This window comes from Comamonas sp. (assembly GCF_009360615.1).
Classification (GTDB): domain Bacteria; phylum Pseudomonadota; class Gammaproteobacteria; order Burkholderiales; family Burkholderiaceae_C; genus Comamonas.
The window spans coordinates 1-113,409 of the sequence record NZ_SPEY01000028.1 but is presented as its reverse complement, the minus strand read 5'-3'; the positions used below and the strand labels follow the sequence as shown (position 1 = coordinate 113,409).

102 protein-coding genes and 1 pseudogene are annotated in these 113,409 nt (G+C 60.5%); 61 read left to right on the top strand and 42 right to left on the bottom strand.

Features of this window, described 5'->3' with window-relative positions; genetic code table 11:
• Window positions 1-68: 68 nt before the first annotated feature.
• From E2583_RS10475 to dsrO, 4 genes are all read right to left on the bottom strand, one after another.
• On the bottom strand, window positions 69-767 hold the full coding sequence (locus tag E2583_RS10475) for a hypothetical protein (RefSeq protein WP_291595523.1): 699 nt from the start codon (window positions 765-767) through the stop codon (window positions 69-71).
• A gap of 705 nt (window positions 768-1,472) precedes the next feature.
• Window positions 1,473-4,649 (bottom strand): tetrathionate reductase subunit A, encoded by a 3,177-nt coding sequence (locus E2583_RS10470; protein ID WP_291595521.1) that lies wholly within the window; start codon window positions 4,647-4,649, stop codon window positions 1,473-1,475.
• Between the two features lie 108 nt (window positions 4,650-4,757).
• On the bottom strand, window positions 4,758-5,798 hold the full coding sequence (gene nrfD / locus E2583_RS10465; protein WP_291595519.1) for an NrfD/PsrC family molybdoenzyme membrane anchor subunit: 1,041 nt from the start codon (window positions 5,796-5,798) through the stop codon (window positions 4,758-4,760).
• Window positions 5,799-5,949: 151 nt separating this feature from the next.
• On the bottom strand, window positions 5,950-6,795 hold the full coding sequence (gene dsrO, locus E2583_RS10460; RefSeq protein ID WP_367158592.1) for a sulfate reduction electron transfer complex DsrMKJOP subunit DsrO: 846 nt from the start codon (window positions 6,793-6,795) through the stop codon (window positions 5,950-5,952).
• Window positions 6,796-7,288: 493 nt separating this feature from the next.
• On the opposite strand from dsrO, the gene E2583_RS10455 reads away from it, so the two are divergent.
• Genes E2583_RS10455 through E2583_RS10445 form a run of 3 tightly spaced genes read left to right on the top strand, consistent with a single transcriptional unit; the run spans window position 7,289 to window position 8,403 of the window.
• Complete coding sequence (locus E2583_RS10455) at window positions 7,289-7,600, top strand: DUF883 family protein (protein WP_291595517.1); 312 nt, start codon at window positions 7,289-7,291, stop codon at window positions 7,598-7,600.
• A gap of 31 nt (window positions 7,601-7,631) precedes the next feature.
• Window positions 7,632-8,027, top strand: a complete 396-nt coding sequence (locus tag E2583_RS10450; protein WP_291595516.1) for a phage holin family protein — start codon at window positions 7,632-7,634, stop codon at window positions 8,025-8,027.
• Between the two features lies 1 nt (window position 8,028).
• On the top strand, window positions 8,029-8,403 hold the full coding sequence (locus tag E2583_RS10445; RefSeq protein WP_291595514.1) for a hypothetical protein: 375 nt from the start codon (window positions 8,029-8,031) through the stop codon (window positions 8,401-8,403).
• Between the two features lie 101 nt (window positions 8,404-8,504).
• On the opposite strand, the gene E2583_RS10440 is transcribed toward E2583_RS10445, so the two are convergent.
• Window positions 8,505-9,551 carry a quinone-dependent dihydroorotate dehydrogenase gene (locus E2583_RS10440; protein ID WP_291595512.1) on the bottom strand — a complete coding sequence of 349 codons (1,047 nt, stop codon included), beginning with the start codon at window positions 9,549-9,551 and terminating at the stop codon, window positions 8,505-8,507.
• A gap of 34 nt (window positions 9,552-9,585) precedes the next feature.
• Between E2583_RS10440 and rpiA the strand changes: the two genes are divergently transcribed.
• Entirely contained in the window at window positions 9,586-10,284 is a 699-nt protein-coding gene (gene rpiA / locus E2583_RS10435; RefSeq protein WP_291595511.1) for a ribose-5-phosphate isomerase RpiA, read from the top strand.
• Between the two features lie 118 nt (window positions 10,285-10,402).
• Here rpiA and E2583_RS10430 read toward each other — a convergent pair whose 3' ends face one another.
• The 5 genes from E2583_RS10430 to E2583_RS10410 form a co-directional block, all read right to left on the bottom strand.
• Window positions 10,403-11,095 (bottom strand): glutaredoxin family protein, encoded by a 693-nt coding sequence (locus E2583_RS10430; protein WP_291595509.1) that lies wholly within the window; start codon window positions 11,093-11,095, stop codon window positions 10,403-10,405.
• Between the two features lie 192 nt (window positions 11,096-11,287).
• On the bottom strand, window positions 11,288-13,339 hold the full coding sequence (locus tag E2583_RS10425) for a M3 family metallopeptidase (RefSeq protein ID WP_291595508.1): 2,052 nt from the start codon (window positions 13,337-13,339) through the stop codon (window positions 11,288-11,290).
• A gap of 183 nt (window positions 13,340-13,522) precedes the next feature.
• On the bottom strand, window positions 13,523-14,377 hold the full coding sequence (gene folD, locus E2583_RS10420) for a bifunctional methylenetetrahydrofolate dehydrogenase/methenyltetrahydrofolate cyclohydrolase FolD (protein ID WP_291595507.1): 855 nt from the start codon (window positions 14,375-14,377) through the stop codon (window positions 13,523-13,525).
• A 147-nt stretch (window positions 14,378-14,524) separates the two neighbouring features.
• On the bottom strand, window positions 14,525-15,175 hold the full coding sequence (locus tag E2583_RS10415; RefSeq protein WP_291595505.1) for a response regulator transcription factor: 651 nt from the start codon (window positions 15,173-15,175) through the stop codon (window positions 14,525-14,527).
• Window positions 15,172-17,739 (bottom strand): PAS domain S-box protein, encoded by a 2,568-nt coding sequence (locus E2583_RS10410; RefSeq protein WP_291595503.1) that lies wholly within the window; start codon window positions 17,737-17,739, stop codon window positions 15,172-15,174. Before E2583_RS10410 ends, E2583_RS10415 begins: the two co-directional genes overlap by 4 nt.
• Window positions 17,740-18,048: 309 nt before the next feature.
• On the opposite strand from E2583_RS10410, the gene aceE reads away from it, so the two are divergent.
• The 5 genes from aceE (at window position 18,049) to E2583_RS10385 (ending at window position 26,050) form a co-directional block, all read left to right on the top strand.
• Window positions 18,049-20,763 (top strand): pyruvate dehydrogenase (acetyl-transferring), homodimeric type, encoded by a 2,715-nt coding sequence (aceE, locus tag E2583_RS10405; protein WP_291595500.1) that lies wholly within the window; start codon window positions 18,049-18,051, stop codon window positions 20,761-20,763.
• Between the two features lie 18 nt (window positions 20,764-20,781).
• Window positions 20,782-22,497 carry a dihydrolipoyllysine-residue acetyltransferase gene (aceF, locus tag E2583_RS10400; RefSeq protein WP_291595498.1) on the top strand — a complete coding sequence of 572 codons (1,716 nt, stop codon included), beginning with the start codon at window positions 20,782-20,784 and terminating at the stop codon, window positions 22,495-22,497.
• Between the two features lie 115 nt (window positions 22,498-22,612).
• The gene (locus tag E2583_RS10395; protein ID WP_291595496.1) at window positions 22,613-23,488 is read left to right on the top strand and encodes a hypothetical protein; all 876 of its coding nucleotides are present in this window, start codon (window positions 22,613-22,615) and stop codon (window positions 23,486-23,488) included.
• Window positions 23,489-23,582: 94 nt separating this feature from the next.
• Window positions 23,583-25,412: a dihydrolipoyl dehydrogenase gene (gene lpdA / locus E2583_RS10390; protein ID WP_291595494.1), complete on the top strand. Its 1,830-nt coding sequence runs from the start codon at window positions 23,583-23,585 to the stop codon at window positions 25,410-25,412.
• A gap of 161 nt (window positions 25,413-25,573) precedes the next feature.
• Entirely contained in the window at window positions 25,574-26,050 is a 477-nt protein-coding gene (locus E2583_RS10385) for a GFA family protein (protein ID WP_291595492.1), read from the top strand.
• 152 nt (window positions 26,051-26,202) lie between these two features.
• Here E2583_RS10385 and E2583_RS10380 read toward each other — a convergent pair whose 3' ends face one another.
• Window positions 26,203-27,141 (bottom strand): LysR family transcriptional regulator, encoded by a 939-nt coding sequence (locus tag E2583_RS10380; RefSeq protein WP_325800993.1) that lies wholly within the window; start codon window positions 27,139-27,141, stop codon window positions 26,203-26,205.
• Between the two features lie 177 nt (window positions 27,142-27,318).
• On the opposite strand from E2583_RS10380, the gene E2583_RS10375 reads away from it, so the two are divergent.
• The 5 genes and pseudogenes from E2583_RS10375 to E2583_RS24675 all read left to right on the top strand — a co-directional run.
• Window positions 27,319-28,662, top strand: coding sequence for a DUF3100 domain-containing protein (locus E2583_RS10375; protein ID WP_291595488.1), 1,344 nt, complete (start codon window positions 27,319-27,321; stop codon window positions 28,660-28,662).
• Between the two features lie 15 nt (window positions 28,663-28,677).
• On the top strand, window positions 28,678-29,853 hold the full coding sequence (locus E2583_RS10370; RefSeq protein WP_291595486.1) for a M20 aminoacylase family protein: 1,176 nt from the start codon (window positions 28,678-28,680) through the stop codon (window positions 29,851-29,853).
• A 399-nt stretch (window positions 29,854-30,252) separates the two neighbouring features.
• Window positions 30,253-31,536, top strand: a complete 1,284-nt coding sequence (locus tag E2583_RS10365; RefSeq protein WP_291595484.1) for a cation:proton antiporter — start codon at window positions 30,253-30,255, stop codon at window positions 31,534-31,536.
• A complete protein-coding gene (locus tag E2583_RS10360; protein ID WP_291595482.1) occupies window positions 31,526-32,686 on the top strand; it encodes a YbdK family carboxylate-amine ligase in 1,161 nt (386 codons plus the stop codon). The genes E2583_RS10365 and E2583_RS10360 overlap by 11 nt, the downstream gene beginning before the upstream one ends.
• A 76-nt stretch (window positions 32,687-32,762) precedes the next feature.
• Window positions 32,763-33,486: pseudogene (locus E2583_RS24675) on the top strand (GGDEF domain-containing protein); the annotation flags it as partial.
• 151 nt (window positions 33,487-33,637) lie between these two features.
• Here the strand turns inward: E2583_RS24675 and E2583_RS10345 are convergent.
• The 3 genes from E2583_RS10345 to E2583_RS10335 all read right to left on the bottom strand — a co-directional run bounded on the left by E2583_RS10345 (window position 33,638) and on the right by E2583_RS10335 (window position 35,704).
• Window positions 33,638-33,952, bottom strand: a complete 315-nt coding sequence (locus E2583_RS10345) for a DUF2322 family protein (RefSeq protein WP_291595478.1) — start codon at window positions 33,950-33,952, stop codon at window positions 33,638-33,640.
• 62 nt (window positions 33,953-34,014) lie between these two features.
• Window positions 34,015-34,767 (bottom strand): hypothetical protein, encoded by a 753-nt coding sequence (locus E2583_RS10340; RefSeq protein WP_291595476.1) that lies wholly within the window; start codon window positions 34,765-34,767, stop codon window positions 34,015-34,017.
• A gap of 85 nt (window positions 34,768-34,852) precedes the next feature.
• Window positions 34,853-35,704, bottom strand: coding sequence for a DUF2167 domain-containing protein (locus E2583_RS10335; RefSeq protein ID WP_291595475.1), 852 nt, complete (start codon window positions 35,702-35,704; stop codon window positions 34,853-34,855).
• Window positions 35,705-35,965: 261 nt separating this feature from the next.
• On the opposite strand from E2583_RS10335, the gene E2583_RS10330 reads away from it, so the two are divergent.
• From E2583_RS10330 to E2583_RS10320, 3 genes are all read left to right on the top strand, one after another.
• Entirely contained in the window at window positions 35,966-36,760 is a 795-nt protein-coding gene (locus E2583_RS10330; RefSeq protein WP_291595473.1) for an aldo/keto reductase, read from the top strand.
• A gap of 463 nt (window positions 36,761-37,223) precedes the next feature.
• Window positions 37,224-38,444 (top strand): CynX/NimT family MFS transporter, encoded by a 1,221-nt coding sequence (locus E2583_RS10325; RefSeq protein WP_291595472.1) that lies wholly within the window; start codon window positions 37,224-37,226, stop codon window positions 38,442-38,444.
• 167 nt (window positions 38,445-38,611) lie between these two features.
• On the top strand, window positions 38,612-40,357 hold the full coding sequence (locus tag E2583_RS10320) for an amidohydrolase (RefSeq protein WP_367158593.1): 1,746 nt from the start codon (window positions 38,612-38,614) through the stop codon (window positions 40,355-40,357).
• Window positions 40,358-40,421: 64 nt separating this feature from the next.
• Here the strand turns inward: E2583_RS10320 and E2583_RS10315 are convergent, their stop codons facing one another.
• The 6 genes from E2583_RS10315 to E2583_RS10290 all read right to left on the bottom strand — a co-directional run bounded on the left by E2583_RS10315 (window position 40,422) and on the right by E2583_RS10290 (window position 45,546).
• Window positions 40,422-41,492, bottom strand: a complete 1,071-nt coding sequence (locus E2583_RS10315; RefSeq protein ID WP_291595468.1) for an FUSC family protein — start codon at window positions 41,490-41,492, stop codon at window positions 40,422-40,424.
• A 90-nt stretch (window positions 41,493-41,582) separates the two neighbouring features.
• On the bottom strand, window positions 41,583-43,022 hold the full coding sequence (locus E2583_RS10310) for an APC family permease (protein WP_291595466.1): 1,440 nt from the start codon (window positions 43,020-43,022) through the stop codon (window positions 41,583-41,585).
• Between the two features lie 269 nt (window positions 43,023-43,291).
• Complete coding sequence (locus E2583_RS10305) at window positions 43,292-43,780, bottom strand: EVE domain-containing protein (protein ID WP_291595463.1); 489 nt, start codon at window positions 43,778-43,780, stop codon at window positions 43,292-43,294.
• 30 nt (window positions 43,781-43,810) lie between these two features.
• The gene (locus E2583_RS10300; RefSeq protein ID WP_291595461.1) at window positions 43,811-44,419 is read right to left on the bottom strand and encodes a hypothetical protein; all 609 of its coding nucleotides are present in this window, start codon (window positions 44,417-44,419) and stop codon (window positions 43,811-43,813) included.
• A 63-nt stretch (window positions 44,420-44,482) separates the two neighbouring features.
• Window positions 44,483-44,734: a GlsB/YeaQ/YmgE family stress response membrane protein gene (locus E2583_RS10295; RefSeq protein WP_291595459.1), complete on the bottom strand. Its 252-nt coding sequence runs from the start codon at window positions 44,732-44,734 to the stop codon at window positions 44,483-44,485.
• 185 nt (window positions 44,735-44,919) lie between these two features.
• The gene (locus E2583_RS10290; RefSeq protein ID WP_291595457.1) at window positions 44,920-45,546 is read right to left on the bottom strand and encodes a C40 family peptidase; all 627 of its coding nucleotides are present in this window, start codon (window positions 45,544-45,546) and stop codon (window positions 44,920-44,922) included.
• Window positions 45,547-45,921: 375 nt separating this feature from the next.
• Between E2583_RS10290 and E2583_RS10285 the strand changes: the two genes are divergently transcribed.
• The 4 genes from E2583_RS10285 (at window position 45,922) to E2583_RS10270 (ending at window position 51,663) form a co-directional block, all read left to right on the top strand.
• On the top strand, window positions 45,922-46,524 hold the full coding sequence (locus tag E2583_RS10285) for an isochorismatase family protein (protein WP_291595455.1): 603 nt from the start codon (window positions 45,922-45,924) through the stop codon (window positions 46,522-46,524).
• A gap of 335 nt (window positions 46,525-46,859) precedes the next feature.
• Complete coding sequence (locus tag E2583_RS10280; RefSeq protein WP_291595454.1) at window positions 46,860-48,752, top strand: propionate--CoA ligase; 1,893 nt, start codon at window positions 46,860-46,862, stop codon at window positions 48,750-48,752.
• Window positions 48,753-48,951: 199 nt separating this feature from the next.
• Window positions 48,952-50,340 (top strand): phosphomannomutase/phosphoglucomutase, encoded by a 1,389-nt coding sequence (locus tag E2583_RS10275; protein ID WP_291595453.1) that lies wholly within the window; start codon window positions 48,952-48,954, stop codon window positions 50,338-50,340.
• Window positions 50,341-50,358: 18 nt separating this feature from the next.
• The gene (locus E2583_RS10270; protein ID WP_291595452.1) at window positions 50,359-51,663 is read left to right on the top strand and encodes a 3-deoxy-D-manno-octulosonic acid transferase; all 1,305 of its coding nucleotides are present in this window, start codon (window positions 50,359-50,361) and stop codon (window positions 51,661-51,663) included.
• 82 nt (window positions 51,664-51,745) lie between these two features.
• Here the strand turns inward: E2583_RS10270 and E2583_RS10265 are convergent, their stop codons facing one another.
• The 5 genes from E2583_RS10265 to E2583_RS10245 form a co-directional block, all read right to left on the bottom strand.
• Window positions 51,746-53,212 carry a TolC family outer membrane protein gene (locus E2583_RS10265; protein WP_291595451.1) on the bottom strand — a complete coding sequence of 489 codons (1,467 nt, stop codon included), beginning with the start codon at window positions 53,210-53,212 and terminating at the stop codon, window positions 51,746-51,748.
• A 71-nt stretch (window positions 53,213-53,283) separates the two neighbouring features.
• Entirely contained in the window at window positions 53,284-53,631 is a 348-nt protein-coding gene (locus E2583_RS10260; RefSeq protein ID WP_291595449.1) for a rhodanese-like domain-containing protein, read from the bottom strand.
• Window positions 53,632-53,748: 117 nt separating this feature from the next.
• On the bottom strand, window positions 53,749-54,459 hold the full coding sequence (locus E2583_RS10255; protein ID WP_291595447.1) for a protein-L-isoaspartate O-methyltransferase: 711 nt from the start codon (window positions 54,457-54,459) through the stop codon (window positions 53,749-53,751).
• Between the two features lie 22 nt (window positions 54,460-54,481).
• Entirely contained in the window at window positions 54,482-57,736 is a 3,255-nt protein-coding gene (locus E2583_RS10250; RefSeq protein ID WP_291595445.1) for an efflux RND transporter permease subunit, read from the bottom strand.
• Entirely contained in the window at window positions 57,737-59,023 is a 1,287-nt protein-coding gene (locus tag E2583_RS10245; RefSeq protein WP_291595443.1) for an efflux RND transporter periplasmic adaptor subunit, read from the bottom strand.
• Between the two features lie 197 nt (window positions 59,024-59,220).
• Here E2583_RS10245 and msrA point away from each other — a divergent pair, with 197 nt between their 5' ends.
• From msrA to E2583_RS10230, 3 genes are all read left to right on the top strand, one after another.
• Window positions 59,221-59,757 carry a peptide-methionine (S)-S-oxide reductase MsrA gene (gene msrA / locus E2583_RS10240; RefSeq protein ID WP_291595441.1) on the top strand — a complete coding sequence of 179 codons (537 nt, stop codon included), beginning with the start codon at window positions 59,221-59,223 and terminating at the stop codon, window positions 59,755-59,757.
• A 156-nt stretch (window positions 59,758-59,913) separates the two neighbouring features.
• Window positions 59,914-60,336, top strand: coding sequence for a hypothetical protein (locus tag E2583_RS10235; protein ID WP_291595440.1), 423 nt, complete (start codon window positions 59,914-59,916; stop codon window positions 60,334-60,336).
• A gap of 162 nt (window positions 60,337-60,498) precedes the next feature.
• Complete coding sequence (locus E2583_RS10230) at window positions 60,499-62,628, top strand: TonB-dependent receptor (RefSeq protein WP_291595438.1); 2,130 nt, start codon at window positions 60,499-60,501, stop codon at window positions 62,626-62,628.
• Between the two features lie 61 nt (window positions 62,629-62,689).
• On the opposite strand, the gene E2583_RS10225 is transcribed toward E2583_RS10230, so the two are convergent.
• Both E2583_RS10225 and pdxH read right to left on the bottom strand, forming a co-directional pair.
• Window positions 62,690-63,769 carry a site-specific integrase gene (locus E2583_RS10225; RefSeq protein WP_291595437.1) on the bottom strand — a complete coding sequence of 360 codons (1,080 nt, stop codon included), beginning with the start codon at window positions 63,767-63,769 and terminating at the stop codon, window positions 62,690-62,692.
• Window positions 63,770-63,911: 142 nt separating this feature from the next.
• On the bottom strand, window positions 63,912-64,559 hold the full coding sequence (pdxH, locus tag E2583_RS10220) for a pyridoxamine 5'-phosphate oxidase (RefSeq protein WP_291595436.1): 648 nt from the start codon (window positions 64,557-64,559) through the stop codon (window positions 63,912-63,914).
• A 34-nt stretch (window positions 64,560-64,593) separates the two neighbouring features.
• On the opposite strand from pdxH, the gene E2583_RS10215 reads away from it, so the two are divergent.
• Entirely contained in the window at window positions 64,594-65,208 is a 615-nt protein-coding gene (locus tag E2583_RS10215) for an NTP transferase domain-containing protein (RefSeq protein ID WP_291595435.1), read from the top strand.
• 143 nt (window positions 65,209-65,351) lie between these two features.
• Here E2583_RS10215 and E2583_RS10210 read toward each other — a convergent pair whose 3' ends face one another.
• Both E2583_RS10210 and E2583_RS10205 read right to left on the bottom strand, forming a co-directional pair.
• A complete protein-coding gene (locus tag E2583_RS10210) occupies window positions 65,352-65,963 on the bottom strand; it encodes a superoxide dismutase family protein (RefSeq protein ID WP_291595434.1) in 612 nt (203 codons plus the stop codon).
• A 102-nt stretch (window positions 65,964-66,065) separates the two neighbouring features.
• Complete coding sequence (locus tag E2583_RS10205; protein ID WP_291595432.1) at window positions 66,066-66,695, bottom strand: gamma-glutamylcyclotransferase; 630 nt, start codon at window positions 66,693-66,695, stop codon at window positions 66,066-66,068.
• A gap of 301 nt (window positions 66,696-66,996) precedes the next feature.
• Here E2583_RS10205 and E2583_RS10200 point away from each other — a divergent pair, with 301 nt between their 5' ends.
• Entirely contained in the window at window positions 66,997-67,521 is a 525-nt protein-coding gene (locus E2583_RS10200) for an OmpA family protein (protein WP_291595431.1), read from the top strand.
• Between the two features lie 80 nt (window positions 67,522-67,601).
• Here the strand turns inward: E2583_RS10200 and E2583_RS10195 are convergent, their stop codons facing one another.
• Entirely contained in the window at window positions 67,602-68,129 is a 528-nt protein-coding gene (locus E2583_RS10195; RefSeq protein ID WP_291595429.1) for a nuclear transport factor 2 family protein, read from the bottom strand.
• Window positions 68,130-68,276: 147 nt separating this feature from the next.
• Window positions 68,277-68,693, bottom strand: coding sequence for a lactoylglutathione lyase (gene gloA, locus E2583_RS10190; protein WP_053282090.1), 417 nt, complete (start codon window positions 68,691-68,693; stop codon window positions 68,277-68,279).
• Window positions 68,694-70,044: 1,351 nt separating this feature from the next.
• Here gloA and E2583_RS10185 point away from each other — a divergent pair.
• The gene (locus E2583_RS10185) at window positions 70,045-70,776 is read left to right on the top strand and encodes a hypothetical protein (protein ID WP_291595426.1); all 732 of its coding nucleotides are present in this window, start codon (window positions 70,045-70,047) and stop codon (window positions 70,774-70,776) included.
• 306 nt (window positions 70,777-71,082) lie between these two features.
• Here E2583_RS10185 and E2583_RS10180 read toward each other — a convergent pair whose 3' ends face one another.
• On the bottom strand, window positions 71,083-71,445 hold the full coding sequence (locus E2583_RS10180; protein ID WP_291595424.1) for a hypothetical protein: 363 nt from the start codon (window positions 71,443-71,445) through the stop codon (window positions 71,083-71,085).
• 116 nt (window positions 71,446-71,561) lie between these two features.
• On the opposite strand from E2583_RS10180, the gene E2583_RS10175 reads away from it, so the two are divergent.
• The 10 genes from E2583_RS10175 to E2583_RS10130 all read left to right on the top strand — a co-directional run bounded on the left by E2583_RS10175 (window position 71,562) and on the right by E2583_RS10130 (window position 76,828).
• The gene (locus tag E2583_RS10175) at window positions 71,562-71,873 is read left to right on the top strand and encodes a single-stranded DNA-binding protein (protein WP_291595422.1); all 312 of its coding nucleotides are present in this window, start codon (window positions 71,562-71,564) and stop codon (window positions 71,871-71,873) included.
• Window positions 71,874-71,884: 11 nt separating this feature from the next.
• Window positions 71,885-72,079 (top strand): hypothetical protein, encoded by a 195-nt coding sequence (locus E2583_RS10170; RefSeq protein WP_003055233.1) that lies wholly within the window; start codon window positions 71,885-71,887, stop codon window positions 72,077-72,079.
• Window positions 72,079-72,291, top strand: coding sequence for a hypothetical protein (locus E2583_RS10165; RefSeq protein WP_291595419.1), 213 nt, complete (start codon window positions 72,079-72,081; stop codon window positions 72,289-72,291). Before E2583_RS10170 ends, E2583_RS10165 begins: the two co-directional genes overlap by 1 nt.
• The gene (locus tag E2583_RS10160; protein ID WP_291595418.1) at window positions 72,288-72,503 is read left to right on the top strand and encodes a hypothetical protein; all 216 of its coding nucleotides are present in this window, start codon (window positions 72,288-72,290) and stop codon (window positions 72,501-72,503) included. Before E2583_RS10165 ends, E2583_RS10160 begins: the two co-directional genes overlap by 4 nt.
• A complete protein-coding gene (locus E2583_RS10155; protein WP_291595416.1) occupies window positions 72,503-73,558 on the top strand; it encodes a hypothetical protein in 1,056 nt (351 codons plus the stop codon). The genes E2583_RS10160 and E2583_RS10155 overlap by 1 nt, the downstream gene beginning before the upstream one ends.
• Window positions 73,559-73,695: 137 nt before the next feature.
• Window positions 73,696-73,905 (top strand): major capsid protein, encoded by a 210-nt coding sequence (locus tag E2583_RS10150; RefSeq protein WP_291595414.1) that lies wholly within the window; start codon window positions 73,696-73,698, stop codon window positions 73,903-73,905.
• Between the two features lie 14 nt (window positions 73,906-73,919).
• Complete coding sequence (locus tag E2583_RS10145) at window positions 73,920-74,087, top strand: hypothetical protein (protein ID WP_291595412.1); 168 nt, start codon at window positions 73,920-73,922, stop codon at window positions 74,085-74,087.
• Entirely contained in the window at window positions 74,080-75,375 is a 1,296-nt protein-coding gene (locus E2583_RS10140) for an IgG-binding virulence factor TspB family protein (protein ID WP_291595411.1), read from the top strand. The genes E2583_RS10145 and E2583_RS10140 overlap by 8 nt, the downstream gene beginning before the upstream one ends.
• Window positions 75,372-75,659: a DUF2523 domain-containing protein gene (locus E2583_RS10135; protein WP_291595409.1), complete on the top strand. Its 288-nt coding sequence runs from the start codon at window positions 75,372-75,374 to the stop codon at window positions 75,657-75,659. The genes E2583_RS10140 and E2583_RS10135 overlap by 4 nt, the downstream gene beginning before the upstream one ends.
• Window positions 75,611-76,828, top strand: coding sequence for a zonular occludens toxin domain-containing protein (locus tag E2583_RS10130; protein ID WP_291595407.1), 1,218 nt, complete (start codon window positions 75,611-75,613; stop codon window positions 76,826-76,828). Before E2583_RS10135 ends, E2583_RS10130 begins: the two co-directional genes overlap by 49 nt.
• 399 nt (window positions 76,829-77,227) lie before the next feature.
• On the opposite strand, the gene E2583_RS10125 is transcribed toward E2583_RS10130, so the two are convergent.
• The 4 genes from E2583_RS10125 to E2583_RS10110 all read right to left on the bottom strand — a co-directional run bounded on the left by E2583_RS10125 (window position 77,228) and on the right by E2583_RS10110 (window position 82,205).
• The gene (locus tag E2583_RS10125) at window positions 77,228-77,584 is read right to left on the bottom strand and encodes a hypothetical protein (protein WP_291595405.1); all 357 of its coding nucleotides are present in this window, start codon (window positions 77,582-77,584) and stop codon (window positions 77,228-77,230) included.
• A gap of 286 nt (window positions 77,585-77,870) precedes the next feature.
• Window positions 77,871-78,968: a hypothetical protein gene (locus E2583_RS10120; protein ID WP_291595404.1), complete on the bottom strand. Its 1,098-nt coding sequence runs from the start codon at window positions 78,966-78,968 to the stop codon at window positions 77,871-77,873.
• 1 nt (window position 78,969) lies between these two features.
• Complete coding sequence (mobH, locus tag E2583_RS10115; protein WP_291595402.1) at window positions 78,970-81,660, bottom strand: MobH family relaxase; 2,691 nt, start codon at window positions 81,658-81,660, stop codon at window positions 78,970-78,972.
• Entirely contained in the window at window positions 81,657-82,205 is a 549-nt protein-coding gene (locus E2583_RS10110; protein ID WP_291595400.1) for a hypothetical protein, read from the bottom strand. The genes mobH and E2583_RS10110 overlap by 4 nt, the downstream gene beginning before the upstream one ends.
• 278 nt (window positions 82,206-82,483) lie before the next feature.
• Between E2583_RS10110 and E2583_RS10105 the strand changes: the two genes are divergently transcribed.
• The 24 genes from E2583_RS10105 (at window position 82,484) to E2583_RS09990 (ending at window position 104,574) form a co-directional block, all read left to right on the top strand.
• Window positions 82,484-83,407 carry a restriction endonuclease gene (locus E2583_RS10105; RefSeq protein ID WP_291595398.1) on the top strand — a complete coding sequence of 308 codons (924 nt, stop codon included), beginning with the start codon at window positions 82,484-82,486 and terminating at the stop codon, window positions 83,405-83,407.
• Complete coding sequence (locus E2583_RS10100) at window positions 83,404-84,156, top strand: HAMP domain-containing sensor histidine kinase (RefSeq protein ID WP_291595397.1); 753 nt, start codon at window positions 83,404-83,406, stop codon at window positions 84,154-84,156. Before E2583_RS10105 ends, E2583_RS10100 begins: the two co-directional genes overlap by 4 nt.
• Complete coding sequence (locus E2583_RS10095) at window positions 84,153-84,599, top strand: response regulator (protein WP_291595394.1); 447 nt, start codon at window positions 84,153-84,155, stop codon at window positions 84,597-84,599. Before E2583_RS10100 ends, E2583_RS10095 begins: the two co-directional genes overlap by 4 nt.
• Window positions 84,600-85,249: 650 nt before the next feature.
• Entirely contained in the window at window positions 85,250-85,753 is a 504-nt protein-coding gene (locus E2583_RS10090; protein ID WP_256630501.1) for a hypothetical protein, read from the top strand.
• 668 nt (window positions 85,754-86,421) lie between these two features.
• On the top strand, window positions 86,422-87,123 hold the full coding sequence (locus tag E2583_RS10085) for a hypothetical protein (RefSeq protein ID WP_291595390.1): 702 nt from the start codon (window positions 86,422-86,424) through the stop codon (window positions 87,121-87,123).
• Window positions 87,124-87,126: 3 nt separating this feature from the next.
• Window positions 87,127-87,657 carry an integrating conjugative element protein gene (locus E2583_RS10080; protein ID WP_291595388.1) on the top strand — a complete coding sequence of 177 codons (531 nt, stop codon included), beginning with the start codon at window positions 87,127-87,129 and terminating at the stop codon, window positions 87,655-87,657.
• Between the two features lies 1 nt (window position 87,658).
• Window positions 87,659-88,198: a PFL_4695 family integrating conjugative element protein gene (locus tag E2583_RS10075; protein ID WP_291595387.1), complete on the top strand. Its 540-nt coding sequence runs from the start codon at window positions 87,659-87,661 to the stop codon at window positions 88,196-88,198.
• Entirely contained in the window at window positions 88,195-88,365 is a 171-nt protein-coding gene (locus tag E2583_RS10070) for a hypothetical protein (protein WP_291595385.1), read from the top strand. Before E2583_RS10075 ends, E2583_RS10070 begins: the two co-directional genes overlap by 4 nt.
• An 11-nt stretch (window positions 88,366-88,376) precedes the next feature.
• A complete protein-coding gene (traD, locus tag E2583_RS10065; RefSeq protein WP_291595619.1) occupies window positions 88,377-90,608 on the top strand; it encodes a type IV conjugative transfer system coupling protein TraD in 2,232 nt (743 codons plus the stop codon).
• The gene (locus E2583_RS10060; protein ID WP_291595383.1) at window positions 90,605-91,381 is read left to right on the top strand and encodes a TIGR03747 family integrating conjugative element membrane protein; all 777 of its coding nucleotides are present in this window, start codon (window positions 90,605-90,607) and stop codon (window positions 91,379-91,381) included. Before traD ends, E2583_RS10060 begins: the two co-directional genes overlap by 4 nt.
• Window positions 91,378-91,719 carry an RAQPRD family integrative conjugative element protein gene (locus E2583_RS10055; RefSeq protein WP_291595381.1) on the top strand — a complete coding sequence of 114 codons (342 nt, stop codon included), beginning with the start codon at window positions 91,378-91,380 and terminating at the stop codon, window positions 91,717-91,719. The genes E2583_RS10060 and E2583_RS10055 overlap by 4 nt, the downstream gene beginning before the upstream one ends.
• An 18-nt stretch (window positions 91,720-91,737) precedes the next feature.
• A complete protein-coding gene (locus E2583_RS10050) occupies window positions 91,738-91,980 on the top strand; it encodes a DUF3262 family protein (protein WP_291595380.1) in 243 nt (80 codons plus the stop codon).
• Between the two features lie 29 nt (window positions 91,981-92,009).
• Complete coding sequence (locus E2583_RS10045) at window positions 92,010-92,393, top strand: TIGR03745 family integrating conjugative element membrane protein (protein ID WP_291595379.1); 384 nt, start codon at window positions 92,010-92,012, stop codon at window positions 92,391-92,393.
• Between the two features lies 1 nt (window position 92,394).
• Window positions 92,395-92,823: a TIGR03750 family conjugal transfer protein gene (locus E2583_RS10040; protein WP_291595377.1), complete on the top strand. Its 429-nt coding sequence runs from the start codon at window positions 92,395-92,397 to the stop codon at window positions 92,821-92,823.
• Window positions 92,823-93,563: a PFL_4703 family integrating conjugative element protein gene (locus E2583_RS10035; RefSeq protein WP_291595375.1), complete on the top strand. Its 741-nt coding sequence runs from the start codon at window positions 92,823-92,825 to the stop codon at window positions 93,561-93,563. Before E2583_RS10040 ends, E2583_RS10035 begins: the two co-directional genes overlap by 1 nt.
• Window positions 93,564-93,775: 212 nt before the next feature.
• Window positions 93,776-94,657 carry a TIGR03749 family integrating conjugative element protein gene (locus E2583_RS10030; protein WP_291595373.1) on the top strand — a complete coding sequence of 294 codons (882 nt, stop codon included), beginning with the start codon at window positions 93,776-93,778 and terminating at the stop codon, window positions 94,655-94,657.
• A 7-nt stretch (window positions 94,658-94,664) separates the two neighbouring features.
• Window positions 94,665-96,083 carry a TIGR03752 family integrating conjugative element protein gene (locus tag E2583_RS10025; RefSeq protein WP_291595371.1) on the top strand — a complete coding sequence of 473 codons (1,419 nt, stop codon included), beginning with the start codon at window positions 94,665-94,667 and terminating at the stop codon, window positions 96,081-96,083.
• Complete coding sequence (locus E2583_RS10020; protein WP_291595369.1) at window positions 96,070-96,555, top strand: TIGR03751 family conjugal transfer lipoprotein; 486 nt, start codon at window positions 96,070-96,072, stop codon at window positions 96,553-96,555. Before E2583_RS10025 ends, E2583_RS10020 begins: the two co-directional genes overlap by 14 nt.
• Window positions 96,552-99,401 (top strand): conjugative transfer ATPase, encoded by a 2,850-nt coding sequence (locus E2583_RS10015; RefSeq protein WP_291595367.1) that lies wholly within the window; start codon window positions 96,552-96,554, stop codon window positions 99,399-99,401. The genes E2583_RS10020 and E2583_RS10015 overlap by 4 nt, the downstream gene beginning before the upstream one ends.
• Window positions 99,398-99,844, top strand: coding sequence for a TIGR03757 family integrating conjugative element protein (locus E2583_RS10010; protein WP_019042344.1), 447 nt, complete (start codon window positions 99,398-99,400; stop codon window positions 99,842-99,844). Before E2583_RS10015 ends, E2583_RS10010 begins: the two co-directional genes overlap by 4 nt.
• A gap of 62 nt (window positions 99,845-99,906) precedes the next feature.
• Window positions 99,907-101,136: a TraU family protein gene (locus tag E2583_RS10005; protein WP_291595617.1), complete on the top strand. Its 1,230-nt coding sequence runs from the start codon at window positions 99,907-99,909 to the stop codon at window positions 101,134-101,136.
• A 20-nt stretch (window positions 101,137-101,156) separates the two neighbouring features.
• Window positions 101,157-102,539 carry an integrating conjugative element protein gene (locus E2583_RS10000; protein WP_291595359.1) on the top strand — a complete coding sequence of 461 codons (1,383 nt, stop codon included), beginning with the start codon at window positions 101,157-101,159 and terminating at the stop codon, window positions 102,537-102,539.
• A gap of 95 nt (window positions 102,540-102,634) precedes the next feature.
• Complete coding sequence (locus tag E2583_RS09995; protein WP_291595357.1) at window positions 102,635-102,952, top strand: hypothetical protein; 318 nt, start codon at window positions 102,635-102,637, stop codon at window positions 102,950-102,952.
• Between the two features lie 5 nt (window positions 102,953-102,957).
• A complete protein-coding gene (locus tag E2583_RS09990; protein WP_291595355.1) occupies window positions 102,958-104,574 on the top strand; it encodes a conjugal transfer protein TraG N-terminal domain-containing protein in 1,617 nt (538 codons plus the stop codon).
• A gap of 7 nt (window positions 104,575-104,581) precedes the next feature.
• Here the strand turns inward: E2583_RS09990 and E2583_RS09985 are convergent, their stop codons facing one another.
• The 6 genes from E2583_RS09985 to E2583_RS09960 form a co-directional block, all read right to left on the bottom strand.
• Complete coding sequence (locus E2583_RS09985; RefSeq protein ID WP_291595353.1) at window positions 104,582-104,821, bottom strand: hypothetical protein; 240 nt, start codon at window positions 104,819-104,821, stop codon at window positions 104,582-104,584.
• A 465-nt stretch (window positions 104,822-105,286) separates the two neighbouring features.
• Window positions 105,287-105,946 carry a DUF4145 domain-containing protein gene (locus E2583_RS09980; RefSeq protein ID WP_291595352.1) on the bottom strand — a complete coding sequence of 220 codons (660 nt, stop codon included), beginning with the start codon at window positions 105,944-105,946 and terminating at the stop codon, window positions 105,287-105,289.
• Between the two features lie 90 nt (window positions 105,947-106,036).
• Window positions 106,037-106,858 (bottom strand): DUF4145 domain-containing protein, encoded by an 822-nt coding sequence (locus tag E2583_RS09975; protein WP_291595351.1) that lies wholly within the window; start codon window positions 106,856-106,858, stop codon window positions 106,037-106,039.
• A gap of 396 nt (window positions 106,859-107,254) precedes the next feature.
• On the bottom strand, window positions 107,255-111,004 hold the full coding sequence (locus E2583_RS09970) for a hypothetical protein (protein ID WP_291595350.1): 3,750 nt from the start codon (window positions 111,002-111,004) through the stop codon (window positions 107,255-107,257).
• A 664-nt stretch (window positions 111,005-111,668) separates the two neighbouring features.
• The gene (locus E2583_RS09965) at window positions 111,669-111,878 is read right to left on the bottom strand and encodes a hypothetical protein (protein ID WP_291595348.1); all 210 of its coding nucleotides are present in this window, start codon (window positions 111,876-111,878) and stop codon (window positions 111,669-111,671) included.
• A 23-nt stretch (window positions 111,879-111,901) separates the two neighbouring features.
• Window positions 111,902-113,409, bottom strand: a 1,508-nt coding sequence (locus E2583_RS09960) for an OB-fold nucleic acid binding domain-containing protein (RefSeq protein ID WP_367158591.1), incomplete at its 5' end; no start/stop codon positions are given.

Below are 113,409 nucleotides of genomic sequence, written 5' to 3'. Positions count from 1 at the left end.
CTTGCTCCCGTGCCTCGGCCTTGAAGGCCCCGGCTCGGGGGCAGTGCAGCGGGAGCCGCCGGCCTTGACTAATTGGCAGCCGAGTTCGCCCACCCATAGGCATTGCCCGACGTGCCACCGCCGTTGGAGCCGCCGATGGCCGTTCCCAGGCTGAAGCCGCTCGTGCTGGCGTTGCCCACCGAGGCGGCCCCGGAGTGATTGCTGGTCGAGGTTCCGGCCGGTCCCGATAACGCCTGCGAGTTTGCTCCGAAGTAGGCGTTGGTATGGGCCGTGCTGTTCACCGCTGCAATGCCATTGCCGATGGACGCTGTTCCGGCCACATTCTGGGTGCTGGAGTTGGCGTAGCCGCCTGCACCGCCGCTCACCAGCCTGCCCGGAGCGTAGCCGAGGTAGTTGCTGCCCACATCGGAGTGCGCATTGGCGTTGGTAGTTCCATAGCCACCGGCAGCACCGTCCCCGCTGGTGGCGGCAAGACTGGTGACGGTTCCCGTCGTGAATGCGCTTCCTCCGACATTCGAGTGGCCCGAGGCCACGGGTCCCCAGGAGCCGGTGGTGCCTGTACTGATACCAAAGCCTCCGGCCTGAGCGCCTGCCGTTGCGCTATTGAGGCTCAATGCACTGCCGGTGCCGGAGCTGGCTGCCGAAGAATAAGTGGCCGACGCGGCATTCGTGCCCGTGTTGGTTGCAGCAAGGCTGGAGCTGCTGGCTGCAGCGGATGCCACACCCGCCAACGCAACAACCGCCATCACAATCGAAGAGTTCTTCATGATCATTCCTTTGAATAGCCAGTTCGCGGGCCACCGGGGAGGTTCCAGGCGCGAGACCATGTGCCGCGGGCCAATGATCTGTGCCAGCCGCTCTCGCGTTTTGGCCTGGAGATGTCTGTTCCAAAACGTTCCTTCGGTTAATGGCAGTTTCCGCAGCCCGGCTGAAAACAGAAATACCTTGTTCGGGCAGGTATTGGCATGCGCCAGACGGGGTGTGCTATTTTTATAATTTATTGAAATTCAATACTTAATTGCTATCAACAATGAAGTGAAGCCGGAAGATTCCGGTGATGTTTCAAAGTGTAAATTTCAGAGCAATGTCGTGATTCAATTGCAGGCATGCTTTGCATGTGCGCTCTTCATGAAGAGAAATCTCTGCAGGCCGTGGATCTCGGATGTCCATGCGGGGGCCTTCTGTTTGTCAATTCTTTGCGAGTCACTCCGGGGGGCGCAGTATTTGCTCCATTCATGATCGGTCGGCTCGCACTGACGGGAGACGCAGATGCTCGTCTGCGGATGAGGAAAGGTTTTCACTTCCCATTGCGGGGGGGCCAGGCTCGCATGGTCACGGCCGCAAGCCAATCCGTGGCGGATGCAGTTGCTGCCGCCCGGTTCAAGACCGCACCGGGAGTGTCTGGCGTCTTCTCGCGGGCGCGAGCGATGGGATTTTTCGTTCCGATCGCTCGCCGGAGTGTCAAGCCGTCATCAGACTTTGCGCACCTTCACTGGCAATCCTTGCCTGACCACGGCTCCCGATACCCAGTCGATCCAGACGTTGTCTTTCTCCGCACGGGTTGGGTCGGCAAACCCCAGGGCATTGAGGTTCACGCCATTGCCATGCTGCGGGTTGGCATGGGTGGGCCGGCCGTCCACCTTGTGGGCCACGGTGCCCAGTTGCTTGTGGCCGTAGCCATGCTCGATTGCGATTGCGCCCGGCGCAATACCGGCGCGTACCAGTGCCACAGCCTGAAGCCTGCCACCTGGGGTGCTGATCTCGATAGCGTCGCCATTGGCGATTCCCAGCCGGGCCGCGTCGGCCTTGTTCAGGCTCACGGGGTTGTGCGGGTGCACCTGGCGCAGACGCGCGGCGGCAATCGACATGCTGCTCATCAGATTGGACTTGTAGCTGGTCATGGTCAGCGGCCATTCCTGCTCGGTGAACACGGCACGCATCTCCGAGCCGTCGGCCAGGCGCGCGGGATACCAGGTAGGGCAGCCGCTGTAGCGCTCGCCGGTCATGGAATGACGCATCCTGGAAAGCCCTTCGTGCCAGAAGGTGGCCGGGAACCTGGCCTGCAGCTTGAGTTGCTCGCCCTTCCAGGCGTCTTCGACCTTGTCAAAGCGGCCGCCACGGCTCATGACCATGGCAACGCGGCGTACTTCCTCGGGCTTCACGCGCTTTTCCACCGAGGGCATCCACTTTTGCAGGCCAGTGATTTCAATATCGTCGTCGCTGGCTTCGGGCACGGGCTTACCGGCCTGGTAGGCGATATTGCACATGCCGCGCAGGTAGAAGTCTTCGGCGTTTTCGAGGTCGAGTGGTTCGCCATCTTTGGTGGACATGGCGTTTTTGCCAAAGCCGGGCAGGCCGAGTTGTTTGGCGACGGCAAAGATAAAACTTTCAAAATTGATGACCTGGCCGTCGGCCGTTTTGGCGGTTGCGGCCTCCACCGTGGGCCAGCGCACGGTGCTGCTCTTGGCCACCACGTCGGCCCAGGGTGCGCCAATGCCCCAGCTTTCATAGGTGACGGTGTCAGGCACGATGTAGTCGGCCAGGGCCGAGGTCTCGTTGATGAACGGGTCCACCGAGACAAACAGCGGCAGCTTTTTCACATCCTTGACCGCATCGGCCAGCGCATTTTCGAAGCCGCACATGGCGTAGACGGGGTTGCTCATGTGGTTGATCCAGGCCTTGACCGGGTAGGGGTAGCCCAGCATGCCGGCGGCCAGCATTTCACTGGAAAGGCCTCCTGGCGCGGGGTACCAGGGCGCTCTGGCGGGGTAGGGGTTCTCGCCGGCGTCCTTCTTGCGCTTGAATTCGCTGGTCTTTTCGTAGGGAAACCGGGTGCGCGACAGGGCCACGCCCCGGGGTTTGACCGCCCCTTCAAACTGCGCGAAGTTGTAGCGCGGGCCGGGGCCGAAGGGCCCGAAAGGGCCGGCGTCCATGACCCAGCCACCGCGCACGTTCAGATTGCCGATCAGGTTGTTGAGCATGGCAATGGCGTAGGCGGTGTAAAAGCCCGAGCCATTCATGGTGCCGCCGTGCGAGTTGGCAACGGCCTTCTTGCCATGGCTGGTGAACTCGCGTGCCAGATCCTCGATCTCCTTGACCGGCACGCCGCACAGGGCCGCATACTCTTCCAGAGTCTTCCTGTGTGCCTCGGTGCGCAGCTTGACAAAGGCGGTGCAGACGGCAATCGGGGCCGGGTCTTCGGCGGAGTCGGCATTTTCTCGAGGCGTGAACTTGCGCTCAACGATGAGTTCTGCGGCAGTGGCGACCGTGTGGGCTGCCAGCGATCCATCGGGCAGCTGCACCACAAAGACGTCTTCGGCTGGTGTGTTCCCGTCCACGGCCTCGGGCATGGGCAGGCCGATATCCGAGCCCCGCAGGAATTGACCGTAGCGCGGATGTTGGGGCTCGTTGATCAGCAGGTGGGTGGCGTTGCTCCAGCTGGCTTCGCCAGCGGCCGCCATGGCCTCGGGGCCGGGCTGGCTCAGGAACTGCCTGTCATAGCGCTCGTGGTCGATGATCCAGCGGATCAGCCCCATGGCCAGTGCCAGGTCACTGCCGGGTTTGACGGGCAACCAGCGGTTGTTCTCACCCGCCGCATGGCTGGATGAAGTCGGCAGCATGGGCGAGACCACCACGTATCGATAGGTGTTCTCGCCGCGAGAACGCGCTTCGGCCAACTCGCGCCCCACACGCTGGAAGGGATTGCCGGATTGCGCTGGCGAGGTGCCGATGAACAGGCCAAAGCACGAATTCTTCCAGTCCGGCTTGCCGTGGGGCATGCCCGCCATATCGCCCAGTGCCGCGCCGGTGCCCACCCGGTAGGTCTGGCCGCAGTACGAGCCATGGTTGGACACATTGATGGTGCCGAACGATTGTTTGGCAAAGCGGTTGACCAGCGGGGTGCGGCCCTCGTTGGCGGCTTCCGTCACCAGCAGCTGGTTGGACCTGGGGCCATATTCGGGGTTGGCTTCATCAATCAGCGTGTCGACGTCGCGGATGGCGGCGAGACCGTCCACATGACCTTCGCCGAAGAGATCGCCTCCTTCGCAGATTTCCTGTACCAGCGTTTCGAGCGTGATGCTCTTCCACTGGCCGGAGCCGCGTGGGCCCACACGCTTGAGCGGCTGGAGGACGCGGTGCGGGGCTTTTTGATGCTCGAGCATGGCCGCCCCCCGTGCACAACTGGTGGCACGACCTTCCAGACCGTTGTCACCGCCCAGCATGGCATAGACCTCGCGCACCGGTGTTTCCATGGGAGCAGGATGGGTCGTGGCCAGCGGGTGATAGGGGTTGCCGGCGATGCGGATGATCCGGTTGTCAGCGGTATCGATGCGTACACGTACTCCGCACTGCGTCCAGCAGCCCAGGCATGACGAGGGGCTGACTACCTGGCCGGGCTGGGTCGAGAGCTGGCCGGTGACGGGGTCGATACGGAATTCTGGCGTCAGCGAGTTGCCACGCGTGGCGCTCAGGGGGCGCTTGCCCGAGCTGCCGGTGATGAGGCCTTTGGCGCCCTTGGCCACGGTCTCGCCATAGCCCGCGGCAAAAGCCGCCAGGCCACCAGCCACGGCGCCGCCGCGCAGCAGCAGACGTCTTTTGGCGATGTTGGCATCCTGGGTGGATTCAGGGGTGATTTTCTGGTCAGTCATGGTCTTGCCCTTGGTTTGAGGGAAGGGCAAGCGCAGCAGTGCTTCTAAGGTTTTGATGGCTGCTGGCGCTTGCCTGTATTACGGTAAAGGCCTATTTGGCTTGAGTCTTCAAGCGCCAACAGCAGGTTTGCGGGCCGGGAACGTTTCCAGCGCCCAGGTGGACATCGCCACCAGTGCCACGCACAGGCCAGCCATACCCAGCATGCCCATCAGGCCTTCCCCCCCCAGAGGCATGCGGTAGAGATACAGCCCTGCGCCGAATTTGGGCACGCCTTGCACGCCCATGAACAGCGCCCAGCGGAAGGCCCAGGCGGATGCCGCCAGGCCGGCTCCCAGCACCAGGGTGTAACCCTTGGCTGCAAGACGATGCTCGCCACGCATCAGCGCCACCACCACGACGGCACCGCACGCGGCCGATCCCAGCATGGAGATGCGCCAGACAGGGAACTCCTTGAACAGGCGGACCGCCATGTCAAAGGAGGGGTTCTGTCCCGCGATGCCGGCAACGCCCCAGGTCAGGGCGCTGGCGATCAGGCCGGTGGCAAGCCAGAGGCCCAGCGTGCGCAGCCCTTGCAGGGTTGCCGCATCGGGCTGCAAGGCCCGCGGCAGAAAGCGCGAGAGCACAAAGCCCATGCCTACGGTGGCCAGCCAGCCACTCAGTGCCAGGTTGATCGGCACCCATGGCGTGTTCCACAGCGGGCGCGAGCGGACGACCATGATCTCGGCACCCGTGTAGGCCACGATGCTGATGGTGGACAGCAGCAGCACAGGCGCCAGCAGGCGCATCAGCTTGTGCCTGCCCAGCCACCACAGCGCGCACATCAGCACGCAAAGCCCCACGAACGTGGGCATCAGCACGGCACCCAGGCTCATCCACGACCAGGGAGTGAGGTGGGCATAGAAATGCCAGAAGCGTGCAGGCTGGTGCAGGTCGGCCAGCAAAGCCACAGGGGCGGCAATGGCGCTCACGGCCAGCACCAGTATGGCGGTAGGCAGCAGGCGCTGGCGCTGGCCCCGGGGTGGGCCGAACGTGCAGACCGAAGTCAGCAATGCGGCGCCCGTGGCCACACCGACGAGAAAGAAATACTGCACGGCCCAGGGTAGCCAGGCCGCTTCATAGGCCGGGGTCAGGAGTTCGATGATGTGCATCTGACAGTCCTTTTTTGATTTTCTTGATATGTCGGGGTGGACGTTTCTTGCATTGCATGGACTGACCCGGCAACTCCGGGCAAGGGCAGCCCCGCAGCGAGAGATCCGTTTCCCCTGCGAGCAGCGATTGGGCGGCGAGGCGCGACGCGACTCAGGAGTGGACGACCAATCTCACGGTGGCCTGGCCATCGACACCGTTCACGAACGCATCGGGCAGGCCGATGTAGAAGACATGCGGCTGGGTCTTCATGCCGGGCTTGAGGACCTTGATCTCGTCCTTGTGAGCCTTGATGCGCTGGTTGATTTCGCTATGTGCGTCGTTCAGATCGCCAATCACGCGCGCACCGCCCACGCAGCTCTCCACGCAGGCGGGAAGCAGGCCGGCTTCAAGGCGGTGTTCACAGAAGGTGCATTTGTCGGCAGTCTGTGTTTCGTGATTGATGAAGCGCGCATCGTAGGGGCAGGCCTGCACGCAGTAGCCGCAGCCCACGCAGCGCTCGTTGTCGACCAGAACGATTCCGTCGGTGCGCTGAAATGTGGCTTGCACCGGGCAGACGGGCACGCAAGGCGGTTCGTCGCAGTGGTTGCACAGCCGCGGCAGGCTGACCATGGCGGCCGCCGTGTCGCCGGCCTGGTCGATTTCGTACTGCAGCACCGTGGTGCGAAACTGGCCGATAGGGGGCTGGTTTTCGACCGAGCAACTCACCGTGCAGGCCTGGCAGCCAATGCATTTGCGCATATCGACCAGCATCCCAAAGCGCTTGCCTTCCATGCCGGGGCGACGAGGGGGCTGGAATGCAGGGTCCCCGGGCAATGCGGCGCGGGCACTGCCCGCAAGGCCCAGGCTGGTGGCCATGGCAATCAAGTCCTGCAAGAAGCCGCGCTTGGTGGGCGTAGTCACTGCCTTCGGAGTGGTTCGGGCAATGGGGGGAGGGCTGCAGGCGCAGACCGAGTTGCTGCCGGAGCAGTTCGGGAGTTCTCTTTCATGAAGTGGCATGGACCTGGCTTTCATCGTCGCGCTGGCATCGGAAATATCGATGCTTTATTTAAAAAAAGTATATAAATACTATTTTTTATTCGACTTCTACTATATGAATGCCTGGCTCTGCCTCGCTTGATTTGAGTCAAGGTTTCGCTTGTTCAGGCCTTTTTTCTATGGAAAACCCGCAACAGAGCGACTGGCTGCAGAGCATGCCGGCACTTGATTAATGAACTGTTAAGCAATGGAGGGCGAATCAGATGCAATCCGGGGTTGCGGCCCCCATTTCGGGCTGCCTTCAACACGTTGCCGTCCTGGACCGGGCTGTTCCGTTGCTGTCCGACAGTGCTGCGGATGCGCGAATTTCTTGAAAGCGGCATGTTTTCTGTAAGATGTCCCCATGCTGCAAGTTTTATGAGCGGCCGGCCTTGATGCTTGCTGCTCCGCAGCTATCTTGGTGCACTGCCCAGTGCATGCGATATTCCAATTTCGTCACATTGAAAGGTCCGATATGTCACGCTCTGTTTCCGACGCCGTTTCCACTGCCCAAGACGATCTGGAAAAACTGGTCAGCGATCTGCGAGGTCTGCTGTCTGCCCGTGAACTGGACAAGGTTCCCGAAATCAGCGCGCTGCGTCAGCGCATTGATGACGGCATGGCCAATGTGCGTGAATCTGCCGTGCGTGCCGCTCAGGATGCCGCTCGCCAGGCGCGAGAAGCCGCCGATGTGGCCGATCGTTACGCGCACGACGAACCCTGGCGCGTCGCCGGTGCAGCGCTGGCCGTCGGCGCTCTGCTGGGATTCATGCTGGGTCGTCGTTGAGCATTGCCGCGTTGCAGAAGGACAAGCGCCTGTGAATTTGATTTCGCTACTGGGTCTTGATTCCCTGATGGAGCGCTGGCGCGCCAACCTGAACGAGGCAGCGATTGCTGCCGAAGATCGGGTTGACCTGGCCCAGCTTGAATGGCAGCAGCACAAGCGCAGCATGCAGGCGCTGGCAGTGCTGGCCATCGTGCTGGGCGCACTCACCGTGGTCGTGCTCATTGTCCTGTCCCTCGCGGTGCTCGTGCAGTTCTGGGACAGCGAGCATCGCCAGCTGGTGGCGTGGCTGCTGGTTGGGGGCTGGCTCCTGATCTGGGGCCTGGGCCTGTGGCGTCTGCTGGCAGCCGTCAGGCAGCTGTCCAGTCCCTTCAGGCTGACACGGCGCGAGCTCAGAGCGGATTGGCAAGCGTTGAAGGAGAGGATCTAGCATGCATACCGTCTCTCCCGACCCGCGCTCTGCGGAGCTGGAGTCCTCCAGGCCGCCAGGCATGGATGCTCAGCTCTGGAGCGAGGCGAGCGCCGAGCAGAAACTGGTGCTCCTGCGCATTGCCAAGCAGCGTGCACGCATCAAGGCTCGAGCGGCTGCCAAGGCCCAGGCGTTGGCTCTGCGCAGCACGGAGGCGCCGCATGTGGACGCGGACGCTCCCTTGCCTGAGCGCCTGTTGTCCTTCGTGCGCCTGCATCCGCTGGCAACCGCAGCTGCGGGGGGCTTGCTCCTGGTTCTCGGGCCGCGCAAGCTGATCCGCTGGGGCAGCGCGGCGCTGCCCTGGATTCTCAAGCTGCAGCAACGTACGCGAGGCTGAACGCTCCCGAAAAACAGCCCGTCAGGCGCATGCCGGACGGGCTGTTTCTTTTGGCGCGGCCAGCAGGCCAGGCCTCCGGTTCGGTCAGGTTCAGTGAAATTTCAGTGCATATGGGCGATGGCCTGGGCGGCTTCGGTGACCAGCCCGGGGCCGCGATAGATCAGGCCGCTGTAGATCTGCACCACATCGGCACCTGCGCGGATCTTGCTCACGGCGTCCGCCCCGCTCAGGATGCCGCCCACTCCGATGATGGGGAAGCGGCTTCCAAGAGCGGAGCGCAACTGGCGAATGATCTGGTTGCTGGCCTCCAGCACGGGTGCACCGGACAGGCCGCCGCTTTCTTCGGCATGCTGCAGACCCTTGACGGCATCGCGGCTGATGGTGGTGTTGGTGGCAATCACGCCATCCATGCCATGGCGCTCCAGCGTCGCGGCGATCACGCCAACCTGCTCCTCGTCCAGGTCGGGAGCGATCTTCACGAACACCGGCGTGCGCTTGCCATGCTGGCTGGCGAGCTGCTCACGGCGATTGGCGACAGCGCCCAGCAGCGCGTCCAGCGCCTCATCGCTTTGCAGCGCACGCAGATTCTTGGTGTTGGGCGAGCTGATGTTGACCGTCACGTAGTCGGCATGAGGGTACACACCGTCCAGCGCCTTGATGTAGTCGCTGGTGGCCTCCTCGATAGGGGTTGTGGCGTTCTTTCCGATGTTCAGACCCAGCAGCATGGCGCCGCCTTTGGCGCGCACTTGCGAGCGACGCACATTGGCAAGGAAGGCATCCAGGCCTTCGTTGTTGAAGCCCAGACGGTTGATCAGCGCATTCTTTTCAGGAATGCGGAACATGCGGGGCTTGGGATTGCCGGGTTGCGGTCGGGGCGTGACGGTGCCCACTTCCACAAAGCCGAAACCCATGGCGGCGAGCGCATCGATGCAGCGTGCATTCTTGTCCAGGCCGGCTGCCATGCCCACACGGTTAGGGAACTGCAGACCCGCAAGCTCGATGGGGTCGTTGACCAGAGGTTGTGCCCAGGCTTTCTGGAGCAAGGTGTTTTGCCCCTTGGCCATGAGATTCATGGTGAGGTCGTGGGCCGCTTCGGGGTCCATGCCGAAAAGAATAGGACGCGTCAGTGAGTAAGGAATAAGAGACATGGGGATAATCGCAGGATTACCTGGATTTTCCCTCATGACGACATCTGCTGCACCTCTTTCTCAAGATGAACTGAAAACTCTGGTCGGACAAGCGGCCCTGAAATATGTGGTCGCCGGTGAAATTGTGGGCGTGGGCACAGGCTCCACGGTCAACAAGTTCATCGATGCACTGGCCACCATCAAGGACAGGATTCCTGGCGCCGTCTCCAGCTCCGTGGCCAGTACCGAGCGCCTGAAGGCCTTGGGCATCAAGGTGTTCGATGCCAACGACGTCACCCGCCTGGCCGTCTATATCGACGGTGCCGACGAGATCGACGGCAAGGGCCATATGGTCAAGGGGGGTGGTGCGGCGCTGACGCGCGAGAAGATCGTGGCAGCGCTGGCCCAACGTTTTGTCTGCATTGCCGATGAGTCCAAGCGCGTGGACGTGCTGGGCCATTTTCCGCTGCCCGTGGAAGTCATTCCCATGGCGTCAGCCCAGATCGCCCGTCGCTTTGAGGCCATGGGCGCTGGCGTGACGGCGCAAATCCGCATGAAGGATGGTTCGCCCCTGGTAACCGACAACGGCCAGCATATTCTCGATGTGCGCGGTCTGAAAATCGCAGAGCCGCTGGCCTTCGAGTCCGAAGTCAATCAGTGGCCCGGCGTGGTGACTGTCGGCGTGTTTGCACATCAGAAGGCCGCAGTGTGCCTGCTGGGCACCGCGCAAGGCGTGCAGACGCTGGAATACTGAGCAGCAAGCGGCTGCCGAACAGCCACCGGCTTGCTACGGTGGCTTTTTTTATGAAAGTGATGGCAGTTGGGTTGGTGTGTGCAAGAAGCAGAGCGTGTCTGGCTGCATGCCCTGAGGTCTAGAAGCGCAGGCCGGCAGGATTGTCGGGTGTGGGAGTGCCAGGGGGCGGGGCGGGCTTGGTCTGTGCCGCGGGGCGCTCGGCGGGCCTGGCAGTTTCGGTTGCGGCGGGGGGCGGTACGGTCAGGGGCCTGGCTGCCGGAGCCTTGTAGCTTTTCGGCAGCTGAGGCTGCTTGGGATAACCGGCTGCGCTCAGGTACTGGTCCCAGCTGTCGGCGCCAAAACCCTTGAGGTGCTGATTGCCGACGGTGGCAAAAGGCAGGCTGTCCTGTCCGCTGATTTTTCTGAGGGCCGCTACGTCGCTGCCCGAGTCTATGGTGCGTTCATTGAACGGGATGCCGCGGTTTTGCAGATGGCTGCGTGCCTCGTTGCAGGGCTCGCAGTCCTTGCCTGTATAGAGGGTGACAGGATAGCGGGCTGCTGTCTGGCGCAGGTCGTAGGGCAGTTGTGCGTTGGCGGAAGATGCTGCGTTGTCGGTACCGCTCATTGCGTCGCCACTGGGTTTGGCGTTGGGGCTGATGGCCCGGTCGGAATAGGTGATCCGCCCGTCCGGCCCCACGCTGCGGTAGAGGCTCTGGGCCTGGCTGGCAGCGCTCGCCAATGCGGCAAACGCAGCTGCCAGCATTGTCAGTCGCAGGGCGTTGCGGGAGATCGGTTTCTCGGCCGGGGGCCGTGCAATGAAAGATCGTGGCATCTCAATCTTGTTCAACGAGGTAGTCTGAGGACGTGAACGACAGAGCCATAGCATAGCTTGCAACCTGGATGTCCCGGTGTCCTGCATGGGGGGGCTGTCCGGGTTGTGCAGCACCGGTCCTGGCTCGATGTCTGAAGGTCGCCGGCATGAAAAAGCGCCCGCTAGGGCGCTCCGAAGGCGGCCCCAGAAGACTCAGGCGGCCTGGCCCATGCCCTGATGGCGCAGCAGTGCGTCAATCCGTGGCTCACGGCCTCGGAAGGCCTTGAAGGACTCCATGGCGGGCCGGCTGCCGCCAGCCTCCAGTATCGACTCGCGGTACCTGCGGCCGGTTTCGGGGTTGGGTGAGCCATCGGCAAGCATGGTTTCTTCGAAAGCCGCATAAGCGTCCGCGCTCAGTACCTCGGCCCATTTGTAGCTGTAGTAACCTGCGGCGTAGCCACCGGCAAAGATATGGCTGAAGGTGTGGGCCATTCGGTTGTAGGCAGGCGATGGCAGCACGGACACCTCGGCGCGCACCTGGTTCAGCAGCTCCAGGAAGTCGTTTTCCGGGTTGTGTTCGGTGTGCAGAAGCATGTCGAACAGCGCGAACTCGATCTGGCGCAGGGTCTGCATGCCAGACTGGAAGTTCTTGGCGGCAATCATCTTGTCGTACAGCGCGCGGGGCAGGGCCTCGCCCGTGTCCACATGGGCGGTCATGTGCTTGAGCACATCCCATTCCCAGCAGAAATTCTCCATGAACTGGCTGGGCAGTTCGACGGCATCCCATTCCACGCCGGCAATGCCAGAGACATCGCGTTCGTTGACCTGGGTGAGCATGTGGTGCAGTCCGTGGCCGGTTTCGTGGAACAGGGTGATCACATCATCGTGTGTGAGCAGCGCGGGTTTGCCGTCCACGCCAGATGCGAAGTTGCACACCAGATGGGCTACAGGCGTTTGCAGCTGATGGGTGTCGGGACGCAGCCAGCGCGTGCGCACATCGTCCATCCAGGCACCGCCGCGCTTGCCTTTGCGCGCCTGTGGATCGAGGTAGAACTGGCCGACCAGCTGGGGCCCTTGTGCGGTCGAGCGCTCGATACGATAGAACTCCACGCAGGTGTTCCAGACCGGCGCTTCGTCGCGGCGGATGGAGACCTCGAACAGGGTCTCGACAATCTTGAACAGGCCGGCCAGCACCTTGGGGGCCGGAAAGTACTGCTTGAGCTCCTGCTCGCTGAAGGAATAGCGCGCTTCCTTGAGTTTCTCGCCGATGAAGGCCCAGTCCCACGGCTGCGGGTCGGAAATGCCCAGCTCGGTCTTGGCAAACGCGCGCAGATCGGCCACATCTTTTTCGGCGTAGGGACGGGCGCGCCGTGCCAGATCGCGCAGAAAGTCTATGACCTGCTGGGGCGAGTCGGCCATCTTGGGAACGACCGAGACTTCGCCGAAGTTCTTGTAGCCCAGCAACTGCGATTCTTCCAGGCGCAGCGCGAGGATCTCCTTCATCACGGCGGTGTTGTCAAAGCGCTTGCCATCGCCCTCGGCCTGGTCGGAAGCCCGGGTCACGTAGGCCTGGTAAATCTTCTCGCGCAGAGCGCTGCTCCTGGCAAACTGCATCACGGGCAGATAGCTGGGCATCTTCAGCGTGAGCTTGTAGCCGGTCTTGCCATCGGCTTCGGCGGCGGCTCTGGCCGAGGCGATCACGTCGGACGGAACGCCATCCAGCTCCTCCAGCTGGGCGAAATAGGCAAAGGCATCGGTGGCATCCAGTGCGTTCTCACTGAATTTCTGGGCCAACTCGGCCGAGCGTGCCTGAATCTGCGCGAATCGTTCCTTGGCAGCGCCCTGCAGTTCGGCGCCGGACAGCACAAAGCCGCGCATGGCATGGTCCCACGCTGCGCGCTGTTCCTTGTTGAGGCTGGCCGGGGCGATGGCCTTGTACTTGGCGTACAGGCGTTCATCGGCACCCAGATGGGTCCAGAACTCGGTGACCTTGGGCAGGGCTTCGTTGTAGGCCGCGCGCAACTCGGGCGTGTCGGCGACGCTGTTGAGGTGATTGATGGCCGACCACGCCGTGCCCAGCTTTTCGGTTGCCACGTCCAGCACGGCCGATATGGCTTCCCACTGTGCGGGGAACTCCGGCGCAACCACGGTCTCCAGCGCTTCGCTGGCACGGGCCAGCAAAGTGTCGATGGCGGGAGCCACGTCCGCAGGTTGAATGCGGTCAAACAGGGGCAGGGAGGAGGATTCGAGAAGTGGATTGCTCATGCTGTATTAGGTGCCGGCGAGGTCAGGAAAATCAAGCGCTCTCAGGGTATTTATTGCTATCGCGTTCATAGCGTCAGCCTGCGGTCAGAAGCCTGCTTGCGACTGGACGACTAGCAAGCGCCGGTCTTCGCCACCTCGGGCGCAAGCGCCCGGGAGGAGGTGGCCGTGAGCGGCGAAGAGCGGTCAGCCGGCGGCGCGTTCTGCCGATTCCATGGTGTTGACCAGCAGCATCGTAATCGTCATCGGCCCGACACCACCGGGCACAGGGGTGATGTAGCCGGCCACCTCCTTGACACCGTTGAAGTCCACATCGCCACAGAGCTTGCCTTCGGCGTTGCGGTTCATGCCCACGTCGATGACCACGGCACCGGGCTTGACCATGTCGGCAGTGAGCACGTCAACCTTCCCCACGGCAGCGACGATGATGTCGGCCTGGCGAGTCATGGCGGCCAGATCGGCGGTGCCGCTGTGGGTGACGGTGACCGTGGCGTTGGCGGCCAGCAGCATCATGGCCATGGGCTTGCCCACGATGTTGGAGCGGCCGATGACGACGGCATGCTTGCCGCGCAGATCCTTCATGCCGATGGATTCCAGCATTTTCATGCAGCCATAGGGCGTGCAGGCCTTGAAGCCGACTTCCCCGACCATCAGTGCGCCGGCGCTGGCCACGTGAAAGCCGTCCACGTCCTTGGCGGGGGAGATGGTTTCGATGACCTTGTGGTCGTCAATGTGCTTGGGCAGGGGCAGCTGAACCAGGATGCCGTGGATGCCCGGATCGTTGTTCAGCGCCTCGACACGTGCCAGCAGTTCGGCCTCGGTCATGGAGGCATCGTACTTTTCCAGCACCGAGTGGAAGCCCACGTCTTCGCAGGCCTTGACCTTGTTGCGCACATAGACCTGGGAAGCCTGGTTGTCGCCCACCAGAATCACGGCCAGGCCGGGCGTGATGCCCTTGGCCTTGAGCGCTGCCGCGCGTGTGGCGACTTCCTTGCGCAGTTGTTCGGAGAGGGCTTTGCCGTCGATGAGTTGGGCTGTCATTGCAGGAGTACCAATAAAAATGCTGCTAGCACTTGATTTGCAAGCACTAGCAGCTATCAGAGCAGGAGTTGGCTATGGCGCGAGGCCTGACCAGTGCTGCCTGGATTATCTCGCGATTGGAATGGCTTCCGATTTCGCGGGGAGCACTTAATTGACGGCTGCCGCCTTGGCTGCAGCGCTGGTCTGGCCCTGGCCCAGTGCGATCTTGAGCAGATCGGCCACCGTGTTGGCGTTGAGCTTTTCCATGATGTTGGCACGGTGGGCTTCCACTGTCTTGATGGAGATGCCCAGATCGTCGGCGATCTGCTTGTTCAGCCGGCCTGCGACGATGCGCTCGAGCACCTGGGCTTCGCGGCCCGTAAGCTTGGCCAGCAGTGCATCACGGCTTGCGGCCTGCTGGTGGCCGGTGAAGGCTTCACGGGCGTGATCCAGCATGCGCTCGACCAGACCCAGCAGCTCTTCCTCGTTGAACGGTTTCTGGATGAAGTCCAGGGCACCTTTCTTCATGGTGTTCACTGCCATGGGCACATCGCCGTGACCGGTGATGAACACGATGGGCAGAGGGGACTTGCGCTCGATCAGGCGGTCCTGCAGTTCCAGGCCGGTCATGCCGCCCATACGGATGTCGACGATGAGGCAAGCCACCTCGCGCGGGTCGTAGCGCGACAAAAAGGTCTCGGCGGAGTCAAAGCAACGCACGCGGTAGTCCTTGCCTTCCAGCAGCCATTGCAGCGAATCGCGGACTGCTTCGTCATCGTCAACTACGTAAACAGTGCCTTTTTTGGGAATCAAACTCATGCAATCGTCCTCTTTATGGGTTCGCTTGTCGTGGTGAGTGTTGTCGTCTCCACACCCGTTGCCAACGGTAGCCAGAATGAGAACCGGCAACCAGTGACCTCGGTTCCATTGTAGAGGTTCTCGGCATGCATTCGGCCCTGATGTGATTCGACGATCGAGCGGCACAGGTTCAGGCCGATACCCATGCCTTCGCTCTTGGTGGAGAAGAAGGCTTCGAACAAGTGTTCCAACACTTCCGGCGGCAGGCCCTTGCCGGTGTCCTCGACGGTGAATTCCACGCCCGGAAGTCGTTCGAAGACCTGGGGGCGCACGCGCAATTCGACATTGCGCTGACCCAGCGGGCGGTCGGACATGTCAATGGACTCGGCACTGTTTTTCATCAAATTGATGAGAACCTGCTCGATCAGGATGGCGTCGGCCATCACCGGCGGCATGCGCTCGGCGATATGGGAGGTCAGCTGCACATTGCGACGGCGCAGCTCGATACCGGCCAGCTCCAGCGCTTCACTGACCATCTCCTCCACCTGGGCCAGCGTGCGATTGGGCTCGCTCTTTTTCACGAAGGAGCGGATGCGCTGAATGATCTGCCCGGCGCGCTGGGCCTGGTGAGCGGTTTTTTCCAGTGCAAACTTCATCTGGTCCGGCGTGAGCGTGCCGTTTTCCAGCCGTGTCAGCATGCCCGAGCTGTAGTTGCTGATGGCGGTCAGCGGCTGGTTCAGCTCGTGCGCCACGCTGGATGCCATCTCGCCCATGGTGATGAGCCGGCTGGCGGTCTGGGCTTTTTCAGCCTGGGCTGCCGCCTGCTCTTCGGCCAGACGGCGCTGCGTGATGTCGGTGGCGATCACCATCTGGGCCAGTCGGCCGTCCACCCAGCTGAGGTAGCGCGACCGGACTTCCAGCCATTTGCCCAGGCTGGGCACGAAGATCTCTGCGTTCTCGCTGCGCGACTCGGTGATGGATCCGGTGGGAAGGCCCATCAGGCCGTCTTCGTTCTCGGCTTCCGGCTGGTGGCGAACCGGCAGCTTGCCGGCCTGGGCCACCAGCTGCAGGTGTCCTTCGGTGTGGGAGCCGAACCACTGGCGGTACAGCTTGTTGGCAAACAGCAGCTCGGCACTGCCAAGCGGCGCCACGGACACTGAAGCGTCGAGCGCCTCCAGCACGATGGTGAAGCGTTCGTACGAGGCCGACAGCTGTTCCCGAATCCGGTTGGGTTCGGTGATGTCCGTCATGGACGACATCCAGCCCGTGTGCTGGCCATGGGCATCGATCAGCGGAGATACATACAGGCGCGCATCGAACAGGCTGCCGTTCTTGCGTTTCACGCGCACCTGGAAACCGCCGACGATGGTCTTGCCCGACAGCTCCTCGCGCAGCTGCGAATGCAGATTGTCGTAGTCGTTATCGGGCCAGTAGGAGTAGGGGGGGACCTGGCCGACCAGATCCTTCTCGCTCCAGCCCGTCATCTGGCAGAAAGCGGCGTTCACGTAGGTGATACGGCCCTGCAGATCCAGGGCGCGCATGCCGGTGAGCACGGAATTTTCCATGGCGCGGCGGAAGTTGGTCTCCGCCACAAGCGCTTCCTGGGCCCGCTGGCGGCGGCGCGTGTGGCGCCACGTGGCCAGCAGCAGCCAGGCCGTCATGGCCGACAAGGTGCCTACCAGCCAGAACAGGCCGCTGCCGACAACGCCCAGCGATGTCTGGTAGGCCTGGGCGCGCATCATCAGAGCCGTTCCCACAGGGGAGACCGGCACCTCATATTCGTTGGCAATGGCGCGCCAGTGCAGCAGCTCGGTGGGTGTCTTGCGCGGCGCCAGCGGTGTGCCTGCCAGCACGTGGTTGTCGGCGTCGCGCATGGTGATGGCGTAACGCGCCATCACTTCCGTGGGCGTGCCGTAGCGCAGCAGGCTGTCCACCGAGAACTCGGCCAGCAGCTCGCCCTGGTAGCGGCTGTTGGCGCTGATGGGAACATGCAGCTGCAGCAGTGGGGGCAGCTCGTTCGGCTGGGCTTTTTCCTGTACATAAATGGGCTGCAGCATCTCGCGGGCCTGCTCATAGGCTTGCAGGGTTTCCCCTTGGTGCAGGCCTTCGCCGATGGCACGCAGCTGATCCGTGGCCACGGTCGGGGCAGACTGGCTGTAGATAACCTGGCGCTTGTCGTTGATCCAGGTGATGGATTGCAGCTCGGGGTACTGGCTGATCAGCGCTTCTGTGCGGCCGTCGAAGTCGGCCTTGCGCATTTCTCGGGTGCCGATGTCGCGGGCCATGCGCATCAACTGCTCCTGGCGCTCAAGCAGTCGCAGGCGCACGCGCTGCTGGGCATATTCCACGTCGCGGCGCAGCGCTTCCTGCTCGCGGTCCACTTCCTCCGTGCGCAAATACCAGAAGGACGCAATGATTGCAGCCATGAACATCAGCACGGAGGCCAGCGGCGCGAGAGCAGCGTAGCGATCCTGCCGCGTCGGCGACAGGCTGCGCCACCAACTGCGCCACCAGCGTACAGGGGGGGCAACGGATTGTGCGCTTTCTGCGTCCTCTTTTTCTCGTTCGTGATTGCTTGTTTGCATGGCTCCAGTGTAGGGGAGAGACCGAGTGGAATCTGCGACTATTTCTGTCGCGTAAAAGACAATCTATACCGTCTTCCCTGTATGTGCATTTGCAACATTTTTTTATATAGTGAAATCACAAAGCACAATTTGAAATCTAAAAAAAATGTGCGAAACTCGCCAGCGATCGACACAGTGAATCGGTTTAATCCGGGGAGCACCCGAAGGTGCTGTGCCACGCGTCTTGCGGTGTGGCGCTTGCCGCACCCGTGTGATGCCGCACTCACTGCTTCGTGATAAAGCTACCCCCTCTCGAAGGAGACACTCCCAATGACAGCTCAGACTGATCCCAAAGGCGCTGGCTTTCCCGCCGGCCTGGACCAACAAGAATCGCGCGAGTGGATGGATGCCCTCTCTGCGGTGATCGACCGCGAAGGCGCGGACTATGCTCACAAGCTGATCGAGGATTTGCTTGAACACGCTCGCCAGAACAGCGTGGACATGCCGTTCTCTGCCAATACCGGCTACGTGAACACCATCGAGGCCGATCAGGAAGAAAAGTGCCCCGGCAACCTCGAGATCGAAGGTCGCCTGCGCGCCTACATGCGCTGGAACGCCATGGCCATGGTGGTCAAGGCCAACCGCATTCATCCCCCCGAAGGTGGTGACCTGGGGGGGCACATCGGCTCCTTCGCCTCGCTGGCCAACATGTTTGCGGCCGGCTTCAACCATTTCTGGCACGCCGAGAACGAAAACCACGGCGGCGACTGCCTGTACATCCAGGGGCACGTGTCGCCCGGCATCTACGCCCGCGCCTACCTGGAAGGCCGTATCTCCGAAGAGCAGCTGCTGAACTTCCGCCAGGAAGTGGACGGCAAGGGGCTGTCGAGCTACCCCCACCCCAAGCTGATGCCCGACTTCTGGCAGTTCCCCACGGTGTCCATGGGCCTGGGCCCGCTGATGGCGATCTACCAGGCGCGTTTCCTGAAGTATCTGCACGCACGCGGCATTGCCAACACCGAAAACCGCAAGGTCTGGGTGTTCTGTGGCGACGGTGAAATGGACGAAGTGGAGTCCCTGGGCGCCATCGGTCTGGCCTCGCGCGAGAACCTGGACAACCTGATCTTCGTGATCAACTGCAACCTGCAGCGTCTGGACGGCCCCGTGCGCGGCAACGGCAAGATCATCCAGGAGCTGGAAGGCGAATTCCGCGGTGCCGGCTGGAACGTGATCAAGCTGCTGTGGGGCAAGGGCTGGGACGAGTTGCTGGCCAAGGACAAGGACGGCGTGCTCAAGAAGATCATGATGGAGTGCAACGACGGCGACTATCAGGCCTTCAAGGCCAACGACGGTGCCTACGTTCGCAAGCATTTCTTCGGACGCGATCCTCGCGCCCTGAAGATGGTCGAGCACATGTCCGATGACGAGATCTGGAATCTGCGCCGCGGCGGCCACGATTCGCAGAAGGTCTACGCTGCATTTGCCGCTGCCAACAGCCACAAGGGCCAACCCACCGTGCTGCTGGTCAAGACCGTCAAGGGCTTCGGCATGGGCAAGGTCGGTGAAGGCAAGAACAACGTTCACCAGACCAAGAAGCTGAGCGACGAGGACATCAAGGCCTTCCGTGATCGCTTCAACATCCCGATCCCCGACAGCCAGATTGCGGACATCCCCTTCTACAAGCCGGCCGACGATACGCCGGAAATGAAGTATCTGCACGAGCGTCGCAAGGCGCTGGGTGGCTACCTGCCACACCGTCGCCAGCAGGCGGACGAGCATTTCACCGCTCCTGCGCTGGATACCTTCAAGGCCATCCTGGAGCCCACACCCGAAGGCCGTGAGATCTCCACGACCCAGGCCTATGTGCGTTTCCTGACGCAGCTGCTGCGCGACAAGAACATCGGCCCCCGCGTGGTGCCTATCCTGGTGGATGAAGCCCGTACCTTCGGCATGGAAGGCCTGTTCCGCCAGGTCGGTATCTACAATCCCCACGGTCAGCAATACACACCGGTCGACAAGGACCAGGTGATGTACTACCGCGAGGACAAGGCCGGCCAGATCCTGCAGGAAGGCATCAACGAAGCCGGCGGCATGTCCAGCTGGATCGCTGCGGCCACCAGCTACAGCCACAGCAACCGGGTCATGATCCCGTTCTATGTGTACTACTCGATGTTCGGCTTCCAGCGCATCGGCGACCTGGCATGGGCGGCGGGCGACCTGCAAGCACGCGGCTTCCTGCTGGGCGGCACGTCGGGCCGTACCACGCTGAATGGGGAAGGCCTGCAGCACGAAGACGGTCACAGCCACATCCTGGCCAACACCATCCCCAACTGCGTGTCGTACGACCCCACGTTCGCTCACGAAGTGGCCGTGATCATGCAGGACGGTCTGCGCCGCATGGTGCAGAACCAGGAAAACATCTTCTACTACATCACGCTGCTGAACGAGAACTACCCCATGCCTGGCCTGCAAGCCGGTACGGAAGAGCAGATCCTCAAGGGCATGTACATGGTCAAGCCAGGCCAGAAGGTGCCCGAGAGCGGCCTGCGCGTTCAACTGCTGGGCTCCGGCACCATCCTGCGCGAGTCCTTCTTCGCCCAGGAACTGCTGGAAAAGGACTGGGGCGTTGCGGCCGACGTCTGGAGCTGCCCGTCGTTCAACGAACTGACGCGCGAAGGTCAGGAAGTGGATCGCTTCAATATGCTGCACCCGCTGGAAGCTGCCAAGGTTCCCTTCGTGTCCCAGCAACTGGCTGCCCATCCCGGCCCCGTGGTTGCTTCGACGGACTACATGAAGGCCTACGCCGAGCAGATCCGTCCCTACATGCCCAAGGGCCGTACCTACAAGGTGCTCGGTACCGACGGTTTCGGCCGTTCGGACTTCCGCGCCAAGCTGCGCGAGCACTTCGAAGTCAACCGTCACTACATCGTGGTGGCTGCACTGCGCGGTCTGGCCGACGAAGGCAAGATCAACGCCACCACGGTGGCCGAAGCGATCAAGAAGTACGGCATCAACGTCGACAAGATCAACCCGCTGCACGCCTAAGAAGGGGAGACAGACAACATGGCATTGACAGAAATCAAGGTCCCCGATATCGGCGACTTCTCCGAAGTCGGCGTGATCGAAGTGCTGGTCAAGGTGGGTGACACCATCAAGGTCGAGCAGTCCCTGATTACCGTGGAGTCCGACAAGGCCTCCATGGAAATCCCCTCCAGCCAGGCTGGCGTGGTCAAGGAAATCAAGGTTGCCCTGGGCGACAAGGTCAAGGAAGGCTCCGTGGTCGTGATGCTGGAAACCGCTGATGCGGCTTCCGCGCCTGCCGCCGCAGCGCCTGCCCCTGTGGCTGCTGCACCCGTGGCCACCGCTCCTGCACCCGTGGCTGCCGCTCCTGTGGCCGCCGCTGCTGCAGCAGCTTCCACCGTGGACTTGAAGATCCCCGATATCGGCGACTTCAAGGACGTGGCCGTGATCGAGATGCTCGTCAAGGTGGGTGATACCGTGACCGCCGAGCAATCGCTGTTCACCGTGGAGTCCGACAAGGCCTCGATGGAAATCCCTTCGCCTTCGGCCGGCACCATCACGGCGCTGACCATCAAGCTGGGTGACACCGTCAACGTGGGCGACGTCGTCGGTCAGATGACGGTGCAGGGCGCAGCCGCTGCCCCCGTGCAGGCTTCCGCTCCCGTCGCTGCCCCCGTGCAGGCTTCCGCTCCCGTCGCTGCACCGGTTGCCGCTCCTGTGGCGGCAGCACCTGCACCCGTGGTTGCAGCTTCCGTGGCCGCTGCTGCTCCTGTGGCGGCACCTGCGGCCCACAACCCCACCGTGGCTCCCTCGGGTCAGCTGCCCCATGCCTCGCCTTCGGTGCGCAAGTTCGCTCGCGAACTGGGCGTGCCTCTGGCAGAAGTCAAGGGTTCGGGCAACAAGGGCCGCATCACGGCGGAAGACATCCAGTCCTTCACCAAGTCGGTGATGGCTGGCGCCGTGCAGACCCTGGCCCAGCAGGCTGTGGCTCCCAAGTCGTCCGGCGGCAACGTCGGCGGTCTGGAAGTGCTGGCCTGGCCCAAGGTCGACTTCGCCAAGTTTGGCGCAGTCGAGCGCAAGGAACTGTCGCGCATCAAGAAGATCTCGGGTGCCAATCTGCACCGCAACTGGGTGGTCATCCCTCACGTCACCAACAATGACGAGGCCGACATCACCGAGCTGGAAGCCTTCCGTGTGCAGACCAATGCCGAAAGCGCCAAGGCCAAGAGCGATGTCAAGGTGACGATGCTGGCTTTCGTGATCAAGGCCGTGGTCGCTGCGCTGAAGAAGTTCCCCGAGTTCAATGCCTCTCTGGACGGCGACACCCTGGTCTACAAGCAGTACTTCAACATCGGTTTTGCCGCCGACACGCCGAACGGCCTGGTCGTTCCCGTGCTCAAGGACGCCGACAAGAAGGGCATCCTGCAGATCAGCCAGGAAATGGGCGAGCTGGCCAAGAAGGCCCGCGACGGCAAGCTGGGCGCTGCGGACATGCAAGGCGGCTGCTTCTCGATCTCGTCTCTGGGCGGCATCGGCGGCACCAACTTCACGCCCATCATCAATGCGCCTGAAGTCGCCATTCTGGGTCTGTCCAAGGGCGCGATGAAGCCCGTATGGGACGGCAAGCAGTTCGTGCCACGTCTGATGCTGCCTCTGTCGCTGTCGTACGACCACCGCGTCATCGACGGCGCGGCTGCCGCACGTTTCAACGCCTATCTGGGCGCCGTGCTGGCCGACTACCGCCGCATCCTGCTCTAAGCAGCTGACAGGCAGGCTGATTTTTAGTGAAATCGGCCTGTAGCGCTTATCTGAACTGCGCAAGCTGCTATCTTTTTAGATGCCTTGCGCGTCACCTTGCCAGCCCATGAGTGAGATGAAGAACCTGAGACAGCATCCCATCGAGCATCTGCGTGGCGTGGTCCCCGGCATCCGGCCTTTTCCGGATGCGGCGGACGTCTTTGCCGAGCCGGTCGAGAAGTACGCGCGGCATTTCCTGCCGCTCGTCACCATCGACCTGGCGCTACTCGACGATGCCTGGAGCGGGCCGATTCATCTCGTTGCCCCTTGCGAGCCCTATGAAGGGCAAGTCGGGGAGTGGGGGGGCGAGGAGTTTGGCAATGCGCTGCTCAAGCCTGACTGGCTGGCTTTCAAGCTCGACGATCAAGGCAAGTACGAGCTGCTGGGCGATTGGCGCTACTTCATGCTGGAGCAGGATCGTGCCGACTGGGCCGAAAAATCGCTCGACTGGCGCGAGGTGCGTACCCAGCATCGTGAACTGGTCAAACTGGGCGTGGAGCCTCCGTTCGAACTGCACCACGAGGTCCAATACTCATGGCGCGATGTGATGGAACTGCATTACGCAACCCAGCACGCGGCCTATGAGCAGGCCAGGCGGGACTTTCTGGCCCATGGCTGGAATGCTGCGAACGAGTGGGATGACCCCGCTGAAGTTGCCAAGCTGCCGCTGTATGAGCCAGGCACCGATTGCTACGAAACCAGTTCCGGGCGCTATCTGCTCGGCGTGCTGGGCGGCCCTTCCTGGGGCGGCAACTGGAGCAATCTGACGAATGAGTTGCTGAGCGACACCGGCACGGACGATGGCATTCACCCCATCCACCCAGAAACCGGTGCGCACTTCGAGTTCATCTGCAGTGCCAATGCCGATGCTTTTGCCGCCAGCGGCACCGAAACCCTGCTGTTCTACGAGCCTGAAAGCCGTACCGTATTGCTGACTTTTGACTGGAGCTAAGGCGTCAGCCGCCAGGCTTCAACCCGGAAATACCGTTTTCAGCTGCCTGAGCGAATCGGGCGGCGCAGAGACAAAAACCAAGATAGGAGCGCATATGAGCCTCATCGATATCAAGGTACCCAATATCGGCGACTTCGCCGAAGTGGGCGTGATCGAACTGCTGGTCAACCCCGGTGACACCGTGGCCGTGGATCAGTCCCTCATCACCGTGGAGAGCGACAAGGCTTCCATGGAGATTCCTTCCAGCCATGCCGGCGTCGTGAAGGAAATCAAGGTCAAGGTCGGTGACAAGGTTGCCGAAGGCTCGCTGGTGCTGACACTGGAAGCCGCAGCCGGCGGCGTCGCCGCACCTGCTCAGGCAGCGGCCCCTGCGCCTGCCGCAGCCGCTCCAGCCCCTGTGGCGGCGGCTCCCGCTCCCGTCGCCAGCAACTTTGCCGGCACCGTGGACATGGACTGTGACGTGGTCGTTCTGGGCGGTGGCCCTGGCGGCTACTCCGCCGCTTTCCGCGCAGCCGACCTGGGCCTCAAGGTCGTGCTCGTCGAGCGCTACGCCACCCTGGGCGGGGTCTGTCTGAACGTGGGATGCATCCCATCCAAGGCGCTGCTGCACGTGGCTGCCGTGATGGACGAGGTCAAGCACCTGGAAGTGGCGGGCGTGAAGTTCGCGGCGCCCGAGGTGAACATCGACCAGCTGCGCGGCCATAAGGAAAAGGTCATCGGCAAGCTGACCGGCGGTCTCGGACAGATGGCCAAGATGCGCAAGGTCACCATCCTGCGCGGCTACGGCAACTTCGTCTCGGCCAACCACATCGAAGTGGAAGAAACCACCGGCACCGGCCAGGAGAAGACCGGCAGCAAGAAAATCGTTCAGTTCAAGAACGCCATCATTGCCGCAGGCTCGCAGGCCGTGCACCTGCCTTTCATGCCCAAGGACCCCCGCGTGGTTGATTCCACCGGAGCCCTGGATCTGAAGGAAGTGCCCAAGCGCATGCTGATTCTGGGCGGTGGCATCATCGGCCTGGAAATGGGCACTGTCTACAGCACCCTGGGCGCGCGCCTGGATGTGGTGGAAATGATGGATGGCCTGATGCAGGGCGCCGACCGCGATCTGGTCAAGGTCTGGCAGAAGATGAATGCGCCACGTTTCGACAACATCATGGTCAACACCAAGACCGTGGGTGCCGAAGCCACGCCCGAAGGCATCAAGGTCACGTTCGCGCCTGCCAAGGACGGCGTCACCGTGCCCGAGCCCCAGACCTACGACCTGGTTCTGCAGGCCGTGGGCCGCACCCCCAACGGCAAGAAGATCAGCGCCGACAAGGCTGGTGTGGCGGTGACCGATCGCGGCTTCATCGAAGTCGACATCCAGATGCGCACCAATGTGCCCAATATCTTCGCGATCGGCGACATCGTGGGTCAGCCCATGCTGGCCCACAAGGCCGTGCACGAAGCGCACGTGGCTGCCGAAGTCATCGCTGGCGAACTGCAGGGCAACAAGGAGCTGGCATCCAGCGCCTTCAACGCCCGCGTGATTCCTTCGGTCGCCTATACCGATCCCGAAGTCGCATGGGTGGGATTGACCGAAGACCAGGCCAAGGCCCAAGGCATCAAGGTCAAGAAGGGCCTCTTCCCCTGGGCCGCCTCGGGCCGCGCCATCGCCAATGGCCGCGACGAAGGCTTTACCAAGCTGCTGTTTGACGATTCCCCTGAAGCCCACGGTCACGGCCGCATCCTGGGCGGCGGCATGGTCGGCACCCATGCTGGCGACATGATCGGCGAAATCGCCCTGGCCATCGAGATGGGCGCTGACACGGTGGACATCGGCAAGACCATTCACCCCCACCCAACCCTTGGGGAGTCCATTGGCATGGCGGCAGAAGTGGCCCATGGCTCCTGCACGGACGTGCCTCCCGCGCGCAAGTAGGCGCCTGGCGTTTGCGCACACAAAGGCAGTCTTCGGGCTGCCTTTTTTTATGGCAGAGAACCGATGGCGCGTTCGGCAAGGTCTTCAGCCGTGGATTCATTGATATCCTTGGCCTGAGTACTTCCGTTTCTCGCCAGAACCGTGACGAAGAGAGCACAGCCATGCCTGACCCAAGTCTCGACCTATCCAAGCCCCAGAATGCCGCCTGCCACTGCGGCGCAGTGCGCTTTACCGTCTTGCTCAGCGACGGCCTGAACACCGTGCGGCGCTGCAACTGTTCGTTTTGCCGAATGCGCGGTGCCGTGGCGGTGTCGGCCGAGCTGAGCGGCATCGAGGTGTTGCAGGGGCATGATGCCTTGACGCTCTACCAGTTCAACACCGGGCAGGCCAAGCACTATTTCTGCAAGCACTGCGGCATCTATACCTTTCATCAGAGACGCTCGTCACCGCATCAGTACGGTGTGAATGTGGCTTGCTTAGCGGGCATGAGCCCGTTTGACTTTGCCGAGGTGGTGGTGAGCGAAGGGCGCTCTCACCCCAGCGACCGTCGCATGGGGGATGCGGCCGGCAAGCCGGTGGCGGCAGGCTGGCTGCGTTATGTGGCGAATCCCTTGGCCGAAGCGCAGCTTGAAGAATGATGTGAGAGCGTCGAATGCTGTGCGGCGAAGTCATCGCCCATGTAGGGGCCTTCCAGGGAGGCGACCACGTCGCAGATCAACAGCAAGGGCCGCCAGCCGATCTTGGGATACAGGGCGCTGTATTTCTCGGTCTCCGCCGCCGAATGGGGCAGTCATTGCTTTTGAAACGCCTGCATGCCCTGCATGCAATACAGCAGAAAGCGATTGGCGGCAGGGGACAGGTGGCGGCCGGTGCGCGTGATGAGCTGCATCTCGGCGTCCTGAAAAGCCGGATTGTGGATGGGAATGGCGCGCAGACGTCCGCTTGCCAGCTCGGCCGTGACGGAGCAGGGCGGCAGCAAGGTCACGCCCTGGCCGCTGGTGACAAAGGCCAGCAGCACGCTGATGAGGTTGCTGGTCAGCGCCGGGCTGAGGTGGATCCTGTCCTTGTGTTCGGCATATTCCACGAGCTGGCGGATGCCGTACACGCCCTGCAGCATGGCGATAGGCCATTGGTTGAGTTCCTGCAGCGAGGTCTGTACAGCGCCGGCCAGCGGGTGCTGCGCGTGCACGATGGCGTGCATGGGCTGGCGCGCTGTACCGCGGGCGGTGACGTGGCTGTCGGCGGGCGGGTAGTAGACCAGGCCGATCTCGGCCGCGTCCTCGCGGATGCGGCGCATGATCTCGGTCGTGCCGTAGATCTCCAGCGAGATGCTGACGCCCGGATACTGCTGGCGAAAATTGCGTATCGGCCCGTCGATCAGCTCCTGCGCAAAGCCTTCACCGCTGACCACGCTGACGCTGCCGCTGTGAAGCCCGCGCAGCGCATCGACCTTGGCCAGCATGTCGTGGCGGTGGGCCGTGTGTTCGCGGTGATAGTCCAGCAGAATCTGGCCGGCTTCGGTGGGCACCACGCCGCTACGGTGGCGCTCCAGCAGGGCCACGCCCAGTTCCTCTTCGAGCAGGCTGATCTGGCGGCTGACGGCCGAGGGCACGATGCCCAGTTTTTCGGCTGCGGCACGGACTGAGCCGCAGTAAACGGCTTCAAACAGATAGCGGGCGCGGGAGTCTTGAAAGGCGGGCATGCGGCGATTGTCGTCGCCAAATTGCATCTGTATTCATACGTATGTTCACTTTTTTAGAACAGAAAAAGAATGCGTATGCAATATATGCATTGTTATATTCAGCGCCCGCATGGGTGAGCGCCAGCCTGGGCTGGCCCTGCCCATTTTCAGGGTTCAAAGCTATTTCAGCGCGTCGGCAGCGGCCGTCGTGCGCGAGGAATGTGGATGCGTACAGAGGTGCAGCCGGCCAAGGCCGCGTTGAATGTGGGCAGCGTGGTGCAGGTATTTGCGCTGGCGCTGGTGATTGCAGCATTGTCCGAGTGGCTGGGGCCGCTGCCCATTTCGCTGGGCATCGGCAAGGTGGTGCTGCTGCCCATGATCTGGGCGCTGCTCATCGGCCTGGTACTGGGCCTGTCGCGCAAGCGCCTGCCGGGGCCGCTGCAGCTGGGCTTGCACAGCCAGAATCTGGCCGCAGCCGTGCTGTCCTGCGCCTTGTTCCTGTTCATTGCCAAGCTGGGACTGCTGGTGGGAGGCTCGCTGCCCAAGCTGGCCGAGGTCGGCTGGGGTCTGGTGCTGCAGGAGCTGGGCAATCTGGTCGGTTGCGTGGCCTTGGGCATGCCGGTGGCCCTGTTGCTGGGCATCAAGCGCGAGGCGATTGGCGCAACCTTCTCGATCGGCCGCGAACCGGGCCTGGCCATCATCGGCGAGCGCTTCGGCATGGATTCTCCCGAAGGCCGTGGCGTGCTGGCCGAGTACATCACCGGTACGCTGATCGGCGCCATCTTCATCTCGCTGCTGGCCGGTTTTGTCTCAAGCCTCAATATCTTTCACCCGCTGGCACTGGGCATGGGGGCCGGTGTGGGCTCGGGCAGCATGACGGCTGCTGCCGTTGGCGCGATTGCCGCCCAGCATCCCGAGATGAGCGACCAGATTGCCACCTTTGCCGCTGCCGCCAATCTGATCGCGACAACGGTGGGAACCTATCTGACCCTGTTCATCTCGCTGCCCCTGGCCTTGCATGCCTATCGATGGCTGGAGCCGATTCTGGGTCGCCAGCGCAGGCAGGCCGTGGTGGAGCAGGCCGTAGATCTGTCAGCCGCCAAGGATGAGGAACAGGCACAGGTGCCGACGCTGGGCCTGGGCATGCGCTTGGCTTGCTGGGTTCTGGTCGGTGCCATGGTGCTGATCGGCAACCGCATCGGCCATGGCGTTCCCGTGATGGACGCGCTGCCGGGCGTGCTGCTGATCATTGCCGCCGTGCTGGTCGGCGATCTCATCTATGTCGGCACGCGTCGCGTGCTGCCCGCCGTGTGCTGGATTTCGTTCATCGCCATGGCCATGACGTTCCCGCTGACGCCGTATGCCGCCGAAGTGGCGGCTTTGACCGGCAAGGTCAACTTCCTCGCCATGATCACGCCCATGCTGACGTTCGCGGGCTTGTCGCTGGCCAAGGACATTCCGGCCTTCCGCCGGCTGGGCTGGCGCATCGTGGTGGTTTCGCTGCTGGCCAATGCCGGGGTATTCCTGGCCGCGACGCTGATCGCCCAGACCTTTGTGCACACGCTGTAGAACCGGAGCCAGACCATGATGAACACCATCAAGTGGCCCGGCCAGCAGGAACTGCAGGCCTGGCGTCACGACTTTCATCGGCATCCCGAAACGGCATTTCAGGAGCACCGTACCAGTGCGCGCGTGGCCGAGCTGCTGAAGGGCTTCGGCCTCGAAGTGCACACCGGCCTGGCTGGCACCGGAGTGGTTGCAGTGCTCAGGGGCAGTCTCGGACCCGGTCCCTCGATCGGTTTGCGCGCCGATATGGATGCGCTGCATGTGACCGAGCTCAACCGGTGCGAGCATGCATCGACCTACGCAGGCCGCATGCATGCCTGTGGTCATGACGGGCATACCAGCATGTTGCTGGGCGCGGCCCAGGCCCTGGCCTCGGCGCCCGATTTCGCCGGGACCGTGCATTTCATCTTCCAGCCCGCCGAGGAAAACGAGGGTGGCGCGCGCGCCATGATCGAGGAGGGGCTGTTCCAGCGTTTCCCCATGGACGCGGTCTACAGCATGCACAACTGGCCCGGCCTGCCCGTGGGGACGGCTGCCGTGCATTCCACAGCCGTGATGGCGGCCTTTGACATCTTCGATCTGACGCTGACCGGCAAGGGATGCCATGCCGCCATGCCGCATCTGGGCAAGGATGCGCTGCTGGCGGCTTGCCAGCTCGTGACGCAGCTGCCCGCGCTGGTTGCGCGCGAGCAGGAGGTGCACAAGCCGGCCGTGCTGAGCGTGACCAGCTTCAACGCCGGCGACACCTATAACGTGATGCCTGAAGTCATCAAGCTGCGTGGCACCGTGCGCTGCTTCGACATGCCTCAGCGCGCGCGCATCGAACAGCGCTTTCGCGATGCGATTGCCGCGACCTGTGCGTTGCACGGCCTGGAGGCCCAGCTCGACTACCGCGTCAGCTACCCTGCGACCGTCAACAACCCCCGGCATGCCGAAGTCTGCGCCGAGGTGCTGACCCGCGTGCTGGGCGAAGGCAAGGTCCGCAGGGACATGGTGCCCAGCATGGCTTCGGAAGATTTTGCCTTCATGGCACAGGAATGCCCGGGCGTCTATATCTGGCTCGGCAATGGCGAGGACAGTGCTTCCCTGCACAACCCCAAGTACGACTTCAACGACGCCAGTCTGCCGCTGGGCATGCGTTACTGGGTGGAACTGGTGGGGGCGTTGCTGAAGGATGGCAGGCTGCCCGTCTGACCGAGGCGCTTTGCCGCATGGACCGATGCCGGACCCACCCCGAGTGGACTCCGGCATTTTTCATGCCCTGACGGTTTGCAAAACCTCCACAAGCAATGCATTCGGTCACAGAAATGTCGGAAGGCTGACACCCTGTAACGCGATTCGTGCCGACGCCTCTATGATGTTTGTAGCGTTCCTGGACAGCGCCCATGTGGCTTCGGGCTGTCTCGGGATCGTGCGTGGCGGCCGCCGTGATCCTCCGGATGCAGGACGGGCCGGCCAAACAGCAGGTGTTGCATCCGGCGCATGTCCGGGCTTACACGCGGCGCTGTCCGCATTTCTCGCAACGCTGCCTGCACCAATCCTGGTGCTGTGACTTTGTCGCACTGTCCGGGTCTTGATACAGGAGGGCGCTTTATGCCGTTCGGCAATTTCGAGGCGGGCATCTGGACCGCCGCTTTTCCGCCGCTGCTGAGCTGGTGCGTGCTGGTGGCAGCCGCCGCCTTGCTTGGCCATCTGGTTCGCCGTTTCACCGGCTACCCGCGCATGCTGGGCTATACCCTGGTTGGCCTGGTGGCTGGAGGGGTAGGCTTTGGTGATCTGCCCTGGCCGTTGCAGGGGAGTACGGCGGTGTTGCTGGAGGTGGCTGTCGGCGCAAGCCTGCTGCTGGCGGCCTCCCAGGTTTCCTTGCCCTGGCTGTTGCGCCAGCCTTTGCTGCTGCTGCAGAGTCTGGGCGAGTCGCTGGTCACGCTGGCCGTGGTGGCGGCGACCTTGCTGGCGTTGGGCTGGGGCTGGGCCGTGGCGCTGGCCGTCGGCGTGATCTCCGTCGCTGCATCGCCGGCAGTGCTGCTGCGCATTGCCGATGATCTGCGGGCCAGCGGAGCTGTGACCGACCGCAGCTTGCTGCTGGCGACCCTCAGCAGTCTGCTGGCGCTGCTCGGGGCTCTGGTGCTGACAGTGGTGTTCGTGCCCGTCGCTGCAGCGGCGGGCGGCGGACTGCAGTTTTCGTCTGCGGGGCTGGGGCGTTTGCTGCTCAGCTTGCTGCTGACCCTGGCCTGGGCCTCGCTGGCCACTCTGGCCTTCTGGCCGGTCCTGCGCTGGCAGTCATCGCGCAGCGACACCACGGCCTTGTACCTGCTGGCGGCCATGGCTGCGGTTTGTCTCCTGGCCGAGCAATGGGGCGGCTCTGCCGCACTCGGCTTCATGGTCGCGGGGCTGATGCTGCGCAACCTGAGTCCCATGCCGCTGATCTGGCCGCAGGCCTTTCAGGCGGCCAATGCCATGCTCAATCTGCTGATGTTCGTGCTGGTGGCCAGCATGGCCTCTCAGGTGAATCTGTCTGTGGCGATGGTTTCTGTGGTGGCCGCCGCTGTCCTGGCGAGAATGCTGGGCAAGTTTGGCTCCATCTTGCTGTTGGGCCTGGGGACCGGGCTCGGCTGGCGCAGGCAATGGCCCGTAGCCTGCGGACAGCTGGCACTGTCGGGGCTCGCGCTGCTGATGGTGTCCGGTATTGCAATGCAGTGGACGGCTTTCAACGCCAGCGTGGCCCAGCAGGTGGCTGCCATTGCACTGCCCATGATTGTCCTGTGCGAGGTACTGGGTGTGCTGCTGGCCGCAACCGCCCTTTGGCGCAGCGGTGACGCCCATCGCGGCGTGGGTCGTGCGGCCTTGCAAAGAGGAGGAAAGCGCCATGACGCATGAAACCGAACAAGCCCAGCCAGCAGGTGCTGATGCCATCGGCCCGGGGGAATTCGCGCCCTCCCAGGCCTTGACCCTGGGTGTGGAGCTGGAGTTGCAGCTGCTCAACACCCATCACTACGACATGACGCCGTATGCGCCCGATATGCTGGCCCTGCTCAAGAACGCCAGGGTGCCGGGATCCATCGTGCCCGAGGTGACGTCCAGCATGATAGAGATCTCGACGGGCATCTGTCAGGATGCGCAGGACGCCTATGAGCAACTGGCCGTTACGCGCGATGCCTTGGTCAAGGCGGCCGACCGGCTCAATATCGCTCTGGCCGGCGGCGGCACGCATCCGTTTCAGCAGTGGCACCAGCAGCGCATTTACGACAAGCCGCGCTTCAGGGAGCTGACGGCGCTGTACGGCTATCTGACCAAGCAGTTCACGATCTTCGGCCAGCATGTGCATGTGGGCTGTCCCAGTGCCGACGATGCGCTGATGATGCTGCACCGGCTTTCGCGCTATATCCCGCACTTCATCGCGCTTTCGGCATCCAGCCCATTCGTGCAGGGCCAGGACACGGCATTCGACTCCGCGCGTCTGAACTCGGTGTTTGCCTTTCCGCTGTCGGGCCGTGCGCCATTTGCCCTGCATTGGGAGGATTTCGAGCGCTACTTTGCCAAGATGGCGGCGACGGGCGTCATCCACAGCATGAAGGATTTTTACTGGGATATCCGTCCCAAGCCCGAGTTCGGCACCGTGGAGGTTCGGGTCTTCGACACGCCTTTGTCCATCGATCGTGCGGCACAACTGGCGGCCTATGTGCAGGCGCTGGGTGCCTGGTTCCTCAGCGAACAGCCTTTCGAACCCTGCGAGGACGACTATCTGGTCTATACCTATAACCGCTTTCAGGCTTGCCGCTTCGGTCTGGACGGCACGTACGTGGACCCGGCCAGCAGCGAGCAACTCTCGCTGCGTGAGCACATAGAGCAGACTCTGAATCGCATCACCAGTCATGCGCCGGCATCCGGCAAGAGCGCGCTGAAGGAGCTGGCACTGGTACTGCAGCGCGGCAACGATGCGAGCTGGCTGCGCGAGAGCTACGCCAGGGGGCAGCAATTGCCCGAGGTGGTGAGACAGGCTTCGCTCAGATTTTCCGGTCGCCTCTGAGCCGCTTCTGAGCCGTTTTGACATCATCGGCCCGATACAGTCGTCTACAGATGGAGATGTTTACGAGTGCGGATCGATGGGGCGCACAAGGCAGTTGCCGGTTCTGCTTTGCCGACTCTCAGGTGCCGCAGCGTGCAGCAATGGCCTGAGCCATTTCGCATCTGTCTGCGCCCTATATGAGCAATTCCACGGTTGCCAGCGTTACCCTGAGCATGCTTTGCGTGCATCTGCTTTGCTTTACGTGCTGTTTCTTCTGATCCGTCGCGGACTGACCGGCAGGAAGATGGGCATGGAGATTTGGCCCAGGGCAACCTGCTGCTCGGCTGCGCCTGCGTACTGCAGCTGCTCGGTGCTGAGACATCTTGCCGACGAACTCGGCAGCATGGCCGCCCAGGATCCGCTCGCCAAGCTGCTCAATCGGCGAGGTCTGCTGATCGGCCTGGAGGCGCATTTCGCGGCTGCAAAAGCCGCGCCCGTCCACCTGTTGATCGTGGACATTGACCGCTGCAAACGCATCAACGACAGCGACGTGCAACAGCTTGGCGACATCGTCCTGTGCCACGTGTCCCATGTGATCGTGCAATGCACGCGCAAGGGTGATACGTCGTCTGGGAGGGGAGGAGTCCGTGATTCTCTGTCCGGGACTGCAGGGGGATGAAGCCCTGAAGCAGGCCGAGAGAATACGCGTTGCGATCCGTGAGATCGCCATACCGGGCGTCAGCCTGCATGGCACGATTACTTGCACGGCGACGATTGGCGTTTCCAGTCCCTTCATCGTCTCTAACGCATTTGATATTGCGCTGCTGCAGGCCAATGCAGCGCTTTATCGAGGCAAGCGCGCAGGGTGCAATCGCGTCCAGCGCATGGGTCTCGAAGAACTCTGGCCGAAGACGACCCAGGGCCCGGCAGGTGGATCAAGCCCTTCCATCAGGGAAAGGGCCTGGGGCGCAATCAGGCTTCAATCACTGTCACGTCATAGCCCTTGCCGCTGGCAATCACCTCCAGCAGTCGATCGATATTCGGATGGGCACCCGGGCGAGCCTTGGCATCTTCGGTGTGTTCGGCAAACAGCTGCAGGCCTTCTTCGGCAGCCGCAACATTGATGCTGCCGTATTTGGCAAACAGCGCGTGGTAGACCTTGACCGAGCCTGCCTTGCCGGGTGCATTGGGAACCGTGGCGGAGAGATTGCCGTCGGGGTCGATCAGTTGCAGTTCGGAGATATGGTCGATGGAGGGAAGTTGCTTGAGGTTGTCGGCAAAGGCCATGGTGTGCTCGCGAAGGTCGCTGTGATGGAAGCTGCTATTGTGGGGGCAGCTGGAAGGCTGGTTCAGCTTCGGGCGCTGTTTTGCGCCAGTTCGCTCAGTGACTGCTGCATCTGCGCAAGCGTTGGTGCATATTCGGGCAGTTCTGCAATCTCATCCATTTCTCGCTGCATCTGCTGCTGAACCTGTGCTGCCAGCGCCTTCCACTGGGAGGCCCCCATCAGGGCCTGGGCCGCCTGCAGCAAGTCGGCTTGCGTCTCATGAGACAGCGCGAGCTTGCGCACCACATTGAGCGCAAATGGAGGGCACAGCAGAATTTGAAGTGCCGTCGAGCGCGCGAAAGCCTCGCTGCTGTGCCCTTGCCTGCCATGGCGCAGGGTCAGCCAGCTCAGCCAGGCCGTGCTCCAATAGATCAGCGCGAGCGCAATCAGTTGCAGCCGCTCGGAATGCAGCACCAGCAGCGCGGCGGGAAGTCCGAGAAACAGCAGCGCAGCCAGCAGATACAAGGGCAGCGCGAAGGCCTTGAAGCTGCGGGAATGTCTCTCCAGTGCCGTGGACAATGCCGCTTCGCCGGGCAGCCGAATCTGCGTGGTGCTCCAGTGCAGCCGGTAGGCGGGCTGGTGAAGCGCAAAAATCGGCAGCCACAGCAGACGGTTCCGACGCAGCTCGAAACCCTGGCTGGCCAGCTGAGCCCGCCATCCCGAGCGAAGCGGGCTCAGCAAGCCTTCTTCAGGCTTGAGCAGCAGGGCCGCGTCGTAGAGATAGAACAGGACGATGGCGAGAACCACCTGCAACTGCGTGGAGATCGTGAAATACAAGACGGCTTTCCGGACAGGACAAACCCCGCGATCTTAGCGATTCGCGGGGCGGGTTGGACACGGAGGTCGTGGGTCGGCGATGGGCCTATTCAGCGGCCTTCTTGCGGCCGAACAATTTGCCGATGCCTGCGAAGAGGGCGACGGCTGCCGCAGCGACGAATTTCCAGCCTGCGGCCAGGAAGCCGGCAATCGCGCCCCACAGGCCTTTCTTGGTGGCCACTGCGGCAGCGCCGCCGAGCACCAGCGCGCCCAGGCCGATGGCAGCGACCTTGTCGCCGTTCTTGAACTCGGCATAGGTCTGTCCGCTGTGGTAGTCGAATCCCGCGAGCACTTTCTTGAACTCATCGGTGTTCTGGGCCAGTGTGGCGGTGTCGGAGACCAGGGTGGCCGTCATCACGCCGCTGCGGCCCAGAATGCGCGACGTGTAGTTGACGTTCTTTTCGCCCGATTCGCCACGCAGGCGAAGACCCCATTCCAGCCGCTTGGTGGCGGTGTCGTAATGTGGGGGAACCTGCCAGCCGTCGGTGTACAGAGCTTCCAGGCCCAGCTTCTTGCGCTGCTCGTTGCCGGCCTTGTCGCCTGCCTGCATGGATTTGAGCAACCCGTCGGCATCGATCTTTTCGTCGTCCTTCACGTAGCCGGTGTCGTCATAGGAAAACACGGCAAACCAGTCCAGCGATTTGGGGGCGATCAGAAAGTGATCGCTGCTGGGTGGGTTGCCAAAGGCCTGCAACAGCTTGGAGGTGTCGGCCTGACCGAGAAAGGCATAGCCCGACGGAATCCTGATGCTGGCCTTGTCTGCGATTTCTCCCTTGCCACTTTCCTGCCAGTGCAAGGCCTTGATTTCAGGGGGCAACTCCTGGGGGGTCTCTGTCTTGGCCCATACGCCAAGAGACAGTGACAGGCCGATAACGGTGGCCGCGATGGACTTGAGCATGCAATGAACTCCCGAGTTATGAATATATTGAGGAAAGCGACTGGAAACAACGAACGTGATGCCACAGACGCGTTCGGATCATCGGTCGTTGATTCTCAGGTGAAGCATAACGCGGCTCAAACTGAGATGACAAAACAAGCAGGATTGATAGCGCCTTGCATCGGTAATATGGTGCAGTCGGCAGTTTTTTGAAGAATTTCCTTGGAGATCGCTCGCATGCACCGCCCCGCATCTTTGTTACAGGGACACAACAGTCTTGGCATGGGCAGCTGGCATCTCGGCCAGGGGCGGCGCAGCCTGGAGGAGGAGAAAGCGGCCTTGCTCACCGGACTGCAGCTCGGCCTGACCGTGATTGACACTGCGGAGATGTATGGCGACGGCCTTTCCGAAGAGCTGATTGGGGATGTGCTGCGTGAGTGGTCGCCCCGTCGGTCCCGACCTTTTCTGGTGAGCAAGGTACTGCCCATGCACGCCAGCCGCAAAGGGGTGATGAGCGCGTTCGAAGGCAGCGCCGACAGGCTGGGAGTGGACTGTATCGACCTTTACCTGCTGCACTGGCGTGGCAACACGCCGCTGGCGGAGACGGTCGCCGCGTTCGAAGCGTTGAAGGCGCAAGGCAGGATCCGCCATTGGGGTGTGTCCAACTTCGACATCGACGATATGCAGGAGCTGTGGCAAGTTCCGGGAGGACGCAATTGCGCGGTCAACCAGGTGCTCTACAACGCCTGCAGCCGTGGTATCGAATATGACTTGCTGCCCTGGTGTCTGAAACACGGCGTGACCGTGATGGCCTATTGCCCGCTGGGACATGGAGAGCTGGTCGCGCAAACCCTGCTGGGTGAAATCGGTGATCGCCATGGCGTCAGTGCCAGTGTGGTGGCCCTGGCCTGGGTCCTGCGCAGCGGCAGGGTGCTGGCGATTCCCGAGAGCGGGTCTGCAGACCATGTCCGAGACAATGCCCGCGCACTGCAGCTGCGGCTCGGCGCCGAGGAGCTGGCGCTGATCGATGCTGCCTCGCCCCCGCCGCGCTTCAAGCTGCCTCTGGACGTCCTCTGAGCGAGGAGGGCCTCTGGGCGGTTCGTGGCCGTGTGATGGCGATGGGGTCTGGGAATCGCGCTGACTGTACCCATACTCCGACCGGAGCGCGGACCGTTTCCCGGTCCAGAGGCAGACCCGGCGACCACGTTGCCCGGGCGGTCCTGTGTCTGGCCGTTGCCACTCCAGCGCGGAGCGCGACGATTCCCACGCGTGCGCGGCATTCGCATGACCGGCATGAACAAACAGGCCCGGCGCAGTGAGCGGCAAGACGGCGCGGTCGCTGCAATCGGGCGAAGAGTGCATGCGGCTCCCCTGAACGGAGGTGCCGGACAGGAGAGCGGGCCTGCATGATGGGGCCGCTACTGAGGGTGAAAGCCGCAGGGGCTGCTGCCGCAGTGGGTCGCGCTGGTGAATCGTTCTCGCGTTTTGCCATATGCTAGATAGTTCACATATCACCTCACCAAGACAGAGAGACCACGCAGTGGAGCCAGTGACTAGCCGGGGGCTGAACCCTTCATGGATCATCGTCGCAGCCGGCGTCAGCGCCTCCCTGCATGTGGGCAAGCTGCCGCCCGCCGTGCCCTTGCTGCAGCAACAACTGGACATGTCCCTGGTGCAGGCCGGATTTCTGCTCTCCACCGTTCAGGTGGCGGGGATGCTGCTGGGTCTGGTGGTGGGGCTGGGGGCCGACAGATGGGGTCTGCGTCGCAGCCTCCTGACAGGGTTGATATTGATGGCGCTGTCCAGCGTGTTGGGGGCTGCGGCCACGGGCTATGCCTGGCTGCTGGCGCTGCGTGCGCTGGAAGGTCTGGGATTCTTGCTGGTCGCCATGCCTGCGCCGGGGCTGATCCGACGTGCGGTCCGACCGTCTGAGCTGGGCACACGCATGGGCTGGTGGGGTTCCTATATGCCCATCGGCAGTGCGTTGGGCTTGCTGTTGGGGCCCTGGGTGCTGCAGGCCAGTAGCTGGCAGGTCTGGTGGATTGCGCTGGGATGCACCTCCGCATTGGCCGCCTGTGCGGTTTGGCGCATGGTGCCAGCGGATGAGGCTGCAACTGCTGCCGTGGCAGCGAAGGCCGACGAGGGCTGGCGTCCGCGCCTGTCGCGCACCTTGCGCAGCCCGGGCCCCTGGCTGGTATCGCTGGGTTTCATGGCGTATTCGGGCCAGTGGATGGGGGTCATCGGGTTCTTGCCCACCCTGTATGCGGAAGCCGGCCTCGGTGCCAGGCTCGCAGGCCTGCTGACGGCCGTGGTTGCAGCCTGCAACATGCTGGGCAATGTGGCGGCAGGCAAGCTGTTGCAGCGGGGCTGGACTCCGGCTCGCTGCCTCAAGACCGGCTATGGGCTGATGGCGGCAATGGCGCTGATGGCCTATGTGCAGATCGGTGGCGAGCCTTGGGCCCCGCTGTGGCTGCGCTTCGTGGCCGTGGCTCTGTTCTCGGCAACGGGTGGCCTGATCCCGGCGACGCTGTTCACCACGGCGATGCATCTGGCACCCAGTCCGGCCACAGTGTCCACCACCGTGGGTTTCATGCAGCAATGGTCTTGTGTGGGGCAGTTTGCCGGTCCGCCTCTGGTGGCGGCCGTGGCCATGCGGATGGGGGGGTGGCAATTCACGTGGATGGTGACGGGCTGCCTGTGCGTGCTGGGCTGGCTGCTGTCCCAGGGGGTGGCCCGCTGCTGGCAGGATCGCCAGGCCTGACGGGACTGCCACGATGCCATTCATTTGATAGCATGTGGAGCATGATACAAAAGAGGTGGTGCCCGATTTGACGCATGTGTCTTGCGCTGGCTCAACGGCCGTCATGGTGGCTGTCGCATCATTCGGGGCCTGACCGCAGCGACGCTGCAGCCTTGTGGAGGTTCATGATGCAAAAGCGCCAGTTTCTCGCCACCGCAGCTTCGCTGACGGCATGGTCTTCAACGCCCTGGCTTGCGGGCTGTGCTTCGCCTCGTCCGAAGACTGCGCTCAAGCCCGCCGAGATGATTTTCTATGGCGGGCCCATCCTCACCATGAATGACGCCCAGCCCCAGGTGGAGGCGGTGGCCGTCAGCGCCGGGGTGATTGCCGCCGTCGGCTCGCTGCAGGAGCTGGGGTCCTTGCGCGGTCCTGCAACCCGCATGGTGGACTTGCAGGGGCGCACCCTGATTCCGGGCTTTGTGGACCCGCACAGCCACATCGGCGGCGTGGGGCTGCAGGCCATTTCGGCCAATCTGCTGCCTCCGCCCGATGGTGGCAATGCCTCCATCGCCGACTTGCAGCAGACGCTGCGCGAGTACATCAAGACCTCGCCCGAAGTCAGGCAGCTGGGTATCGTGCTCGGCTTCGGCTATGACGATTCCCAATTGCGTGAGCGCCGTCACCCCACGCGCGACGACCTCGATTCCGTCTCCCGGGATCTGCCGATAGCCGTGATCCATCAGTCCGGACATTTTGGCGCACTCAATTCCACGGCCCTGGACCGTGCCGGCATCGGCCCCGGCACGCCCGATCCCGAGGGCGGCGTGATCCGCCGCCGTGCAGGCAGTCGAGTGCCCAACGGGGTGCTGGAGGAGAATGCCTTTTTTCATACCCTGGGCCGGATCATGCCCAAACTCACGCTGGAGCAGTCCATGGACTGGCTGGAAAAAGCCCAGCAGCTCTACCTGGAGTTTGGATTTACCACCGTGCAGGACGGTCGTTCCGACGCGGGTGCCATTGCCACGGCCATGGCGGCGGCCGAATCTCGCCGGCTGCTCATCGACGTCGTCTCCTACCCGGACATCCTGCAACTGGGTGACGGCGCGCTGGCCAACCAGCTCAAGTTCAGCCGCAGCTATGTCAATCGCTTCCGCATCGGTGGGGTCAAGCTCACGCTCGACGGCTCGCCTCAGGGCAAGACGGCCTGGCTGACCGAGCCCTATCGGGTGCCGCCCGATGGCCAGCAGCCCGGCTATCGTGGCTATGGGGTGCTCAGCGATGCCAGGGCCAACGAGCAGGTGGCCCGGGCCATTCACAATGGCTGGCAGATTCTGGTGCATGGCAACGGCGACGCGGCGATCGACCAGTTCATCGCCGCTGTGCGCGCCAGCGGCCCCGTGGAGCAGGCGCGTGCCGTGCGTCCGGTGCTGATCCATGGTCAGACCTTGCGGCGCGACCAGGTAAGCCAGCTCAAGGAACTGGGTATTTTTCCATCGCTGTTTCCCATGCACACCTTTTACTGGGGCGACTGGCACCAGGATTCGGTGCTCGGCGATCCGCGCGCGCAGAACATCTCCCCGACAGGCTGGGTACTGGGCGAGGGCATGGTGTTCACCTCTCATCACGATGCGCCGGTGGCCCTGCCATCGTCGATGCGCGTGCTCGATGCCACCGTGAATCGCACCACTCGTTCGGGGCGTGTGCTGGGGCCGGAGCATCGTGTCTCGCCATGGATTGCGCTCAAGGCGCAGACCATCTGGTCGGCCTACCAGCATTTCGAGGATGATCGCAAGGGCTCCATCGAGGTCGGCAAGCTGGCTGACCTGGCGGTGCTGTCGGACAACCCGCTGACAGTGCCGCCGCATCGGCTTGCAAGCCTCCAGGTGATGGAAACCATCAAGGAAGGGCGCTCGGTGTACAAGCGCGGGGCGTGAAGCTGGCTTGGTGATGGCGCGGTTGGCGCTTTCCAGGTAAGCGCTTGGGTGAGTTTGCGTGGATTTATGCGTCGCGTGAGCCGATCAGGGCGCGCAAAGCGCGCTCCAGCTGCACGGCATTGTCTTGCACCAGCAGCCATTCGGGCTGCAGGACTGGCTCTGGCGTCGGTGGAGAAGGGCCGTCATCCAGGGTCGCCAGGGGATCGTCGGCCTTGAGGGCCACCACGGTGGGCTGGTTGGCCAGATCCATGCAGGCACGCGTCAGCCAGCGGCAGTAGTCCGCCACCGCGGTGGGGGGCGCGATCCCGGTGTGTACAGTCGCGCGGTTCAGACTCTCGGCCAGCAGCAAGGCCGTGGCGTAGACGCGCACCGCATGGCGGTCATAGCGGCGGGTGACAAAGGCCAGCCGCTCGGCGTTGAGCCGTCCGCGCAGCGACCAGCGGCGCGAGGAATGCGCCTGACCCACGGCGGCACGCAGGGCGGCCAGCGATTCGTGGGCCAGCGACAACTGCCCAAGGGCGGTTTCAGCCGCATCGGCTTTCTGCTGCTGGCAGGCCTTGAGAGTCAGATCCAGTCCATTGGCCAGCTGCTTGAGAAAGATCGACGCGGCCCGTCCCATATCCTTGATGGGATTGGAGGTGAGCAGCACCTGGCTGAAGATCAGGCCGACGGCGGCACCTACCGTAACGTCCAGCAGGCGAGCTCCGCCCGCCATGCTGGGGCCGAGCACCAGCACCAGAATCACCGAGACCCCGGCCTGAATCGGCACCACGGGCGCAGGGCCGATGATGGCACCCAGCAAAATCGAGAGGAACGCGCCCAGGCTCATGCGCAGCAACAGGTGCTGCTCGGGCAACTGCCACAGCAGATCGCCAATCACGATGCCCAGGGTACAGCCGATGAGCAGACTGCGCGCCTGTTTCAGATGGCTGGGCAGTCCCGGGGCGAGGCAGATCACCGCGGTGACCACAGCGAAGGCGGGCTTGGGGTGGCCCCAAAGCTGCTGGGCGATGACCCAGGCCAGCATGCTGGCCAGTGCGGCGGCCAGTGCATCCCGCAGGGCCAGCCTGGCCCGCGATGGAAAAGTGGTCCTGGCACGACGCCAGGCCAGAATGAAGGGGGGGCTCCAGCGCAATCTCGAACTCCTTGGCGTAGCGGTCGATCAGACGGTCATTCCAGGATGTTAGGGGGCACAGCGAGATTGCCCTGTGGGAAATACGCCACGTCATCCGAAATGCAGCGGTGTTGCGTCTGAGTCCGCCGAGTCCCCGTATGGTGGCGGGGCCTTGCGAAACCCGCTGGTGACGAAGGCCAGGTAGCAAAGGCCGAGGCTTGCCCAGATGAGGCCCGATTTCAGGGACACGGGCTCCACCTCCAGCCACATGACCCCCACGCTGACGAATCCCAGCGCCGGTGTGACCACGTAGCGCAGCCTGTCCCCAAGGCTGTGCCAACGGCCCTGACGCCACACATATTCGGCCATCACCGAGAGGTGGACAAAGCTGAATGCTGTCAGGGCACCGAAGCTGATCAGTGCGACCACATATTCCAGGCTCAGCCAGCCTGCGCACAACGCTATCGCGCCCACCAGCACGATGTTGTGGGAAGGCGTGAAGGACCTTGGGCTGATATGGCCGAAGAAGCGCTTGTGAATCACGCCGTCGCGACCCATCACATACATCAGGCGCGATACGCCCGCGTGGGCCGCGATGCCCGAGGCCATGACGGTGACAATGGCAATGGACAGCACCACCGACTTGAACAGCGCTCCGCCCACCAGAGCGAGAATTTCGGGCTGGGTTTCGTCCACGGCCGCGAAATATTGTTTCGGGTCACCGGGGAAATACAGCTGCAGGAAATAGGTGGCTGCGATAAAGATCAGTCCGGAGATCAGTGCCGTCAGAAATATGGCCTTGGGCAACGTATTGCGCGTGTCGCGGGTTTCTTCGGCCAGCGAGCTCAGCGCGTCAAAGCCAGTGAATGAAAAGCACAGTATGGTGGCTCCCGTGATCAGTGCTCCGACTTCGGCCTGCGCGCTCCAGAACGGCGTCAACGTCCACAGGCCCTGGCCGCCGTGCTCGGCAATCGCTCCCAGGGCGTTCTGGCCGGCATGCAGGTCGCGCCAGACCAGGGCCGTGAAGATGGCAATCACGAGCAACTGCAGGCAGACGATCAAGCCATTGAGATGAGCGACAAACCGGATGCCGCGCAGATTCACGCAGACCATCAGCGCGGTCAGGCCGATGATCCAGACCCAGTGGTTGACCTCGGGGAACATCGAACTCAGATAGATCCTGGCCAGAAGGATATTCACCATCGGCGAGAGGAGATAGTCCAGCAACGACGCCCATCCCACCATGAAACCCACATGGGGGTGGAGGGCCTTTTGCGCATAGGTATAGGCCGAACCCGAAGAGGGGTAGCGGCGGATCATGTGGCCGTAGCTCAGCGAGGTCAGGAGCACTGCGAGCAATGCAACGAGGTAGGAGGCGGGCACATGCTGCAGCGAATCGCGCGAGACCATGCCGAAGGTGTCCAGCAGCGTCATGGGCTGGATATAGGCCAGGCCAATGACGACCACATGCCATAGGAGCAGTGTCTTTTGCAGGCGGGCGGGGGTGAGGGGCAAGGCCGTCGAGGCCGGTCGATCAGTCAGTGCAGTCATCTTCTACATGATCCAGGCAGCGGGCACAGGATGTGTGCCGACCTGGGGGTGGCCAAGCGGAGGGAGATGAGTCCTGGGCCGGTCGCCACCGTGATATCAAGGGGCCGGATGCACCCCGAGGCAGGGCACCGTTCGCTGGTGGCGCGATGCCGGGCGGGAGGCAGGGTTTGCCCGCATTATCGACGTTTGTGTCTCCTCAGGCGGATCACGCAAGCATCGCATTCTTGACAGGGCAGCGGATGCATGCACTGCCATCCGTGAAGATCCCCTCACTCCTCCTGCAGCAAAGCCTGAATGCAGTGCCATTCGGCCGTGGTCACCGGGGTGATGGACAGGCGATTGCCTTTCTGCAGCACACGCATCTGAGCCAATGGGGCTTGTCTGCGCAGTTCGTCCATCAGCAGGGGCCGGGTTTTCTTCAGTGCCTGCACATCCAGCGTCAGCCAGCGGGGGGTGTCGACCGGGGACTTGGGGTCGTAGTAAGGGTCTTCGGGATCAAACTGTGAGGGGTCTACGCGCAGATTGCCGACAATGCGCGCCAGGCCGTAGATGCCGGGTTCGGCGCAACTGGAGTGCCAGTAGAGAACGCCGTCACCGACCTGCATGTCGTCACGCATGAAGTTGCGGGCCTGGTAATTGCGCACGCCGTTCCAGGCAATGGTCTTTTCGGGCGCTGCCAGTGCGTGGTCGATGGAGTATTCGTCGGGCTCGTTCTTCATGAGCCAGTAACGCCGGGTTTGGGGGCTGCTGTCGTTCATCGCTGGATGGTCGTTGAGAAAGTGGCTGCCTCAGTCGAAGGGGGGGCGCTGCCAGGGGCCGCGATCCTGCGGCTGCCAACTGCGCACCAGATCGCTATTGCGCTGCAGCAGGTCGCGAGTGTCCAGCCAGCGGCCAGGAATGTCCAGCTCGGCCTCCCGGGCCACGCGCATGCAGTCCTGGATATGGCGCTCTCCCAGATAGCGCAGCGTGGCGTAGCCTATCGATGCGGCTGCGAGCTGGCCCAGCAACGGCACATATTTGGCGGCCTGCCTGGTGCTCATGCGCAAGCCCATGGCTTTGCCAACGCGCAGCACCATGTCGCGGGTGATGAATTTGCCGATCAGCACGGAGCCGACCATGGCGACGGCTTTCTGGACCTGCTCGCGCTTGTCTGGAGTGAGCTGGTCGAGCTGCTCGGGTGTCAGTCCGAATTCCTGGTTGATGCGTGGATAGAGCCGTGCGAGGAGGGCGGCGTCGGTAGCCCAGTCCAGGCCCGGTATGGGAATGGTGCTGGCTGCCGCACTGATGAGCGCACGCTTTTTGAGAAGCTTGCGGGCTCGTGCAGCGGCCTGTGCAATGTCCTTGCGCTCTGCTCTGGTCGCGCTGAGATTTCTCAAATTCGGGTCTGTTTTCCACATATGCGGCAAGAGTATGCGGGAAATGGAAAAGGGCCCGGGGGCCCTTGGGTTCGGAACTTGGATTCAGTTGGCCTTGTCGCGCACCATGCCGTAGATAAACAAAAGAACCACGGCCCCGACCACCGAGGCAATCCAGCCTGCGGTTTGCCCGGGCTGGTACCAGCCCATGGCCGAGCCAACGTAGGTGGCAACAAACGAACCCACGATACCAAGAAGAATGGTCATGATCCAGCCCATGCTGTCATTGCCGGGCTTGATGGCCCGTGCAATCAGACCGACGACGAGACCGACGATGATGGTTCCGATGATGGACATATTCCGTTCCCTGTGGGTGCTTTGACGAAATTGACTCTACGCGGGCCCAAAGCGCCCCTCTGTCGGACGATTCTGAATGTCGGCGCGAGCGGGTTCCTTTCGTGAGTGCAGACAGGGGTGTTGCCAAGGCATGACACAAAAACGCCTGCATGAAGCAGGCGTTTATGGCGGACGCTGAGGGCGAGTCAGGGCTGCAGAGGGCCCAGGGCACTGTAGGCGGCTGCCGTGGCTGCGGAGGCATCGGCACCTTCGACACGGCGGGCACCGTCGAAGCGACGCGCCCAATAGGACGTCTGCATGCTTTCCACACGCACGCTGGCACCGGTGCGCGGTGCGTGGATGAACTTGCCGTCACCCACGTAGATGCCGACATGGCTGAATGCTCGGCGCATGGTGTTGAAGAACACCAGATCACCAGGCTTGAGGTCGCTGCGGTCAATCTGCTGAGTGGCACTGGCCTGTTCGGCAGAGACGCGAGGCAAAACCTTGCCCATGGTCTGGGAGTAGATGGCACGCACAAAACCGCTGCAATCGAAGCCGGTTTCCGCATTGGTGCCACCCAGGCGATAGGGGACGCCCAGGAAGCCCATGGCCGTCACCACCAGATCCGAGGTTTTTTCGGCCACGTTCTGACGCGCTTCACGAACGAAGTCGGTCGTTCTCTCGGCCACGGAGTGGCGAGCTTCGCGCAACTGAGTGATGAGGCTGCGGTTGACCAGCAACTGGGACATGTCGTCATCACGCTGCTCGCCGGGTGCTGCGTGCGCGGAGGTAACGCCGACAAATAGAAGTGCAATAAGCCATCGGGACATGGGGCGAGAGGGTAACACGTTCATTTGTAGGATGGGGACTCTATTTCCAAATTTTTCTCTCGGTTTTTGATGCAGCACAGCAAGTGAGCTGCAGGCATAAGCTTATTGCGTGAGATGCTCTCAAATCTGCAGCGCATCGAGGTCCGTGATTGCCCCATTGCGGTGCATGCAGCCCTTGGATGCACCCATTCATGGTATTGACGTGCAAACGGCCTTGCATTGGCGGACTTTCTGTCCCGGCATGCGCTTGCAGCGACAATAGCGCCATCGACTGCCGCCGATGCGACGTACTTTTCCCGGTGCATCGCGTGCCTGTCTCCGTGAGCGCCGCGTTTTTGAGTCGCAGGCTGGACGCCGTTTTAAGAAAGATATTCCATGCTGTTAGAAGCTTCCGAGTCGCAATTGGTTCTGGTGGATTACCAGGACAAGCTGATGCCCGTCATCCATGAAGGCGCGCAAGCGCTGGCCAATGCCGTCAAGCTGGCCAAGATGGCGCAGCTGCTGGAGGTGCCTGTCTGGGGGACGGAGCAGAACCCTTCTCGTCTGGGTGCCAACAATGCGCAGCTGAAGGCGCTGTGCCAGAAGACGCTGGAGAAAATGTATTTCAGCGCCGTGCCTGAAGGGCTGGGCGAGTGGCTGCGACCTCCCGCCAAGCCGCAGGGCGGCAATGCGCGCAGCCTGCCCAAGCATCTGCAAAAGCCCCAGCAGCAGGCGCCCGAGCGCAATATGGTGGTGATCGCGGGCTGCGAAACCCACGTCTGCTTGCTGCAGACGGCGCTGGAGTTGCTGGAGGACGAGTTCGATGTATGGGTGGTGACCGATGCCTGCGGCTCCCGCACCGAGCGTAACCGGGATGCGGCGTTTGACCGTCTGGCGGGGGCCGGGGCCGAGCTGGTGACCACCGAGATGGTGATGTTCGAGTGGCTGCGCACCTGTGAGGACCCTGCCTTCAAGGAGATGCTGGCCCTGGTCAAGTAATCGCTGCGGCGATTCAAGGAAAAAGCGCCCTGGGGGCGCTTTTTCCTTGGCCGGCGTACAGGCAGGTCGTGCCCGGTTCATGCGGGCCGCCACCGACGGCGATGCGGGCGGCTTGCGCGGGAATCCGAGGGCACTCGTCTTGCTGCCGTGACGCGGTGATTGTGACAACCGTGCGGTCTGCCTCGGGCAGGGACCCGAAACTGAATATGCGTGATTCTGCATCTCGTGCAGCACATGCCGAAGTCAATCGCTGTCAGTTTTCGGCAAGCGCGTTATGAATAATTATGAATTCAGAAAACTCTCTGCAAAAGACGGAGAGTCAAGGAGACATATTCATGACCGTGCGTTTCGAAGATTTTTACCAGCGCTCCATTGGTGATCGCGACGGCTTCTGGGCAGAACAGGCCGAGCTGGTCGATTGGAAGCAGAGGCCGCAGCAGATCTGTGACTACAGCCAGCCGCCATTTGCCAAATGGTTTGTGGGCGGCACCACCAATCTCTGCCATAACGCCATCGACCGTCATCTGGCGGCGCGCGGCGATCAGAATGCGCTGATCGCCATTTCCACCGAAACCCAGACCGAAAAGGTCTACAGCTACCGCGAGCTGCATGCGGAAGTCAACCGCATGGCAGCCGTGCTGCAGTCGCTGGGCGTACAAAAAGGCGACCGCGTGCAGATTTATATGCCCATGGTTGCAGAGGCCTGTTTTGCCATGCTGGCCTGCGTGCGCCTGGGTGCCATTCACTCCGTGGTGTTTGGCGGCTTTGCCTCGGGCGCGCTGGCGTCGCGCATCGACGATGCCGAACCCAAGGTCATCATCAGCGCCGATGCGGGCTCGCGCGGCGGCCGTGTCGTGGCTTACAAGCCTTTGCTGGACGAAGCGCTCAGACAGTCCAGCCACCAGCCCGCCGCCGTGCTGATGGTCAACCGCGGACTGGCTGAAATGCCCATGAAGGCGGGCCGCGACCATGACTGGTCGGCCTTGCGTGCTCTGCACATGAACGCACAGGTCGATTGCGTCTGGGTGGAGTCAACCCATCCAAGCTATACCCTCTACACTAGCGGCACCACGGGCAAGCCCAAGGGCGTGCAGCGTGATACGGGCGGCTACACCGTGGCCCTGGCGGCCAGCCTGCCGCATATCTTCGATGCCCATGCCGGACAGACTTTTTTCTGTACCAGCGATATCGGCTGGGTCGTGGGTCACAGCTACATCATCTATGCGCCGCTGATTGCGGGCATGGCCACGGTGATGTACGAGGGGCTGCCGGTCAACCCCGATGCAGGCATCTGGTGGAGCATCGTCGAGAAATACAAGGTCACGCACATGTTCTCGGCGCCAACGGCGATTCGCGTGCTCAAAAAGCACGATGCGGACTATCTCAAGCGCTACGACCTCTCCAGCCTCAAGGCGCTGTGGCTGGCCGGCGAGCCACTTGACGAGCCCACGGCGAGCTGGATCAGCCAGGCCATCGACAAGCCCATCATCGACAATTACTGGCAGACCGAGACCGGCTGGCCCATCATGACGTTGTGCAACGGTGTGGAAAAGCAGGCGACGCGCTTCGGCAGTCCGGGTCGGGCAGTCTATGGCTACAACGTCAAGCTGATCGATGACGCCAGCGGCGAGGAGCTGACCCAGGCAAACCAGAAGGGCGTGCTGGCGATTGAAGGTCCGCTGCCCCCGGGCTGCATGCAGACGGTGTGGCGTGATGACAGCCGTTTTGTCAACACCTACTGGAAGAGCATTCCGGGTCGTCTGATCTACAGCACCTTCGACTGGGGCATTCGTGACGAGGATGGCTATTACTTCATTCTTGGTCGTACCGACGATGTGATCAATGTGGCGGGGCATCGCCTGGGCACGCGCGAGATCGAGGAGAGCATCTCTGCCCATGCCCAGATTGCCGAAGTGGCCGTGGTTGGCGTTGCCGACCCTCTCAAAGGGCAGGCGGCGCTGGCCTTCGCCGTGGTCCGCGATGCGGCTCTGGTGGCCGATGAGGCCTCCAGCAAGGCTCTGGAAGCCGATGTGATGAAGCTGGTCGACTCGCGTCTGGGCGCGGTTGCGCGTCCGGCGCGCGTGATCTTCGTCACGGCGCTGCCCAAGACACGCAGCGGCAAGCTGCTGCGTCGGGCCCTGCAGGCCGTGGCCGAAGGTCGTGACCCGGGGGACCTGAGCACTATGGAAGATCCGGCGGCACTGGCCCAGGTGCAACAGCGGCTGTAACTTCGGCAACGTTGTTGCGCAGCGTCACTCCCGAAGCAAGCGCTGGCCGGAGGCACGCCGGTATGGGGGGAGTCGGGAGCTCAGGGCCTGCGTCCATCAAGGCGCAGGCCTTGCTGTTTGCAGCCTAAAATCGCCCGATCGCGCCGCGCAGTCCGCTGCCCGGCGTCATGGAATTGAAAAACTTCGAGAAAGAGCTGTCGTGCAAGTTGCATCCTCCATCTTCAAGGCCTATGACATTCGCGGCATCGTGCCGTCGACACTGACCGAGGAAGTCGCACGCGGCATCGGCCGCGCATTCGGCATGGCGGCGCTGGCCGCCGGCGAGAAAAGCGTGGCGGTGGGCCGTGATGGCCGTCTGTCGGGACCCGCACTGTCTGCAGCATTGATGCAGGGCCTGACCGAGGTGGGCGTGAACGTGATCGACATCGGTCTGGCCACCACGCCCATGCTGTATTTTGCCGCCGCCACCCTGTGCACCAGCGGCATTCAGGTGACAGGCAGCCACAACCCCAAGGATTACAACGGCTTCAAGATGGTGCTGGCAGGCCGCGCTATCTATGGCGAGGAAATCCAGGCGCTGCGCGTGCGCATGGAAACCGAGGACTGGACCATTACCGGTGCCGGGCAGATCAGCAGGGCCGACGTACTGGCCGATTACACCGCCCGCATCGTAGGCGATGTGAAGCTGGCGCGGCCCATGAAGATTGTGGTGGACTGCGGCAACGGGGTGGCCGGTGCATCGGCTCCCGCCATCTTCCGTCAGATGGGCTGCGAGGTGATCGAGTTGTTCTCCGAAGTCGACGGCAACTTCCCCAATCATCATCCTGATCCCAGCAAGCCCGAGAACCTGCGCGATGTGATCCATGCCCTGCAGACCAGCGATGCCGAGCTGGGTCTGGCCTTTGACGGTGACGGTGACCGCCTGGGCATCGTGACCAAGGACGGCCAGAACATCTTCCCCGACCGTCAGATGATGCTGTTCGCCAAGGATGTGCTTTCGCGCGTGCCCGGCGGCTCCATCGTGTTCGACGTCAAGTGCACCCAGCGTCTGGCCCCCGAGATCGAAGCGGCTGGCGGCCAGGCCGTGATGTACAAGACAGGGCATTCGCTGGTCAAGGCACGCATGAAGGAGTTGGGTGCGCCGCTGGGCGGCGAGATGAGCGGGCACATCTTCTTCAAGGAACGCTGGTACGGCTTTGACGACGGCACCTATGCGGGCTGCCGTCTACTGGAAATCGTCAGCCGCGAAAGCGATCCCAGCGCGGTGCTCAACGCCTTGCCGACCAGCTTCTCCACGCCTGAACTCAATGTGGCCTGCGCCGAAGGCGAGCCCCATCGTCTGGCCGCCGAGCTGCAGGCACTCGCTGCCACGGAGTTTGCTGAACCTGCCCGGGTCAGCACGATCGACGGCCTGCGCGTGGACTGGGCCGATGGCTTCGGACTGATCCGCGCCAGCAACACCACGCCGGTGCTGGTTCTGCGCTTCGAAGGCCATACACAGCAAGCCCTGCATCGCATTGAAGCGCAGATGCTGGCCTTGCTCAAGCGGGTCAAGCCCGATGCCCAGTTGGGCGCTTCCGCGCACTGATGACGGCAGCGCGCAAGCATGGTCAAACCGGCTCCCATGAGCATTGCCCGTGCGCTGTTCAGTGCCGTGGCCTGGGCAGTGCAGCCGCTGGTGCGGCGCAAGCTGCGCCGCAGAGCGCTGGCTGAGCCGGGCTACGGCGTGGCCGTGCCTGAACGCTTCGGCCATTACCAGCCCGCAGACCTGGGGTGCGAGGGGCGCGGACGTTGGGTGTGGATTCATTCGGTGTCGCTGGGCGAGACCCGAGCCGCCGCCATTCTGCTCAAGGCCTTGCGCGAGCGCATGCCTGCGATGCGTCTGCTGCTGACGCACAGCACCGCGACGGGGCGGGAGGAGGGAGGCAAGCTGCTGCACGAAGGCGATTTGCAGGTCTGGCTGCCCTGGGACTCCCTGGGGGCCACCAGGCGCTTTGTCTCGCAGTTCCGGCCTGCCGTGGGGGTGCTGATGGAAACCGAGGTCTGGCCCAACCTGATTGCGGTCTGTGCCAACGCCGGTGTTCCTCTGGCCCTGGCCAATGCCCGTCTCAATGCAAAGTCCGAAGCCGGAGCCTTGAGAGTCGGCTTGCTGTCTCGCCCTGCGTATGGCGCGCTGGCGGCCGTCTGGGCGCAGACCGAGGCCGATGCCCGACGACTGCGCAATGTGGGCGCCCGCGTGGATGCGGTACTGGGCAATCTCAAATTCGATGTCCGGCCTGATGCTGCCCAGATCGCCCAGGCTGGGCAATGGCGCGCTGCGCTGTCGCGCCCGGTGCTGCTGTTTGCCAGCAGCCGCGAAGGTGAGGAAGCGATGTTCATCGATGCGCTCAAGGCCTTGGGCGATGCTGCAGCGGCCGTGCAGTGGCTGCTCGTTCCGCGTCATCCTCAGCGCTTTGACGAGGTGGAGAGCATGCTCGGCCAGGCGGGCTTTGCGGTATCGCGGCGAAGCCGTTGGGGGGCCATGCCTCCAGAGCAGTCCGGCGCGATCTGGCTGGGCGATTCGTTGGGCGAAATGCCCTTGTATTACGGCCTGGCATCGGCTGCCCTGATGGGGGGGAGCTTTGCTCCCTTCGGCGGACAGAATCTGATCGAAGCGCTGGCCTGTGATTGTCCCGTGATACTGGGACCGCACACCTTCAATTTCAGCCAGGCCTCCGATCAGGCCCTGCAGGCCGGCGCGGCTCTGGCCGTGGAGGACATGTCCACAGGCTTGAGCCAGGCTCTGGGTTGGGTGGCAAGGCCGGATCGCCTTCGGGCCGCCGTGCAATGCAGTCGTCAGCTGGTGCAGGCCAATCGCGGCGCGGCGGTGGCCACGGCCAAGGCCATTCAGGCGCTGATGAATGCCCCTTAGCAAGGAGCGTACAAGGCTCTATCGTTGAGTGCTTGCGTCCGAAATTCTGCCTGACACCTTGCAGCCTGCTTGCCGAGCTGCCTTAACGTTTGACAATTTTGGCAGCAGGCTTTCCAGCCACCATGCGGTTTGTGGTGGCGGGTATGGCTGCAGCCGCAGGGGCGATCGTGGGCGTGCGTGTCAGTGCGTCGATCATGTGCAGATCGTCGTCGGTGAGCACGCCAGCGGCCTGGCGCAGCTTGAGCTGCCCAAGCAGCACCTGGTAGCGCGCATTGGCCAGGTCGCGCTCGGTCTGGTAGACCTGACTCTGGGCGTTGAGCACGTCGATATTGATGCGCACACCCACCTCGTAACCCATCTTGTTGGCTTCCAGCGCACTCTGGCTGGAAGCGAGCGCTGCTTCCAGTGCCTTGACCTGGGCTTGGCCGGACTGCACGCCCAGGAACGCGGTGCGTGTGGCCTGCTCCACGCTGCGGCGGGCATCGTCGAGCTGGGCGCGGGCTTTCTCTTCCAGCGCCACGGTTTCCCTGATGCGGTTCTGCACCGCAAAGCCCGCAAACAGCGGCATGTTCATGACTACGCCGATCTGGGCAGCGTTGGTGCGATAGCTCAAGGGAATGGATGGAGTCATGGAGCCGTTGGGATAACGGTTGACCACGTAACCGGCCTGCAGGTCCACGGTGGGCTTGTGGCCGGCCTCGGCCTTCTGCGTGTCCAGCCTGGCGATGTCCAGGGCCAGCTGGGCCTGGCGCAACTGGGGCTGTGCCGCCAGAGCCTTGTCCACCCAGTCCTGCATATTGTCGGGCTCCACCCTGGGCAGGGTCAGCGGCGCGGCCAGCGGCGTGGGCTGAATGCCGACGCGGCCCACAAGCTGATCCAGGGCCACGCGCCTGACCTGCAGATCATTCTGGGCGACGATTTCTTGGGCCGTGACCAGATCGTAGCGGGACTGTGCTTCGCGTGAATCGGTGATGGTGGCCGTGCCGACTTCGAAATTGCGCTTGGCCATTTCGAGCTGGTCGCTGATGGCCTGCTTTTGCGACTGGGCGACCCGCACGCTGTCCTGGGCAGCCAGCACATCGAAATAGGCCTGGGCCACACGCACGATCAGGTTCTGGGCTGCCGCATCCAGCTGGGCCTGCGCCACATCCACGCCGCGCTGTCCCTGCTCGTAGGCAATCTTGTTGGCAGGGCGGTACAGGGGCTGCTGGGCGCTGAGCTGCACGTTCTGCTGCGTGTTGTTGAAGCTGCTGGCCATGCCGGGCAGGGGCACCGAGGTATGGATGTCCACATGGCTGCGGTTGGCACCTGCCGACAGGCCCACGCTGGGCAGCAGCCCGGACAGTGCCTGATCGGCGCGGCTGGCCGCAGCTCGTGCGTCGGCTTGCTGGGCCTGCCAGGTGGCGTCATGGCTGCGGGCCTGGTTCACCAGCTCGGACAAAGTCTGGGCCTGTGTCTGAGCGCTGGCCCAAACCAGCAAAACTCCCAGGGAAATGGCACGCAGCGCGTGGGCGGAGGGGACTTGCAGGGGCCTGGGCAGCTTGGTCATGGTTGTCAGGTTTGAGCGGTCTCGATCACAACGGGTAACGTGACAGGCATAGGCAGGGATGCCGGTCGGTCTCAATAACGGGGCACGCTGGGGTCGGCGCTGAGCGACCAGGCGTCAATGCCGCCGGTGATGTTGCTGACGTCTTCAAAGCCGTTATTGGCCAGAAAAGCCGCCACGCTCATGCTGCGCGCACCATGGTGGCACAGGCAGGCAACAGGGTGGTCCGGGTCCAGCTCGTGCAGGCGACCGGGGATATCGTGCATGGGAATGCAGCGCAGCTCGAAGCCGTCGCCGGGCGGGATGCTGGCCTGGGCAATCTCCCAGGGTTCGCGCACATCCAGTACCACGGGCTTGATGCCGTTCGCGGCATGAGAGGCCAGCCACTGCTGGAACTGGGCAGGCAAGACCTGGGTCAACATAAAAACTCCTGGTGGCCAGCCGTCGGATCGATGGGCCGGCCCTGACACTGAAAGACAGGCCCTGCCGGATGCACCGATGGGTCAGGGTGCAGGAAGCAGGGCGAACGCAACACGCGTTTAGAACGAGAAGCGCGAAGGCTCTTCAAAACCCACGAGGCGCGTGGCAACGGTATCCCAGGGTTGCTGGACGTCGAAGCTGCTGCCGTTTTTGGTCACCAGCGTGAAGCGCATCACGGGCGTGTGACCGACGATGGCTGCAATGCGGCCGCCTTCGTTGAGCTGGGCGTAAAGGGCATCGGGGACGTGGGCAACCGAGCCGCTGAGCACGATCACGTCGAACGCACCCTGAGCCAGGGAGGCGGTGGCACCGTTGGCCAGCTTGACTTCGACATTCTTGACGCCGGCGCTGAGCAGGTTTTCGCGGGCCATTTCCGCCAGCTCGGGGTCGATCTCCAGCGTCACCACTTCCTTGGCCTGGGCGGCCAGCAGGGCTGCCATGTAGCCGGAGCCGGTACCGATCTCGAGCACGCGGTCGGTGGGCTTGATCTTGGCGTCTTGCAACATGCGTGCTTCGATCTTGGGTGCCAGCATGTGCCAGCCCTTGGCGGCAGCTTCTTCGGCAGTGCCCTTGAGGGGGACTTCGATGTCCATATAGGCCATGTTCGCGTATTCGGGCGACACATAGTCTTCACGGTGGATCTTGCCCATCAGCTCCAGCACGGATTCGTCCAGCACGTTCCATGGGCGGATTTGCTGTTCGATCATGTTGAAACGAGCCTGCGCGTGCACATCGCGCGGGTCCACTTGGGCATTCATTGGCAGGGCCATGGTATCTCCGGGGAAAGACTTATCAGGACAAACCATCGATTCTACGAGCCTCGGAGGCTTCGTGCGGCGGCCCGTCGCTTTTTGGAGGTGCGCCTGACCATTTACGGCGCATCCAGTTGGCAAAATCGTCCAGGTAGCAGTACACCACGGGCACCACGACCAGGGTCAGCAGCGAGGAAGTGATGACACCGCCGATCACGGCCTGCCCCATGGGGGCGCGTTGTTCGGAGCCCTCGGTGACGGCAAACGCCAGCGGCACCATGCCGAAGATCATGGCCAGCGTGGTCATGAGAATCGGCCGCAGCCGCACCCTGGCTGCCAGCAGCAGCGCTTCATTGCGGGGCAGGCCCGGCTCGGTCGCGCCGCTGGCATGGTCCGTGCGAGGCTGGCGCGCGCGAATGGCAAAGTCCACCAGCAAAATGGCATTCTTGGTCACCAGGCCCATGAGCATGACCACGCCGATGATGGAGAACATGGACAGGGCCGAGCCAAACATCATGAGGGCCATCACCACGCCGATGAGCGTCAGCGGCAGCGAGGTCATGAGTGCCAGTGGCTGGAGGAAACTCTTGAACTGGCTGGCCAGAATCATGTAGATGAAGATAATGGCCAGCATCAGCGCAGAGATGGCGTAGCCAAACGATTCGGCCATGTTCTTGGCCGCGCCGCTGAACTGGTAGCCGTAGCCCGGAGGCATGGGAATGGTGGCCAGTGCTTGCTTGATATCGGCCGTGACTTCACCGGTGCTGCGCAGATAGACATTGGCGTTGATGGCGACTTCGCGGTTGAGGTTGCGGCGGTTGATCTGGCTGGGGCCGGTGCTGTCCACCACGCTGGCAACCTGGTTGAGTCGTACGATGCGCATGCCGCCGTCGGCGGCCGCCAGGGCAAACGGCAGGCGCTCCAGGTCCTGTGGCGTGGTGCGCGCCTCGGGCTTGAGCCGCACGTTCACGTCATAGGTCTGGTCGTCGCTGGCGCGCCAGTTGCCCACGGTCTGGCCGGCCACCCAGGTGCGCAGTGCGCCGGCCATCGTGCCTGTCGACAGGCCCAGGTCGGCCGCTGCTTCGCGATGGACCTCGATATTGACCATGGGCTTGTTGGGCTTGAGGCTGGAGTCCAGATCGACCAGGCCCGGAATGTCGTCGACACGCTCCTGCACGATCTGGCTCAGACGGGCCAGTTCGTCCAGATCCGGGCCCATGAGGGAGAACTCGACCTGCTTTTGGCCACCGACAGCCTCGCGCAGGCCCACATGGGTCAGCTTGATACCTGCAATGGCCTGCAGCCTGGGACGCAGATAGGCCGAAATCTCGTCCACACTGCGGCTGCGATGGTGCCGGTCAACCAGTCGCACATAGATATTGGCGTAGTTCTTGCCATTGGCATTGCCGGTATTGATGGTGGTCAGCGTGTAGCGCACCTCGGGAAGGGCGCGCAGTATGTCCGTCACCTGTGTGGCCTTGGCTTCGGTGGCTTCGATCGATGAGCCTTCGGGGGTATTGAAGCTGATCGAGGTTTCCGAGAAATCCGCCTTGGGCACAAACTCGGTACCAAGCAAGGGTACAAGAGCGATGCTTGCTATGAAAATCATGAATGCCAGCGCCAGGGTGAGCAGCTTGTGGGCCAGCGACCAGCGCAGTATGCCCTGGTAGAAGTCAGAGAGCCGATCGCTCATGCGCTCCACCCAGGCCGTCACGCGCCCCAGCGTGCGGTCGTAGAGGCTTTTGCTGCCATGTTCGCCATGGGCGTGGATTGCCGGGTCATGCCAGACGCTGGAGAGCATGGGGTCCAGCGTGAAGCTGACGAACATGGAGATCAGCACGGCCGCCACGATGGTGATGCCGAACTCATGGAAGAACTGGCCGATGATGCCGCCCATGAAGCCGATGGGCAGGAACACGGCGACGATGGAAAGCGTTGTGGCGAGCACGGCCAGCCCGATCTCCTGCGTACCTTCCATGGCGGCCTGATAGGCATTCTTGCCCATCTGCACATGGCGCACGATGTTCTCTCGCACCACGATGGCATCGTCGATCAGCAGGCCCACGCACAGCGAAAGCGCCATCAGCGTGACCATATTGATGGAAAAGCCGAACCAGTACATGAAGAGAAAGGTGCCTATCAGGGCGATGGGCAGCGTCAGTCCCGTAATCACCGTGGAGCGCCAGGAGTTCAGGAACAGAAACACGATGAGCACCGTGAGCAGGGCACCCTCGATCAGCGTCTGGCGCACATTGTCCACGCCCACGCGGATGGCCCGAGAGTTGTCTGCAATCGCCTGCAGGCGCACGCCCGGGGGAAGCTCGGGGGCGATGGCCTTGATCGCCGCGTTCAGTCCATCGACCACCTCGATAGTGTTTTCGTCCTGGGCCTTTTGCACGGACATCAGGAGAGTGCGGCGGCCGTTGTACAGCGCCAGGGTCTGCAGCTCCTGCGCATCGTCCTGTACACGGGCCAGCTGGCCGACGCGGATCGGAGCGCCGTTGCGGTAGGCCACGATGATGCGGGCAAATTCCTCGGGGCGCTGTATGCGGGCATCGATCTGCACCACGCGTTCCTGCGCCTTGGAGCGGATCGCGCCTACAGGCAGATCCTGGTTCTCGGAGCGAACCGCCTGGGCAACCTGCTCGGGGGTGATGGAGAATGACTCCAGTGCCTGGGGGTCCAGATAGACATTGATCTCGCGCCTGGTGGCTCCCACCAGGTTCACGGCGCCCACGCCGCGCACGTTCTCCAGCCGCTTTTTCAGCACCTGGTCGGCCCAGCTGGTCAGTGCAATCGCATCGGGCGGCGTCACGCTCTGGCCTTCGGGGGGGGTCTCGCCGTGCAGGGCACGGGGGTCCGGTAGCACGGCCAGTGACCAGACTGCCGTGCTGGCAGGGTCGAAGCGGATGACGCGCGGTTCCTTGACCTCGTCACGCAGCGTGGGGCGCACCGAGGCAACCTTCTCGCGCACGTCGTCGGCCGCACGGCGGCCGTCTATATGCAGCTGGAACTCGATGATGACGACGCTGGTGCCTTCGTAGCTGCGCGAGGTCAGGGCATTGATGCCCGCGACCGAGTTGACGGCTTCCTCGATCTTTTTGGTGACCTCGCTCTCCACGATCTCGGGCGAGGCTCCCGGATATTCGACCGTGACCACCACCACGGGGAATTCGATGTTCGGGAACTGGTCGACCTTGAGCCGCTGGTAGGAAAAAACGCCCAGCACCACAAAGGCCAGCATGAGCATGGTGGCCAGCACCGGGTTTTTCAGGCTGATGCGCGTGAACCACATTTAGGGGCTCCCGGGACGATCTGCATCCGCCCCCTTGGCGGGGGGGGCAGCAACCGCAGCCGGGCTCGACGCTTCGACCAGCGTGCCTTCACGCAGACCGCCGGTGCTGCCGGCCAGTATCCGGTCGCCAGCATCCAAACCTTTGAGGATCTGCACCCAGGTTGCGCCGTCATGGGCGGACTGGCGTCCCAGTTCCACGGTCTTGTGGACCACGCGAAGCTCGGTGCGACCGGCCATCTCCTGGGGCGGCTCCGGTGCGACTGCAGTCACGGCCGGCTTGCCGGCCTGCAGCACCTGTACATAGGGCAGGGGCTTGTCGGTGCGTACGGCGGCCAGAGGCACGGCCAGTTGGCTGGCGTTGCCGGTCAGTATGCTTCCCTGCAGAAACAGGCCGGGGCGCAACTGGGGAGGGCGCTGACTGCTATTATTTCTGCTGGCCTCGTCCTCTTGTACCGCCAGATAGGCCGCCACCGTGCGCGAGCCGGTCTGGGCGCTGGGATTGATGCGCACCACCTTGGCGTTGATGGCCTTCATGTCCTGCGGAGCCCCGGGCACTTGCAACTCGGCCATCTGGCCGACCTGGACCTGTACCGAATCGGCGGGGGCCAGCTGGGCCATGATTTCCAGCTTGGCCGGATCGACGACTTCGACGATGCGCGCTTCCACACCGACACGCTCGCCGTTCTGGACAAAGCGCTGGGCGATCTGTCCGTTCATGGGGCTGGTGATGACGGCGTCGGTGACGGACTTGCGGGCCGCATCGGCGGCGGCCTGCGCGGCGGCCAGATTGGCGCGGGCCGAATCCAGGTTGGCTTGGGAGGTCAGCAGCGCTGTGGTGGAGATAAAGCCTTTTTGAACCAGGGCCGCATTGTTGTCCTGGTTGCGCTGTGCAATTGCCAGCTGGGCTCTGGAAGCGTCGGCCTGCTGCTGGGCCTGGCGCCAGCGTGCCTCAACCTCCGTGGCGTCGACGCGCGCCAACTGCTCGCCCTTGCGGACACTGTCGCCTTCGCGCACTGTCAGGCCGCGCAGCTCGCCCGCGACATAGGCCTTGACCACGGCCGAGTTCACCGCCTGAACCACACCGTTGAGCGGAACACTCAAAGCAAGCTGAAGGGGCTGGACCGTCAGAATCTCCTGGGCAGCCAGTTGTATGGGGAGCTCCTGCGGAGCTGCAGCATGGTTTGTGGCCTGTTTTTTATGCTGCAGATTGACGACTGCGCGCCAGCCTATGACGACCAGCAAGCCGATGAGAGCCAGACTCAAGGCCCAGCGGCCGGAACGCTTCATGGTGTGTATCCCTCTGAGGCAGGTTTTTCTGTTCTATGCGCCACATGGTAGGTGCGCCGGACGCGGCGGATATTGCAAAGCAGCAAACAGTGTAGTGGGCGCCGTGCAGCATAGCGGTGCGGCAATTGCTGTCATCGGTGAAAACGGGTAGTCGATTTGCGCTACCCTTGAAGTGTCGTGAAAACAAGGAGCGGGCCATGGCGGTGGAAACCATTTATCTGGGAGGCGGTTGCTTCTGGTGCACGGAAGCCGTCTTCGACCGTGTGCGGGGAATAGTCGATGTGGAGAGTGGCTATGCCAATGGCCACCTGGATCATCCCAGCTACGACGACATCTGCACCGGCCAGACCGGCCATGCCGAGGTGGTGAAGCTCGACTTCGACCCCGAGGTGATCAGCCTGCGCGATGTGCTGCTGATCTTCTTCGGCACCCATGATCCGACCACTCTGAACCGCCAGGGCAACGACGTGGGCACGCAGTACCGCAGCGCGGTCTTCACCACGGATGCCGGGCAGATGGCCGAGGCACAGGCTCTGGTACAGGAGTTGCAGAATGAAAAAGCATTCGAGGCACCTATCGTCACCCAGATTGAGCCCTTGACCAACTACTGGCCCGCCGAAGACTACCACCAGGACTATTTTCTGCAACACCCGGGCCAGGGTTACTGCGCCTTCGTGGTTGGCCCCAAGGTGCAGAAATTCCAGAAAGCGTTCTCGCGCTGGCTCAAGGATTGAGCCCGATTGTCACCGGATGGCCCGGACTGCAGATACACTCTGCTGCCCTTGGCCGCTTTCACGCTGCCTCGTCGTCCGAAATCGCTTCCGTACCTTAACGTGTCATTTCACCCCCATCTGCGCCCACCCAGCCGCCCAGCCATTGCTGACGGTCGCTTGCCTGCGCGCAACGTCTGGGTGATGCGCTGGCTGATGGGGCTTCTGGCCCTGGCCATGGTTCTGGGGCCGACGCTCGGGCAGATGCACCGCGCCGTGCATCTGGGCAGCGCACCCGGTGGCAAGACCCATGCGGTGCACAGCCATGCCCAGGCAACGCTGTATTGCCTGGCCGAACGCAACAGCTGCGCCACTGACCTGGCCTGGGTGCATGCACTGTTTTCAGGGCACGGACCGGCAGAGTGCCAGTTGCTGGACCAGGCCAATCATGGCTATGCCGGTCCTGTGGCAGTGCTGGCCTTCAGCGCACCTGCGCCTGACAGTTTCATTCCCCGGCCCTTTGCTCCAGCGCCCAGAGCCGTCTTCATCGCAGCGCCGCCGGCTGCGCGTGCGCCCCCTCTTTCTCTCAGCTCCCTGGCCTAGGCATGGAACCATGTTGCGACATGGTTTGCCGCCGAGACCAGAAACTTCATAACTGATAGCTGTAAGCGCTTTATCAATAAGCGATTCTGGCTGCTTTTTATTGAAATTCCGTGCGCACTTTCTTGGATGGTCTGCGTGCGCACGGTTGCTTGTGGAACTGAGATGTCTCAACGTTTTTCGAATTCTTCCGCCCATTCCCTGCACCGCTCCCCCAAGTCGGCCCTGGCCCGCGCCATCGAGGCGCTGCAGCCCGCAGGGCGTGGGCTTGCACTGGGCACAGGGCTGGGCCTGCTGGCCTGCTCATCGCTGGCGTTTGCCCAGTCCGGTGCGGCCAAGCAGGAGTCCAGCCTGGCCGAGGTGACGGTGTCGGCGACCGGAATGGCCGCCGGCGATATGGCCACGCCTGTCCAGGTGCTCGGCGAAGAGGAACTGCGCCTGCGCCGCGCGGCAACCCTGGGCGAGACCCTGGCTGCCGAGCCCGGCATCAACGCCAGCCATTTCGGCGCGGGAGCCAGCCGACCGGTGATTCGCGGCATGGATGGGGCGCGGGTCTCCGTGCTCAGCGATGGCTCGGAGTTGCTCGATGCATCGACTGTCAGCCCCGACCATGCAGTGACCACCGAGCCCTTGCTGGCCAGGCAGATCGAAGTCCTGCGTGGCCCTTCGGCGCTGCTGTACAGCCCCGGTGCCATGGGAGGCGTGGTGAATGTGCTGGATGGAAAGATTCCGACCCAGGCGCCCGAAAAAGGCCTGGAGGGCTCGGCCGAGTTGCAGGCGGGCACGGCGGCAGGCATGTCGGCCGGGGCCTTTTCCCTGACGACGGCCACGCCGCTGAAGAACGACAACGGCCAGCTGGTGCTGCACGCCGAGGGTGTGGCCCGCAACGCAGGAGACTATCGCGTGGGCAGCGGCTGGGGCCAGAGCAAGGTTCCAGGAAGCTTCAGCCGCGGAAACACGGGCAGCGTGGGGCTGTCCTGGGTGGGCGATCAAGGCTACCTGGGCCTGGCCTATACGCGGCAGCAGGCACGGTACGGCTTGCCCGGCCATCAGCACAGCTTCGAAGGCTGCCATGCTCACGGCGATCATCTGCATTGTGGCTCCCATGACGGGCATGACCATGACCATGCGGAAAGCAGCAGCGTGCCCGTGGTCGATCTGACCAGCGAGCGCTGGGATCTGCGTGGTGAATGGCGCAAGCCGACCGCCGGTATTGCGGCCCTGCGCCTGCGCGGCGGTCTGACGAACTACCGTCACGATGAGATCGAGGACGGCAGTGTGGCCACCCAGTTCAGAAACAAGGCCCATGACCTGCGCCTGGAGATGGAGCATGAGCCCATCGCCGGCTGGCGTGGCACGCTGGGTCTGCAAACTCTCAAGCGCCGCTTCAGCGCTACGGGTGAGGAGGCCTATGTGCAGCCTACGGACACCCAGCGCCATAGCCTTTACCTGCTGGAGGAATACCGCTGGCAGGATTGGAGTTTTCAGGGCGCCTTGCGGCACGACCGTCAGCGGGTGGAGGCCGAGTTGAGCAACGAGCATCGCAGCCACAGCGCCACTTCGGCGTCGCTGGGCACGGTCTGGAAATTCCAGCCGGGCTACAGTGCATCGGCGTCTTTCACCAGCGGCAGTCGCATGCCCACGGCCGAAGAGCTGTTTGCCAACGGCCTGCACATGGCCACGGCAACCTACGAGATCGGTAATCCCGATCTGTCGCGCGAGCGCTCGCAGGCGCTGGATCTGGGGTTGGCCAAGACGACAGGTGATACGACCTGGAAGCTCAATGCCTATCACTATCGTATCAAGGGCTATATCTACGGTGCCACGCTGGATGCCCACGAAGGGTTGCAGCTGCTCCAGTACACCCAGGGCAATGCGCGCTTTACGGGCTGGGAGGCCCAACTCAGCCAGCGCCTGAGCCGCGAGCTGAGCCTGAGTGTGTTTGGCGATGGCGTACGTGCACGCCTGGAAGACGGTTCCGCGCTGCCGCGCATTCCGGCCTTGCGTGCTGGCTTGCGTGTGAATGCGCGTCTGGCAGGCTGGGACACCATGGCGGAATGGATCCAGGTGCTGCGCCAGAACCGCACGGCCCAGTATGAAACCCGGACGCCGGGATACGGCATGCTGAACCTGGGGGCCCGCTATAGCTGGAAGAGTGGTGGCAACCAGTGGCAGTTCTATGTCAAGGGACAGAACCTCACCAACCGCCTGGCCTATGCCGCAACCTCGTTCATCAAGAGCGCGGCCCCGTTGACGGGGCGCAATTTGGTGGTCGGTCTGCGAATGGACTTCTGAACCGGCTCTTGGTGACCCAAGCGGCATCCGGCCGGGTTTGCACCCTGGCCGGGTGCCGGGGTTACAGATAGTGCTGCAGATGGCGCAAGGATCGGGAGCTGTCCACACCGATCCTTGCAATCACTTCCGTTTCGGGGACGCCTGAGCGCAGCCATTGCACGATGGCTGTGTTGCGCAAGACCTGCGGCCCCACGCGTTGCAGCGGAAACTTCTGGCTGTCCTCGGGCTGGGCCCGATGTGCGCGTTGAATGATCTGTGATGCCACATGGAACAGCATGCGTACCGACAACTCGCCGCCACGGCGCGAGTAGAAAACGATATGGTTGCCTTCAATCACTGATGGCCCGCGCTGTGCGGCGCTGAATCGTCTCCAGTTTTGCAGGGCCTGGGCCACGGAGTCGGGCAGCTCAAGCAGCCGTTGCTGAGCATTTCTGCCGCCTTCTATCTGCAAGTAGCGGGGCAGGGGCGATTCTCCGTCTGCAATGCTTTCCGAGCTGCCAACCCAGACCTGATCGGCACTTGAAAGCAGGTTCTTCCATAGCAGGCAGCGTACTTCCTCGGGGGCCAGCGCCATCTCGTACAGCAGCAGGACGATGGCACGATCACGTGCATCCTGATAGCTGTCTGCGCTGGGAAAGTGTCTTGGCAGTGATTGCCAGAGCAGGGGGGGCAGACAATGTCCCTTGCCATCCTCCGAAGGGGGGCGCTCTGTCGGCTCAAGTCCGGTGGCCGGGTTGGTGTTGACCCAGCCGTGCTCGATGGCATGGTCGTAGATGCGCTCCAGCAGCCGCCAGTAGCGGCGGCGGGTGACCGGACTGATCTTGCGCCCGGGGTGGTGATGCGCGCGTTGTCCGTCGCGTATCTGCAGGAAGCTCTGCACATCCAGCTCGCTTGCCTGATGCCAGGACTTTGAAGACCGTGGTCTGCGGGCAGGGCGCTTTTTATCGCCGATAGCAGCGTGTCCGGACAGATGCATCAACCAGGCATGCCAGACCTTTTCATAGTTGCCGTCTGGAGAAGTGTCCAGCGCATCCCAGCTCTTGCTGCCCTCATGTTCGAGCCAGTCGCGAAACAGCTGGCTTCCGGTTGGCAGTGTGGATGGATCAGGAGACAGCCGACGCTGAATGCTTTCTTCTTGCATAGAGTCATTCTAATGTAACTTACATGATTAATTCATCACGATCAAAAAACATTCATTCGCTTAATGACAGGTCCTGTGTAACCAGGAAGAGGGGGCATTCTGTTCACGCGCCCACTCATTTTGATGACCGACCCGTCAAACCTCAGGGCGCCAGCCGTTCGCGAATCCACTGCTGACCTTCCTGCCGGTAGCTCAGGCGGTCATGCAACCGGCTCTTGCGCCCCTGCCAAAATTCCCAGCGCTCGGGCACCAGACGGAAGCCGCCCCAATGAGGAGGCCGTGGAGGATTGAGCAAAAACTGCGCGCTGTATTTGGCAGCATTGGCTACAAGCACGCTGCGGCCGCTGATGACCTGACTTTGCGGACTGGCCCAGGCACCAATCCTGGAGTCCAGCGGGCGGCTGGCAAAGTAAGCATCGCTTTCCTCGGCGCTGACCTTTTCGACATGGCCTTCGATGCGCACCACGCGCTCGAGCTCCACCCAGTGAAATTGCAGGGCTGCGAATGGATTGCCTGCCAGTTGCCGGCCCTTGCGGCTGTCATAGTTGGTGTACCAGACAATGCCACGTTCGTCGTAGCCCTTGACCAATACGATGCGAGTGCTGGGGCGCTGGTCACCACCCACCGTTGCCAGGGTCATGGCGTTGGGCTCGGGCACCTGGGCGTTGACCGCTTCCTGCAGCCATTGATCGAACTGGCGCAGGGGATTCGGGTCGGAAGCGGATTCGCTCAACTCTGCGCGCTCATAGCTTTTGCGCAGATCGGCAATGGATGAAGATAGGCTGCTCATGCGTATATTGTGCCCCGCTGTCAAAGCGGGCGTTATGCTCGGCGGCAATATGAATCAAGAAGTTTTGCACGCTCCCTCAATCGATGCAGGTCAGCCTTGTGTGCTGGTTCTCGCTGCGGGCAGGGGCGATCGATTTCTCGCATCGGGTGGCTCCAGCCACAAGCTTCAAGCCCTGCTGGGCCTGCAAACCGTTCTGCAAAACACTCTGGCTGCAGTGCAGGCCTCCGGTCTGCCCTGGCATCTGGAATGCGGGCCGCATCCCGGCATGGGCGACAGTATTGCAGCGGCTGTCAAGGCCACAGCCAGCGCCAATGGCTGGCTGATACTGCCTGCAGATTTGCCCTTGATTCAAGCCAGCACGCTGCAACAACTGGCTTTGCAGCTGGCACAGCTGGAGAGTCGTGAACTGCGTGTGATCCAACCTTTTTATCAGGGCCAAAAGGGCCATCCTGTGGCTTTCAGTCGTGCCGCCGCGCAGCACCTCTCCCGGTTGAGTGGAGATCTGGGCGCGGCCTCCATCGTCCGCGAAGCGCAGCAGCGTCAGCGTCTACATCGCTGGGAATGCGACGACGTAGGCTGCGTGCTCGATGTGGACACCGTACAGGCCTTGGAAGAGGCGCGCAGGATCTGGCAGCAGCGTAATTCTTGATTGTCTAAAAGACTCTGAGTGAGGGCCTGACTCGGTAGCCTTTGAATTTACCGAGCTCGTCAATCAGCCAAGGCCCGGCTCCGGCTGCCTGACCTTGTCCTTGAAATGCACGCCCGTTGCTCATTTACCAGGCGATGGCAGGCTTAGGCGCCGCGCTCGATCACGGCACAAGCCAGGCGCGCGCCGGAATTGCCAGTCGGCTGGGTCGTGTAGTCATCCGGATCGTTGTGCACGATCAGCGATCGACCCAGAACGCCGTTGCTGCCTCTGTCCAGCTTGAGTTCCTTGCTCACAAAATCGACAACTGCCACACCTTGGGTATCGGCATCCAGGCTGGGCAAATCGCCGATGTGATGGGCCTTGCTGTCGTTGAACTTGCCATGTGCCTGCTGTCCCGGGTTGAAGTGGCCGCCGGCGCTCAAGCCGTCTCCGCTGGAGCAGTCGCCTTTTTCATGGACGTGAAAGCCGTGCTCGGTATTCGGCGCCAGCCCTTCCACACGACCTTTCACTCGCACGCTGCCGTCAGGCTGCGGGAAGAACTGCACCGTGCCCGTTACCTGGCTGCCCTTGGTGGCTTCCAGGCGTGCAATCGACTGCACGCCTTTCCCGGGACTTGCCGCTGGAGCTGCTTCAGAAGAAGAGGGCGCTGCCGTGTTGCTGCTCGTTGAGCAGGCTGTCATGGCCAGGCTTGCAACAATCGTCAGACCTGCCCAGGCAGGGTGCGAAAAGAGGGAGGCAACACGGTTGGGGGACATGGCAATCTTTCCGAATTCAAAAGGGCATTGTGCCCCGGATTGTCAGCATTTCAAGTGTTTTTCCCCTTTAGCCCAATACAGCAAAGCGCTAGTAGCTATGTTTCAAATAGCAGTAAAAGACGTGCAACCGCTTTGTTGGAAATCTGCGTAGGCCAGCAGGCGCTTGAGTGCCTTGTCGTCGATGCCCAGTCGTTGCAGCTCCTCGAAAGTGGCCTGTGCGTAGTCCAGCGTCGTGCCATATATGCCCTGGGCCTCCGAGAAGATGCGCCGGTATTCGTCCGGCGCCAGCTCGCCGGTGTGATGCGGGCTTTGGCGCGAGAGCGTGAATGCGAGGGCCTTCACGGCACCATGCGGCGTGCGGCAAGGCAGCCAGCGCGGGTCATAGACGGCATTGGGCATCTCACGCAACCAGAGCTTGCGCATGACGGTATCGCCTTGGTTGCGCGGAATGCGGAAGGCCATGCCCTGGCAACTGCCGCCAGAGAGCATGCCGAACACCAGGCCTGGCACCTGGGGCGTGCCACGATTGATAGTGCTCCACATTTTGAGAGCGCGATGCCAACCATGCACATGGGCCGAGCGACGTTCGCTGAAGTCGAATTCGGGACGCCAGATCAGGGAGCCGTAGCCAAAAATCCACAAATCCTCGTCGCCTCCCCACTGCGCCAGAGCCCGCTCCAGCATCTGGTCAGCATCACGCATGGAATGGTTCAGCAAGGGCAGGGCGGACATGGAAACTCCTCAAACCGGATTCAGGACTGAATTGACTTTGATATATAACGCGCTGGCGCGCCGTCGGTGCACCTGCACATGCGCGAAGGCGTAAAAGCAACGGTTTCCCGCAGTGAAATGTCCGAGATTTGAATCTTTTTTGCGATTGCGGCCACAGCCGCCGTTAGGGCGTTTCACTGCAAGCCTCTAGAATGCGTGGTTTTGTCGCTTTGCCAGTCGGAAGCTTGGAATCAGGCCGCAGAGCGTCACGAATACAGGTTTCGTACTTTCATAATCACCCGCAAATACGGAGATTTCATTCATGTCCTTCAACAGCTCTGACGACGATAGCCAACAACGCTTTGCCCTGGGTTTTCTGTTTGCACTGATTGCTCTGGTGGTCTCCACCGTCGTCGGCACCGTCGTCTACAAGCGCGGTATTTCCCATGCGCCCAAGGTGGAAGCGGCAGTGCCCACAGCCTCCGCGACCAATGTGCCTGTCGTGGTGGTCGAAGAAGAAGCCCGCGTGATCGTGGAGAACGGTGTGGTCAAGTTCTACTTTGTCTCAGGCAAGGCTGAGGTGGCCGCTGGCGCCAACGAAGCGCTGAGCGACGTGGTCAAGGGCGTGGCCGAAGGCAAGCGGGCCGTGATCTCCGGTTTCCATGATGCAACCGGCAGTGCTGAAATCAATGCCGAGCTGGCCAAGCAACGTGCCCAGGCCGTCCAGGCCGCCCTGATGGCATTGGGCGTGGCGGAAGACAAGGTCGAGCTGAAGAAGCCAGAGCAAACTCAGGCCGATGGCTCCAACGCCGAAGCTCGCCGCGTGGAAGTGATTCTGGTCGACTGATTCAGCCTAACACACTGACCCAGAGCCCGATACGGCACCCGCTGTATCGGGCTTTTTTGCTGTTCGAAACTCTGTCTCAATCAGCTGTTTTCAATGAACCCGGCTGCTGGAGGCTGACCCAGAGCGAGGACTCTTTCGATGCCGTCGGCATCGACCTGGCGCATGACAAACGATCTGCGCGCAAAGCGCATCGAACGGATTTGCCAGCGTCCGTTGATGCGTGCGTATTCATCGCTGTACTGACCTGAAAGATTCACGATCGTGCGCTCCTTGACATTGATCTGGCAGAAATCCAGATCCCACAAGCCCTTCGCACTATCGGCTCCCGTAATGCTGATCTGGGGGTTGTGGCCGTGGTGCATATCCTGGATGGAAGGGTTGGCAGCCGCCAGTCTGGTGAAGGTTGCAACCCATTCTTCGCGATTCGAAAAAGGCGGAAAGCCGTCGGCTTCGATGACTGCGCCATGCTTCACAAAGCACTCACGCATGGCGTTCGGCTGCTTTTGATCGCAGGCCCGCAGGTATCGAGCCTTCAACGTTGTTATCGACTGGATATCTTCAAGATGCCGCAAACGCTGCTGAAGTTGGGCCAGAATCGCATCGCTCATTGCCTGTCTCCGGATTTGTGTTTGAGCACGGAGTCTTGAATAGCGGCCAATGACTGAAAACCCCTGTTTGGACGATAGGTAGCTCGCTCAGGCATGAAAAAAGCGGCAACCAGGTGCCGCTCGTTTTCGGGATCCGGAGAAGAAAAATCAACGCAGACCGGTGCCGGTACCCAGATCGTCCTTGCGTTGGATCAACTCGATCTTGTAGCCATCAGGATCCGTCACAAAAGCTATCACCGTGCTGCCACCTTTGACAGGGCCTGCTTCACGGGTCACATTGCCGCCAGCAGCCTTGATCTTCTCGCAGGCTGCATAGGCATCGGGCACGCCCAGAGCAATATGGCCGTAAGCCGTACCCATGTCGTAGCTCTCTGTGCCCCAGTTGTACGTCAATTCGATTTCGGCCTGATCCGGATTGCCACCTTCGAAACCCAAAAATGCCAACGAGTATTTGTACTCCGGGTTCTCAGACGTGCGCAGCAGTTGCATGCCGATGACATTGGTGTAGAAATCAATAGAGCGCTGGAGATTGCCAACGCGCAACATCGTGTGGAGGAATCGCATGTTCGACATTTTGCCAGCAGCTTCGGTGCCGTATGTTCAGTGAGGCCGAAGCAGCGCCAACCCTCTGGTTAATTCCATGCTCACAGTGTAGTTTGATAGTGTCGTTCGGCCCGTCACCTGTGACGAACCATACCTGAACACCAGCGGCCAGGACCGCCCCCTTGTGGTTGATGCAGCGACTGGCTCCCGCAGCGATGGCCGCAACACCCGCTACCGCAACGCGCCAATGCCCCAGGAGGTGGCCCAGGTGCGCTCTGTCCTGATGGAGAACTGAAACAATCGGGCTCTAGCCGAGTGCTTTTGGAGTCTGCTACGGTAGGTAGGCGGCCGTCTCATAACGCCTCTGAGCGGACAGTCAAGCTACTAACGCTTGGGTTAAGCCGTGCCGTGAAGCGACGTCAGCTTGAATAAATTGTTAGACCTTACTCGCCCTTCATGTTTGCATCCAGTCGCGCTACGCCAGTAGATTGCATTCCACTGCAGCGGGTTCATGGGGCGGTCGCGATTGAGAAAGACGGCCGAGCCGTTGCCAAGCTGCCAGCCGTGCAACCGGACCCCATTACGGGGAAGAAACTGGGAAGCGGGCGGTGATCCGAGCGATGTGACGAGGTGCTTGTAGGCTGCTTGATGAGACCACCACGGGACGTTGATCGAAACTTGGTCAAGAAGACCACCCGCAAAGAAGAACGACATGTAGAGAGTGGGAACGCCATTCGTTGAACTGACCTCCACAGCACAGACATGTTGTACTGCGAGGGGGCCTTGATAGGGATAGCAACTGACGGGATAGCCGCTGAAGTGCGCCTTGAGACGGTTCTGTCCACTCCTCGGATAGTGCCGAGATATCGAGCGATGCAGGTTTGCGAGTTTGCGTGAAGTACTGCTTGTACTGCCTCAAGTTCCCTGCCTGCAAGAACAGCAAACCCGCAATGCCAGCACACAAGCAAAGTAGGAGGAAGACTCTTCGGAGGCTCAGGGGACGCGTTCGAGGTTGTTCGCCGGGAGAGAGCATTGCTTGTGAAATCTTATGAAATGTCTAAGTCGACCGGCGTGGGCGGGTCGGCTTGAGCGCCGGGTTAGACCCAACACGAGCGCCTGCTCAGTCGTAGTCGGCAAAGGCGAACCCCTTATGGGGGTATCGGGGGCAGTGCGCCTGATGTTCGCCCGCTGATAAGGCAATACCCGGCGCAAGTGAATCATGCGGTCGTGGCACCACTGGTAAGGCGCGGCACTGGTTCGCGTGGCGCGCTCTTGGCAAGCATTGGGCCTTTTCGCTCCGTGTCGTGATAGACAAACCGCCGTAGGCGCTATGTCCTATGATTTGACCCAAAGAAGAGGAGGGGGGAGAGTTATGGGACATTACGATCCTGGAGGCTGGCAGCGCGAAAACCCATTTACGGGTGGGCGCAATGAAATGAGCTTTTTCAGGAAGTTCATTCTTACGATTGTGGTGCTCTTGATTGGGGTGCTCGCGTACAAGTATCAGGCGGTGATCTTGGGTTTCTTCGTTGTGCCTCCAGTTGCAGTACCTCAACAACCATCTTTTCGGCCGTTGCCAGAAGCAACAGTCATTGCACCAAGAGTCTTGCCACCTGAGCAGCCGCGCTCAGAATCCGCAGGTCAGATTTATCGGTGCGGAAATACCTACAGCAATACTCCGTGTGAGGGCGGCAAGCAGATAGCGCAGCAAAGCAGCTTGTCGGTTGAGGCATCGACGACAAAGGAAATCTACCTCTGCAAAGATTTTCACGGAAACCTGACCTGGGAGAGCACCGCCTGCTCGGTTAATAGTCGCTTTATTGAGCGGATTGCGCGTGTTCCAGCCAATATTTCTTGGGATGACCAGGTCGCCATAGCGAGGCACCAGCGAAACCGCGCGCACGCAAATTCTGCTGAGCAAGTTGTTCCGGTGGCAACTCGTCCTACTGGTGGTAAAGCCAATGCCTCTGAGTGCCGGGCACTAGATGAACGCGTGAATTGGCTGGATAACCTGGGGCGGATCGGTGGAGGCGGTTACACCATGGACTGGATTCGCGAGGAGCGGCGTAAAGCGCGTGATCGACAATTCAGAATCGGTTGCTAGCCAATTTGGAAGATTGGAGCGTTTGCAGGAGCATTTTTCTGCCTTGTAAGCTCCTTTTCCAGAGTCAAGATTTTCTTGACAAGCTTGCTATTTCTGCGTTGGAGAGATTCAGCTCTGGCGTAGTTGCCTGCGGCATGGTTGAAAGCGACTGCATCGATAGTCGCAATGCCCCAGCGCGACTCCCAGAACAAGGCCAAATGAACGGCGCGAGGGTCGTCTTGACCCTGGCGTCGATATTTCCGGATCGTTGCAGGCATGCTTAACCTTGGGATGCCTACAGTGAAAGGCCTTAGTGCTGCAAGTAGTCTAGCATTTGTGATTAAACATAATATACAAACCGTCGGCGGCTTGGGTCATGTTTGCTACGGCAGCAGTAGCGGCACCACTAGCACCCATCAGCGTTCCTGCAATAGCTGCACCCGTTAGAAACTTGCGAACCATGCGCGATTTGCACGCGCTTTCGCGCTCGCTTTCAAGGGCGGCGATAACGATCCATTTTTGAGCGTCCAAGCCCATTTCCTCGGCCAGTGCGCCAGCAATTGCGGGACTCAAATGCCCACGTGTTCTAGCCGTGCGTAGGGCGCTTGGCGTTAGGCGTAAATGAGCGGCCCAATCGGACGCATTGCGTTGTTTTAGCGCTTGCTCTAGCAGTTCAAGAGTAGTTTGCATATAGGGCCTCGTCACATGTTGTAGCGGTGCTACGTTCTGTGACGATCATACGCACTAACAGCGCTACATGGTGTAACGTTCGCTGCGTCACAAGTCGTGACGATTTAGGAGCGAACATGATTCAAGTCTCGGTGAAGTCGACCGACGTCCGCAACCAAAGCGGCAATGCGAAAGCCTCCGGAAAGCCTTACAGCCTGAACTTTCAGACCGTCTGGGTTCACACGGTTGACCGCAACGGCAACCCCAATCCGTACCCCGAAAAAACCGAGGTCATCCTCGAAAAGAACGAGCAGGGCGCAGCTCTGTTTTATCCCGTGGGCGAATACACATTCGCTCCAGCATCGATCTACGTGTCCCGCACTGGCGATCTGGCACTCAGCCCCAAGCTGGTGCCCCTGAAAGCCAAGCCTGCCCCCGTGCAGCAGTAAAGGGGCGCGTCATGGAAACCGCAGCACGCGAGGCCATGGCTCAAGGGGCGCTTCTGGCGCTCCTTTTTGCATGGAATGAACACCAGCCGCCCGGCGTCAAGGCAGACCGCGTGACGGTCACTTTGCACGTCGATACCGACCTTGTGTCGTACAGCGAGGCCACGTTCTGGGCCGGTGACCATGCCATCGGCGGGGAGGGCTTCTGATGGCCTCCGATCTCCGGAAATCCTGGCTCGTTACGGTCGAATTTTTGACCGGCAAGCGTGCTGGCGAGGTGCATAAATTCCGCTGGTTCAAGCGTGCTGATGCGCTTCGCTGCAAGCGTGATTTCGTGCGTCCTGGCGCTGAAAAGCTGTCCAAAGTTTCCATTCGTGAATGCGTGGGTCGCAACACGTTTGACGGTTGGGTAGACGCATGACCGTTGGCCGCATTGCTCCAGTGCCTGACCGGCTCAAATTTGCCCCCAGCAACGGTGCGCAATACCTCGACTTCCTGCGCGCTCGCGCCCATGAGCTGGACTTCCCGTCAGCTCGCAAAAACCTCCCGCCCGACTACGACCAGCAGTGCTACCAAGCGCACTGCGCTTTGCGTCGTCATGCGGTGTACCTGATCGAAGTGGGGGTGCGCTGATGATTGATCGTCTTGATCTCATTCGACGTGCTGCTGCACTTCCTCCAGACAAGGATCAATTTAAATTTGATCAGTCGAAATTCGAGCGCTGGGCGCACGTCGAATACAAGGGCGTGTCCCCACGCATGAAGGCCGCACGTGCGCGCTATGTGGCCCGTTCTGAGGCCAATGCGCGCGTCCAGCATGCACGCATGGCCGCGTTGCTGGGCGAGGCGCAGGCAGCGCGCGAAGCGCGCGGGCTTGTCTCACTATCAACAACTTGCAAGAGTGGAAATTCAGGTCTTTCGGCTGTTGATTTCTTGGCTTCCGAAAGCATAGAGATTGACCACCAAAAGGCCCGCATTACCCGCATGCAAAAGAGCGTGGGTATCGCGGCCAAAGCCCTGCATAACCTGGGCAAGAAAAACCAACGCGTCTGGATGCTCACGTTGACCTATCGCGGCACAAACCGCGATTGGAGAGCAGAGCACATCAGCCGCTATCTCGATGGCCTGCGTAAGTGGCACTACAGCCGCACCGGCTGCAAAAAGGTTCGCTATGTCTGGGTCGCTGAGCTGCAAAAGCGCGGCGTCATTCATTACCACGTGTGCGTGTGGCTGGACAACGGCCTGACCCCTCCGAAGCCCGATAGCGCCTGGAAAAAGAAGGGTGCATTTCAAGCGCCTATGTGGGCGCACGGCATGTCAAACCGGGTACGTGCAACACATCCCGTTGCGTACCTCATGAAGTACGCCAGCAAAGGCACATCAGAAGGGAAGTTTCCGCATGGCGCTCGCATCAGTGGTGTTGGTGGGCTTGATGAAGTTGGCCGGGGTTGCCGTCGCTGGGTTCTGTGGCCTGCGTATGTGCAGGGCAATGCTTCGATCAGGGACAAGTTCAGACCTGCGCCGGGAGGCGGCTATCTCAATGCTGAGACAGGCGAACTCCTACGGTCTGAGTTCGTGCCAACGGGCGGCGGTTTTACGCGATTTGTGCGCGTTAGGACAACGCCCAGAAGGCTCGAAAACGTAGGAGGGCCGTTTGAGTGGCTCCCTGAGTCGCAGTTAGCTCACTGAGTTGCTGGCGGGAGCTTTAGCTCCCGGCAAGCGAGTGCGAAGTGAGCGTCGGTGTAGAGGCGTATCTGCAAGCGTCGCGTGCGGCGTTTTTGGGTGCTGTTTCAGTGCCAATTCATCAACCAACTGAAGGAAAAAACATGCTGAAGAAAACTGCTCTGCGCTTGGCCGCAATCCCTGCTTTCGTGGTCGCCACTTCCGGCTCCGCAATGGCCGCTCTGCCCGAAGGCGTGAGCACCGAAATCTCCACCTACAAGACCGACGCGCTGGCCGCCATGGCTCTGATTCTGGCCGCTGGTGTGGCTATCTGGGGTCTGAAGAAGCTCGGCACCAAGCTGGGCTGGTTCTAAGCGGGCGGGCGGGTATGGCTGAGACACAAACCATCGTTGTGCAGGTCAAGCCCGCGCCTCCTGACCCTGAGACGTTGGCAGACCTCTCTGAGCTGGCAATGCTGTTCTTCGTGGCCTGCATTGCCATCTACTGCATGAAGGCGCTCATACGACTTTTCTCCACCGACTCACACAATGACTAATGCCAAGTTCTATCGAAATCTTATTTGCGCTGGGCTTGGCGCTCTTGCTCTTGGTTACGTTCCGCTAAGCCATGCTTTCTACGCGCAGGCCTCCGCTCCAGCGGGCTTTACGGCCGGTGCAATCAACACCTACAACGCGGCCAAAGCTGGCGTAACAGCTTCTGTTGAGCTTGGGCGCATCGCGGCAAATGCTTCGCTGAATGTCGGCGGTAGAGCCGTCAACATCGCCACAAAAATTCCTCTCGCTGCCAACGCTGCACGTATCGCTGCAGCAGCGATTTATCTGCACCCTGGCGTGCGCACGGCGGTCACGGTTGCGGCGTGGCTGGGGGCCGGAAAATTCTTCTATGACGTTTCTAAGGGCTGGCTAGAGCATCAAGACTTGCCGGTGTCTGATGGCATGCAATATGCAACGTCTTACGCCGGCCCCTGGTATCCGACGTTTGAGGGAGCATGTTCGTCGCGCAATGGTGTCATTCGTGCAGGTCAACCCTTGAGGTGCTGGCGTAGTACCAACCCTGGAGACCCGGTTGAATATCCGATTGTTTCCCAGAGCGCAGGGGCCTCATGTCCTAAGGGCTGGTATGTCACCTCTGCAGGCTGCGTGCAGACGCAACCTATGCAGCCGGTCACTCAGGAACGGTTCGTTGACCGGCTTGTGCTGAACCCCATGTCTCCAAATATCGTGCCGGAGCTGCCCTTCGATCTGCCGGTCGATGTGCCCTATATCGAGCCGCTCTTTGTGCCGACAGGTGCCCCCGTAAAGAACCCCAATTACGACGCGACAAAGCCTCAGACGGGCGCGAATCAGCCCTACACACAACCAGGCGTAAAGATCGAAGGGGCCAACGATGCGAAGAACCCTTTTCAGGTCAATGTGCAGCCCAGCGACAGGCCAACGGCCACCCCTCAGGGTTCTACTAACCCTCAGCCGATAACGCCGCCGGGAACTGAGGGGGACGGCTCGACAGACAAGCCAAAAGAGGACAAAGACGAGCGCGATTTGTGCGAGAAAAACCCGGACATTCTGGCGTGCCAAAAGGTCGATACAGAGGTGGAGGATTCCGAGATACCGAAGGCTGAAAAAACGGTGCGCTATGCCCCGGAAAACCCGTTTGGCGGCGGCTCCTGCCCGGCAGATCAGTATGCGAAGATCGGCACGCAGCAGATGAAAGTCATCGACTGGACGCAAGACTGCATGTTCATTCGCGATTACGTCAGGCCCATAGCGTTCGCGATCACTGCGCTCATCGTTGCGGGCATTCTTGCGGGGGCCTTGAAGCCATGAAGATCGCAACCTTTATCATGTCGCTCGTGCAGCCATTGATAGCCCGGATTCTCACGGCGCTGGGCTTCTCCCTGGTGTCCATCGTGGGCGTTACCGAATCCATCAACGCTATCAAAAATGAGATCGTCACGCATGTGAATACGCTGCCCGTAGACATGCTCAATCTGTTCCTGTTCAGTGGTGGCGGTATCTGCTTGGGCATGATCTTGGGTGCCATCGCATTCAGGCTCACGCTGTGGCAAATCCAGAGCGCCACAAAGATTCTCGGAGTGAACCCGGGATGATCACGGTAATCACTGGCACTCCGGGTGCAGGCAAGACCCTGTACACCATTGAAAAGCTGCTGCTGCCCCAGATTGGCAAGACCATCAGAGGGCGCGATGAGCACGGCAATCAGGTAGAGCACGAACGCAAGGTCTACACCAACATCAACGGCCTGCAGATCGAACATGAGCTGATCGACGGCGGCGATAACCAAGGCCTGCGGGACTGGCACAAGTGGGCAAAGCCCGGCTCGCTCATCGTCTTCGATGAGGTGCAAAAAGTTTGGCCTCCACGGCCCAATGGCTCCAAGATTCCAGAGGATGTGCAGGCTCTCGACACCCACCGGCATATGGGCGTCGACTTCATCCTGATCACGCAGAACGTGCTCAACGTTGACCGGCATATCCATGCTCTGGGCGGTCGGCATTTGCACGTCAGGCGTGTGGCAAATATGCCGCTCGCGACGGTCTATGAGTGGGACCACATCAGCCGCGGATTGCTGTACAGCAAAGCCATCAGCAAGGCCCCCTGGAAGTACAGCAAAAAGGTCTTCAAGCTCTACAAGTCCAGCGAGCTGCACACCAAGCAGCCGCGCCGCATTCCGGGCCTTGTGTGGTTCATCCTGGTCGGCCTTGTGGCCATGGCCGTGCTCACGCCCCAGGTGTTCGAACGCATAGGAGGGCGTCTCAGTGGCAAAGCTGTCGTACCAGATGAAAAGCCTCACGCGGTATCTGGTGCGCCAGCTGCTGCGGGAACTGCTGCGCAACCTGCTCAGACGGTAGCGCCGCTGGATCAGGCGCCAGATGAGAGAGTGGATTTCATTCCGAGGGTCTATGACCGGCCCTGGACCGCACCGGCCTATGACAAGCAGCGCGTAGTTGTGCGCATGCCGATGGTCGATGGCGCTATCTGCAACGCAAAGCATGGTTGCATCTGCTTCAACGAGGGCGAGCGCCTGGAGATGTCCAGCGAGGCCTGCGGCGAATGGATTGAGGGTGCCAAGTTCAACCCCTACAGAATCCCGCCAAAACCCCAGCCTGCGCCGGTGCAGGCGAAGAAAGAAGACCCACCGCCAAAGGCCGACGATTCGATGCACTACGAGGCTCCGAAGGAACAGAAGCATGCGGACATGTCGGCCATCCCCAAAGCCGCCAGAATGGCGCGCATGGCTCAATCTGGGGCGCTGTAGGGGGTATCGGGGGCCGCGCCCCTGATGTCAACCGTCGATCAGGCATTGCCAGTTACACCGACCTGGCTGCACGCGGCACCTTCCGCAGTTACGTGGATCTGGCTCGCGTGGCGCGTTTCTGGCAAAGATCGGGCCTTCGCTCCGTGTCCTGAGAGCAACCGCCGTAGGCGCTCTGTCCTATGATTTGCCCGAAGGAGCGGGTTATGGGACAGATGGATCGGGATTATTGGCGTGATCGCTACAACAAAAAGACGAATGCAGGCAAAGACTTGAATGAGATTAGGGCAGAGGAGGCTAGGCCCCCTCGACCGCCGCGCGAGCTGACATTCGTTGAAAAGTTTTTTACGACCATAGCGGTCGTTCTCATCTCTGCAGCGCTCTATCGTTATCTGAAATAGATCAGCCGACCATGAAGATTGGAGCGTTTGCAGCGTGGCCGTCGTTTTGAGCTAGCTCTGCCTCTAGCTGTTCGATTTGCGCTATGAGGCGCTTGTTTTGGCGTTTCAGGCTTTCTGCCAGTGCTGCATGTGCTGCTGCGTGATTGAAGGCTACAGCGTCTGCTGTCATGCGTCCCCAGGTAGATTCCCAAAAAAGGGCAAGCATTACGGAGCGTGGCGCTTGCCCTTGGGCGCGGTACTTTCTAAGTGTTGAGGGGCTGATTCCGAGATGGCGGGCTATCTGGTCGATATCGCCATGGATGTCGTTTAGCAGCGTGTGGAGATGGGGGAGATTGGCTTGAGATGGTGCACGGAACATCACATGACGTTCGGGCTATCGTTATACAAAATGGAGCGATCTACGTTTCAGCAGCTTGGCCCTGAGCCGGACGGCCAAGCTATTTAACATAATATACATCGTATCTAGTAGATAAGCTTTAAAAAAGAGAGCGCTAAGGCTCTGATTTCTAAGGCTTTTGGCGGACCTCACGGCCAGCATCGCTACTACAACCTCTTACCCAAATTCAGCGAGAAGAACAACTCACCTCGTTGACGCACGGTTCGCACTCTAAGGACTTCGCTCCCAACTGTCAAACATTTTTGTTTCACCTGTCATGTTTTGGCGGCTCAGGCATTGAGTCGATTGCTACAAACTCGCAAGCATCAGGCCAACCATGAGCGGCCAATGGGTCGCCGCACTTCTTGCACGGACTTAGGTCGAACTCGTCCTGCTCGTCGTCCCCGGAGTCAATATCGCCACAGCCCATTGGGCAGCAGTCTGGATCTAGGCCATGGCTGCAGAAACCGTCATCTCTCTGCATTCGTGCAGCCACTGCGCGCTCCACAGGCGTTGTGTATCCGTGCTCGATGGCAATCTCGATTGCGCGAGCTCGCTGGGCTTCGGGCACCTGTTGAAGCGCTATGTCAATGCTCGCTCCGACTCGTTTTTCGAACATCTCGTACACGAGGCCACAGCCTTGGTATGCAGCGTCCGACAAGGCTGCGCACTTCGCTGCCCAGTCCTTTTCTGAGAAGACTTCTGCCACGCGAGCTGGTGCCTCGCCGAGTGCTACGACACTTGGAGACGTAGTAGTAGTTCTTTGTAAAGAAGACCCTTGTATATAGAGTGCAGGAAACGGCAAATCAAGTTTGCAGGTTTCGGCATCGAATTTGGGCTCCAGTATGCAGGTTTCGGCAAACGGTTTTGATGCTTCTTTGATGACTTGGCCAACCCAGCGCCCGTCGACGTGATCGAGTAGCCCAGCCAGGACTGCGTGCCTTTCGATTTCGGTCATAGGTCGACCTGGGCAGTGTGAAGGCAAGGCCCCGATGGCTCCACCGCAGACCCTGCACTGGGTTCGGCCGCGTCCGATGCTGTGAGGTGGATAGGTCACTAGCCGCTTAGCTGGCTGGTCGGCGTCCATCATGCGGCGGTCGATGTGCTCGAGCTCGGCTATGACGGCTGGGCAGACCGGCATCAATCCATTGCCTGGCGGCCAGCGCTGCAGCCACATGACCTGATCCGGGTATTTGAGGCCGAGTTTCGCGTGGTGCCAGGTCAAACTGCCCTCGGCAAAAGCACTGAGCACGTTCCATCGGTGCCGCAGCCGAAACCAGAAGCTACGCGATTTCCATAGCTCTAGGCGCTTGTCTGGCGCGGTGTTGTCGCCAATCTCGTAATCAGTTGAGCAGGTGGATTTCATGTCAAACCATCTTCAATGCGGGATTGCTGGGGGGGATGGGTTGGACCCACCGGCCTGGGCTGGTGAGGACAACGCAGGACAGATGGGCCACTACCGTGCCGCGGCTGTGGATCTCATAGCGGACGATGTTTGTGCGGTTTGCGGCTGGCAGGTGCCAGCCACATTTGATGACCTCCCGCTGGGTCTTGGTGCTCAGCTCGTCGACGGTGAGGTCCTCGTGGCCGTCCTCACGGTCGCCATGGCGCGCGTACTCCTTGAAAATCTTGGGCGAAACCAGGGCCATGCCCTCTTCCACGAAGTGAATTGCCGCGCCGGTCTCATTGAACTTGAGCTCGCGGCTGACCAGGCCCATTTGGACCCACTGCATGAAAGCCAAGGCCAGGGGGCTAGGCTCGGGTGGCGGCTTGTCGGGGTTAGAGTCGATCTCAGGCAGTGGCTGCAGCAGCAGTACCGGACCTGGTGTTGCTGCGGCCGCCGCCGGCGGACTCGCAGTGATGGTGCGTCCCTTGAGTACGGGCAGCTCATCGAGCTCGTCCAGCTCAGCGGCCATGCGCTTGAACTCGGCACTCACGCTTTGAGAGCGTGGCATCTGGTCATGGCGAAGCTCATGGGCCGGCTTGCTCTGTGTGCTAGGCGGCGGTGGTGGAGTTGCTGCAGGTTTAACAGAAGGCGGCCTTGCGGCCGTAGTTGCGGCAGCTTGGGGCGGCTGGTGCAAGGTGGCGGGCTGTTGCGGCGCAGCTGGTGGTGCTGCCACCGCTGCGGCAGCTTTGAATGGTTGCTCCAAGGGCGCAGCGCCCTTCTCTGCCGGTTGTGGGCTCTTGGGCGGCTTGCCTTTCTTGCCAGGCTTGTCCGATGCTGTGGCAGATTCGGAAGGATCAAGGAAGTAGCTGCCCTCGCTGTCTTCCAGCAGGTAGGCGGCTTCGCCGTGGTCGAGCCTGTCGTAGTCCAGCTTCAAAGGTGTGGGCACGCCGGATCTCGATGCTGCCCCAGCTTCAAACTCCTCGTAGGCTGTATCAGCTTGGGTCTGTTGCACTGGCGCCGTAGGCGCCCCAACTGCCAAGACTGCCGCAGTTTGGGATGGGGTTTCTGGTGCAGTGGTCTTGGCTGCTGCCGCAGTGGTTGCCGCAGGCCTGGGCTTTGCCGCAGCATTCGGCGGCTTGGTGAAAGTGGGCTCCCGCATGATGGCAGCATGCTTTTTAGCTTCTGCCGCATCCTGGGGTCGTTGCTTCGCAGGCTTTGCCGCAACCTGAGATGGTTGGGCTGAGGATGCCGCAGCTGCTGGTGGATTGGCATCGATTGCTGCCGCAGATTCCGATGCACTGAGAGTTGCAGCAGCTTGATGTTCGTCTTGCCCTGCTCCATCCTTGCGACGGTCGCGGATCTCCAGCCGCCCACGCATGGCGGCTGGGTACTTGCTCTCGTGGTTGAACAGCTTGGCCAGGGGGAACTTGAGCATGGCAAAGTCATGCATGTAGGCGCCCTGCTCTGACCCATCCTCGGCGTAGCCGTGGACTGTCACATGCCAGACTGCCTGCCCGCTGGCAGGGTTCAGCTCGATCGCGCCATAGTCCTGCCAGGTGTCGAACAGCCGATCATTCTTTGCGTTGCCAGGCACGCTTTCATCGGGCTCGTTTGCTTGGATGTGCTCTCGCACGGTGTCAGCGAGGCGCTTGGCCACGAACCAGATCGCCCCCTCGAACACCCAACCTGCGGCACCGTTGCGGTTCAGGGGAAGCTGTGTGCCAGCTTGGAGCATGGTCTTCATAGACTGCATCAGCAGCTCGATGAGAGGCACGGCCTTGGCCGTGGCGAAGCGGGCCTTGGAGCCTTTTTGCAAGGCGCGTTGCGTGGAAAGCTGGTCGGCCCGCTTTACGAGCTTGGCAACGAGACTGTCCTTGTCCTGGCCGGTGAGGTATTGCTCAAGGGCATCCAAGGCTGTAGGCGTATGCGCCAAGAATCGCAGTGCACTTTCTGGTGCAATACGGGGTAGCAGCAGCTGGGCCAGCTTGGCATGGGCGCTGTAATCGCGCTGCCCCTTGGGCGCAAAGTCCACCAGGTACTCGGCAGTGCGTTGGCCTGCGATCTGAGACAGGCTTCCGCCTGCAGGGGCCCAACGGATAGGATCGTTCTCGCCGATTGGACGCCATGCGATGCGCAAGTCGGTCATGGGCTTGGCTATGTCATGCAGCAGAGCGCAGAAGAACACCACATAGGTCCACTGATCGCGCTGGGCGTCAACGATCTCGATCTGGCTTCCGCCTGGCAGCAGATGTGCATTGCGCCAGGTCATAGCTGCAAGCAGCATTTCGATGGTGTGCGACAGCAGGCCGCCCGCGTGGGCGTGGTGGTGCGCTTCGGAGGCCGGCATGAGCTGCACGAACTCGGCGTACCGCCGAATCGCCGGTAGCAGGTCCCTCTCCCAAATAGCCTGCGACTGGTGCGACTGACTCCATATCTGGGTGATGGCTCGCTCTGCGCGGACCGTGGCCAGCAACTGCTGGGCATTGAGCACGCGTAACCATCCGGGCTCACTGCCCGCGATGTGGATCTGGTCTGGCTTGAGTGGCTGGTCTTGAGGCCGCGTTGATACTGGCGCGTCGGGCAGAGGCAGCGGGCCTGCAGGCGCAGACTGCACGGGCTTGGCCCTGCTCCATGGCACCATGGCAAGCAACTTTGAAGCAATGCTCTTCACGCGCACTCCTCTTGGAGCAGGATTCGAGCGAAGTGCTGGGCACGGGCTGACTTGCCATCGGTGGGTGTCCAGATAGACAGCTCCTCCCCAGGCTGCCCCAGCGCGAGAAAGTCCATGAAACTCTGCTGCAGCGGGTTCCATTTGATGCGTGAGGCGATGCCGTCGCGGCCCCAATCTCCGCATGTGTGCACGAACGGCTGCGCCACGACTCGCATGACGAAGCCGTGCCAGTTCTTCTCTTGCTGTGGTTTGGGCACATGCGGCATCTTGGGATGGTCAGCAACCAGCTGCAGCAGGATCGAGCGCACGCAGAAGATTGGGTCAAGCTCTTCCTCCAGATACTGTTCCAGCCCCTCGAAGCGTCCTAACCAACGCATGAGCGGGTTCGTTTTGCTGGCAATGCCCAGCAGTTGCAGGCTGTCTGCGATAGCGAATATCGAGCAGCCACGATCAAGCGGATCTCGGCCTAGAAAGGGTGGATCACTGTTGGCTCTCTGCTGGATGTGCTGACTATGTAGGTGCGGTGCGCGGGCGAGGTCGTCCATGGGGCGCAACCGTACCTAGTGCGCCCTCACCTGTCAGCGCGAAACCCTGTGGTGATAACCAGAGGCTTTTCGCTTGAAATTTTCAATCTAGTATGCTATGCAAGTAACAAATGAATACAACTAATAAGCAAGCAGATCCTTCGATTTGACGTGTTGTGCACGGTGAGGGGGTGGCGCCTGAGTCCCCAACCTTGATTAAGGTCGCAAAAGATTTATCGCGAACTTGCAACTAAGTTGCTGCTACCGCGTAATATTTATAGAAGAGAAGGAGATAGTGGATGGGACCTAATTTTGGAGCGTTGACGCCGACCGAGTTTGAGAATTTGACATATGACCTGCTAACCGCACGTGGACTCGCAAATGCGACCTGGCGTACGCCAGGAGCAGATGGAGGGAGGGACATAGAAGGAACATGGTCACATATCGACATGAGCGGTGAGCAGACGGCGCAGGTCTGGTACGTGGATTGCAAACATTACTCTACCTCCGTAAATTGGCCAACGGTATTCGAGAAGCTGAGCTATGCAGTTAGTAACTCAGCCGACTACCTTCTGATCGTGTGCACTCCGTCGTTGTCTCCCGCTTGTAGAAATGAGGTAACGAAGTGGAATGAGCAGGGTAAGCGGCCACTGATTCGCGCATGGGAGGCACACTATCTGTCAGTTATGTTAGGTGAATATCCAGAGATTGCTGCTAAATTCGGCTTTGCACCTAAGACAATCTTAGAACTTCCCGGCTTTGTAGACATAGTCGTGGAGGCAAGTAAGTCAGCCGCGGCTGCATATACACGAGCGACGCTACTAACGTCCGAGGGTCCTTCAAAGGAGCTGGAACTTGCTGCTTCTCTTGCTGGGCTTATGTCAGAGAAAATGAAAATATATTCATTAAGGCATAACCTTCTAGAAATGTCTCCATTCATCGAAGCAGATGATAGCTATGACTGGATTGATTGGGAGGGGCCAGCAATTTTAAATATTGATCGATCAGCTTTACGCGCAATATTTTGCCTTGTAAGACTATCTAGCAGAGTAGATAGAATTTCGGTAAAAATAAACAACAACGAAGCAACGTTAACTCTAGCTAATTCTACATTTCACATGGATTTAAATACAATCGCGTTGCTACGAAAAATTTGTCTTGTGGGTAGCGTAGAAATTGTGCTGAATTCTAGTTCTATAAAATTAAAGGGAGCAAAAAAATGAATGACGCTTTTCCAGTGGAGCCATCCCCTCAAACAATTGATCTTCTGTTCCTCGGAAACTTCGTACACCAAGTTGTCAATCCATTAAATGGCATTGCCGGAACATTGGATAACGTTGCGAGTGGAATCTACTCCTTTGAGGAATCGAAAAGAAAAGTAAATACGGTTCGTGCACAGTTGGAAGGTTGCATTTCGTTGGTCCGAAATTTAGCATTCTTCTCAGAGGTTTCATCTGAAACTAAAAGACTATCAGCGCCCCGTGCTGATGCAATAAGCGTGCTGCCTCAAACAATAATCGAGGCTGCAATGTTTTATCAAGATGCAGCTTCCTCAAGGCGAATTGACATTGAATTGCTTGATCGAGAAACTCAATATAGAATAAAAGGTAGGCCAGAAGCCCTTCGCCAGGTTTTTATGAATCTTTTTGATAATGCCACAAAGTATGGAGACTCTGACACAAAAGTAACCATCGAGCCTCGCGTTCAAAGAAAGAATGGGACTCTTCTTGTTGAAGTTCGTAATGTCGGAATAGGCTTCACAGCAGACGAAGCTAGGAAATTCTTTCAGTTGGGCGTTCGTGGTCGAGAAGCAAAGGGGAGCAAGGCACTTGGAACAGGCTTGGGCTTATATATCTGCCGCCGAATAATGGAGGATTTCATTGATGGCAGCATATCAGTCTCTCATAATTTACGGATGCGAGAAACTACTTTTCAGATTCGTTTTCCCGCACATACTTGGAGTACGACATGAAACCAGTCCCCTATCTTTCTGACACTATATTGGTTATCGATGATGAACCAATGTATTTAGAATGGCTCGGTGACTACTTGAAGGCCAAAGGGCTGAAAGTTGAATTTGCGGAAACAGCAGATAGTGGTATTCAAAAAAGTCAGGCGGCTACCTATAGAGCCTACATTGTAGATTTGAATATGCCTGCTTCTGATGAGCTGAAATCAGACCCAAAAAATCGAACGTCACTCGACGCCGAGTACCCTGGCCTTATTGTGGCGCGGCACATACGAACTGCAGGGGAATCCGGATCGCGTGTTATTGTCTATTCCGTTTACATAAGCGATCTGCTTTACGGTGAGGTTAGGCGTCTTGGCTGTACATTTGTGCAGAAGGGGCGGCCGAAAGTCATTAAAGAGCAAATTGAACAAGTCTTGAGCAAAGATCCCAAAAAATCCTCTTAAGGATTAGTATGATTCTGACTGATTTCTAATCGTCCTTGAAGATTAATGGAGCGGGCCTCCCAATAGAGCATGGTTTATTCGCTATTTCACGAGCTCAATTTATGGTTCGCGTCTTCCCTTTCAAAAGCTCCCGGCCTCCCCGAGGCCAGGGGCTTTTGCCTGTTGCCCGTATAGGCCCTTTCCCTGTACCAGTAAATCCTTTGCGCATGCTCCTAAATTTTTAGGAGCATGCGCGCCCTTTGGGTAGGCCCTGTACCCAGTATGACCGTTTGCCCCGTATGCGAGCGGCCCCTGGCGCTCGCTTTCCTTCGGGCCTTTGGCCTTATCGCCATTTAATTACCTTGTTGTCAAGCGTATTGCCTTCGGAACGAAACATACGGTTTCCGCAGGTGGTGAAGCTGTCGTTCTAAGAACATACGGCTCGGCGACTTCTATTTCGGCACATAGTCGCCAAGCACTTATTTGCGCCTCTGTCAAGCGTAAACCGTTAGGTATGTAACGCACGGTTTCCGCTGGTGACAAAGCGGCAGCTCTAAGAACATTCGGCCCGGCGACTGACGCATTGCGTCGACACCCCCGGGCCACTGATCTTCTTCGCACACCTCCTCTTGGTTGTGGTCCGGGTTCTTTTTACGGAGTTCCTACGGTCCATGACCCGCATGCCCAGATTCTTTGCCAGCATGGCTTTGCTGGCCATGGCCTCAGCCCAGGCCACCCCTCAGCTTGTTGATGGCAACAAGCGCCTGCAGTTGGGCCGCTACACCACTGCCGAAGCCCTGCCACAGCCGCATCTGAATGAGCCACTGGCACTGGTAGCCCAGCTCACATTCCCCCGCGAACAGGTGACGACCGTTGGCGAAGCCATCGAGTACACGCTGCTTCGTACGGGTTATGCCCTGGTGGATTCCCAATCACTGACTTCCGATGCGCGCCGCTTCCTCGGTCTGCCGCTGCCCGAGGCTCAGCGCACGTTGGGCCCGTTTTCTGTTCAAGACGTTCTGAATGTGCTGGTGGGCACAGCATGGCGCTGGCACACCGACCACATCACTCGCCGCGTTTGGTTCACCCTGGCCAATGCACCCAAGCCTCGGCGCCTGGAGCCCATCGTCAGCCCTAGCACTTCGCCTCAGCCGAAGGCGTCCGCCAAGGAGTGAGCATGTCGGAACAAAGCACTGTCGATGCGAACGTACAAGTGATTGAGCCAAGCGTGCCACCGCCGCCGCCTCCCGATGTGGCAGATTTACCGCCTGCGGTTTCTGTGGCCCCCGAGGTCACTGGTGTCGATGATTCAGCTGTCGACCATTCTTGGTTGAGAGAGCTTGAGACTGCCGCTCCTCTCAGTGCTGCCACTGCAACTGCGGCGGCTGCTGCTGCTGCGCCTGTTGTGGCCGAAAAACGGCCAGGATTCCTCGCCCGCGCGTTTGGTCGCGCACCGGCTGCAGCAAGGCCACGCAAGGCCGAGGTGCCTGTGAGTGTTGAGTCCAGCGATATCCCCTCTCGACGCAAGCCGACGAACCCATGGGTGCTACGCACAGTCGGCATTGCGGGTGTCGTGGGAATATTGGCAGTGGGGTACCTTCAGTACGGGCCGAAACGTCTACCAGCACTGGATCTGCTTGGCTCATCGCTTCCCGAGGCCGGCCTGGTGACGCAGCAGCCTGCTTTCGATGCTTCCGAGTTTGATCCGCGCCTGGCTGACACCTCCCCGCTGCCCCTTGCGCCCTTGGCTGATGCGGCTGAGGCACCTATCGGCGGAGTACCAGCTGGCGATGCTGACCCAATCTCCGTGGGCATGCAGCCAGAATTCGATCCAGAGGCGGTGATGCGTCAGTCTGCATCTGATGCAGGCGTTGCCAGCCTGGGGGACGCGGGCGCTGTGCCGCAAGCCGTGGCCAACGTGGCCCTCCAGCGAAATGAGGCCGCTGCAGCAGCACCGGCTGGTAGTGCCCCTATTACTGCCGCACCAGCGCCGACTATGGCGGTGGCCCCCACGGCAGTAGCGACTGCAACACCAGTCGGCATCGACCCCCAGGTGCTTGATCGCATGAAGCGCATGGAAGACATGATGTTGCTGATGTCCCAGCAGCTGGCCGCGATGCAGCAGGCCAACGCGCTTGCTGGCAAGACCTCTGCGGCACCGGCTCCCGCTCCTGCGGTAGCGCCTGCAGTGGCTCCGGCAGCCGCACAGGCCGCCCCCGTCGAGCAGCCGTCGCCGCGCCCAGCGCCCAAGCGCGTAATGGTGAAGGCGAAGCCGGCGGCTCCTCGCCAAGCAGCGAAGGTCGTTGCCGCGAAACCTGCTGCAGCTCCTGCGGGCGCCCAGCTCGTGTCCGTCGATATGTGGAACGGCGAGCCTTCGGTCGTGGTCGCGTCGGGCGTGCCCGGAGATCGCCGCGTGCGTGTACTGCGCCCAGGTGATGTGGTCAATGGCCTGTCGCTCAAGTCGGCGGACCCTGTGTCTCGGACTGCCACATTCGTGGCCCCCGGCAGCCAAGGCCTGACTCTTTCGGTGACCAACGGAGGCTGATGCATGATGAAAACCGCCTTGATTGCCTCCGTGATCGCTTTGCAGCTGAGTGCCGGCGCAATGGCGCAGCTGCGCACGGGTCGTACTGCGGAAGCCAGCTCGCTGCCCAGCACGACTCAACAAGGTCGCTCGCAACTGGACGAGACAGCGCGTGCTGTGCAACAGATGTGGGGTCTGACCGCCGACGAGATGCAGCGCGCCAAGGTGCTGTCGCTGGGACCTCGTGCCAATTTTTCGGTCAAGGAGCTCTCGCCGCTTGAGGTCCTGGGCATTCATGCTCGCAACGATGCAGAGCGCCGTCAGTATGCCGAGCGCATGGCGCGGATCTTCCACCAAGATGTGGAGCGAAGCATCTTGTGGGACCGTGAAATGCAGGCGGCTATGGCCCGCCTGTATCCCAACGAGCCGATGGTGAACTATGACGGCCTGCCGCGCGTGCAGTCGTCTGTAGGTGCAGCCGACATGCTGAACGTGCCGCGCACGCAGATCATCGAGCGCGCTTCGCCAGCTCCTGCCAACCGCGGAAAACGCTGATATGCGCCGCCTGTTCGCCATCTTCGCCCTTGGATTCGCTTGCAGCGCGCCGGCCCTGGCCGGCGTGGAGCTGGAGATGATCCACGACAGCGGCAAGTCTGTGCCGCTGGCGCCCTATGTGGCCCAGATCGTGGGCGGCACAGATGAGGCGAATGTGCTCGATGGCCTGCGTTTCCCGTTTCGCAGCCAATTGCGCGGCGGTGTGCTCAAGCAAGATGGCATTCAGGTCTTCAATGGCCAATGGCTGACTCAGCCCATGTTCGTGATCGGCGCGGACGACGCGTCTTTGCGCTGGGTAGCCTTCAATCACAAGAAGCTGATACAGCTCAATGCTGTCGGCATTGTGGTGCAGGCAGCAACGCCAGCCGCATTCAAGCTGCTGCAGCAAGTGGCCAGCCCCTTGCAATTGGCTCCTGATACAGGGGCATTCCTCGCAGACACGTTGGTCGCTAAGGGTACGCCAGTTTTTCCCCTGCTGGTGCACAGCAATGGCCACGCCTACCAGATCCTGCCTCAGCGCACGTTTGGAGTGGCTCCATGAGGGAACTCGGCCTGCTACATATCGGATTGGAAGGCGCGGTGAAAGCATGCGCCAATGCTCGGCTGTTGCGCGCTGAGCTGGGCCTGCTTGGAACGCCTTTTGTGGCGGCGCAGTCCCAAAATGTTCCAAGCCATCACGGCATGTTCCAGATGGAGGACATGCAGTGAGCGACGGGACCATGGAAGGCGTGCTGAGGCCGCCAGTCGAAGCTTTGAGCGCTGTCACAGGTTTTGGTATTGCTGGAGTGGCCGCAGGCGCACCATGGGCGCTGATGATGCCCCACTCGCTGGGCGCAGTCTCGGGCGCAATCGCTGCCGGCTTCGGTTGCGTGCGTGCGCGCCAGGCCTTTCAGGTCTATAGCTATCAACGTGGGCTGAAGTTCACCAAGATGACGCGCTTGGCCCCCCACAAGCTACCGGTCAATCTCAAGGAGCATCTCTACCTTGGCGAGGGCTTTGAGTGGACGCAGTTGCACACCCAGCGCTTGCTGGACGCGCGCGAGACAAATGTTCAGCGCTTCGTGAAGGCCTCGCCAACCGAGCTCAAGCTCGCCGCCACAGGCGAGAGGATGCGCAAGTGGGCCGAGGCCAAGACCGACAGCCTCCTGGCCAGGGTACTGGAGCGAGCGCTCGATGTGGGCGGTACCGCCAACCCCTTCGCCACGGGCGTGGACCTGGGCGGCAACCCTGTGCTTCATGGCGTGGGAGTGCAGGACGAAAAGCCAGTGGTGTTGCGCCAAGGCTCGCGCTCCGGCCACTTGCTGGTGATGGGCACGACTCGCGTGGGCAAGACGCGCCTCTTGGAGCTTCTGTGCTCTCAGGACATTCATGCCGGCCACGTGGTGATCGTCATCGATCCAAAGGGTGATGCTGAACTGATGCTGCGCATGCACGCTGAGGCGCGGCGAGCTGGGCGCCAGGATCAGTTTTATATGTTCCATCTGGGTTACCCGGATATCTCAGCGCGCTACAACGGCATCGGAAACTTCGCGCGCATTACCGAAGTCGCTGGCCGTGCCACCAATGCTCTGCCCTCCTCTGGGAACTCGGCAGCTTTCAAGGAATTTAGCTGGCGATTCACCAACATCGTGGCCCAGGCCCAAGTGGCACTCGGTCGTATTCCGACCTACGAGACGCTACTCAAGGATGTGACGGGCATCGACCCGCTTTTCATGGACTACGCGGGCATGACGTTCCGTAAGCTGGCGATCGACCATCCGCAGCGCTTCGGCAGCTATCAGGACCGTCTGGTGGAGTTGGAGCGAGCCATTGCGGCAAAGAAGGCTCCAGTACCTAGGAGCCTGCAGGATCGTTCGCCCGATCAGGTGGCGATGTATCTGCTCATCAAGGAAGCACGACTGGACGACAAGGTACTGGTCGGCCTAGCAGCCGCATTCAGCTACGAGCGTTCGTTCTACGAAAAGATCATTGCCAGTCTGGGGCCATTCCTCGAAAAGCTCACATCGGGTGCCGTGGGCAAGCTCATCAGCCCTGACTACTTCGACCCGAACGACAAGCGCCCAATCTTCGACTGGATGACAGTGTTCCGCCAAGGCGGCATTGTGTACGCCGGACTGGATGCCTTGTCTGACTCCGTGGTTTCGTCTGCCGTGGGCAACTCGATGCTGTCCGATCTCGTTTCGACCGGCGGCAAGCTCTACAAGACAGGCCTCGACCCACACGGCGACGGCAAGCTGCAGCTGCCGACTGTGTGCTGCCATTTCGATGAGGTCAACGAGATTGCCGGCCCCGAGTTCGTTCCCATGGTGAACAAGCTGGGTGGCTCTGGCTTTCGGATCACGGCGTACACCCAGTCGATGTTCGACATCGAGGCAAAGGTGGGTGACAAGGCCAAGGCTGGCCAGATCCTCGACAACTTCAACCACCTTTGCATGCTGCGGGTGCGCAGCAAGGCGACCGCGAGCCTCCTGACTGACCAGGTGCCACAGGTCAATGTGACGGTGCTTACGCCGGTATCGGGCGTGTCGGATACGGCTGCCCAGGGCAATGGCGTCGATTTCACTAGCCAGAACAACGACATAGCGAACAAGTCGAAGGCACCGCTGATCGAGCCTTCTGATGTTCTCTCATTGCCACAGGGTCAAGCGTTTGCGCTGCTGGAAGGCAATCGCTGCCACAAGATTCGTATTCCTCTGGCTGATACCAAGGACGACCCGTTCATCCCAGCTTCGCTCAAGGCGGTTGCTGAGGACATGAAGCGCCGCTATCGCACGAGTGAGACGTGGGCCGCAGAAACCGACTGGCTCAGTACACAGCCCTTGGGCGCTGGTGCAGGTGGGTTGATCGACACGGATCTCGCCTCTGCCTTTGATGACGATATGCCTGGCTACGCCATGGCAGGCGCAACTTCGTCCGCCGTAGCCGGCAACGTGATGGGACCGCACTCATGACGGCTCCGAACTCGCCCGCCAGAAAGCCAAGCACACACGGCCCAGTGGGTGTGGCCGTGTTGGTTGGTTATGGACTATTCAGCGTGACAGTGTCCTCGTGGCTCATCGGTCTGGTGATTGAAATCGGCGGTGGCTATTTCTTCTGGCGTGGCCAGGGCTTCCGCCATGCCCAGGAGATGGTGCAGCAGGACCTGCGCTATATCGCAGCCGCTCCACGCAGTCTGCTGGTGCCGGACACCGTGGACTTTTCGCTGCGCATCGTGAAGTGGGTTCGTATGCCCTACGAGCGTCTTGGCGCGCTGCGCTGGTATCAGCGCAACTTGGCCGCCCAGCAGGCTGGTGCAGATGCCGCACTGCCTAGCTTTCTGGGTCAAAGCGTGCAGCCTCAACTCAAAGGGTTGGCCAAGGCTGGTGCGTCGTTCATCCACATGCTCAGCGAATGGGTGGTCATCAGCATGTTTGTCCTGCAGGACGTTCTGCTGCGCCTCTGCACTGCAGTTTTCGCCCTACCTGCATTTGCCCTTGCCTGCCTGATGGGAGTGATCGACGGCCTGGTGCGCCGGGACCGACGGCGCTGGCAAGGCGGCCGCGAGTCCTCGTTCGTCTACCACCACTCCAAGCGCTATGTGGGCTGGGCGCTTACAGGCGGCTTTGGCTTGTATTTGTCCTGGCCATTCGGCGGCTTCAATCCGGCCTACATGGTGCTGGTATTTACCGTGCTTGTGGCATTCACCCTATCGACAACGGTAGGCGCATTCAAGAAATACGCATGACATTGATTTTGAAGGAGATATTGATGAAACGCTCTCGGCATTCGCTATTTGCAGTTCTGGTCATTGGGGTGCTTGCCACTACCGCATCGGCCTGGGCTGATGTGGCCGACGACGAGTTGGAGCGCGAGCGCCTGGCACGCATCGCGGGTGAGATAGAGCAGGTTCAGCTCATGGTCGCAGACGCAGAAAAGGCAGCGCCGACTGGCCAGCGTGTGAAGTTCCGTTATGACTGGCTGCAGCGTGACCTGGAGCTGCTGCGCGCGGGCGTGACAAACCATGTGGATGCACCTCGACAACCTCGCCCAGTCGCTCCTTTACGTGGCGACTATCGGCAATAAGCCAGCCTGGGCTCGACCATGAATTCGGAAATGGCAGCGGGATTTATGCAAGGGGCTGGCTTCAATGCTCAGAACTTGAAGTACCTGCTTTTTGTCGTGGTGTTTGCGATGGTGTTTTCTGTTGGTGCATGGCTCGGAACGCTGGTATTAAAGGCCTATGGCGACGGAGAACTAAATGCACCCGAAGCCATGCGCGCATGCGTCGGTATCGCCATTACCGTTTTGCTAGTAACAGGCGTGCTTGGATCAGTGATCTTGTAAATCAAATCTATCAATCAAAAGGGGAAATAATGAAGAAGAACTTTAAGAAAATCAAATCCGGTATTGCATCCATTGCATTGGCTCCGGTTGTGTTGCTTGCAACCTGCCCCGCATTTAGCGCTCTGCCGACGATTCAACCTCCAGCAGGTGGAAGTATCGGCGGCGGAACCACACAAGAAGGTGACATTCTTGGGCAGATGGGCGCATATTTCAAACTCGGAATGACTATTCTGGGCTTGGTGTTAGCTGCAATTGCCTTTCTGTTCGTTGTTACCGCATCTTTGCAACGCTACCGCGATTACACAGCGGGCAAAATCCAGCTGGGTGACCTCAAGGAGTTTGTAATTGTCAGTGTGATCATCATCAGCTTGGTGATTTTGATGGTCAACTACGCAGCCCAATCTTTGGCCTAACATGGCTGCGCACGACCCTCGCCCCCAAGGAAAGGCGCCTGTCCACGCGCCGCTGACAGATCGCGTCAATTCCGAGCCGCCAATTATCAATGGAATGGCGGCTAGCGAGGCTGGATATATTGGGGGCGTGTCTTTCGCCGTCAGCCTGTTTATTGGCGCTGTGGTGGCTTTTAGCACTGGATTCTGGATAGCAGCGCCCATTTTGTGCGTTGTCGTTCCGTTCATGGTGCTTTGGTATTCTTCACTGTATCTGCAAGAGGTCAAGCGAAACCGCCCTGAAGGCTATTACCTTCATTGGATGCATTTCATTCTCGTGTCGCACAAGTTAGCAAAACCAAAATTTCTGGTCCATGACGGCCGAATGCAATTGGGTTGCAGCTATCGCATGAACTCGATCAAGGCCGAAGCCAAATTATCGGAAACAAAATAATGAGCAGTGGTGATTATCTGGACGCACTTGCGTCCGAGCGCAGCCATAACGCGAAGCTTACGAAAATCATATTTGGCATTGTAGGGCTGGCAGTGGCTGGCATGTGGTTCGCTTCGCGCGTTCCAAAGAATATCGACTTGCACGTCGCGCCAGATATTAAGGCGGGTGACACGATACGGGTTATTGATGGGCAGTCTCCAGTGCCGTCTACAAATGCCTACGGTTTTGCGTACTACATCTGGCAGCAGATTAATCGCTGGCAAAGCGATGGCTCTCAAGACTATGGCAAGCAGATCTATGCGATGCAGTTCTATTTGACGCCTCGCTGCCAGGCGCAACTGCAAACCGATATGCAGCAGCGTCATGCCAAAGGCGAGTTGCGCCGCCGTACTCGCCAGATCAGCGAGATCCCCGGATTCCCGTACAGCGAAAACCGCGTGATCCGTGAAGGCTCGGATGCCTGGACGGTGCTGCTGGACATGCAGGTTCAGGAGACCTTCGCAGGGCAGCCGGTCAAGGACGTATTCATTCGGTACCCGCTGCGCGTGGTGCGCTTCGATGTGGACCGTGAGCGCAACCCATGGCGTCTAGGCTTGGATTGCTTCGGCAGTAGCCAGCCCGCGCGCCTCAATCCTGCGGAGCTCAAGCCTGGCGCGCCGGTTCAAGCGGACCTGAAAGCACCGCGTCTGCCCGGAACTATTGCCCCTTCGAGCCTGCCTCGTGACACCTCTGTCGATTGATCCACATGATCCAACGTCGTTCTCTTTCGATCTGCCTCCTGGTCGCCCTGCAGCTTCTGCATGGCAGCGTTGCTGCTCAGCAGGTCGAATCGCTTGCTGGCAGTACCGAGACGCCCGAGTTCAATGAGCCTATTGACCTGGGCCAAACGGGTGCAGCAGCTGCAACACCAGCTGCTGGAGCCAATGTAGGACGCGCCCCAACAGGCGGGCGCATGGTGGCAGGCGTTAGCGTGCCCGCACCGCTGGCGAATACAGCGGTAGGTTCCGCCAGGCGCGCAGCTGCCGAAGCGTCTCTACGCCGCGTTGGCCCAGCTCCTTTGACTTCCGGCCCCGCCGAGCGTGCTGTGTTTGCGCGTGAGCCAGTCCGGGTGAACCTGACGGTCGGCCAAGAGCGACTTGTCACCCTGCCCGCCGATGCGTTGCTACGCATGCCCAGTGACATGGATAGCGTGGCGCGTATCGAGACGATCGCAGGCACGATCTATGTCACTGCGCTCGTGCCATTCACGGCGATCCGAATCATTGCCGAGCTGGTGGATAGCGGCCAGCAGATTCCGATGGATCTGATTGCGGTAGCCGCTCCAGACGCCAAAGACTCCAAGGGCAAGGTCGTGTCCACGCAGTCCGCTAAAGGCGAGCTGCAGGTTTCTGTGATCGAGCCCGCGACTGTGCCGAACCCCACTGGTGGAGCTGCTTTGTCTGGTGGCCAGTCTCAACAGCAAGAGAGCGTTGCTGCGGACATGGTGCAGCTCACTCGACATGCTGCCCGGCAGCTCTACGCACCTCGACGCTTGGCTGGTGGTACGCCAGGTGTGAGCCAGGTTGGCGTAGGAACCGAACCCGTGCCGACACTGTTCCGTGGCGCTGCCGTGGACGCTGCGCCCGTAGGCCAGTGGAAGTCGGGAAACCTGTATGTGACTGCGGTGCGCGTCACCAACCGCTCGCGCTTTGCCCTGGAGCTGCCCTTGGAGAGCTTGCGCGGGCGCTGGCTCTCGGCCACGGCCCAGCATGGCCGGATCGGTGCTGCCGGTACAGACACCGACACCACGGCGGTCTACCTGGTGTGCGATCGCACTTTCGAGTCTTGTCTGTGAGGCACCCATGGCAGTGAAAAGCAACAAACTCACCCCTGTTCTTGTCATCGTGGCCTTCGTCATCGTCGGCTCGGTCATCGTCATGCGCCAGAACAATGCACCGACCGCTGCGCCCATGGCAGCGGCCCCCCTGCCCAAAACGGCAGGCGCAGATGAGGACACGCCCAGCGAGACGCTGGCCACAGTGGTCGCGGCCAACAAGGATCTGCGAGCAGATATTCAGGACGTGCTTCGTGCTAACCAGGATTTCAGCAAGCGCCTGGAGCGCTTGGAGAAAGGTGCACCTACAGGCACCTCTTCTGCTGGTGCTGTCGGTGGTACCAGCAATGACACAGATCCAGCCCCAGTCGATGTCTTTAAGCCCATTGGCGACGCCATCGACTCTGTTACTGGGCTTGGCTCGAATGGCGCAGGCGGAGGTCATCGTCCCGTTGGTGGCTCCCAGGATCTAGGCTTGTCCGGTGGCAGTACCGCCTACAAGGTGGTTCCGCCCATGGGCTACACCACCGAGACAACTCAGCATCAAGGGAAGATGGTTACGCGCTATGTGCGAGTAGCTCCGGACGGCACGCAATCCATGCCCAGTGCGGTCAGCGCGGCCCAGGCCGCACAAGCTGCTCAGGCCACTCAGGCGGCCACGAAGCCGCAACCCGTGGCTTATTTCACGCTGCCGGAGAACTCCACGCTGGCGGGCGTCACCGCGATGACCAGTTTGATCGGCCGTGTGCCGGTCAATGGCCGTGTGACGGACCCCATGCAATTCAAAGCCATGGTCGGGCGCGACAACTTGGCCGCCAACGGATGGGAGTCGCCCGAAGACCTTGCCGGGATGATCGTTACCGGCGTGGCCGTAGGCGATATGGCGCTGTCGTGCACCGAGGGAAAGATCCGCAGCATGACCTTCGTGTTCAACGATGGTGCGATCCATACGGTGTCGGCGCGTCGTGCGCCGCAGACCCAGGCAGGTACTGGCGTCACATCCATAGCTACCAATGGGTCCACAGACCTGGGATTTATCAGCGATCTGTACGGCAACCCCTGCATTCAAGGCAAGTTCGTGACCAATGCGCCGGCCTACTTGACCGACATCATCGGTGCCAAGGGCTTGGGTGTGGCCGCCGAGGCCTTGGCGCAAGCCCAGACCACCACCATGGCCAGCAGCAATGGCACCACCTCCTCGATCACTGGTAACGCCGGCAGCTTCGCACTGGGCCGTATGGGCTCAGGAGCCACCGATGAGCTGGTGCGCTGGCTGACCGAGCGTCTTAAGAGCTCGTTTGATGCGGTTGTTACGCCAGCTGGCCAGCAGTTGGTCGTGCATCTGGACCGCCAGATCGAAATCGACAAGCCCGCCAACCCAAGAAAGATCGTGCATCGCACGCAGTCCCCCAATGTCCTGTCTGGAGCCCGCTATGGCCTCGAATAACACCCTTCTTCTTGCCATCGTGCTTCCCGCGCTACTGGCTGGTTGCACGGCTATTGGGTCGCGCGAGTCTCCGCTCAAGGAGGCTACGGCTGGTAGTCCGACCTTGGTGGATGTGTATCGGGGCAAGTTTCAGCCCCCGCAGTCGGCGGCTTCCTCTCGTGAGACGGCGCGGGACCGCCTGGAGCGTGCGTCGAGTGCGCGCCCGATCGCGCGCGGCGACGAAATGACGCAGCGTTACTGGTCGGCCCTGGAGCCTATGCAACAGCGCTTTGCACGCGTACCCAACCCGGATCTGGTCATGGTGGTCTATCCCCACCTGGCCAAGGGCCGCTACCCCGTGCCTGGCTATGTCACGGTTTTCCCAATGTATGAGTCAACGGAGTACGCCATGCCCGGTGAGGTGGCCGAAGAGCTGCAACAAGGCCGCGCCGCATTCTCACGCGGCCGCACTGCTCGGGAGGCCGGCCAATGAGCGGATTGCTGGAAATGCTGGGCCTGTCTGGTGGTACCAAAAGCAAGCACAAGCGCCGGCTCATGACGGCCGCCGACCGCAAGCAGATGGCCGCCCGTCCGCCCTCCTTCACCGAGCTGCTGCCTTGGATCAAGTTTTCACCCAAAGACCGCAACTTTGTGATGCGCGACGGCAAGACCTTGGGCGCGCTGTTCGAGCTGGGCGCTGTCGCTACGGAGGCGCAGCCGCTGGAGTACCTGCAGGAGCACTGCCGCAAGATTCAAGAGGCCATTCAGGCGATTCCCGAGGTCGACTCTTCGCCTTGGGTGGTGCAGTTCTTCCTGAGCGATGACCGAAACATCGACGGGCTTAACCAATACCTTCACGACTACATCCTGTCCCAGCACAAGGACGCCAAGCGCGCGCAGGCCATCATCGACTCGGAATACACGCAGTCCGTGCTGAAGGAGTTTCGCAGTCACCTGTCGCAGGTTTCCCGAGAGCAGGGGCTGTTTACCGACACCTTGGTGACGGGCCAGACCTGGCGTGGCCAGCAGCGGCGGGTTCGCTGCTGCATCTATCGCCAGTTTGATGACTTGGTCAATGAGCGCCGCATGGCCGAGCAGCAGATGGAGGCTGTGGCCACCACCTTGCTGGCCACGCTGAACGAAGCCGGCGTGACGGCGCGGCGTGCCAACGGCAAGGACTTCTACGAGTGGATGCTTCCATTCTTCAACCGTAATGTGCCCTGGGCCAGCACGGGCGCCGAGCTGTTCCGCGGCGCGCCCTATCCGGGTGATGTGGCTCCAGAGGGCATCTATGACTGGGACTTTTCCGAGTCGCTAAACCTGTCTGAGCCCTCGTGCAACCAGGAACAAGGCTGCTTCGAATTCGATGGCCAGCCGGTGAAGTTCCTCACGCTGCAGAACCTTCGTGCTCACCCTAGCATAGGGCACTTCTCCGCAGAAAGCCGGATCGGGAACGAAGCCTATGCGCGGTTTGACCGGCTGCCGCCTGGCTCGATGCTGTCCGTGACGGTGACGATTGCTGCCCAATACCAGGTCGAGCGCCACGTCGAGGACATCAAAAAGGCCTCCCGTGCTCAAAACGCCGTGGCGCAGGAGACCCATAGAGAGTCGGAGCAAGTGCTCCAGCACATGGCCACCGGGGACAAGCTGTATCCGATGTTCATGGGGCTGTACCTGAGCGGTAAGACCCATGCGGATCTGGATGCGGCTGTTTCCGAGGTCAATGCCCAGCTGACGCCGACCGGGATGCGTTTTATCGAATCCCGAGAGGACCTGGTGCCGCATGACGCCTTCCTGCGTGCATTGCCATTCGCATTCGATCCCACGTTCGACCTTCGCAGCATGCGGCGGTCGCGCCTGACGTTTGCGAGCCTGATCGCAGCCATTTTGCCGGTCTATGGGCGCTCACGCGGCACGGCCAATCCCGGCTTTTGGTTCTGGAATCGGGGCGGCGAGCCATTGTGGATCGACCCGCTCAACAAGATCGACCGCAAGAAGAACGCCCATATGGTGGTGTTCGGCCCCACAGGAGCGGGCAAGTCGGCGACGTTGAGTTACCTGTCCATGTTGGTCATGGCCATCCACCGCCCACGCCTGGTGATCGCGGATGCAGGCAAGTCCTTCGATCTGATGGTCAAGGACATGGCCACCAAAGGCTTGAGCGTGTATCGCGTCAACCTGAGCGGTGACACTGATGTATCACTGCCTCCATTCGTATACGCCAGCGAGCTGCTGCAGGACGTGGAGATCATGGAGTCCTTCAAGGCTGCGGAGGACTACTTCGGCGCTGGAGCGGGTATTCCCACCGAAGAGGAGGCTGAGCTCGTCGGTGCCGAACGACTGATGGAGTCGGTCAATGAAGTGATGGAGCCGGCTGACGCCGACGATGACTCGGACGAAGAGAAGCGCGACTACCTGGGCGAGATGCTCATCTCGGCCATCATGATGATTACGGGTGGCGAAGACGCCGAGCTCAAACGAATGACGCGCGCCGACCGCTATCTGGTCACCAGAGCCATTATTCGAGCCGCAGTGCGCGTATCCAAGGAAGGCAAGCCCCATCCTCTGACACAAGACGTTGCCCTGGAGCTGACGGCCATGGTCAAGGACGTATCTCTGTCGGAACACCGCCGCGCGCGCGCCGAAGAGATGGGCCATTCGATGATGAGCTTCACGACGGGCCTGCGCGGCAAGCTCTTCAACCGCCTGGGTCAGGACTGGCCCGATGCCGATGTGACCCTCGTGGAAATGGGCACACTGACCAAAGACGGCTATGAGGATGCGCTTGCTCTGGCCTACACGAGCCTGCTGGACTCGGTGCAGTCGCGCGCAGAGGCCGCTCAGCATGAGGATCGCCCCCTCATCATGCTGACCGATGAAGGGCACTTGATTACCACCAACGAGCTGCTTGGCCCGAAGGTGGCCAAGGGCACCAAGATGTGGCGAAAGCTCAATGCCTGGTTCTGGCTGGCCACGCAAAACTTGAAGGACTTCCCTGGCAGCATGTCCCGCGTGCTGTCCATGTGCGAGTTCTGGATGTTGCTGACCATGGACAAAAACGAGATCGAGGAGATCGCGCGCTTTCGATCGCTCACACCTGAGCAACGCCACATGATGGAGTCTGCCGTCAAGGAGCCGGCGAAGTACACCGAAGGTGTGCTCATCAGCGCGAACAATCAGTGGCTGTTCCGAAACGTGCCACCGGCGTTGCCAATCGCGCTGGCAATGACCGAGGGCCACGAGAAGGCCGAGCGCCGCCGTCTCATGGACGAGCATGGTTGCACCGAGGTTCAAGCGGCCTACCGCGTGGCGGCACGCCTGCAGGAGGCGCGCGCATGATGCGGTCCTCCCTCACTGCCCTGGTGCTGCTTCTTTGCGCTCATGGCGCGCTGGCCCAAGGCTCTATCGGCCCTTCGGTGACAACCGTGGAGGTCTTCGCCAATTCGGCCACGGTGGTACGGCCGCCGTTTCGCCAGCCTGGCTATGTGCTCAAGGTCTATCGCGTGGACGCCATGGCTCAGCTTGAGCAGCAGCTCAATGCAGGGCTGCCCAAGAACGAAGCCGACGCCATGGCCTATATGCGTCAGCACGAGGCCGAGATCCGCCGCCGTTACAAGGACCAGATCACCAATGCGGCTTCCGGCATGACGCTGGCCGTCCAGTACCGATTGGACCGGCTCCCGGCCATCGTCATCAATCGCGCCAAAGTCATTTATGGAGTTGCGGATGTGGACCGCGCCATCGAACTGTTCGCCGCGGCTCAGCAGAGGCCTTCCCGATGAAAAAGCTCCCCTCCCTCAATCGCAATCTGCGCCGCCTCGTCGCGGCCATCTGCACCACGTCGATGTGCACCGTGCTGACACCGGCCACCACGATAGCCGGTACCACCACCCCCGCGATCATCGCGAATACGGCAAAGGCTGCCTTGTCTTGCGTGTCGTACTCCGTCGAGGGCGTGTGCTTTTTCTTGAGCTGCGGCTGGACCGGATGCTGGATTCGGACATCGATCAAGATCTCCCACTATGTGCCAGACGTGGTGGTCAGCACATACAACGAGCCGCTGCGCCACCCTTGGACCGACATCGGCACGGTCGTGGCCACCACGCTGACCACTGCTGGATCTGCCTTAACGGGACGACTGCTGGACTCGTCCGCCGGCGGGCTGGACAGCAATTCGGCTATGGCGAACTTCAAGGGGGCCGATGCCATCGGCAATCCGGCCGGCATGTTTGCGAGCATGCTCGCATCTGGCGGCATGTTCACGATGCCAAAGTCCATCGCATTTCCCACGGTTAGCGAGTTGGCCAAGTTCCCCTCGAAGGAGCTACCCAACATTGGGCGCCAGTGGACCCAAGTGCCTGCCAGCATTGCAGAAACTGTGGCGTCTGATGCCAAAGGTCTGTTGAGCTCGGAATCATTGCTGGCCAGCCTTGGAACGATTCTCAAGACCATTGAGGGTGTGAAGCAGGTGATGGAGATCGCCGAGACTGTGCAGCAGATCCAGGCAGGCATCGCCGGCCTGCAGCAGCTCTCCGAAATTCTCTCTGGCAGCACCGGGGGCGCACTCTTCTGCCCTGGCGGAGCCAGCTATTTCAACCTGCATTTCCAAAGCGAGCTCGATGCGCCTTTCTGGCGCGGCATCGTGCCAGTGGAAATGATCTATCCGCAGGCCTGGGTACCCGGACTGGGCGAGATCGGCTCGGGCTATACGCAGACCTGGGGGAACCTGTACCCACGTACCGGAGAAATCATCCAGTCGCACCCCGTGAAAGCTTCTGCAGTGCTGGCTGAGCGTGTCGCCTCGATCATCTACAAGGAAGCTCAGCCTCACATCTACTCGCGCGTCCAGCCCTCTGGGGGCTATCGCTACTTCAACTATGGCGAGAAGCGCAAATGGCAGATGTTGTATCCGCAGGCTTGGTCGGGGTGCCAGCAATTTGGCCAAAACGACTCACTGTCACTGACCTCCTTCGGGGACGGAGCCACCAGCTCCGATGACGGCTACGCCTGGAACCTTTGGCAAAAGTACACCTGCTGCCGGCGTCGTGGCGTGTACCTCTATTCCGTGCCCTGACCTCCCACTCCAATTTCACTATGACAAACGCACACTCCTCTTCTCTGCGCTTCAAGCGGATCTGCTCTGCCGTGACCTTGGCCTGCGTGCTGGCTCCCTCGGTCGTGACACCTGCGGCCGCCCAGACGATTACCTCGTCGGGCCTCTACTATCGTATGGGCGGGGGCTCGCCGATCAGCGCTGCCGCCCATCGCAGCGCCTTATCGATGCAGTTGGGTGCCGGCGTCCGCGCGAACTATTCCTGTGGGAAGTTTGACATCGGGCTCTCCTGGTCGGATCTCATGAATAGCATCCAGAACCTGGGTGCAACGATTACAGGGGCCGTGCAAGCCGGCATCTCGGCCCTGCCGCTGTATTTCCTCCAGCGCGCGCAGCCAGGCCTTTATCAGCTCTTCCAAAACTTTAGCCAGAAGGCGGATCTGCTGGTCTCTGCATCGCTGAAGACCTGTGAGGACATGGAGGCGATGATTAAGAACGGCCAGGACCCGTATGAGGAGTACATAGCCCTGGCCAAGGGCGATGCCTGGAAAGTCAAGGCCAATACGGGCGGCAGCGTGGTTAATGCCAAGCTCGATATCAACAAAAACGAGGCGGGCCAGCGTGCCGGATTGCCATGGGTATTTGGCAGCCGAGCCGGTGGTGCTGGGACCCCGCCTATCCAGCCAATCCGCGACCTGGCCGTCGCCGGCTACAACGTCACGATCAACAAGGCAGCCAACTCCCTGTCGACGGCGAACTATGGCAGCTCCTCGCTGGCATCGACGCGCCTGGTCCAGGCCTTCAAGACCCCGGACGACCTGGCTCGCTGGAGTGCCGAAGTCCTTGGCGATCAGAAAATCTATATGTGCACCCAAGGCTCCGATTGCCCGAGCCCCACCATCACCTCGACGGCGACTGGCCTTGCACCGAAGTTTGAACGCGAGCTCGACGAAGTGCTGCCGACTATGCGAAATCTGGGATCTAGCACTTCGAGCAGCCATGCCGACTTGGCCAAGGTCAGCGCGCCCGGCATGGCGGTGAGCCCGCAGCTGATGGACGCGGTGCGGAAGCTGCCGACAGACATGCGGTCGGTGGCCATCAATCGACTTGCTCAAGAGGTTGCGGTCTACAAGACCATCGACAAGGCTTTGATTGCCAGAAACGCGCTGATCTCGGGTATGAGCCTGCCGGAGGCCACGGGCGCTGCTCCCGTTAGATCCGAGGTGCAGACGAAGATTGACCGCCTGACTCAGTACATCAACGACATGATGTTCGAGTTCCGCATACGCAAAGAAATGACCGGCGAGACAGCCTTGTCGATCATGGGCAATCAGCAACAGGCTGGAGCCGCTTCGATGGATGTTCAGGGCGGCACGCGCGCAGATCCTTCGCCGCTGATCGACGGACGGGTGAGCACAAGATGAGCCCATCTAGCGAACAAGCTACGGAGGTGTTGGAGCCTCTTCCAAAACCTAAGGGACGGCTGCGTCGTTGGCTACCTTGGCTTCTTTACAGCGCCTTGATCCTGTTGATTGGCGGCACGTTGCTGACCTGGCTTCTCAAGCTGCAGCCGGCTCATGTCGTCTCAGTCGCCGCCTGGTTTCGGAGAGGAGCTCAACTCGGCGCACTCATACAGGTCGGCCTGTGCTGTTGGGTGATTGCCAGCTGGCGCACCATCGTGGCGTTGGGGTTCAAACACGGCTACGTGGCCAAGCACGAGCTGCGCGCCGTGCTGGGACTACGCTGGCGTGCTGCAGGTGCAATGGCCATCTATCTCGCACTCGTCCCGATAGGCGCGGGCAACATTGCCCGGTTCATCCTGGGCCTTATCTCCTGACCAATATGCAGCTCGATAGCTACCTTGAACTTTTTACCACCCTGTACGGATGGGCATTCGCCAACCTTCTCGGCGAGATCCTCACGGGCACAGGGCTGGCCGCGCTCCCCTTCGCGCTCATTGTGTTTAGCGCCTGGCACAGTGCCAAAGAAGAAGGAGCTGGCTTTAATGGTGTTCTGGCTCTCATTGAGTCGGTGCAGACTAAGCTGATTACTGCGCTGTTGGTCATGGCCCTGTGCTTTGCGACCACGCCGTTCACTTCGCTTCACAACATCAATCTGAGCTACAAACCGGAACGTGCAGCGGACGGGTCTGAGCCCCAGGTGGTGTCGACACAAGGCGGTACAAACTCAGGCTACGACCGCGCCATGGCTGATGCTGTGAATGGCTCATTTGGGCGCTCAGGAAACCTGTCCTATGTCCCCCTGTGGTGGTACAGCGTAATGGGGCTGTCTTCGGGCATCAATGGTGCGTTTCGATCAGGAGTTGGCAGCGCAGAACGTGATCTGCGCGTCGTGGCAGATCTTGCCAGGATGGCCACCATTGAAGATCCGGCTCTGTTGCACGATGTGCAGCGCTTCTACAGCGAGTGCTTTGTGCCGGCACGTAGCCAGTATTTCTCGATGGACAAGAACCAAATCTCTGTCAACGGCCGAGGCATTCTTGCTGAGGGAAGCAGCTATGGCCCCACGGACGTGGACTGGGTAGGCAGCCAGTTTTTCCGAACAGAGCCCGGTTTCTATGACGTGATGCGCTCATATAACCCGGTGCCTGGCTGGAGCATCGACTTCAATCGCGACAGCGAATACATGCAGGGTGGCGCTTCGGATCAGGGCTTTATGAACCCGGACTGGGGGCGCCCAACCTGCAAGCAATGGTGGGAAGCTGACGGTGCTACAGGAGGAGTGCGAGAGCGCCTCACCAGCAACACCTCGACATGGCGGAGTCTCTTGCAAGTCGCCCAAAACACTATCACGTTTAGTTCGACAGATGAGGCCAAGGATGCCATGGCAAAGCTAGCCTTTGAGAAGGCCAACCCGACATTTGTTAGTCCTGACAAGATGCTGGGCGATGACTATGGCAAGGGCACGAACGCGTGGCGTACTGTCACAGGGGGGATTAGCACCATCGGAGTTGGTAAACAGGCATTTGAATCCTCACTCGGCATGGCCCCATTGTTGAATATGCTTCCCATGCTCCAAGCACTTGTACTGATGGCGTTGTATATGTTCCTGCCGTTGATCGTAGTGATTAGTTGCTACGATTTAAAAGTGATGGTGGTCGGTGGATTAGCAATATTCACGGTCAAGTTTTGGGCCGTCATGTGGTATGTGGCCCGATGGCTTGACGCCCACTTAATCGATGCCATGTACCCAGGTTTGACCGGATCTGCATTGATGCAAGAGATTACGCAAAGCGTGAGCTCAGGTCAGCCGCAACTATACAAGCGTATGATTCTTAACACATTATTGGCAATGATGTTCATTGCACTTCCACTCATCTGGAGTTCCATGATGGCGTGGATAGGCTATCGGCTTGGCTTTGAAACCTCTAGCATTAACAAGGCAGGCAGCCTCTCCGATTCAGCTGGTAAGGGTTCAAGCGTTCGGTTAAAACGTTGACAGCTAGTTAAAGGTCTTCTTCTTGTTGGCACCAATATTGAAGATCCGCCATGCTTATCTGCCCTTTGTCAAATGCAGTATAAGCATCGTAGGCAGAGGAAATCATGGGAGTGTCTTCCTCATCAGAGGTATTGGATGATGTGAAGAAGGCCCAAGCAGCGTTCCAGAGCGATCCAAGCACTAGACTGGCAAGGATCAGCAGGACTTGCCAAAGCAGGCCGATGAGTGCGGTAAAGAGTTTGAGCATAGGGACTCCATCGAAGTGAAATAGATCTTCGTGGCTCCCTGTGCGATCGTGCATCGCACACGACCCAAATTGAGTGGCCTCCACATCCTTCTGGATGTGCGCCAAGCAGATCACATACTTGGCGAGTCAAAATCTTGGCTATTACAGCGCAAGTGCGTCATATGGTAACGTATTCCCGCCGCAGCGTAAAGCTTGCCTTTAGGCTGCTAGTGCGGGCGATCGTTGAGCTCCATTCCGCTTTGAGCTCACCAGCGGCAGCATAGGCCGGTGGGCGACCGTCTCAGAACGAACCAAATCAGACATTCAAATTACGGCGAGCGGCGCGGGCACAGGAGCGGCGACGGCGACCGCTCCACCTAATGGTTAGTTCATCCAAGTCGAAGAATTGACATCCCTGTTGAACGACCAGTCAGGTGGCTGTGATGCGTCGACGTGCCGTTGCCCCTGCATTTCGAAAATCGCATTTCACAGGTGCTCAGCAACAAAGCGAGTTATGTCGCGAATCATGTCACTCACGTCGGCCTCGCTAAACTCATCGGGTTTGCCGTGTGCTGCTGAATTTCGAACGTCGGCGATGGCCGTGATGCGCTTCTGTTGAAGCTTGTTGAACACACCTTCTTTTGCAAGGTCGGCATTCATTTTGTCAAGCTTGCCGTGCGGGATGCTATGTCGATCGCACAGCTCGCGTAGTGATGTCTCTAAGACAACACCAGCTACGACTGCAGAAGGTGATTTGTAGCCAGCATCGAGTAAAGCTTGTGCTTGTTCCAATTCGGAATCAAAGACTTCCGCTTGAATCAATGACCTCGTAGACCTGAGATAGCCTCCTTCGTAGTCTTCACGTGCGGCCATAAAGATGGATTTTAGCCGCTGAAGAGTGCCAAGATTACTTCCGTAGACGCCCGAACTTTCGTTTTTGTCAAAGGCCTGATAGTGCTCCGACTCCACTCCGCAAGCCTTATTAAGCAAATTCTTTGCCTTAATCTTCCATTCAAGCAAGGCAGTGCTCTCTATCTCGAGCTGGTTGCGGCCGAGAAATTCGTTGTGAACATTCTTCTGAGTTGCGAGGAGTGACTCCATTTGTGCATGCACTTCAGAAAAACGTTGTTTGTATAAATCGCTCATATGGTCAGTTGGCACCTGAATTAAGCCGCGTCGAAAAGTGGAAGTGAGCGGCCTGCGCGGCTTTTTGCGCAGGCTCGCTCGACTGTAGGGTTAGGCATCAACCGCATAGTGCCTAAACTCGTTTCCAAGCCGTAAGACGCTGTCCAAATAGGCCAGAGCATCTTCGACAGAAATACTGAATTCCGAAAGGTGAGTTGCTTGGTTTCGAATATCCCTAAGCTTCAAGAACAACGGCATGGCATCTGCCTCAATATGTCCAGCCTCAATAAGCGCAGCGACTCTCTTGGTTAATGAACGTTCCTCGATCTTTGCTTTCTTCGCTGCAGCCGATATGGCAGCTTCAAGGTCTATCCAATACTCGATGATTGCTGCTCTTGGAGAGGTTGCAGCTATACGCTGGAACAATTCGTAAGTTGTTAGTACCCCGCTGAGCGTCGCATCATTCCAAATCTTGGTTTTGTTTGGTTCAAGGCGACTCGATTGAGCTTTAGCAGTAGCAATGTCTCGCTCGAACTTTGCTTCCATTTCTTTATATTTGAAAGTGGACATGCGCCCTAAAAGAGAGCGAAGCTCGGCGCGAAAGATGTAGGAAATCCAAATCGCAGCCAAAGGCCAGGCAAAACTGGTAAGCAGTTTGAAGAATGCGTCCAGCAATTTTGCCCAAGAGATCGGTGTTTCGAGATCGTCCTTTGGGTTCTTGTCTGTCGATCCAAATGGAACTATTTGTGTTGTGGTTTGCGATCCGCAATAAACAGTGATCTCGCCTACCGGTGGCTCAGTGGGTTTTGACCGCGGAATTGTGATCTTGTTGGGTCTGGCACTCTTGCACTCGGCCTCACCTTCGGAGGCGTACCCGGCCATCGCCACAAAGTGCGTCAAGCTGACCAAAAGCAAGACTCTTCCCATGCGCATGATGTTGATGCCTAACTAGATTTAGACGACAAACCAAACGCTGTTGTCGCTCGGATAACAAAAATTTGTCACAGCAATGATGGTAACAAAGTGAACGATAGCTTTTTAGGCAAACCTAACAATTTCAAGTCCACAGCCTTACATGAGGGTCAAAGACTAATGATCGAGTGACTGCTCTTGGCCGGTATGCGACTGTCGCAGAACGACCCGGAGCGGACTCCCGTCTGACCTGAATTGCTGCCTGAAAGCGGGTGCTTAACGCAGAGCTAGCTGAACGATGCAACTCCGCGAGCAAACGCTTTGCAATCCAACGCGCGTATATGAGCGCCTCATCAACGGGCGCTGCGTAGACTTCTCCGGACAGCCGCAGGCAGCTTGATCGCCCGAGTGCAGCCCTCACCAGCGGAGCGATTCCTTCGCAGCCGACTGGTCCTCCCGCTCGGCGTCTCGCAGCCAGCGTTCGGCCATACCCATCAGCATGGCCGAGGTTCGCGGCGATGCTGGCATCGCTGTGGCCCAGTCTTGGCACTGTTTTGCAAGCACCCGCTCCTGCTGCCCCCCCTCACCAATAGACTTACTGTATGCTCCCCGCATGTTGAATCGCTCAATGGCAAGCCCCCGCTCCACTTCCTCAGACGCGAGATGTTCAATGACGGCCCGAACGGCCTCGTGAGGCCAAGCTCCGTCGACTTGGCTGGAAGGCGCATGTGCGAGCAGGGCGCCAATCCGTTGGTCCGTAATCTTTGCGCGGTCGACTTCAACCGCAATCTGTCGAACCGCTTGGCACCAAGCCAAAAGTTCAGCGTAATCGACCTCTGCGCCGTTTTGCCCAGGAAGCACCTGCAAGCCCTTCAAAAGTCCGTACGCGGCCACTGCGAGCTTGTCGGCCCCCTCTGGCACCGGCTCTGGCTCCCGATTCGCCGGTTTGAACACTGCGCAAATCGCGTCCATGAACATATGAGGCCGCTGCACCAAAAGAGTGTGGAGGACGAGCGGCTGCCGACGCAAATTAAAGACCGGCAGGTACCTGAACTCAAGTGCAGCTATGTCGTCAGGGGCGATGTCGCCCCGCTTGCGGAGTTCATCAAAGGCATGCTCAATGTTGTAAATATTGAGGTTCCCACCGCCCCGTGCTGACGCATTGAGCTCTGGCACTGCTCCGTCAAGTAGCTGCACAAGCAGCGTCGTTGGTAACTCACTCAATCTGCGTGTTGCAGCATCCAGTGCGGCAAGAGGACGCCCATACTCAAGATAGCGCTGAACTCCAAAGAGCAAATCATCAGTACCTACACTTACAAAGTACGAGTGCTTCAAACGCCAATAAGCATCATTCACCTCTCGACCATATTCCTGCACATAGTTCCAAGTTTGAATCGATTCGTCCAGCGCTGTGAGGATTCGGGCCACCCGCTCAGGCGCCACCCGCTCGTGGAAAAAAGTCTCACGTGCGAAGTGAGTCCATTGCCCCGTGAATCGAGTAGCGCCCTCTGCCATTACAGAACCGGCAACGACATCGATGTTCGGAGCTGATCGCAGGACCTGTATGAAGAACTGCCCAAGCTCATCGAAACCAAACTCAAGTCTCCTCGCGACCTGAGCAACAAGCTGCGGTAGCTTTGACTGCTGTGCCAGCTCAATCAGCCCTTGTATGCCTGACTCACTCATCACGTCCGAGACCGCTTCGTGCCGGGCCGCATCAATCGCCTCAGTGGGGTCGTCAGAGTCAACCTTGCCAGGCACAGCCGGCATCCAGTCATCAAACAGCCAGGTGGACTTCTCGACCGCACTTTGAGGGGCAAATCGGGCGAGCAGGGGGTCAAGGCGGGCCAATGCCTCCTCCGAAACTGCCCAGTCAGTTCCAGCGTACGCTCGATGCTTGTTAACTTCCTTCCGAAGTGCATCCCAAACAGTGAATCGTGCCTCACCGGCAGAACTCCCCAGCACCAGCTCCAATCCCGCAACCATTTTTTCGAACCCATCCTTTGGAAACTGACTCATCGCATCTATGAGCGTCATCCATCTACTTGGTTCGGTTCCCGCACGCACGATTGCTTGTTCGACAACAAAGTTTTGAGCATCCCAGACGACAGCGTATGTGAGAACCTCCGCCTCATCGAACTCACGAAAGACTGGAGCCTGCGTAGAGTCTGAATGGTCATGTGACTGAGGAAGAAGTTTGACCAATAGGTCCCAGGCAACCTCCGGCACTGCATTCAAGATGTGAGCCAAGACCCCCTTGCGCTGTGCGAGCTTGGCACCTGTGTTCGGAGCCCAAGGCAGGAAGATTTCTCTTAGGCTATTGATGGGTCTATTTGAAACGGCACCACCGGGGTCAATCTTGGCCAGCTTGGCGAGGCAGACTGATGCACGCAGGAGGAGCTGCGGGTCCCAAGCAATAACCTCAAGGCCCCAAAGAACACCGTAGTAGTACGCGTGGGACCCAATTAGCCCCTTGTGTTCGTCAAAGATTGGCCGGATAGCCATGGCGTCGCCCTCGAGCAGACGCTCGAGGGCTTCAAGGAAAGGGATGGGAGCGGCCTCCGCCAGTAGTGCCATCTGGTCTTGCAGACTTACCAGTAGTCGGTGGTCTCGTGAAAGGCCAGGAAGGCCTCGAACAATGCGATTGACATAGTCCTGAGGAGTGCTGCCCGGAACTACAAACTCGGCTTGCTCATGAAGGACTGCCATATGCAGCAGGGTATTCATCATCCCGTCGCGCAACCAACCGCTATGTGTGTCAGCGCCTCTCTGCTCTGCGGGCCTGTAGACCTCATCCGCCTTTGGCGGTTCAATAGCCTTCCCAAACACAGCATTTGCAGCTTCCGAGAACCTTTCAAGATGCTCTTCCCCAATGAGGTGACCCAGATTCACGAAAGCATCAACAGAGGCACGAAGCGCCCAAACGTCCGTGACGTAGTCAATAGGTGGGTCTTGCATTTTCGCGAGATGCCGAAGTGGTGCTTCACAAACTGCATAGTTCCTCTCCGAAGCAAGGCAACGGATAACCTCTTGGTCAGATTGGTTCCTCACACTCCAAGCACCAGCAAGCAAGGCTGGCAAGAGCATCTCGCCCTTGTCTACCCATTCCGGTTTAGGCGCAGTACCACTCGGAATTCGACGCGCAAGCACAGCCAAGCTGCGTCCACAACTTCGGGCCATCGCATAGGCATCCTTGGAATTGAACCCCATGCCTTCGAGTGCGTGCCCGAGGTCAGTGCTCGATGGACGGCGTAGCACCTCATGGCCATGCTTCTTGTCATCTGCTCCCGCGCTGACCACTGTCGGACCCTTTTGGGCAAGGAGACCGGCCAACTGACGTGCCTGCGAGCGAGGGAGAAATGACAACCCTGACGAATCCGCAATTTGACGGGCAGCCTCCTCGGTGTCTACAACAAGAGTCCTTGCCTCAAGGAAGAAGCGGATATCAGTCGGGGCACTACGAATCGCAGCAACCGCGAAAGCAATCACCTCGTCAGGTGAATCGGCCGCGTAAGGCAATTTGCTGACGCCCTCGCTGAGCTTTCGAACGAGTTCCTCGGCCTGCTGCAATCGCCCAGCTAAGAGCACTGCTTCCACAAGTTGCGGACCAAACCTAGTGGAGTATTCATCCCAGAACTCGTCTGTGCTTCTAACGCCAGCCGATGGAAAACATTTCAACTCATACTTGGCGTACCTAGCTGCCACCGCGGGAGCACTGCAAAACCAGTCCTCGACCATAGCGCCGTCGAGGTAAAGAACGTCTTTCCACTCACCTAGCTTCTTCTTGTCGTCTACCCAGTCAGCCAGCTTTTTCTTCGGGTTGTCCCAAGTCCGCGGAGACACAAAGACGAAGGACGTCTGCATGCGCTTTTCCCTGTCGACTTCCTTGGTCCTCTTCTCGAAGTCGGACTCGGCCTTGGCTGCGGCACCGGCATTGACGCCGAACTCCCAAATTGATTGGCCATCTGGCACGTAGGGAGGAACACCAGCAGCCTCCAGTAAGCCGTCAAATCCGCGCACCTGCCCTTTGTCACCGTTGGGGAACCTGATGTTCGAGATGTCTCTTGCGGAAGAACGAATCAAGTCGGCGACCATTCCTGGGAAAACATTTCGAGCTGCAAGCGTGTCCGCCCACTGCTGCAGATTTAGAGCCGTAATCCATCGCATCTCTTTCCTCCCTCTCAATGCACGAAACAACGTGCTTGCTGCTTACTCATTCCGTCGCTCCTCGGGACCGCAGCCCCCCTACAACTCTGCAGGTCCCAAAAGAATGTCGCGCAGCCCTTCTCGGTGGGACAAGCGTTTGCGAACTCATCTTCAGGTGAGCTTAAAAGGCATCCATGATGGCTACATCAGTGCTTTGCTGAGTGAAAACTGCCCCTCGCTGATGTTACCCTCGTCGGACAGCTTAAGGATGCCAGCGCTGCTCAGGTCTTCGTGAAGCTGTTGGTGGGTAATGGGTCTGTCCGGCACTCGATGGTCACTTCAATTGACAGCCGGATGATTACGTTTCAGTGCTACTGACGATGCGTGCGGCAATATTCTTGAGTCGCTAGCTCTTGCCCTCGCACTCCAGCATGCTGCAGCGGTGCATGAGGCGGCCCATGATGGTGGCGTCGCCCAGATACGTTCGGTGACGAATACACTAGACCTTGGGCTGCCATCAAGGCAGTACCGGTAGTCTCCGAGGGAGATGAATTTGCTTTGTGTGCGAAGATTTCCAGGAAGCCGCCTTTCACCAATGACGGCTCCTGGCCGAACTCAGTCGGTCACGACCAGCAGCCTAGTCAGCAGCAACCGGCGCAGGTGGTCAGTTCAACCAAAATTGCGTCTAGGCCGCCACCAGCTCCACAGGCCCAATACCGAGGTAGACCTGCTTGCCAGCTAGATCGGTGACGCTCCAACGGTCATCTGCTACTTGAGTAATTTTGTAGTTTTCCGGTGTAAAAGGCAGATCCATATTTTCTAAGTAACCCAACCAGGTTCCGTAGCGAAGTACAGCTGATGGCACGATTTCGCTTGCATTTGCTTTGAATTTCATAGGTCGCCAATCATGCCCGATCCTCATTTAAATTCTCGGCTCTCGGTGGAAAGACGGCCCAAGAGGTGGGATAGGTCAGCCAGGCGCTCAGCGATCAGGTTGCACACTTGGCCTTGCCGCTGCCAACGCCCTTCGACTGCCAGAAGGCGCGACCCCAGTAGCACCTGACGCTGCTCATCCCGCACGTCGCGCCAGACAATGACCTGTGTGCTGCCCTCCTCGTCTTCCAGCGAGACGAATACCGTGCCGTTGGCCGTGCTCGGTTGCTGCCGCAGCGTCACAATGCCGGCAGTACGCACCCGCTCGCCGCTGACGACAGTGCGCAGTTGCCTGGAAGTCTTGAGCTTGTGTTTGTTTAGCCGCGGTCGCAGAAGGCGCATGGGGTGACTACGCAGCGTCAGGCCTGTCGAAGCGAAGTCCCATAGCACCTCCTCTCCTTCCGGCGCTGCCGGCAGTTCAAGGAAAGCTTCGCCCACAGTGGCCACCTCCAGCAGCTCGGGCGCGGCGTGCATGGCTGCCGCATCCCACACTTGTTGGCGACGGTGCCCAGATAGCGTGGCCAGGGCACCCGCAGCGGCTAGAACCTTCATCTCGTGCTGCTGTAGACGCACACGCATGGCAAGTTGCTCAGCGGTGTCGAACGGTGCTCGATGACGCTCCTCCGCAATGCGCTGCGCGCTGCTGCTGCGCAGGCTGGAGACAAGGCGCAGGCCCAGGCGTACAGCTGGTTTGGTGTCGATGTCTTCGATCGTGCAGTCCACCTCGCTGTGCATCACGTCGACGGGCCGTACTTCGACGCCGTGCCGGCGTGCGTCCTGGACCAGCTGGCTGGCGGAATAAAACCCCAGCGGCTGACTGTTGAGCATGGCCGCAAGGAAGGCGGCAGGCTCATGGCGCTTGATCCAGCAGCTGGCATAGACCAGCAGAGCGAAGCTGGCCGCGTGGCTTTCAGGGAACCCATACTCGCTGAAACCCTTGATCTGCTCAAAAATCTGTTCGGCAAACTCTCGCTCATAGCCCCGTGCGGTCATGCCCTGAACAATTTTGTCGTAGTACTTCTCCAGCCCGCCTTTGCGCTTCCAGGCTGCCATGGCGCGGCGCAAGCCATCGGCCTCTCCTGCAGTGAAACCGGCCGCGAGCATGGCCACCTGCATGACCTGTTCCTGGAACACCGGCACACCGAGCGTTCGGCCCAGCGCCTCTTTCAGCGCCTCGCTCGGGTAGCTCACGGGGTCGATGCCCTGGCGTCGGCGCAAATACGGGTGCACCATGCCACCCTGAATCGGGCCAGGCCTCACGATGGCCACCTCAATCACCAGGTCGTAGAAGCGCCTGGGTTTTAAGCGTGGCAGCATCGTCATCTGCGCACGGCTCTCGATCTGGAACACGCCAACCGTGTCGGCCCTGCAAATCATGTCGTAGGTGGCCTTGTCTTCTGCAGGAATGTCCTGCATCGAAAAATTGAACCCACGGCGCCGACTGATGAACTCCAATGCTCGGCGGATGGCCGACAGCATACCCAGGGCCAACA

What these genes read in the sequence shown, in the direction of transcription:
- E2583_RS10270 (WP_291595452.1), top strand. Translation starts at nt 50,359, where the DNA reads ATGGTCAAACCGGCTCCCATGAGCATTGCCCGTGCGCTGTTCAGTGCC.
- E2583_RS10380 (WP_325800993.1), bottom strand. Translation starts at nt 27,141, where the DNA reads ATGCAATTTGGCGACGACAATCGCCGCATGCCCGCCTTTCAAGACTCC.
- E2583_RS10120 (WP_291595404.1), bottom strand. Translation starts at nt 78,968, where the DNA reads ATGAAATCCACCTGCTCAACTGATTACGAGATTGGCGACAACACCGCG.
- E2583_RS10250 (WP_291595445.1), bottom strand. Translation starts at nt 57,736, where the DNA reads ATGTGGTTCACGCGCATCAGCCTGAAAAACCCGGTGCTGGCCACCATG.
- E2583_RS10015 (WP_291595367.1), top strand. Translation starts at nt 96,552, where the DNA reads ATGAGCGGATTGCTGGAAATGCTGGGCCTGTCTGGTGGTACCAAAAGC.
- E2583_RS09975 (WP_291595351.1), bottom strand. Translation starts at nt 106,858, where the DNA reads ATGCGCATGGGAAGAGTCTTGCTTTTGGTCAGCTTGACGCACTTTGTG.
- E2583_RS10230 (WP_291595438.1), top strand. Translation starts at nt 60,499, where the DNA reads ATGTCTCAACGTTTTTCGAATTCTTCCGCCCATTCCCTGCACCGCTCC.
- E2583_RS10170 (WP_003055233.1), top strand. Translation starts at nt 71,885, where the DNA reads ATGGAAACCGCAGCACGCGAGGCCATGGCTCAAGGGGCGCTTCTGGCG.
- E2583_RS10105 (WP_291595398.1), top strand. Translation starts at nt 82,484, where the DNA reads ATGGGACCTAATTTTGGAGCGTTGACGCCGACCGAGTTTGAGAATTTG.
- E2583_RS10260 (WP_291595449.1), bottom strand. Translation starts at nt 53,631, where the DNA reads ATGTTGACCCAGGTCTTGCCTGCCCAGTTCCAGCAGTGGCTGGCCTCT.
- E2583_RS10395 (WP_291595496.1), top strand. Translation starts at nt 22,613, where the DNA reads ATGAAGAACCTGAGACAGCATCCCATCGAGCATCTGCGTGGCGTGGTC.
- E2583_RS10215 (WP_291595435.1), top strand. Translation starts at nt 64,594, where the DNA reads ATGCTCGGCGGCAATATGAATCAAGAAGTTTTGCACGCTCCCTCAATC.
- E2583_RS10095 (WP_291595394.1), top strand. Translation starts at nt 84,153, where the DNA reads ATGAAACCAGTCCCCTATCTTTCTGACACTATATTGGTTATCGATGAT.
- E2583_RS10045 (WP_291595379.1), top strand. Translation starts at nt 92,010, where the DNA reads ATGAAGAAGAACTTTAAGAAAATCAAATCCGGTATTGCATCCATTGCA.
- E2583_RS10425 (WP_291595508.1), bottom strand. Translation starts at nt 13,339, where the DNA reads ATGAGCAATCCACTTCTCGAATCCTCCTCCCTGCCCCTGTTTGACCGC.
- E2583_RS10160 (WP_291595418.1), top strand. Translation starts at nt 72,288, where the DNA reads ATGACCGTTGGCCGCATTGCTCCAGTGCCTGACCGGCTCAAATTTGCC.
- E2583_RS10445 (WP_291595514.1), top strand. Translation starts at nt 8,029, where the DNA reads ATGCATACCGTCTCTCCCGACCCGCGCTCTGCGGAGCTGGAGTCCTCC.
- E2583_RS09980 (WP_291595352.1), bottom strand. Translation starts at nt 105,946, where the DNA reads ATGAGCGATTTATACAAACAACGTTTTTCTGAAGTGCATGCACAAATG.
- msrA (WP_291595441.1), top strand. Translation starts at nt 59,221, where the DNA reads ATGGCGGTGGAAACCATTTATCTGGGAGGCGGTTGCTTCTGGTGCACG.
- E2583_RS10280 (WP_291595454.1), top strand. Translation starts at nt 46,860, where the DNA reads ATGACCGTGCGTTTCGAAGATTTTTACCAGCGCTCCATTGGTGATCGC.
- E2583_RS10370 (WP_291595486.1), top strand. Translation starts at nt 28,678, where the DNA reads ATGATGAACACCATCAAGTGGCCCGGCCAGCAGGAACTGCAGGCCTGG.
- E2583_RS10010 (WP_019042344.1), top strand. Translation starts at nt 99,398, where the DNA reads ATGATGCGGTCCTCCCTCACTGCCCTGGTGCTGCTTCTTTGCGCTCAT.
- E2583_RS10020 (WP_291595369.1), top strand. Translation starts at nt 96,070, where the DNA reads ATGGCCTCGAATAACACCCTTCTTCTTGCCATCGTGCTTCCCGCGCTA.
- E2583_RS10175 (WP_291595422.1), top strand. Translation starts at nt 71,562, where the DNA reads ATGATTCAAGTCTCGGTGAAGTCGACCGACGTCCGCAACCAAAGCGGC.
- E2583_RS10085 (WP_291595390.1), top strand. Translation starts at nt 86,422, where the DNA reads ATGCGTCAGTCTGCATCTGATGCAGGCGTTGCCAGCCTGGGGGACGCG.
- E2583_RS10375 (WP_291595488.1), top strand. Translation starts at nt 27,319, where the DNA reads ATGCGTACAGAGGTGCAGCCGGCCAAGGCCGCGTTGAATGTGGGCAGC.
- E2583_RS10265 (WP_291595451.1), bottom strand. Translation starts at nt 53,212, where the DNA reads ATGACCAAGCTGCCCAGGCCCCTGCAAGTCCCCTCCGCCCACGCGCTG.
- gloA (WP_053282090.1), bottom strand. Translation starts at nt 68,693, where the DNA reads ATGCGATTCCTCCACACGATGTTGCGCGTTGGCAATCTCCAGCGCTCT.
- E2583_RS10305 (WP_291595463.1), bottom strand. Translation starts at nt 43,780, where the DNA reads ATGAACGACAGCAGCCCCCAAACCCGGCGTTACTGGCTCATGAAGAAC.
- E2583_RS10385 (WP_291595492.1), top strand. Translation starts at nt 25,574, where the DNA reads ATGCCTGACCCAAGTCTCGACCTATCCAAGCCCCAGAATGCCGCCTGC.
- E2583_RS10150 (WP_291595414.1), top strand. Translation starts at nt 73,696, where the DNA reads ATGCTGAAGAAAACTGCTCTGCGCTTGGCCGCAATCCCTGCTTTCGTG.
- E2583_RS10125 (WP_291595405.1), bottom strand. Translation starts at nt 77,584, where the DNA reads ATGTTCCGTGCACCATCTCAAGCCAATCTCCCCCATCTCCACACGCTG.
- E2583_RS10335 (WP_291595475.1), bottom strand. Translation starts at nt 35,704, where the DNA reads ATGCTCAAGTCCATCGCGGCCACCGTTATCGGCCTGTCACTGTCTCTT.
- aceF (WP_291595498.1), top strand. Translation starts at nt 20,782, where the DNA reads ATGGCATTGACAGAAATCAAGGTCCCCGATATCGGCGACTTCTCCGAA.
- nrfD (WP_291595519.1), bottom strand. Translation starts at nt 5,798, where the DNA reads ATGCACATCATCGAACTCCTGACCCCGGCCTATGAAGCGGCCTGGCTA.
- aceE (WP_291595500.1), top strand. Translation starts at nt 18,049, where the DNA reads ATGACAGCTCAGACTGATCCCAAAGGCGCTGGCTTTCCCGCCGGCCTG.
- E2583_RS10100 (WP_291595397.1), top strand. Translation starts at nt 83,404, where the DNA reads ATGAATGACGCTTTTCCAGTGGAGCCATCCCCTCAAACAATTGATCTT.
- E2583_RS10145 (WP_291595412.1), top strand. Translation starts at nt 73,920, where the DNA reads ATGGCTGAGACACAAACCATCGTTGTGCAGGTCAAGCCCGCGCCTCCT.
- E2583_RS10135 (WP_291595409.1), top strand. Translation starts at nt 75,372, where the DNA reads ATGAAGATCGCAACCTTTATCATGTCGCTCGTGCAGCCATTGATAGCC.
- E2583_RS09970 (WP_291595350.1), bottom strand. Translation starts at nt 111,004, where the DNA reads ATGCGATGGATTACGGCTCTAAATCTGCAGCAGTGGGCGGACACGCTT.
- E2583_RS10290 (WP_291595457.1), bottom strand. Translation starts at nt 45,546, where the DNA reads ATGTCCCGATGGCTTATTGCACTTCTATTTGTCGGCGTTACCTCCGCG.
- E2583_RS10110 (WP_291595400.1), bottom strand. Translation starts at nt 82,205, where the DNA reads ATGGACGACCTCGCCCGCGCACCGCACCTACATAGTCAGCACATCCAG.
- E2583_RS10080 (WP_291595388.1), top strand. Translation starts at nt 87,127, where the DNA reads ATGATGAAAACCGCCTTGATTGCCTCCGTGATCGCTTTGCAGCTGAGT.
- traD (WP_291595619.1), top strand. Translation starts at nt 88,377, where the DNA reads ATGGAAGGCGTGCTGAGGCCGCCAGTCGAAGCTTTGAGCGCTGTCACA.
- E2583_RS10300 (WP_291595461.1), bottom strand. Translation starts at nt 44,419, where the DNA reads ATGTGGAAAACAGACCCGAATTTGAGAAATCTCAGCGCGACCAGAGCA.
- E2583_RS10345 (WP_291595478.1), bottom strand. Translation starts at nt 33,952, where the DNA reads ATGGCCTTTGCCGACAACCTCAAGCAACTTCCCTCCATCGACCATATC.
- E2583_RS10365 (WP_291595484.1), top strand. Translation starts at nt 30,253, where the DNA reads ATGCCGTTCGGCAATTTCGAGGCGGGCATCTGGACCGCCGCTTTTCCG.
- E2583_RS10210 (WP_291595434.1), bottom strand. Translation starts at nt 65,963, where the DNA reads ATGTCCCCCAACCGTGTTGCCTCCCTCTTTTCGCACCCTGCCTGGGCA.
- pdxH (WP_291595436.1), bottom strand. Translation starts at nt 64,559, where the DNA reads ATGAGCAGCCTATCTTCATCCATTGCCGATCTGCGCAAAAGCTATGAG.
- E2583_RS10255 (WP_291595447.1), bottom strand. Translation starts at nt 54,459, where the DNA reads ATGGCCCTGCCAATGAATGCCCAAGTGGACCCGCGCGATGTGCACGCG.
- E2583_RS10185 (WP_291595426.1), top strand. Translation starts at nt 70,045, where the DNA reads ATGGGACATTACGATCCTGGAGGCTGGCAGCGCGAAAACCCATTTACG.
- E2583_RS10440 (WP_291595512.1), bottom strand. Translation starts at nt 9,551, where the DNA reads ATGTCTCTTATTCCTTACTCACTGACGCGTCCTATTCTTTTCGGCATG.
- E2583_RS09965 (WP_291595348.1), bottom strand. Translation starts at nt 111,878, where the DNA reads ATGAAATTCAAAGCAAATGCAAGCGAAATCGTGCCATCAGCTGTACTT.
- E2583_RS10060 (WP_291595383.1), top strand. Translation starts at nt 90,605, where the DNA reads ATGACGGCTCCGAACTCGCCCGCCAGAAAGCCAAGCACACACGGCCCA.
- E2583_RS10000 (WP_291595359.1), top strand. Translation starts at nt 101,157, where the DNA reads ATGACAAACGCACACTCCTCTTCTCTGCGCTTCAAGCGGATCTGCTCT.
- E2583_RS10470 (WP_291595521.1), bottom strand. Translation starts at nt 4,649, where the DNA reads ATGACTGACCAGAAAATCACCCCTGAATCCACCCAGGATGCCAACATC.
- E2583_RS10430 (WP_291595509.1), bottom strand. Translation starts at nt 11,095, where the DNA reads ATGCCACGATCTTTCATTGCACGGCCCCCGGCCGAGAAACCGATCTCC.
- E2583_RS10140 (WP_291595411.1), top strand. Translation starts at nt 74,080, where the DNA reads ATGACTAATGCCAAGTTCTATCGAAATCTTATTTGCGCTGGGCTTGGC.
- E2583_RS09985 (WP_291595353.1), bottom strand. Translation starts at nt 104,821, where the DNA reads ATGCTCAAACTCTTTACCGCACTCATCGGCCTGCTTTGGCAAGTCCTG.
- E2583_RS10040 (WP_291595377.1), top strand. Translation starts at nt 92,395, where the DNA reads ATGGCTGCGCACGACCCTCGCCCCCAAGGAAAGGCGCCTGTCCACGCG.
- E2583_RS10070 (WP_291595385.1), top strand. Translation starts at nt 88,195, where the DNA reads ATGAGGGAACTCGGCCTGCTACATATCGGATTGGAAGGCGCGGTGAAA.
- E2583_RS10075 (WP_291595387.1), top strand. Translation starts at nt 87,659, where the DNA reads ATGCGCCGCCTGTTCGCCATCTTCGCCCTTGGATTCGCTTGCAGCGCG.
- E2583_RS10050 (WP_291595380.1), top strand. Translation starts at nt 91,738, where the DNA reads ATGAATTCGGAAATGGCAGCGGGATTTATGCAAGGGGCTGGCTTCAAT.
- E2583_RS10165 (WP_291595419.1), top strand. Translation starts at nt 72,079, where the DNA reads ATGGCCTCCGATCTCCGGAAATCCTGGCTCGTTACGGTCGAATTTTTG.
- E2583_RS09990 (WP_291595355.1), top strand. Translation starts at nt 102,958, where the DNA reads ATGCAGCTCGATAGCTACCTTGAACTTTTTACCACCCTGTACGGATGG.
- E2583_RS10285 (WP_291595455.1), top strand. Translation starts at nt 45,922, where the DNA reads ATGCTGTTAGAAGCTTCCGAGTCGCAATTGGTTCTGGTGGATTACCAG.
- E2583_RS10155 (WP_291595416.1), top strand. Translation starts at nt 72,503, where the DNA reads ATGATTGATCGTCTTGATCTCATTCGACGTGCTGCTGCACTTCCTCCA.
- E2583_RS10055 (WP_291595381.1), top strand. Translation starts at nt 91,378, where the DNA reads ATGACATTGATTTTGAAGGAGATATTGATGAAACGCTCTCGGCATTCG.
- E2583_RS10205 (WP_291595432.1), bottom strand. Translation starts at nt 66,695, where the DNA reads ATGTCCGCCCTGCCCTTGCTGAACCATTCCATGCGTGATGCTGACCAG.
- E2583_RS10295 (WP_291595459.1), bottom strand. Translation starts at nt 44,734, where the DNA reads ATGTCCATCATCGGAACCATCATCGTCGGTCTCGTCGTCGGTCTGATT.
- E2583_RS10030 (WP_291595373.1), top strand. Translation starts at nt 93,776, where the DNA reads ATGGTGGCAGGCGTTAGCGTGCCCGCACCGCTGGCGAATACAGCGGTA.
- E2583_RS10025 (WP_291595371.1), top strand. Translation starts at nt 94,665, where the DNA reads ATGGCAGTGAAAAGCAACAAACTCACCCCTGTTCTTGTCATCGTGGCC.
- E2583_RS10035 (WP_291595375.1), top strand. Translation starts at nt 92,823, where the DNA reads ATGAGCAGTGGTGATTATCTGGACGCACTTGCGTCCGAGCGCAGCCAT.
- E2583_RS10410 (WP_291595503.1), bottom strand. Translation starts at nt 17,739, where the DNA reads ATGCAAACAAGCAATCACGAACGAGAAAAAGAGGACGCAGAAAGCGCA.
- lpdA (WP_291595494.1), top strand. Translation starts at nt 23,583, where the DNA reads ATGAGCCTCATCGATATCAAGGTACCCAATATCGGCGACTTCGCCGAA.
- E2583_RS10225 (WP_291595437.1), bottom strand. Translation starts at nt 63,769, where the DNA reads ATGCAAGAAGAAAGCATTCAGCGTCGGCTGTCTCCTGATCCATCCACA.
- folD (WP_291595507.1), bottom strand. Translation starts at nt 14,377, where the DNA reads ATGACAGCCCAACTCATCGACGGCAAAGCCCTCTCCGAACAACTGCGC.
- rpiA (WP_291595511.1), top strand. Translation starts at nt 9,586, where the DNA reads ATGACGACATCTGCTGCACCTCTTTCTCAAGATGAACTGAAAACTCTG.
- E2583_RS10320 (WP_367158593.1), top strand. Translation starts at nt 38,612, where the DNA reads ATGCAAAAGCGCCAGTTTCTCGCCACCGCAGCTTCGCTGACGGCATGG.
- E2583_RS10455 (WP_291595517.1), top strand. Translation starts at nt 7,289, where the DNA reads ATGTCACGCTCTGTTTCCGACGCCGTTTCCACTGCCCAAGACGATCTG.
- E2583_RS10360 (WP_291595482.1), top strand. Translation starts at nt 31,526, where the DNA reads ATGACGCATGAAACCGAACAAGCCCAGCCAGCAGGTGCTGATGCCATC.
- E2583_RS10330 (WP_291595473.1), top strand. Translation starts at nt 35,966, where the DNA reads ATGGGCAGCTGGCATCTCGGCCAGGGGCGGCGCAGCCTGGAGGAGGAG.
- dsrO (WP_367158592.1), bottom strand. Translation starts at nt 6,795, where the DNA reads ATGCCACTTCATGAAAGAGAACTCCCGAACTGCTCCGGCAGCAACTCG.
- E2583_RS10195 (WP_291595429.1), bottom strand. Translation starts at nt 68,129, where the DNA reads ATGAGCGATGCGATTCTGGCCCAACTTCAGCAGCGTTTGCGGCATCTT.
- E2583_RS10310 (WP_291595466.1), bottom strand. Translation starts at nt 43,022, where the DNA reads ATGACTGCACTGACTGATCGACCGGCCTCGACGGCCTTGCCCCTCACC.
- E2583_RS10245 (WP_291595443.1), bottom strand. Translation starts at nt 59,023, where the DNA reads ATGAAGCGTTCCGGCCGCTGGGCCTTGAGTCTGGCTCTCATCGGCTTG.
- E2583_RS10090 (WP_256630501.1), top strand. Translation starts at nt 85,250, where the DNA reads ATGACCCGCATGCCCAGATTCTTTGCCAGCATGGCTTTGCTGGCCATG.
- E2583_RS10200 (WP_291595431.1), top strand. Translation starts at nt 66,997, where the DNA reads ATGTCCTTCAACAGCTCTGACGACGATAGCCAACAACGCTTTGCCCTG.
- E2583_RS10475 (WP_291595523.1), bottom strand. Translation starts at nt 767, where the DNA reads ATGAAGAACTCTTCGATTGTGATGGCGGTTGTTGCGTTGGCGGGTGTG.
- E2583_RS10180 (WP_291595424.1), bottom strand. Translation starts at nt 71,445, where the DNA reads ATGCAAACTACTCTTGAACTGCTAGAGCAAGCGCTAAAACAACGCAAT.
- E2583_RS10415 (WP_291595505.1), bottom strand. Translation starts at nt 15,175, where the DNA reads ATGAGTTTGATTCCCAAAAAAGGCACTGTTTACGTAGTTGACGATGAC.
- E2583_RS10005 (WP_291595617.1), top strand. Translation starts at nt 99,907, where the DNA reads ATGTGCACCGTGCTGACACCGGCCACCACGATAGCCGGTACCACCACC.